The organism is Serratia plymuthica NBRC 102599, from assembly GCF_001590925.1.
GTDB lineage: Bacteria > Pseudomonadota > Gammaproteobacteria > Enterobacterales > Enterobacteriaceae > Serratia > Serratia plymuthica.
Map to the genome: position 1 here is coordinate 114,906 of NZ_BCTU01000005.1, position 114,103 is coordinate 229,008.

110 protein-coding genes, 1 tRNA gene and 3 pseudogenes (1 of these 114 running past the window's edge) are annotated in these 114,103 nt (G+C 56.2%); 46 read left to right on the forward strand and 68 right to left on the reverse strand.

The window, feature by feature from the left end; all coding sequences use genetic code 11:
• The 6 genes from hisC to SPL01S_RS04000 all read right to left on the reverse strand — a co-directional run.
• A protein-coding gene (gene hisC / locus SPL01S_RS03975) for a histidinol-phosphate transaminase (protein ID WP_063197702.1) crosses the window boundary here: on the reverse strand, positions 1-91 show its beginning. It extends 1,052 nt beyond the left edge of the window; only the first 91 of its 1,143 coding nucleotides appear in the window; the start codon lies at positions 89-91; its stop codon lies beyond the left edge, outside the window.
• Positions 92-179: 88 nt separating this feature from the next.
• A complete protein-coding gene (locus SPL01S_RS03980; protein WP_062870587.1) occupies positions 180-962 on the reverse strand; it encodes an ABC transporter ATP-binding protein in 783 nt (260 codons plus the stop codon).
• Positions 959-1,822 carry an ABC transporter permease gene (locus SPL01S_RS03985; RefSeq protein WP_063197704.1) on the reverse strand — a complete coding sequence of 288 codons (864 nt, stop codon included), beginning with the start codon at positions 1,820-1,822 and terminating at the stop codon, positions 959-961. The genes SPL01S_RS03980 and SPL01S_RS03985 overlap by 4 nt, the downstream gene beginning before the upstream one ends.
• Before the next feature lie 11 nt (positions 1,823-1,833).
• Positions 1,834-2,820, reverse strand: coding sequence for an ABC transporter substrate-binding protein (locus tag SPL01S_RS03990; RefSeq protein ID WP_063197706.1), 987 nt, complete (start codon positions 2,818-2,820; stop codon positions 1,834-1,836).
• 230 nt (positions 2,821-3,050) lie between these two features.
• Entirely contained in the window at positions 3,051-3,614 is a 564-nt protein-coding gene (locus SPL01S_RS03995) for a HutD/Ves family protein (protein WP_063197708.1), read from the reverse strand.
• Positions 3,614-4,984: a formimidoylglutamate deiminase gene (locus SPL01S_RS04000; protein ID WP_062870583.1), complete on the reverse strand. Its 1,371-nt coding sequence runs from the start codon at positions 4,982-4,984 to the stop codon at positions 3,614-3,616. Before SPL01S_RS04000 ends, SPL01S_RS03995 begins: the two co-directional genes overlap by 1 nt.
• A 215-nt stretch (positions 4,985-5,199) precedes the next feature.
• Here SPL01S_RS04000 and hutC point away from each other — a divergent pair, with 215 nt between their 5' ends.
• The 4 genes from hutC (at position 5,200) to SPL01S_RS04025 (ending at position 9,958) form a co-directional block, all read left to right on the forward strand.
• Positions 5,200-5,916: a histidine utilization transcriptional repressor HutC gene (gene hutC, locus SPL01S_RS04005; RefSeq protein WP_208295248.1), complete on the forward strand. Its 717-nt coding sequence runs from the start codon at positions 5,200-5,202 to the stop codon at positions 5,914-5,916.
• A gap of 160 nt (positions 5,917-6,076) precedes the next feature.
• On the forward strand, positions 6,077-7,300 hold the full coding sequence (gene hutI, locus SPL01S_RS04010) for an imidazolonepropionase (protein ID WP_063197710.1): 1,224 nt from the start codon (positions 6,077-6,079) through the stop codon (positions 7,298-7,300).
• Positions 7,297-8,097, forward strand: coding sequence for an N-formylglutamate deformylase (gene hutG / locus SPL01S_RS04015; protein ID WP_063197712.1), 801 nt, complete (start codon positions 7,297-7,299; stop codon positions 8,095-8,097). Before hutI ends, hutG begins: the two co-directional genes overlap by 4 nt.
• Before the next feature lie 325 nt (positions 8,098-8,422).
• A complete protein-coding gene (locus tag SPL01S_RS04025; protein WP_063197714.1) occupies positions 8,423-9,958 on the forward strand; it encodes a serine hydrolase domain-containing protein in 1,536 nt (511 codons plus the stop codon).
• 9 nt (positions 9,959-9,967) lie between these two features.
• Here the strand turns inward: SPL01S_RS04025 and SPL01S_RS04030 are convergent, their stop codons facing one another.
• Positions 9,968-10,498 carry a chorismate mutase gene (locus SPL01S_RS04030; protein WP_063197715.1) on the reverse strand — a complete coding sequence of 177 codons (531 nt, stop codon included), beginning with the start codon at positions 10,496-10,498 and terminating at the stop codon, positions 9,968-9,970.
• A 128-nt stretch (positions 10,499-10,626) separates the two neighbouring features.
• On the reverse strand, positions 10,627-11,139 hold the full coding sequence (locus tag SPL01S_RS04035; RefSeq protein ID WP_062870578.1) for an anti-virulence regulator CigR family protein: 513 nt from the start codon (positions 11,137-11,139) through the stop codon (positions 10,627-10,629).
• 469 nt (positions 11,140-11,608) lie between these two features.
• On the opposite strand from SPL01S_RS04035, the gene SPL01S_RS04040 reads away from it, so the two are divergent.
• Complete coding sequence (locus SPL01S_RS04040) at positions 11,609-11,788, forward strand: hypothetical protein (RefSeq protein ID WP_006324851.1); 180 nt, start codon at positions 11,609-11,611, stop codon at positions 11,786-11,788.
• A 53-nt stretch (positions 11,789-11,841) separates the two neighbouring features.
• Here SPL01S_RS04040 and SPL01S_RS04045 read toward each other — a convergent pair whose 3' ends face one another.
• The 6 genes from SPL01S_RS04045 to SPL01S_RS04065 all read right to left on the reverse strand — a co-directional run bounded on the left by SPL01S_RS04045 (position 11,842) and on the right by SPL01S_RS04065 (position 17,534).
• Positions 11,842-12,723 (reverse strand): nucleoside-specific channel-forming protein Tsx, encoded by an 882-nt coding sequence (locus tag SPL01S_RS04045; protein WP_041416058.1) that lies wholly within the window; start codon positions 12,721-12,723, stop codon positions 11,842-11,844.
• A 389-nt stretch (positions 12,724-13,112) separates the two neighbouring features.
• On the reverse strand, positions 13,113-13,385 hold the full coding sequence (locus SPL01S_RS04050) for a hypothetical protein (RefSeq protein ID WP_062870577.1): 273 nt from the start codon (positions 13,383-13,385) through the stop codon (positions 13,113-13,115).
• Between the two features lie 72 nt (positions 13,386-13,457).
• Positions 13,458-14,351, reverse strand: coding sequence for an aromatic amino acid DMT transporter YddG (gene yddG, locus SPL01S_RS04055; protein WP_063197717.1), 894 nt, complete (start codon positions 14,349-14,351; stop codon positions 13,458-13,460).
• Positions 14,352-14,442: 91 nt separating this feature from the next.
• Entirely contained in the window at positions 14,443-15,813 is a 1,371-nt protein-coding gene (locus tag SPL01S_RS04060) for an APC family permease (RefSeq protein ID WP_063197719.1), read from the reverse strand.
• Entirely contained in the window at positions 15,803-15,988 is a 186-nt protein-coding gene (locus SPL01S_RS24360; RefSeq protein WP_071990134.1) for a hypothetical protein, read from the reverse strand. Before SPL01S_RS24360 ends, SPL01S_RS04060 begins: the two co-directional genes overlap by 11 nt.
• A gap of 127 nt (positions 15,989-16,115) precedes the next feature.
• Positions 16,116-17,534 carry a glutamine synthetase family protein gene (locus SPL01S_RS04065; RefSeq protein ID WP_062870575.1) on the reverse strand — a complete coding sequence of 473 codons (1,419 nt, stop codon included), beginning with the start codon at positions 17,532-17,534 and terminating at the stop codon, positions 16,116-16,118.
• Positions 17,535-17,773: 239 nt separating this feature from the next.
• Between SPL01S_RS04065 and puuD the strand changes: the two genes are divergently transcribed.
• The 4 genes from puuD to SPL01S_RS04085 are packed head-to-tail and all read left to right on the forward strand — an operon-like array spanning position 17,774 to position 21,893.
• A complete protein-coding gene (puuD, locus tag SPL01S_RS04070; RefSeq protein WP_063197721.1) occupies positions 17,774-18,535 on the forward strand; it encodes a gamma-glutamyl-gamma-aminobutyrate hydrolase in 762 nt (253 codons plus the stop codon).
• Complete coding sequence (gene puuR, locus SPL01S_RS04075) at positions 18,532-19,089, forward strand: HTH-type transcriptional regulator PuuR (RefSeq protein WP_063197723.1); 558 nt, start codon at positions 18,532-18,534, stop codon at positions 19,087-19,089. The genes puuD and puuR overlap by 4 nt, the downstream gene beginning before the upstream one ends.
• Before the next feature lie 15 nt (positions 19,090-19,104).
• Entirely contained in the window at positions 19,105-20,601 is a 1,497-nt protein-coding gene (puuC, locus tag SPL01S_RS04080; RefSeq protein ID WP_062870573.1) for an aldehyde dehydrogenase PuuC, read from the forward strand.
• A gap of 11 nt (positions 20,602-20,612) precedes the next feature.
• Entirely contained in the window at positions 20,613-21,893 is a 1,281-nt protein-coding gene (locus SPL01S_RS04085; protein ID WP_063197725.1) for an NAD(P)/FAD-dependent oxidoreductase, read from the forward strand.
• A 40-nt stretch (positions 21,894-21,933) separates the two neighbouring features.
• Here the strand turns inward: SPL01S_RS04085 and budC are convergent, their stop codons facing one another.
• The 4 genes from budC to cspE form a co-directional block, all read right to left on the reverse strand.
• Complete coding sequence (gene budC, locus SPL01S_RS04090) at positions 21,934-22,689, reverse strand: meso-2,3-butanediol dehydrogenase (RefSeq protein ID WP_063197727.1); 756 nt, start codon at positions 22,687-22,689, stop codon at positions 21,934-21,936.
• A 330-nt stretch (positions 22,690-23,019) separates the two neighbouring features.
• Positions 23,020-23,448, reverse strand: a complete 429-nt coding sequence (locus SPL01S_RS04095; RefSeq protein ID WP_063197729.1) for a universal stress protein — start codon at positions 23,446-23,448, stop codon at positions 23,020-23,022.
• 360 nt (positions 23,449-23,808) lie between these two features.
• Positions 23,809-23,887: transfer RNA gene (locus tag SPL01S_RS04100), tRNA-OTHER, on the reverse strand.
• A 113-nt stretch (positions 23,888-24,000) separates the two neighbouring features.
• A complete protein-coding gene (gene cspE / locus SPL01S_RS04105) occupies positions 24,001-24,213 on the reverse strand; it encodes a transcription antiterminator/RNA stability regulator CspE (protein ID WP_004943356.1) in 213 nt (70 codons plus the stop codon).
• 399 nt (positions 24,214-24,612) lie between these two features.
• On the opposite strand from cspE, the gene SPL01S_RS04110 reads away from it, so the two are divergent.
• A complete protein-coding gene (locus tag SPL01S_RS04110) occupies positions 24,613-25,233 on the forward strand; it encodes a LysE family translocator (RefSeq protein ID WP_063197889.1) in 621 nt (206 codons plus the stop codon).
• 47 nt (positions 25,234-25,280) lie between these two features.
• Positions 25,281-25,610 carry a DHCW motif cupin fold protein gene (locus SPL01S_RS04115; protein WP_013812555.1) on the forward strand — a complete coding sequence of 110 codons (330 nt, stop codon included), beginning with the start codon at positions 25,281-25,283 and terminating at the stop codon, positions 25,608-25,610.
• Positions 25,611-25,648: 38 nt separating this feature from the next.
• Here the strand turns inward: SPL01S_RS04115 and SPL01S_RS04120 are convergent, their stop codons facing one another.
• From SPL01S_RS04120 to SPL01S_RS04145, 6 genes are all read right to left on the reverse strand, one after another.
• A complete protein-coding gene (locus tag SPL01S_RS04120; protein ID WP_063197731.1) occupies positions 25,649-26,293 on the reverse strand; it encodes a Qnr family pentapeptide repeat protein in 645 nt (214 codons plus the stop codon).
• 128 nt (positions 26,294-26,421) lie between these two features.
• Positions 26,422-27,165, reverse strand: coding sequence for a DUF3658 domain-containing protein (locus SPL01S_RS04125; protein WP_063197733.1), 744 nt, complete (start codon positions 27,163-27,165; stop codon positions 26,422-26,424).
• Positions 27,166-27,313: 148 nt separating this feature from the next.
• Entirely contained in the window at positions 27,314-27,523 is a 210-nt protein-coding gene (locus SPL01S_RS04130; protein WP_004943339.1) for a hypothetical protein, read from the reverse strand.
• 153 nt (positions 27,524-27,676) lie between these two features.
• Entirely contained in the window at positions 27,677-28,849 is a 1,173-nt protein-coding gene (locus SPL01S_RS04135; RefSeq protein WP_063197735.1) for a Gfo/Idh/MocA family protein, read from the reverse strand.
• Positions 28,850-28,863: 14 nt separating this feature from the next.
• Positions 28,864-29,787, reverse strand: a complete 924-nt coding sequence (locus SPL01S_RS04140; protein ID WP_063197736.1) for a TIM barrel protein — start codon at positions 29,785-29,787, stop codon at positions 28,864-28,866.
• Between the two features lie 202 nt (positions 29,788-29,989).
• Entirely contained in the window at positions 29,990-31,027 is a 1,038-nt protein-coding gene (locus SPL01S_RS04145) for a LacI family DNA-binding transcriptional regulator (RefSeq protein WP_063197739.1), read from the reverse strand.
• 725 nt (positions 31,028-31,752) lie between these two features.
• On the opposite strand from SPL01S_RS04145, the gene SPL01S_RS04150 reads away from it, so the two are divergent.
• Entirely contained in the window at positions 31,753-32,865 is a 1,113-nt protein-coding gene (locus SPL01S_RS04150) for an AI-2E family transporter (protein WP_063197741.1), read from the forward strand.
• 225 nt (positions 32,866-33,090) lie between these two features.
• On the opposite strand, the gene tolA is transcribed toward SPL01S_RS04150, so the two are convergent.
• From tolA to SPL01S_RS25145, 3 genes and pseudogenes are all read right to left on the reverse strand, one after another.
• Complete coding sequence (gene tolA / locus SPL01S_RS04155; RefSeq protein WP_081113139.1) at positions 33,091-33,639, reverse strand: cell envelope integrity protein TolA; 549 nt, start codon at positions 33,637-33,639, stop codon at positions 33,091-33,093.
• A 153-nt stretch (positions 33,640-33,792) separates the two neighbouring features.
• Complete coding sequence (locus tag SPL01S_RS04160; protein WP_063197745.1) at positions 33,793-34,284, reverse strand: hypothetical protein; 492 nt, start codon at positions 34,282-34,284, stop codon at positions 33,793-33,795.
• Between the two features lie 279 nt (positions 34,285-34,563).
• Positions 34,564-34,659, reverse strand: a pseudogene (locus SPL01S_RS25145) (hypothetical protein); the annotation flags it as partial.
• 244 nt (positions 34,660-34,903) lie between these two features.
• On the opposite strand from SPL01S_RS25145, the pseudogene SPL01S_RS25645 reads away from it, so the two are divergent.
• Positions 34,904-35,154: pseudogene (locus tag SPL01S_RS25645) on the forward strand (SOS response-associated peptidase family protein); the annotation flags it as partial.
• 100 nt (positions 35,155-35,254) lie between these two features.
• On the opposite strand, the gene SPL01S_RS04175 reads toward SPL01S_RS25645, so the two are convergent.
• Entirely contained in the window at positions 35,255-36,121 is an 867-nt protein-coding gene (locus SPL01S_RS04175) for a hypothetical protein (RefSeq protein ID WP_063197749.1), read from the reverse strand.
• Positions 36,122-36,326: 205 nt separating this feature from the next.
• Here SPL01S_RS04175 and SPL01S_RS04180 point away from each other — a divergent pair, with 205 nt between their 5' ends.
• Positions 36,327-37,031 (forward strand): helix-turn-helix transcriptional regulator, encoded by a 705-nt coding sequence (locus tag SPL01S_RS04180; RefSeq protein ID WP_063197751.1) that lies wholly within the window; start codon positions 36,327-36,329, stop codon positions 37,029-37,031.
• Positions 37,032-37,521: 490 nt separating this feature from the next.
• Here SPL01S_RS04180 and icd read toward each other — a convergent pair whose 3' ends face one another.
• Positions 37,522-38,775 (reverse strand): NADP-dependent isocitrate dehydrogenase, encoded by a 1,254-nt coding sequence (gene icd, locus SPL01S_RS04190; RefSeq protein WP_004943319.1) that lies wholly within the window; start codon positions 38,773-38,775, stop codon positions 37,522-37,524.
• Positions 38,776-38,907: 132 nt separating this feature from the next.
• Between icd and rluE the strand changes: the two genes are divergently transcribed.
• The 5 genes from rluE to purB all read left to right on the forward strand — a co-directional run bounded on the left by rluE (position 38,908) and on the right by purB (position 43,274).
• The gene (gene rluE / locus SPL01S_RS04195; RefSeq protein ID WP_063197755.1) at positions 38,908-39,534 is read left to right on the forward strand and encodes a 23S rRNA pseudouridine(2457) synthase RluE; all 627 of its coding nucleotides are present in this window, start codon (positions 38,908-38,910) and stop codon (positions 39,532-39,534) included.
• A gap of 73 nt (positions 39,535-39,607) precedes the next feature.
• A complete protein-coding gene (locus SPL01S_RS04200; RefSeq protein ID WP_006324831.1) occupies positions 39,608-40,054 on the forward strand; it encodes an NUDIX hydrolase in 447 nt (148 codons plus the stop codon).
• Between the two features lie 94 nt (positions 40,055-40,148).
• The gene (gene mnmA, locus SPL01S_RS04205; protein WP_004943312.1) at positions 40,149-41,252 is read left to right on the forward strand and encodes a tRNA 2-thiouridine(34) synthase MnmA; all 1,104 of its coding nucleotides are present in this window, start codon (positions 40,149-40,151) and stop codon (positions 41,250-41,252) included.
• Positions 41,253-41,254: 2 nt separating this feature from the next.
• Positions 41,255-41,881 carry a high frequency lysogenization protein HflD gene (hflD, locus tag SPL01S_RS04210; protein WP_004943308.1) on the forward strand — a complete coding sequence of 209 codons (627 nt, stop codon included), beginning with the start codon at positions 41,255-41,257 and terminating at the stop codon, positions 41,879-41,881.
• Positions 41,882-41,903: 22 nt separating this feature from the next.
• On the forward strand, positions 41,904-43,274 hold the full coding sequence (gene purB / locus SPL01S_RS04215; protein WP_004943305.1) for an adenylosuccinate lyase: 1,371 nt from the start codon (positions 41,904-41,906) through the stop codon (positions 43,272-43,274).
• 58 nt (positions 43,275-43,332) lie between these two features.
• On the opposite strand, the gene SPL01S_RS04220 is transcribed toward purB, so the two are convergent.
• The 3 genes from SPL01S_RS04220 to pdxR form a co-directional block, all read right to left on the reverse strand.
• Positions 43,333-44,034 (reverse strand): GNAT family N-acetyltransferase, encoded by a 702-nt coding sequence (locus tag SPL01S_RS04220; protein WP_063197757.1) that lies wholly within the window; start codon positions 44,032-44,034, stop codon positions 43,333-43,335.
• Between the two features lie 20 nt (positions 44,035-44,054).
• Positions 44,055-44,507: a GNAT family N-acetyltransferase gene (locus SPL01S_RS04225; protein ID WP_063197759.1), complete on the reverse strand. Its 453-nt coding sequence runs from the start codon at positions 44,505-44,507 to the stop codon at positions 44,055-44,057.
• A 135-nt stretch (positions 44,508-44,642) separates the two neighbouring features.
• Positions 44,643-46,160 carry a MocR-like pyridoxine biosynthesis transcription factor PdxR gene (pdxR, locus tag SPL01S_RS04230; protein WP_063197761.1) on the reverse strand — a complete coding sequence of 506 codons (1,518 nt, stop codon included), beginning with the start codon at positions 46,158-46,160 and terminating at the stop codon, positions 44,643-44,645.
• 307 nt (positions 46,161-46,467) lie between these two features.
• Between pdxR and SPL01S_RS04235 the strand changes: the two genes are divergently transcribed.
• From SPL01S_RS04235 to SPL01S_RS04260, 6 genes are all read left to right on the forward strand, one after another.
• The gene (locus tag SPL01S_RS04235; RefSeq protein WP_063197763.1) at positions 46,468-47,184 is read left to right on the forward strand and encodes a gluconate 2-dehydrogenase subunit 3 family protein; all 717 of its coding nucleotides are present in this window, start codon (positions 46,468-46,470) and stop codon (positions 47,182-47,184) included.
• Positions 47,185-48,963: a GMC family oxidoreductase gene (locus SPL01S_RS04240; protein ID WP_063197766.1), complete on the forward strand. Its 1,779-nt coding sequence runs from the start codon at positions 47,185-47,187 to the stop codon at positions 48,961-48,963.
• 20 nt (positions 48,964-48,983) lie between these two features.
• A complete protein-coding gene (locus SPL01S_RS04245) occupies positions 48,984-50,255 on the forward strand; it encodes a c-type cytochrome (RefSeq protein ID WP_063197768.1) in 1,272 nt (423 codons plus the stop codon).
• A gap of 349 nt (positions 50,256-50,604) precedes the next feature.
• Entirely contained in the window at positions 50,605-51,276 is a 672-nt protein-coding gene (gene phoP, locus SPL01S_RS04250; protein ID WP_004943295.1) for a two-component system response regulator PhoP, read from the forward strand.
• 5 nt (positions 51,277-51,281) lie between these two features.
• Entirely contained in the window at positions 51,282-52,739 is a 1,458-nt protein-coding gene (gene phoQ, locus SPL01S_RS04255) for a two-component system sensor histidine kinase PhoQ (RefSeq protein WP_063197892.1), read from the forward strand.
• Positions 52,740-52,823: 84 nt separating this feature from the next.
• Positions 52,824-53,945, forward strand: a complete 1,122-nt coding sequence (locus tag SPL01S_RS04260; protein ID WP_063197769.1) for a ribosomal protein uL16 3-hydroxylase — start codon at positions 52,824-52,826, stop codon at positions 53,943-53,945.
• Between the two features lie 177 nt (positions 53,946-54,122).
• On the opposite strand, the gene SPL01S_RS04265 is transcribed toward SPL01S_RS04260, so the two are convergent.
• Complete coding sequence (locus tag SPL01S_RS04265) at positions 54,123-55,025, reverse strand: LysR substrate-binding domain-containing protein (RefSeq protein ID WP_063197772.1); 903 nt, start codon at positions 55,023-55,025, stop codon at positions 54,123-54,125.
• Positions 55,026-55,166: 141 nt separating this feature from the next.
• Between SPL01S_RS04265 and SPL01S_RS04270 the strand changes: the two genes are divergently transcribed.
• The gene (locus SPL01S_RS04270; protein ID WP_063197774.1) at positions 55,167-55,712 is read left to right on the forward strand and encodes a hypothetical protein; all 546 of its coding nucleotides are present in this window, start codon (positions 55,167-55,169) and stop codon (positions 55,710-55,712) included.
• Positions 55,705-56,544, forward strand: a complete 840-nt coding sequence (locus tag SPL01S_RS04275; protein WP_063197776.1) for an MBL fold metallo-hydrolase — start codon at positions 55,705-55,707, stop codon at positions 56,542-56,544. Before SPL01S_RS04270 ends, SPL01S_RS04275 begins: the two co-directional genes overlap by 8 nt.
• 46 nt (positions 56,545-56,590) lie before the next feature.
• Here SPL01S_RS04275 and SPL01S_RS04280 read toward each other — a convergent pair whose 3' ends face one another.
• Together SPL01S_RS04280 and pepT are read right to left on the reverse strand one after the other, a co-directional pair.
• Positions 56,591-57,679 carry a malate/lactate/ureidoglycolate dehydrogenase gene (locus SPL01S_RS04280; RefSeq protein ID WP_063197778.1) on the reverse strand — a complete coding sequence of 363 codons (1,089 nt, stop codon included), beginning with the start codon at positions 57,677-57,679 and terminating at the stop codon, positions 56,591-56,593.
• An 82-nt stretch (positions 57,680-57,761) separates the two neighbouring features.
• A pseudogene (gene pepT / locus SPL01S_RS04285) lies at positions 57,762-58,997 on the reverse strand (peptidase T).
• A 361-nt stretch (positions 58,998-59,358) separates the two neighbouring features.
• Between pepT and SPL01S_RS04290 the strand changes: the two are divergent.
• Both SPL01S_RS04290 and SPL01S_RS04295 read left to right on the forward strand, forming a co-directional pair.
• Entirely contained in the window at positions 59,359-60,918 is a 1,560-nt protein-coding gene (locus SPL01S_RS04290) for a PTS transporter subunit EIIC (RefSeq protein WP_063197781.1), read from the forward strand.
• Positions 60,919-60,942: 24 nt separating this feature from the next.
• Positions 60,943-62,328 (forward strand): family 4 glycosyl hydrolase, encoded by a 1,386-nt coding sequence (locus SPL01S_RS04295; RefSeq protein ID WP_063197782.1) that lies wholly within the window; start codon positions 60,943-60,945, stop codon positions 62,326-62,328.
• 18 nt (positions 62,329-62,346) lie between these two features.
• On the opposite strand, the gene SPL01S_RS04300 is transcribed toward SPL01S_RS04295, so the two are convergent.
• From SPL01S_RS04300 to SPL01S_RS04330, 7 genes are all read right to left on the reverse strand, one after another.
• Positions 62,347-63,060, reverse strand: a complete 714-nt coding sequence (locus tag SPL01S_RS04300; protein ID WP_004943264.1) for a MurR/RpiR family transcriptional regulator — start codon at positions 63,058-63,060, stop codon at positions 62,347-62,349.
• Positions 63,061-63,142: 82 nt separating this feature from the next.
• Positions 63,143-63,979 carry a Sir2 family NAD+-dependent deacetylase gene (gene cobB, locus SPL01S_RS04305; protein WP_063197784.1) on the reverse strand — a complete coding sequence of 279 codons (837 nt, stop codon included), beginning with the start codon at positions 63,977-63,979 and terminating at the stop codon, positions 63,143-63,145.
• An 11-nt stretch (positions 63,980-63,990) separates the two neighbouring features.
• The gene (nagK, locus tag SPL01S_RS04310; protein WP_063197786.1) at positions 63,991-64,908 is read right to left on the reverse strand and encodes an N-acetylglucosamine kinase; all 918 of its coding nucleotides are present in this window, start codon (positions 64,906-64,908) and stop codon (positions 63,991-63,993) included.
• Between the two features lie 55 nt (positions 64,909-64,963).
• Complete coding sequence (lolE, locus tag SPL01S_RS04315) at positions 64,964-66,211, reverse strand: lipoprotein-releasing ABC transporter permease subunit LolE (protein WP_063197788.1); 1,248 nt, start codon at positions 66,209-66,211, stop codon at positions 64,964-64,966.
• On the reverse strand, positions 66,211-66,915 hold the full coding sequence (lolD, locus tag SPL01S_RS04320; protein ID WP_006324815.1) for a lipoprotein-releasing ABC transporter ATP-binding protein LolD: 705 nt from the start codon (positions 66,913-66,915) through the stop codon (positions 66,211-66,213). The genes lolE and lolD overlap by 1 nt, the downstream gene beginning before the upstream one ends.
• On the reverse strand, positions 66,908-68,110 hold the full coding sequence (gene lolC, locus SPL01S_RS04325) for a lipoprotein-releasing ABC transporter permease subunit LolC (RefSeq protein WP_004943249.1): 1,203 nt from the start codon (positions 68,108-68,110) through the stop codon (positions 66,908-66,910). The genes lolD and lolC overlap by 8 nt, the downstream gene beginning before the upstream one ends.
• Positions 68,111-68,356: 246 nt before the next feature.
• The gene (locus tag SPL01S_RS04330; protein WP_063197789.1) at positions 68,357-68,998 is read right to left on the reverse strand and encodes a helix-turn-helix transcriptional regulator; all 642 of its coding nucleotides are present in this window, start codon (positions 68,996-68,998) and stop codon (positions 68,357-68,359) included.
• 86 nt (positions 68,999-69,084) lie between these two features.
• Here SPL01S_RS04330 and SPL01S_RS04335 point away from each other — a divergent pair, with 86 nt between their 5' ends.
• The 4 genes from SPL01S_RS04335 to dauA all read left to right on the forward strand — a co-directional run bounded on the left by SPL01S_RS04335 (position 69,085) and on the right by dauA (position 76,311).
• A complete protein-coding gene (locus SPL01S_RS04335; protein ID WP_063197791.1) occupies positions 69,085-70,068 on the forward strand; it encodes a threo-3-hydroxy-L-aspartate ammonia-lyase in 984 nt (327 codons plus the stop codon).
• 238 nt (positions 70,069-70,306) lie between these two features.
• Positions 70,307-73,786, forward strand: a complete 3,480-nt coding sequence (gene mfd / locus SPL01S_RS04340; RefSeq protein WP_063197793.1) for a transcription-repair coupling factor — start codon at positions 70,307-70,309, stop codon at positions 73,784-73,786.
• Between the two features lie 119 nt (positions 73,787-73,905).
• Positions 73,906-74,391, forward strand: coding sequence for a heme-degrading domain-containing protein (locus SPL01S_RS04345; protein WP_004943239.1), 486 nt, complete (start codon positions 73,906-73,908; stop codon positions 74,389-74,391).
• Between the two features lie 231 nt (positions 74,392-74,622).
• Positions 74,623-76,311, forward strand: a complete 1,689-nt coding sequence (gene dauA / locus SPL01S_RS04350) for a C4-dicarboxylic acid transporter DauA (RefSeq protein ID WP_063197795.1) — start codon at positions 74,623-74,625, stop codon at positions 76,309-76,311.
• Positions 76,312-76,359: 48 nt separating this feature from the next.
• Here dauA and kdsA read toward each other — a convergent pair whose 3' ends face one another.
• The 7 genes from kdsA to SPL01S_RS04385 form a co-directional block, all read right to left on the reverse strand.
• Entirely contained in the window at positions 76,360-77,214 is an 855-nt protein-coding gene (gene kdsA / locus SPL01S_RS04355) for a 3-deoxy-8-phosphooctulonate synthase (RefSeq protein WP_004943235.1), read from the reverse strand.
• 75 nt (positions 77,215-77,289) lie between these two features.
• Entirely contained in the window at positions 77,290-78,099 is an 810-nt protein-coding gene (gene sirB1, locus SPL01S_RS04360; RefSeq protein ID WP_004943232.1) for an invasion regulator SirB1, read from the reverse strand.
• Positions 78,096-78,494 carry a SirB2 family protein gene (locus SPL01S_RS04365; RefSeq protein ID WP_063197797.1) on the reverse strand — a complete coding sequence of 133 codons (399 nt, stop codon included), beginning with the start codon at positions 78,492-78,494 and terminating at the stop codon, positions 78,096-78,098. Before SPL01S_RS04365 ends, sirB1 begins: the two co-directional genes overlap by 4 nt.
• Positions 78,495-78,542: 48 nt before the next feature.
• Positions 78,543-79,376, reverse strand: coding sequence for a peptide chain release factor N(5)-glutamine methyltransferase (prmC, locus tag SPL01S_RS04370; RefSeq protein WP_063197799.1), 834 nt, complete (start codon positions 79,374-79,376; stop codon positions 78,543-78,545).
• Positions 79,376-80,461, reverse strand: coding sequence for a peptide chain release factor 1 (gene prfA / locus SPL01S_RS04375; RefSeq protein ID WP_004943225.1), 1,086 nt, complete (start codon positions 80,459-80,461; stop codon positions 79,376-79,378). Before prfA ends, prmC begins: the two co-directional genes overlap by 1 nt.
• A gap of 31 nt (positions 80,462-80,492) precedes the next feature.
• Entirely contained in the window at positions 80,493-81,755 is a 1,263-nt protein-coding gene (gene hemA / locus SPL01S_RS04380) for a glutamyl-tRNA reductase (protein ID WP_006324808.1), read from the reverse strand.
• Positions 81,756-82,084: 329 nt separating this feature from the next.
• Entirely contained in the window at positions 82,085-82,837 is a 753-nt protein-coding gene (locus SPL01S_RS04385) for a lytic polysaccharide monooxygenase (RefSeq protein ID WP_063197801.1), read from the reverse strand.
• A 486-nt stretch (positions 82,838-83,323) separates the two neighbouring features.
• On the opposite strand from SPL01S_RS04385, the gene lolB reads away from it, so the two are divergent.
• From lolB to prs, 3 genes are all read left to right on the forward strand, one after another.
• Positions 83,324-83,947: a lipoprotein insertase outer membrane protein LolB gene (lolB, locus tag SPL01S_RS04390; RefSeq protein ID WP_062870538.1), complete on the forward strand. Its 624-nt coding sequence runs from the start codon at positions 83,324-83,326 to the stop codon at positions 83,945-83,947.
• On the forward strand, positions 83,944-84,810 hold the full coding sequence (ispE, locus tag SPL01S_RS04395; RefSeq protein WP_062870537.1) for a 4-(cytidine 5'-diphospho)-2-C-methyl-D-erythritol kinase: 867 nt from the start codon (positions 83,944-83,946) through the stop codon (positions 84,808-84,810). Before lolB ends, ispE begins: the two co-directional genes overlap by 4 nt.
• Before the next feature lie 173 nt (positions 84,811-84,983).
• On the forward strand, positions 84,984-85,931 hold the full coding sequence (gene prs, locus SPL01S_RS04400; protein WP_004943207.1) for a ribose-phosphate diphosphokinase: 948 nt from the start codon (positions 84,984-84,986) through the stop codon (positions 85,929-85,931).
• Positions 85,932-86,114: 183 nt separating this feature from the next.
• On the opposite strand, the gene ychH is transcribed toward prs, so the two are convergent.
• On the reverse strand, positions 86,115-86,393 hold the full coding sequence (ychH, locus tag SPL01S_RS04405) for a stress-induced protein YchH (RefSeq protein ID WP_004943205.1): 279 nt from the start codon (positions 86,391-86,393) through the stop codon (positions 86,115-86,117).
• A 313-nt stretch (positions 86,394-86,706) separates the two neighbouring features.
• On the opposite strand from ychH, the gene pth reads away from it, so the two are divergent.
• A complete protein-coding gene (pth, locus tag SPL01S_RS04410) occupies positions 86,707-87,297 on the forward strand; it encodes an aminoacyl-tRNA hydrolase (protein ID WP_004943204.1) in 591 nt (196 codons plus the stop codon).
• A gap of 39 nt (positions 87,298-87,336) precedes the next feature.
• On the opposite strand, the gene SPL01S_RS04415 is transcribed toward pth, so the two are convergent.
• On the reverse strand, positions 87,337-88,866 hold the full coding sequence (locus SPL01S_RS04415; protein ID WP_063197803.1) for a SulP family inorganic anion transporter: 1,530 nt from the start codon (positions 88,864-88,866) through the stop codon (positions 87,337-87,339).
• Positions 88,867-89,198: 332 nt separating this feature from the next.
• On the opposite strand from SPL01S_RS04415, the gene ychF reads away from it, so the two are divergent.
• The 4 genes from ychF to SPL01S_RS04435 all read left to right on the forward strand — a co-directional run bounded on the left by ychF (position 89,199) and on the right by SPL01S_RS04435 (position 94,542).
• On the forward strand, positions 89,199-90,290 hold the full coding sequence (gene ychF / locus SPL01S_RS04420; protein ID WP_006324802.1) for a redox-regulated ATPase YchF: 1,092 nt from the start codon (positions 89,199-89,201) through the stop codon (positions 90,288-90,290).
• 187 nt (positions 90,291-90,477) lie between these two features.
• Complete coding sequence (locus SPL01S_RS04425) at positions 90,478-91,635, forward strand: hypothetical protein (RefSeq protein WP_006324777.1); 1,158 nt, start codon at positions 90,478-90,480, stop codon at positions 91,633-91,635.
• 63 nt (positions 91,636-91,698) lie between these two features.
• A complete protein-coding gene (locus tag SPL01S_RS04430) occupies positions 91,699-93,105 on the forward strand; it encodes a coiled-coil domain-containing protein (protein WP_063197805.1) in 1,407 nt (468 codons plus the stop codon).
• A gap of 45 nt (positions 93,106-93,150) precedes the next feature.
• Complete coding sequence (locus SPL01S_RS04435) at positions 93,151-94,542, forward strand: DUF6384 family protein (protein ID WP_063197807.1); 1,392 nt, start codon at positions 93,151-93,153, stop codon at positions 94,540-94,542.
• Between the two features lie 54 nt (positions 94,543-94,596).
• On the opposite strand, the gene SPL01S_RS04440 is transcribed toward SPL01S_RS04435, so the two are convergent.
• The 9 genes from SPL01S_RS04440 to SPL01S_RS04480 form a co-directional block, all read right to left on the reverse strand.
• Positions 94,597-95,190, reverse strand: a complete 594-nt coding sequence (locus tag SPL01S_RS04440; RefSeq protein WP_063197809.1) for an ATP-dependent Clp protease proteolytic subunit — start codon at positions 95,188-95,190, stop codon at positions 94,597-94,599.
• Between the two features lie 42 nt (positions 95,191-95,232).
• Positions 95,233-95,577, reverse strand: a complete 345-nt coding sequence (locus tag SPL01S_RS04445) for an SRPBCC family protein (protein WP_063197811.1) — start codon at positions 95,575-95,577, stop codon at positions 95,233-95,235.
• The gene (locus tag SPL01S_RS04450) at positions 95,574-95,888 is read right to left on the reverse strand and encodes an ArsR/SmtB family transcription factor (protein WP_063197813.1); all 315 of its coding nucleotides are present in this window, start codon (positions 95,886-95,888) and stop codon (positions 95,574-95,576) included. The genes SPL01S_RS04445 and SPL01S_RS04450 overlap by 4 nt, the downstream gene beginning before the upstream one ends.
• Positions 95,889-95,941: 53 nt before the next feature.
• Positions 95,942-96,415 (reverse strand): DUF1097 domain-containing protein, encoded by a 474-nt coding sequence (locus SPL01S_RS04455; protein WP_063197815.1) that lies wholly within the window; start codon positions 96,413-96,415, stop codon positions 95,942-95,944.
• Positions 96,412-97,683, reverse strand: a complete 1,272-nt coding sequence (locus SPL01S_RS04460; protein WP_063197817.1) for a NupC/NupG family nucleoside CNT transporter — start codon at positions 97,681-97,683, stop codon at positions 96,412-96,414. The genes SPL01S_RS04455 and SPL01S_RS04460 overlap by 4 nt, the downstream gene beginning before the upstream one ends.
• Positions 97,684-97,866: 183 nt before the next feature.
• Positions 97,867-98,805, reverse strand: a complete 939-nt coding sequence (locus SPL01S_RS04465) for a pseudouridine-5'-phosphate glycosidase (RefSeq protein WP_062870527.1) — start codon at positions 98,803-98,805, stop codon at positions 97,867-97,869.
• Positions 98,802-99,920: a PfkB family carbohydrate kinase gene (locus SPL01S_RS04470; RefSeq protein WP_063197819.1), complete on the reverse strand. Its 1,119-nt coding sequence runs from the start codon at positions 99,918-99,920 to the stop codon at positions 98,802-98,804. Before SPL01S_RS04470 ends, SPL01S_RS04465 begins: the two co-directional genes overlap by 4 nt.
• Before the next feature lie 396 nt (positions 99,921-100,316).
• On the reverse strand, positions 100,317-100,742 hold the full coding sequence (locus tag SPL01S_RS04475) for a universal stress protein (RefSeq protein ID WP_013812494.1): 426 nt from the start codon (positions 100,740-100,742) through the stop codon (positions 100,317-100,319).
• 145 nt (positions 100,743-100,887) lie between these two features.
• Positions 100,888-101,418, reverse strand: coding sequence for a hypothetical protein (locus SPL01S_RS04480; RefSeq protein ID WP_063197821.1), 531 nt, complete (start codon positions 101,416-101,418; stop codon positions 100,888-100,890).
• 275 nt (positions 101,419-101,693) lie between these two features.
• On the opposite strand from SPL01S_RS04480, the gene SPL01S_RS04485 reads away from it, so the two are divergent.
• Positions 101,694-102,509: a MetQ/NlpA family lipoprotein gene (locus SPL01S_RS04485; protein ID WP_063197826.1), complete on the forward strand. Its 816-nt coding sequence runs from the start codon at positions 101,694-101,696 to the stop codon at positions 102,507-102,509.
• Between the two features lie 68 nt (positions 102,510-102,577).
• On the opposite strand, the gene SPL01S_RS04490 is transcribed toward SPL01S_RS04485, so the two are convergent.
• The 4 genes from SPL01S_RS04490 to SPL01S_RS04505 form a co-directional block, all read right to left on the reverse strand.
• Entirely contained in the window at positions 102,578-103,498 is a 921-nt protein-coding gene (locus tag SPL01S_RS04490; RefSeq protein ID WP_063197828.1) for a sugar ABC transporter substrate-binding protein, read from the reverse strand.
• Positions 103,499-103,561: 63 nt separating this feature from the next.
• Entirely contained in the window at positions 103,562-104,590 is a 1,029-nt protein-coding gene (locus SPL01S_RS04495; RefSeq protein WP_004943164.1) for an ABC transporter permease, read from the reverse strand.
• A 17-nt stretch (positions 104,591-104,607) separates the two neighbouring features.
• The gene (locus SPL01S_RS04500) at positions 104,608-106,092 is read right to left on the reverse strand and encodes a sugar ABC transporter ATP-binding protein (RefSeq protein WP_006316728.1); all 1,485 of its coding nucleotides are present in this window, start codon (positions 106,090-106,092) and stop codon (positions 104,608-104,610) included.
• A gap of 222 nt (positions 106,093-106,314) precedes the next feature.
• Entirely contained in the window at positions 106,315-107,244 is a 930-nt protein-coding gene (locus SPL01S_RS04505; RefSeq protein ID WP_063197830.1) for a sugar ABC transporter substrate-binding protein, read from the reverse strand.
• Between the two features lie 534 nt (positions 107,245-107,778).
• On the opposite strand from SPL01S_RS04505, the gene SPL01S_RS04510 reads away from it, so the two are divergent.
• The 3 genes from SPL01S_RS04510 to dcuR all read left to right on the forward strand — a co-directional run bounded on the left by SPL01S_RS04510 (position 107,779) and on the right by dcuR (position 111,070).
• A complete protein-coding gene (locus SPL01S_RS04510; protein WP_004943153.1) occupies positions 107,779-108,621 on the forward strand; it encodes a class I fructose-bisphosphate aldolase in 843 nt (280 codons plus the stop codon).
• 123 nt (positions 108,622-108,744) lie between these two features.
• Positions 108,745-110,346 carry a sensor histidine kinase gene (locus SPL01S_RS04515; RefSeq protein ID WP_063197832.1) on the forward strand — a complete coding sequence of 534 codons (1,602 nt, stop codon included), beginning with the start codon at positions 108,745-108,747 and terminating at the stop codon, positions 110,344-110,346.
• 4 nt (positions 110,347-110,350) lie between these two features.
• Positions 110,351-111,070, forward strand: a complete 720-nt coding sequence (gene dcuR, locus SPL01S_RS04520; protein ID WP_004943147.1) for a two-component system response regulator DcuR — start codon at positions 110,351-110,353, stop codon at positions 111,068-111,070.
• Here dcuR and pcaD read toward each other — a convergent pair.
• Entirely contained in the window at positions 111,067-111,858 is a 792-nt protein-coding gene (gene pcaD / locus SPL01S_RS04525) for a 3-oxoadipate enol-lactonase (RefSeq protein WP_063197834.1), read from the reverse strand. The genes dcuR and pcaD overlap by 4 nt on opposite strands.
• A gap of 131 nt (positions 111,859-111,989) precedes the next feature.
• Here pcaD and SPL01S_RS04530 point away from each other — a divergent pair, with 131 nt between their 5' ends.
• Positions 111,990-112,910 carry a LysR family transcriptional regulator gene (locus tag SPL01S_RS04530; RefSeq protein ID WP_063197837.1) on the forward strand — a complete coding sequence of 307 codons (921 nt, stop codon included), beginning with the start codon at positions 111,990-111,992 and terminating at the stop codon, positions 112,908-112,910.
• On the opposite strand, the gene SPL01S_RS04535 is transcribed toward SPL01S_RS04530, so the two are convergent.
• Genes SPL01S_RS04535 through SPL01S_RS04545 form a run of 3 tightly spaced genes read right to left on the reverse strand, consistent with a single transcriptional unit; the run spans position 112,894 to position 114,061 of the window.
• Positions 112,894-113,244, reverse strand: a complete 351-nt coding sequence (locus tag SPL01S_RS04535) for a hypothetical protein (RefSeq protein WP_063197839.1) — start codon at positions 113,242-113,244, stop codon at positions 112,894-112,896. The genes SPL01S_RS04530 and SPL01S_RS04535 overlap by 17 nt on opposite strands.
• Before the next feature lie 59 nt (positions 113,245-113,303).
• Positions 113,304-113,717, reverse strand: coding sequence for a hypothetical protein (locus SPL01S_RS25150; RefSeq protein WP_232246015.1), 414 nt, complete (start codon positions 113,715-113,717; stop codon positions 113,304-113,306).
• A gap of 23 nt (positions 113,718-113,740) precedes the next feature.
• Positions 113,741-114,061, reverse strand: coding sequence for a hypothetical protein (locus SPL01S_RS04545; protein ID WP_063197841.1), 321 nt, complete (start codon positions 114,059-114,061; stop codon positions 113,741-113,743).
• Positions 114,062-114,103: the final 42 nt, after the last annotated feature.

Below are 114,103 nucleotides of genomic sequence, written 5' to 3' on the forward strand. Positions count from 1 at the left end.
TGGATAATCCGGCGTTATAGGCGCCCAGCGAACTCGCCTGTTGGCGCGCCAGGCGGCGCACCGCCTGTGCTGCGGAAGAAATGGCTTGCATCCTCACCTCGCGGGTTGAGTATCGGTAAAGTCAAAAAGCGCATGCCCCCCTTCCAGATCGGCAGGAAGGACTATGGCCTGGCGGAAGCTCAGTGCAGGCTTTGCAGCGTTTCGCTGCGGATCTCTTCGGTGACCTGCGCCTTGATGGCCATAAACTCCGGCGACGTTTTCAGGGTGTAATCGCGCGGATGCGGGAAGTTGACCGGCACTTCGGTTTTGATCCGCCCCGGCCGCGCGCTGAAAATCGCCACCTTGTTGGCCATGAAAATCGCCTCATCGATGTCGTGCGTGACAAACAGCACCGTCTTGCGCGAGGCCTCCCAGATATTCAGCAACAGCTCTTGCATCATCACCCGCGTCTGGTTATCCAGCGCGCCGAAAGGTTCGTCCATCAGCAGGATTTTCGGATCGTTGGCCAGCGCGCGAGCGATGGCGGTACGCTGCTGCATGCCGCCGGAAAGCTGGCGCGGGAAATGCCGTTCAAAACCGCGCAACCCGACCTTGTTGATGAAATAGTCGCTGCGCTCTTTCTGCTGTGCCGCGCCTATACCGCGTTCCTGCAGGCCAAAACGGATGTTCTGCTCCACCGTGAGCCACGGGAACAGCGTATAGCTCTGGAATACCATGCCGCGATCGGCGCCCGGCCCCTCTACCCGCTGACCATCCAACCACACTTCCCCCTGCGTCGGGCTGTCCAGCCCGGCAATGATGCGTAGCAGCGTCGATTTGCCGCAGCCGGAAGGCCCGAGAATGGTGATGAAATCATTCTCCTGCACCTGGTAATCGACCGGCAGCAGCGCCTGCGTCTGCTCGCCATGCGGCCCGGTAAAGATCCGCGATACCTTTCTGACGTTGAGTTTGTCGGCTTTCATCGCAGAGAACTCCAGATAAACAGGCGCTTGTTAGCCGCCTTGAACAGCAAATCGGACAGCAGACCAATACAGCCGATGACGATAATGCCGAAGATAATCTGCCCGGTGTTCAACAGCGCCTGGCTGTCGACAATCATGTGGCCGATGCCGCTGGAAGAGCCGATCAGTTCGGCGACAATCACGTAGGTCCAGGCCCAGCCGAGCACCAGACGCAGCAGTTCGGCAATCTCCGGGGCCGCACCGGGGATCAGCACCCTTCGCACCACGCTGCGGTTGGAAGCCCCCAGGGTATAGGCCGCCTCCACCAGATCGCGCCGAGCGGCGCCGACGGTCACCGCCACCATCAGCACAATCTGGAAGAACGATCCGATAAAGATCACCAGAATTTTTTGCATTTCGCCGATACCGGCCCACAGGATCAACAGCGGCACAAACGCCGATGCCGGCAAATAGCGGCAAAACGAGACGAAGGGTTCGAGAAACGCCTCCACCAGCTTGTACGAACCCATCATGATGCCGAGCGGCACCGCAATGGCCGCCGCCAGCAAGAAACCACTCAGCACCCGGAATACCGTCATGCCGATATCCAGCGAGAAATCGTACTCGGTGAACAACAGTACGCCTTCGCGCAGCATGGTGAGCGGATCGGCCAGAAACGTCGGCGACACCAGGCCGGTGAAGGTCACCAGCCCCCACAGCGCCACAAACAGCACGAAGAAAGCCAGGCCGAGAAAACCGCGTAGCCTGCCGGTGACCGGCCGCAACGGCACCATCATCGGGTTATGCCAGTGCGGTTTGGCGGGCGGCAGCGCCGCAGGCTCTCGTTCCAGTTCCACCACCGAACTGAGGGGTGAATTCATTTCGGACTCCTTCATGGCTGGTTTACATAGCTGGCGTCATACAGCGTGCCGATGTCCGGCAGTTTGCGGATCACCCGCATTTCCAGCAGCAACGCTGCGGCCTCTTTGCTGAAATCGGCGATTTCGCCATTGAAGAACTTGCGGTTCTGCTCGCGATCCTGCCAACGCAGGTAGCCGGCGGACTGGGCAAACTGCTTGCCGCTGGACTTCACCGCCGCGCCCATGATTTCGTAAGATTTATCCGGTTGCGCCTTGATCATCTCCAGCGCGTCGAAATAGCTCTCCACCAGCGCTTTCGCCGCCTGCGGGTTTTTCTTCAACCAGTCCGGCGTGCAGCCCAGCGTATCCATCACCATCGGGTAATCCAGCGTGGTGGCCAGGATTTTGCCCTGCTTGGGGTTGTCGCGGACCGTCGACAGGTAAGGCTCGTAAGTCATCGCCGCGTCGTTCTGCCCGGCATTGAAAGCCTGCGCCGCCGCCTGCGGTGACAAGGTGGCCAGCTTGACGTCTTTCAGCGTCATGTGGTTTTTGTCGAGGATCCACGCCAGCGCAAAATAGGAGGCGGTGCCGGGCGCATCGACGCCCACCGTCTTACCCTTCAACTGCGCCACGCTGCTGATACCGTTGCGCACCGCCAGCCCATCGGCCCCGTAGGATTTGTCCAACTGCACGATTTGCGTGATCGGCACGCCGTTGGCGTTCCAGGCAACATAGGTTTCCACCGTGGTGGCGGCGCACTGCACCGCACCGGAAGCGATCGCCAAATGGCGGTCTTTTTGCGGGATCATTTTCAGATCGACATCCAGGCCATGTTTTTTGAAAATCCCGGCCTTGTCCGCCAGCGTTAACGGGGCGAAGCCGGTCCAGCCGGAGATGCCAATCGCCACCGGCGTATCGGCCGCCTGCGCCGCCGTTGCCGTCAAACCGCAAAATCCTGTCGCTGCTGCCAGGATCGAAAGTGTTCCCATTGCCGTTTTCACGGAAAAACCCTTGCTCATGCTGTGCTCCTGTCTTGCCGATAAAACGCCCCACCGCGGGCGCCAGAAAGGCTCTGTATAGTCTTGTCTATACAAGCGAAGTGACAGGAGCAAAGACTGTGCCAAACGCGCAAGCAGCGTGGGAGGCGGAGAAACGGGTTTCAGGAAGGCGATACCGGGTGCGGGTGAATCATGATGGCGCAGGCGGCGCACCTAATTGGAGCAAGGGCGCCGCCTGCCGGGTGAGCGGATTAAACCGGGTGAATATCGGCCCACAGGGCCAGGCTCTCTTTCGCCAGCGGCGTCAACTGCCCGCCGTGCTGTTCGGCCGGCCACCAGCCGCCCTGGCGTGCAGCCAGCGTGACGCCACCCGCCAGTGACCAGCTTCCCCGCAGCACATACAGCACACCGGCGTGGGCTGCCGGCAATGCCACGCCGGCGGTAATGCGCTGCACGTTGGCCGCCCAGCGCCCGCGCCGGGTCATGATGTTGAAATCCTGGCTGGCGCCGCCCAGCAGCGTGGCATTCAACGCCACGTCGCCGGAAAAGGCGAACGGCTCGCCAATCTGCGACAGTCGGTGATCGATGTGCCCGGCGCTAAACAAATGCACGCCGTCGCCCTCCAGCAGGGTAATCGAGCGGTCGATGCCGTCAAATGCCGAAAATGGGCCGTCCTGCGCGATGGTGGCGATGCTGGCGCGCCAGTCAAAGTCTTGCGCCCCCGCCGGCCAGCAAGCGATCTCACGGGTTTCGCCGCCGCCGTTGCGCCAGGGCGTCACCGGCAGGGAATCGAAATCAAAACGGGTCAGGCTCATCACGCCTCCTGCTGGAAAGTTTTCAGTACTTGCAGGAATTCCGCGCTGCTTTGCTGTTGCAACGCGTGGCGCCCCTGCTCGATCACCTGACGGCCACCGACGAAAACATCGCGGATTTGCTCTTTGCCGCCGGCGAACAGCCAGCGGTTGAGGATCGAGGCATCGGGCGCTGCGGCCAAATAAGGATCGTCGCCATCCAGTACCAGCCAGTCGGCGCGGTAGCCGCTCTGCAAACGGCCGATTGGCACGCCGCAGGCCTGCGCACCGCCCTGCAATGCCTGCTGGTACAGCACGTCCGCCACCGCCGGTTGTTGTGGCGTGGTCAGGCGGTTACGGCGCTGATCGCGCAGCCGTTGGCCGTATTCGAACCAGCGCAGTTCTTCCACTACGTTGAGCGACACGTGGCTGTCGGAACCTATGCCCCAACGCCCCTGATGGTCCAGATAGGCGTCACCGGGGAAAATGCCATCGCCCAGGTTGGCCTCGGTGGTCAGGCACAGGCCGGCCACCGCCTGGCTACGCGCCAGTTGCTCCAGCTCTGCGCGATCGAGATGGGTGGCGTGCACCAGGCACCAACGCGAGTCCACCGGCATATGCTCATACAGCCAGGCCACAGGGCGTTGACCGCTCCAGGCCAGGCAATCGTTGACCTCTTTTTGCTGCTCGGCGATATGAATATGCACCGGCAAGGCGCTGTCCGACGCCGCCAGGATTTGCTGCATCTGGCTCAGTTCCACCGCACGCAGGGAATGGAAGCACAGGCCTTGATTTTGCAGCGGTTGGTCCGCCACTTGGCGGGCAATCACCTGTTGCTGTTGCAGGTAGCTGTCCGCATCCTGAATAAAACGTTTCTGCCCCGGCTGGGCGGGCTGGGCGCCAAAACCGGCGTAGCTGTACAGCACCGGCAGCAAGGTCATGCCGATCCCGGCCTGTTGCGCCGCCTGGCTGAGCCGGCCGGTCATTTCGCCGCGATCGGCGTAAGGATTGCCGTCGGCGCCATGATGCAGATAGTGGAACTCGGCAACCTGGGTATATCCCCCCTTGAGCATTTCGATATACAGTTGTCGGGCGATAACTTCCACCTGCTCCGGAGTCAGCCGCTGTACCAGGCGATACATCAGATCGCGCCAGGTCCAGAAACTGTCCTGCGGGTTGCCCGCGACCTCTGCCAGCCCGGCCATCGCACGCTGGAAGGCGTGGGAATGCAGGTTCGGCATGCCCGGCACCACATCGCCGTGCAGGCGAATGCAGCCTTCGGGATCTGAATCGGCAATCACCTGAGCCAGGTGACCGTGCGCATCGACGTCCAGACGGACGTTATGCGCCCACCCCTCAGGGAGCAGAGCGCGTGAGGCAAAATAAGCAGGCATGGCAGTATTCCACTGTTAATGTAACGGCTAATAACGCGCGAGAATCACGCATCCGAAAATGCACAGGCCCATCGCATTGCTGTGGCGAACCGGCCCCTAGTTGTATATACATATACATACGCCGACATCAACAGTAAACTGGTGTTATTATTTTTTTATTTGACGGGGTTAACGTCGTGGTGGATCAACAGACCCTGTTACAACTGGCTGCTGCAATGAGCGATACCCCCGCCCCGATCTACCAACGGGTCAAGCAGGCGATCGTAAACCAAATCCGTGCGGGCCACTGGCTGCCGCACCAGCGCGTGCCCTCTGAAAGTGAACTGGTGGCGGAACTGGGCGTCAGCCGCATGACCATCAACCGCGCGCTGCGCGAGCTGACCAGCGAAGGCTTCCTGATCCGCATGCAAGGCGTCGGCACCTTCGTCGCCGAGGCCAAAGCGCATACCGCGCTGCTGGAAGTGCATAACATCGCCGACGAAATCGCCGCCCGCGGCCATCGCCACAGCAGCAAGATCCTGCAGTTGAAGGCGCGCCCGGCCAGTGAAGAAGAAGCGCTCGCGCTGGGTATTCAACCCGGCCAGCAGCTGTTCTATTCGCAGATCGTGCATTACGAAAACGACCTGCCGGTGCAGGTAGAAGACCGCTGCGTCAATCCAGTAGTGGCGCCCGATTACATGAAGCAGGATTTCGACCGCGTGACGCCGTATATCTACCTGACGCAGGCTGCCCCGCTGACCGCCGGCGAGCACATCGTGGAAGCGGTAGTACCGACCCGCCAGGAGCGCGACCTGCTGCAACTGGAAGATCACGAACCGGGTCTGTTGATTCACCGCCGCACCTGGTCCGGCAAAAACGTGGTCACCTCGGCGCGCCTGCTGTATCCCGGCAGCCGCTATCAGCTGTTCGGCCGTTTCACCAGCGACGTTTAATTCCCCCGCGGGTGCAGCCTTTGCACCCGTCCTCCCTCCGCGATCACATCCCGATAACAAATTTTCACCCCGCCTCTTGTGACAAACCGGTGAATGCGCTAGGTTGTTTTTAATTGTATATACAACCATGTGGGAGCCAAGGCTCCGGCGGAGGAAAGCAATGACGTCTGAGATTCACTGCGACAGCCTGTGGCACGGGGCCGACATCGTCACCATGCGCGGCGGCAAGTATCACACCCTCAGCGATGGCGCGATCGCCGTGCGCGCAGGCAAAATCGTCTGGATGGGCGAATATGCCGCGCTGCCTGCGGGGCTGATCGCTGATGAAAGGGTGAAATTCGACGGCGGCATCATCACGCCGGGCTTTGTCGACTGCCATACCCATCTGGTGTTCGGCGGCAACCGCAGCGGCGAATTCGAACAGCGCCTGAACGGCGTGAGTTATGCCGAGATCGCCGCCCAAGGCGGCGGCATCATTTCCACGGTCAAAGCCACCCGCGACGCCGACGAAGAAGCGCTGCTCGAGCAAGCGCTGTTCCGTTTGCGGCCGCTATTGGCGGAAGGCGTGACCTGCGTAGAGATCAAGTCCGGTTACGGGCTGACGCCGGAAAGCGAACTGAAAATGCTGCGCGTGGCGCGCCGGCTTGGCGACATGCTGCCGGTAGAGGTGAAAACCACCTGTCTGGCGGCCCACGCGCTACCGCCGGAATACGCCAATCGCGCCGACGATTATATCGATCTGGTGTGCAACACCATTATTCCTCAGGCCGCCGCCGCCGGGCTGGCGGATGCGGTCGACGCCTTCTGCGAGCATCTGGCGTTCTCACCGGCGCAGGTTGAGCGGGTGTTCGCCGCCGCCGAGGCCGCAGGCCTGCCGGTGAAGCTGCACGCCGAACAGCTTTCCGCCCTCGGCGGCAGCGAGTTGGCGGCGCATCACCATGCGCTCTCCGCCGATCACCTGGAATATGCCACCGAGCAAGATGCCCGGGCGATGGGCGATGCCGGCACCGTTGCGGTGTTGCTGCCAGGCGCTTATTACCTGCTGCGCGAAACCCAGTGCCCGCCGGTGGATCTGTTCCGCAAGCACCGGGTGGCAATGGCGATCGCCAGCGACGCCAACCCGGGCACTTCCCCGGCGCTGTCGCTGCGCCTGATGATCAACATGGCCTGCACGCTGTTCCGCCTTACGCCGGAAGAAGCGCTGGCGGGCGTCACGGTTCACGCGGCCAAAGCGCTGGGCCTGCAGGACAGCCACGGCACGCTGGAAACCGGCAAGGTGGCGGATTTTGTACACTGGCCGCTTTCCCGGCCGGCTGAACTGGCTTACTGGTTGGGCGGACAACTGCCCTGTACGGTGATTTTCCGAGGAGAAGTACGTCAATGACCATTCGCGATCCCTATGATTTCCAGGCCGGCAGCCTGCCGCTGCTGATCAGCATTCCCCATGCCGGCACCCGATTGACGCCGGCGGTCGAAGCCGGTTTGACCGAAGAGGCGCGGCCACTGCCCGATACCGACTGGCATATCCCGCAGCTGTATGAGTTTGCCCGCACTATGGGTGCCAGCGTGCTGGTCGGCAACTACTCGCGTTTTGTCATCGATCTGAACCGCCCTTCGGACGATAAGCCGCTGTACACCACCGCCACCACCGGCCTGTACCCTGACGTGCTGTTTGACGGCCGTCCGAGCTTTTTGCCGGGTAAAGCGCCGTCGGACGAAGAGCGTGCCGGCTATTTACAGCAAATCTGGCAGCCCTACCACCAGCAATTGCAAGATGAACTGACGCGACTGAAAGCCAAGCACGGCTACGCGCTGCTGTTCGATGCGCACTCCATCGCCTCGGTGATCCCACGATTGTTCGACGGCAAGCTGCCGGATCTCAATCTGGGCACCAACGGCGGCGAAAGCTGCGCCCCGGCGCTGAGCGATCGCCTGGTGGCCTGCTGCGAACAGCAACAGCAGTTCACACATGTGCTTAACGGCCGCTTTAAAGGCGGGTACATCACCCGTGCTTATGGTCAGCCGCAGCAACAGCAACATGCGATTCAACTGGAGCTGGCGCAGGTGAACTACATGTCCGAACAGTATCCCTTTGCCTTCGAGCCGCAGCGTGCGGCCGCTTTGCAACGCCTGCTGAAGCAAATGATCGACAGCCTGCTGGCTTGCGGGCAACCGCGTTAACCCACAGCCTATGCCAAGCCGGGGCCTGCCTATCTTGCCCCGGCGTCACCTTGCCTCCTGATTTTTCGGCATAAATCATGCCTCCTTTCCCTCCCCGGCTTCAATTTGCGCACTGCATCGCAGTTTTAGTGAAAACCTTTGTATCTGGTCGGACAACGCACAAAACAGCGGCATAGGGATCGCGCGGTACGCCACAATCTGCCGAAAAGCCCGGCGATTGCCTGGGTATAAACTCCCGTAAACCTCTCCCCCGGCGCCCCAGGCGGCTACGGGATCGGGGTGCGCGGCGCAAGGCCCAAATTGATGACCTACTCTGGAGGCTACCATGTCTGAAACCCCGTTAAACTGGCGTGCCGCACAGGCCGTTGCCGATCGGCTGTTGGCGAAGTGGCGCACCGATGGCGAACCCGGCGGGGCAATGACCCTGTTCGACGCCGGGCAGATACGGGCGACCGCCAGCGCCGGCCTGGCCGATCTGGCGCAAAATACCCCTTTTACCGCCGACAGCGTGGTGCGCTATGCCTCAGTCACCAAGCATATTTTCGCCGCGCTGGCGCTGAACGCCACCGGCAACGCCCTCAATCTACGCGATCGCCTCGGCGATTTGCTGCCTGAGCTGCATGTTCCGCTGGCGGACGTGACCGTCGGCCAGGCGCTGGACATGACCAGCGGACTGCCCGACGTACGTGAAACCCTGGGGCTGCTCGGCATCTCGGTGCATACCCGCAGCGATGCGCAACCGGTGATGCAGTTCCTGCAGGGGTTGCGTGAACTCAATTATCCGGCCGGCAGCGAAGTCGCCTACACCAATACCGGATACCGGCTGGTTGAGGCGGCGCTGAAAGCCAAAGGCTACGATTTCGATCAACTGGTGCAACAGCATATTGCCCAACCGCTGCAGGTTCAGCTGCGGGCGCCGGAAAGCTGGTTTGACGTGGTGCCTGGGCTGGCGCCCGGCTACTGGCGTTCCGCGCAAGGTTGGCAACTGGCCAGCGCCGGCCTGCATCTGTCCGCCTCCGGCAGCCTGACCGGCAGCGCCAATGCCCTCACTTGCTGGCTGCAAACGCTGCTGGCGGATGAAGGCCCGGGCCACGGCGTGTTGGCGCAGCTCAGCGCCCCACGGCGGCTCAATCAGGGCCAGCTCAGCGCTTACGGTCTGGGGCTGGCGCAAACCCCGCTTGGCACCTATAGGTTGCTGGGCCACGGCGGCTCACACGCCGGTTACAAAAGCTATTTCCTGCTGGCACCAGATCGGCAGACTGGGGTAGCGCTGGTGGCCAACCGCGAGGATTGCGACAGCTTTGGCATGGTGCTACAGGTGATGGCCGCCCTGCTCGATGAGGCGCTGCCGCAGCGCAGCACCGCCATTCCCGACGGCATTTACGCTACGGTGGCCGAGCCTTACTGGCTGGAGGTGGAAGACGGCAATGTGACCTATTTGGGGACCGGCGAGCCGCTTTATCAGGCCGACGACGGCTACGCGGTGTCGCTTTCCGCCCATATGCCAATGCGGCTGAAATGGACCGGTGAAGCGGTTGAAGGCGAAGTGGGCCACGTGGCGCGCAGCTTTCTGCCGGTCATCCCCAACGGCGACTGCCTGAAACACGTTCAGGGTTTCTGGTATCACCCGCAGTACCGCACCGCCTTCGAGATTTGCGGCAATCAAGTACACATCGGCGTGGGTCCGGCGGCGCAAACCGGTACTGTCAGCTCACTCGGCAACGGCCGTATGCTGGTGGAAAGCCACGACGGCCCGTGGTTAAAACGCTTTTGTTTATACTTTCGCGGCTACAGCGTGGATTTGATCGCCAACCGCAGCCGGGTGCTGACCTTTCAGCGCAGCAACGCCGGCCGAGATTAGCTACGCCGCTCACCCCGCCTTGTCGGCCCTGACTGCCAGCAAGGCGGTGAACAACCGCTGCTTGTCGGCATCGCTGAGATTAGGCTGACGAATGGCGCTGACAAAAGCGCCGCGAGCCTGTTCCGTCAACGGTCCGGCCTTTAATTGCTGCGCCAGCCGTTGCAGAATGAGGTTGCTCAGCTCGGCGATCTGCGGCCGCACGCTGTCCAGCGGGCGCGGTTGCCAACCGCTTTCCGGCGTCGCCAGCCAGTCTGCGCGATAGCGGTACTGAATCGCCTTGGCGGCGTCCATCTGCGCCACAATAAACGGCCGCACCGAGCGCGGCGCCAACCCTAATCTGCCCGCTTCCGCCTCTGTGCTCGCCAGCACCTTGGCTTCCTGCGCCAGATCCTCGATCGGCAAATGCTGCTGCGCTTTGTAACCGGCGACGTCTTTCATATAGGCCAGACGCTGGTTGACCAATTCGCCAAGCTGCGCCCCGTCGCCTGCCAGCGCCGAAAAACTGGCCAGACAGCAGGCGAACAATAACGCTCTGAACATAACCCTTTCCTTTTTGTTTGCCCAAATAAAGAAAACAGAGTTCATCACAATCGCCGCCGCTCAGGCAACTCTCCCTCGGAAAGAAAAAAGCCCCGCCGAAGCGAGGCTTTGAGCCGAAGAGGCCGGCGTTAGTCAAACACGCCGTTAATCACCGAGGCCACAATGGCGGTGCTCAACGCCACCAGCACCAGATCGTTACCGGCAATGCGCCATTCGTAACCCGGATAGGACGGCAGATCGCGCAGCATTGAAGACGGCACCATTTTCTTGGCAATGCCTGGAGGCAAAGGTTTGCCGCGTGCCAGGTTCTTGGCGATGCCCGGCGGCAGAGAACGATATCCGGTCAGGCCGTAATTCAGCGCCAGCGAGCGCACCCGGTCGTGAGAGATATTCACCGACACCAGATCGCGTTCGTCACCTTTGGCTTTATGGCCCTTGTCTTTATTGCCTTTGCCGTGGTCGCTGCTATTGCCTTTGCCGCTGTTGCCGTGACCATTACCGCCACCGTTGCCTTGACTATTACCGTGCCCGCCGCCGTTTCCATTGCCATTACCGCCCTTATCGGCGAACACTGGCGCAGAAGACAGACCCAGCGAGACAATCAGTGCCAGCGCCGTGAGCGTAGTACGACTTTTGTTCATGTTATGACTTCCTGCTTGAGGTATTACATTAACTATAGCGGTAATTCCCCCCATAAAGGATGAGGAAAAATCCGAGATAAGGAACCCTGGCAAGGCAGGTGGGCTGGCAAGCGTAAGGAAAGTGATGAAAGATTATTCCTGCGCAAAACTATTCGAAAAAACCGAATTTGGTGACAAGATTTTTCTTGCGGCAAAATAAGTCTTCCAGTACTTTGGAAAGGTAACAAAAAGAGTTAGTCTGCTCTTTTTCGTCGCACCTCAAATCTTATTTTATCGTCCAGAATGATAAACTGAATGCTTCCCGCCTCTCCGTGCGGGATTCTTTTTTCTGCTAAATTTGACGCCTGTCGCACCAACCCGGTGCTTTATGTTGAGATTTGGTAGCCAATACTTTAAATTCAGCGTCTGAGAAACCTTAACCTCCCGCGGTGGCCAGTTGGCAACGGGTGGGCGTTCAGGAGCAAAAGACATGCAAATGACACTCATGGAATACATCACTCAGCACTTTAATGGCGATCTTCACCGCTACGCGCAATCCGAAGGCGTGAGCCGTGAACAAATCATCCATTGGATTGATAATGAATGCCATGTAATCAAAGGACGATTATTTATGCCGGTGAGACATTTACCCGGTGAACAAGCTCAGTGATGACAAAAAAAACCCCGCAACGCGGGGTTTTCTGTTTCTGATACCACGGAAAATCAGAAGTTATAACCGGCCACGAGGTAGTAACCCCAGCCTGTAGATTTAATTGGGCCCTGCGGCGTACCGATCTCCGCGCCGTCCTGCCACTGGCCGCCGTTATGGAAGTAACGGGCCACGAACGAGTAGTGCCAGTGATCGTAGTTCAGCGCCAGAATGTGGCTGGAAGCGATCGAGTTGCTGGTGCGAACCTGCTTGCCTGTACCGTCGGTCCAGTTGCTGTCTTTGCCCAGATCGGAACCGAAGTCAAAGTTGGTGAAACCGATGTAGCTCAGGTTACCGCCCCACAGCTGGGTCAACGGCACAAAATATTTCACCTTGAAACGGTAACCGTCCCAGCTGTTCTCATTGGCAGCCTGGTAGTTTTCCCATTGGTATTTGGCATAGATGTTCATCGACAGGCTCATCGGCAGGCCGGTATCGATGTCCGTACCCAGGCCCATGTACCAGGTATTCTGACGGCCATCGGCGTTGTGGCCCAAATCATAGATGTAGTTGTTGGCGAAGTACCATTCTTTGAACGGGCCAAAGCCCAGATTGGTACCGGTCAACTTGTCGATGGAGAAGCGCGGCTCGATCTCCATAAACATCGGTGAGCCCTTGTCCCAAATCCCGCGATCCGGCGTGTTGCCGACACCGAAGAATTTAGGCACGTCGACGTAGCCATAGAAATCGAACCAATCTTTTTTGGCGAAGGCTTCATACTCAAGATACACATCGTTGTTCAACTGAGGTCCGAAACGGGTATGGTAGCTCCCCACCACGTTAACGCTCTGGTGCCACCAATCCGAGACGAATTCGCTGTCTTTGCTATCAGCCATTGATGATGCACTGTAAGACGCGGCGAGCAATACACCTGCTGCTAGAGCTATTTTTTTCATTTTTATTACCACATGCTTAAAGGGCCATTTCCTGCCCGTTAGAAAAGATGACAATGAGTCTGACGACACCTGGCGTTGCCCCGCTGACAAACTTCTCGGGCGACGCGCGCATTATAGAAATCACTGAGTGTAATAATCTGTGATCCAGTTATGCATTTCGCGAATAGGTAATCGATTGCGTTCACATTTGTCAAATTATGTTTCATGCAAATTCACGATCGATGTGATTTTTGTCATGCTCGGTGATTTATAAAGCAGTTTTTGTGCCAATTATGCGCGACATCAAAAATGAGTGCGGATGGCATTTTCAGGCAAAAAAAAGCCGGCTCAAAAACGGCCGGCTGAAGAAAAGAGATGAGTGGAAAATGGGTCTGATGGCCGTGGAAAACTCAACGCACGCCCGGCACCGCTTTGGCAATATTTTCCTGGCGGAAAACCACTTCCTGCCCCGGAGCCACCTCCCACTCTTTAGGGGGAATGTCCACCTTCGGCGCAGCGGCAACCACGGAGCCGAAAATCAACTTGCCTTCCCGGCGCAGAATGCTGACATCAAGCTGGTATTCATGACGCAAATTAGCGGTGGTCAGACGTACAGTATCACCGCGCATATAGTTTTCATCGTCAATCACTGGCTGCTGAATGAATTGGATATCGTCTCTCATTTTTATGTTCCTTCAGGCACAATCGATAGTTAAATTCTAGCCCACTATCCCAGGGTCGACTGAAAATTTCCGTTACTTTCCTCGGGTTGCCTGCCAGCAGATCAGCGAGCCGAGCGTGACCATCACTACGCCCTGCCAGAAACTGACCGTCAGCGAAGTATCGAGCACCAGCGCGGCAAATACTGCCGACAGCACCGGCGTAAAATAGGATACCGTCGCCAGCAATGTCATGTTGCCGTGCAAAATGCCGACGTTCCACGCCGCGTAACCGGCACCCATCGCCGCGCCGGCACACAGCAACGTCAGGGTCACCGGCCAGGTGAACTGCATGCCGCTTTCGGTGCTGAAGGCATATTTCAGCCACAGCGCCACGGCAGTCAGCGTAATAAACAGCACCACGCCGTTGCTGCCCTGCGCAATTTTTTTGGTCAGGTTGCAATACAGCGCCCAAATCACTGCGCCGCTGAAAGCCAGCGAATAACTCAGCGGGTTACTGCGCACATTCTCCAGCATCTGCGCCGGCGACCATCCGCCCTCGCCGCTCATGATCCAGCCAATGCCGAACAGCGACAACAGCAAGCCGGGCAACAGCCACCATTTGGCTTTTTGCCCGTTAAACACCAGCGCCATCAGCACGGTAAAACAGGGCCAGAGATAGTTGATCATCCCCACTTCTATCGCCTGCAACCGGGTATTGGCATACCCCAGCGACAGCGACAGGCAGATCTCATAGCTGACAAACAGCAGGCTGCCGAGGATCAGATAAAGACGGGGAAAATGGCGCAAATTCGGCAAACGCAGCACCAGCAGCAAAAACGCTGCGCTGACGCTGTAGATCATCGCCGCACCGCCAATCGGCCCCAGCCCTTCGCTGACGCTGCGGATCAGACCAACGACGCTGCTCCACAGCAGGATCGCCAATAAACCGAACAACGTGGCTTTATGCTGGGCGGATAAAGAAAACATGAAGACGATCCAATAGGTTATTTTTTATCGGGATTTTCACTCTACTGCCGGGCGGCAGAAAAAGAAAGGCGGGAAAACCCGCCTGATTTCGTTATTGCTGCGGCTGCCGCTCAAACTGCGGCGGTGGTTGGCGAAAACGCCGGGTGAGGTACACCAGATACGCAAAGCCCAGCGCCGCCCAGATCAGCCCCATGGTCAGCGAACTTTTTTCCAGGTTCAACCACAGCACCGCCACCGTCAGCGCGCCAATCAGCGGCAGGATCAGGTAGTTGAAACGGTCCTTCCAGCTTTTGTTGCGCCCCTCGCGAATAAAGAAATGGCTGATAACCGACAGATTAACGAAGGTGAAGGCCACCAACGCGCCGAAATTGATCAGCGCCGTGGCGGTGACCAGATCAAAAGACAGCGCGGACAGCGCCACCAGCCCGACCATCAGCACGTTCAATGCCGGCGTGCGCCATTTCGGGTGGATATAGCCGAAGAATTTTTCCGGGAACACGTTATCGCGCCCCATCACATAAAGCAGCCGCGAAACGCTGGCGTGCGAGGCCAGGCCGGAGGCCAGCGTGTTGATGAAGGTGGTGCACAGGAAGATGGCCTGAAACAGCTTGCCGCCCACGTACAGCGCGATTTCCGGCAGCGCCGCATCCGGCTGGTGAAAACGCTGAATGGAAGGGAAAAACAGCTGGATAAAGAACGATACGCTGATAAAGATCACTCCACCGTACAGCGCGGTCAGGAGAATGGCGCGCGGGATCACCTTGGCGGCATTGGGCGTTTCTTCACACAGGGTGGTGACCGCATCAAACCCGAGGAATGAGAAGCACAGAATGGTGGCGCCGGTGATAATCGGCAACAAATGCGCATTCTCGCTGATGAACGGCTGCAAACTCCATACCTTTCCTACCCCTTCGCCGTTGCGCAGGCCGTGCACCACCAGGTAGATAAACACCAGAATAATCGCCACCTGGGCCAGTACGAACAACGTATTGAAGTTGGCCACCAGATTGACGCTCTTCAGGTTAATCGCCGTCATGATAATCACAAATCCCACCACCCAAATCCAGGGAGGGACTTCGGGGAACAGCGCGGTCAGGTAAATCTTCGCCAACAGCGTGTTGATCATCGGCAGGAACAGGTAATCCAACAGCGAGGACCAGCCGACCAGAAAACCGACGTGCGGGTTGATCGCTTTCTGCGCGTAGGTGTAAGCAGAGCCGGCGGTCGGAAACTGGCGAACCAGCTTACCGTAGCTGATGGCGGTAAACAGCACCCCGGCCAGCGCAAACAGGTAGGCGGAAGGCACATGGCCGTCGGTGACGCCGGACACGATGCCGAAGGTATCGAACACCGTCATCGGCGTCAGATACGCCAGGCCCATCATCACCACTTGCCACAGTTTAAGGGTCTTGCGCAGCTGCGGCTTGGCCGCCGGGTTACAGTCAGTGGCATTAATCGTCATAGCGCTTCCCCTCGTTGTCCTCTGCCGGTAACCGTTTAACGTCATTCAGAGAGGCCGCGGGGAAACTGCTGCTCGGGCGGTGGGAAAAGCGATAGCTAAGGCCTGCGGATGGCCCGTATTCACTGCGGCACGGACAGGCGTCCGCGCTGACTGACGGAAGGGTAATGGCTGTCATGATTATTTCCTCGCCGGCGTCCTGTACGCCCAGATGGAAGAAATGCTGTACCGCGGCGCGCAGCTTCGCAGGCCACAGGATAGCCGGCGGAATGCGCCAGACGCGCGCGGTAAGTTCGGGAGCGGGGTCAGGCGTTTTTCAGCATCCACTCGATTTCGGTTTCGGTGATCAGGCGCTCGAACTGCACCATCTCATCCGTTTTACAGGCCAGATAAACATGGCTGAACCTTTCGCCGAGCAGCGCATTCAGCACCGGCTGATGCTCGAATTCGTACAGCGCATCGCTCTGGCGGATGGGGAACGCCAGTCCTTCCTGCTCCAATCCGTTGCCGGTCACCGGCTCTTGCAGCGGCAACGGCGTTTCCAGCCCGTAAACAATCCCCGCCAGAATGGTCGCCATCACCAGATAAGGGTTGGCATCGGCGCCGGCCACGCGGTACTCCACGCGGTGATTGTCGCGATCGCCACAGGGGATGCGCAGCGCCACGGTGCGGTTGTTATGGCCCCAGGAAGCCTGGGTCGGTACGTACATGCCCGGCTGGAAGCGGCGATAGGCGTTAACGTTGGGTGCCAGCAGCGCAATAGAAGAAGGCATCAGGGTGATCATCCCCGCCAGCGCCTGCTTCAGCAGCGCGGAATCTTCGCCGTCGTCATCGGCTAATACGTTGTTGCCCTGCTTGTCGAGCATGCTGATATGCACATGCATGCCGCTGCCGGCGTGTTCTTCATACGGCTTGGCCATAAAGGTGGCGTGCATGTTGTGGTTTTCCGCCACCATGCGGATCAGGCGCTTTAAAGCCAGCGCATGGTCGCAGGCCTGCAGAACGTTGTCGGTATGATGCAGATTTACCTCAAACTGGCCGGGTGAGGCTTCCGCCACCGCGCCGTCCGCCGGGATGCCTTGCAAACGCGCCAGTTCGTCGATGTCGCTCAGCACGTCGGCGAAGTGATTAAGGTTGTCGACGGAATACACCTGGCTCTGGGTATTGCGCTCTTGAGTGCCCGGCGCACAGGGCGGCTGAAGATAGCCTTCTGAGTCGCGCTGGCGATCGATGAGATAGAACTCCAACTCTACCGCTACTACGGGGGAAAGCCCGCGCTGACGCAAACGCTGCCACACTCGGTTCAGCACATTACGCGGTTCAACGTCAAAGGGAGTACCATCTTCATCCAGCATGGTGAGCAGTACCTGGCCGATATATTGCGGATCCGCCGCCGACGGCATCAGCGTGCCCGGCACCGGGACACAGATATGATCCGGCTCACCCAGTTCCTGCCCCAGCCCGGCTTCTTCTACTACGTTACCGAGAATATCCATCGCGAACACCGACGCCGGGAAGTAACAGCCCTTCTCCAGCTTGCTCAGGCCACCGACAGGTATGCGTTTGCCGCGGAAGCTGCCGTTGAGATCGGTCAGCAGAACGTCAACGTGCTGAGTCAATGGATAACGTTCCAGGTACTTCTTCACTTCACGCTGGAACGCGCTACTTCGCCTTTCTTCGTTGTGCTGAACAAAGTTTTCCACTTCTACTATGTTGGTCTGCATGATTCACCCGCCATTTATGTTTTTGTCAGTGGTTCTCACACTTATTGCCGTCGATGTTTTTTGACCATCGCGTTCAATATAATGCCCACCAATGAAACATAGTTGCAACAAAATTGTTTTGCAAGTGTTAATTTGAGTTTGAATATTGCCCATTTGACTGCTAGATTTATAAAATATTGAACGAAAACGGCACTAATGAAGTTTATCGTTCATAATTTCGAACAACCCAAGGGGATAGCATGGGCAATATATTTAACAGACCAATGGTCGGCGTAGTGATGTGCAGGTATAGGTTAAACGAGCATCTCACTCAGACCTTGCAAGAAAAGTACCTGAATGCAGTCATCACCGCCGGAGGATTGCCGATCGCCCTGCCGCACGCGCTGGCGGAGCCCACACTGCTGGAGGAATTGCTGCCGCACCTCGATGGCATTTTGCTGCCCGGCAGCCCCAGTAACGTGCAGCCGCACCTTTATGGTGAAAACGGCGATGAGCCTGACGCCGATCCCGGGCGAGATGAATTGAGCCTGGCGCTGATCCGCCATGCGCTCGACAGGCACATTCCCCTTTTCGCCATTTGCCGCGGCATGCAGGAAATGGTGGTTGCCACCCAAGGCACCTTGCATCGTCGTTTGTTTGAGCTGCCCGAACTGCTCGAACACCGTGAAGATCACGAACTGCCGCTGGATCAACAATACGCCCCCGCCCACGAAGTCATCGTTCAGGATGGCGGGCTGCTTTCGCAACTGATACCGGATTGCAACAGATTCTGGGTCAACTCACTGCATGGACAAGGCTCAAAAACCCTCGGCCCCAACGTCCGCATCGAGGCCCACGCCGCCGATGGGCTGGTGGAGGCGATCAGCCTGCGTGACCAGCCCTTCGCGCTGGGCGTGCAATGGCACCCGGAATGGAACAGTGAGGAGTACGCCCTGTCGCGCCTGTTGTTTGAAGGCTTCATTACCGCGTGCCGGCACTACCAAAAGGAAAAATGCCTATGAGCGATGTCAGCTTGGCACCGGGGAAACGTCTGTCGCAGATCCGCCAACAATTAGGGTTGTCACAGCGCCGCGCCGCCGAACTGTCTGGATTAACCCACAGCGCCATCAGCACTATCGAACAGGACAAAGTCAGCCCGGCCATCAGCACGCTGCAAAAACTGCTGACGGTGTATGGATTGTCGCTATCGGCGTTTTTCGCCGAGCCGGAAAAACCGGATGAGCCGCGGATTGTCATCGATCATGAAGACCTGATCGAGATTGGCAGCCAGGGGGTGTCGATGAAGCTGATCCACAACGGCGACCCCAACCGCACGCTGGCGATGATGATCGAAACCTACGAGCCGGGCACCACTACCGGCGAACGCATCAAACATCAGGGGGAAGAGATAGGCACCCTGCTGGAAGGCGAAGTGCTGTTGCAGGTTAACGGGCAGAACTATCACCTGTTGGCCGGCCAGAGCTACGCCATCAACACCGGCATTCCCCACAGTTTCAGCAACACGTCGGCGCGGATTTGCCGGATTATCAGCGCCCATACCCCGACGACATTCTGATCAACGGAGCAAGGCATGGACTTCCATCACCTGCAGTATTGGCAACACCGGGCGCAAGCCCTGAACATTGAGAACCGACTGTTTATTAATGGCCGTTATCAACAGGCCGCTGAAGGCGAAACCTTTACCCTGGAGGATCCTGCCGCGCAGCGCGAATTGACGCAGGTGGCGCGGGGGAGCAGCGCCGATATCGATCTGGCGGTCAGTGCGGCGCGCGAGGTGTTTGAGCGCGGCGACTGGTCACGGGCCGCACCGGCGCAACGCAAGGCGACCCTGCTGCAACTGGCGGCATTGATGGAGCAGCACCACGAGGAGCTGGCGCTGCTGGAAACGCTGGATACCGGCAAGCCGATCCTCCACAGCCTGCGCGACGACGTGCCCGGCGCTATCCGCTGTCTGCGCTGGTACGCCGAAGCTGTCGATAAGGTCTACGGCGAAATCGCCCCTACCGGCGGCGACGCACTGGCGTTGATCGAACGCGAGCCGATCGGCGTGGTTGGCGCTATCGTACCCTGGAACTTCCCGCTGCTGCTGGCCTGTTGGAAACTCGGCCCGGCGCTGGCCACCGGCAACAGCGTGATCCTCAAACCTTCGGAGAAATCCCCGCTGAGCGCGATCTATCTGGGCAAACTGGCGAAACAGGCCGGGTTGCCGGACGGCGTGCTGAACATCATCCCCGGTTACGGCCAGGATGCGGGCAAGGCGCTGGCGCTGCATAACGACGTCGACGCGCTCACCTTCACCGGTTCAACCCAGGTCGCCAAACAGCTGATGATCTACGCCGGGCAATCCAATATGAAACGGGTGTGGCTGGAAGCCGGCGGCAAAAGCGCCAATATCATTTTTGCCGACTGTCCGGATCTGGATAAAGCGGCACAGGGCGCGGCGGCGGGTATCTTCTACAATCAGGGGCAAGTGTGTATCGCCGGTACCCGGCTGCTGGTGGAAGAGAGCATTCAGCAGGAATTCTTGCAAGCCTTGCGCAAGCATGCGGCAGCCTTTGTGCCGGGCGATCCGCTCGATCCGACCACGGTGATGGGCACGCTGATCGATCAGGCCCACTGTGAAAAAGTGGCGGGTTATATCGAACAAGGGTTGAGCCAGGGCGCAGCGCTGTTCCTTGACGGTCGCGAGCACCCGCGCAGCGGCCATGCCGGTTATCTCGGCCCAACCATTCTCACCCAGGTGGATAACGCCATGAGCGTGGCGCGCGATGAGATTTTCGGCCCGGTACTGGCGGTGACGTCCTTTAACGGCGAACAGCAGGCATTGCAATTAGCCAACGACAGCGAATACGGCCTGGGTGCCGCCGTCTGGACACGCGACCTATCCCGTGCCCACCGCATGGCTCGCCAGTTAAAAGCCGGTTCGGTTTTCGTCAATAACTACAACGACGGAGACATGACCGTGCCGTTCGGCGGCTACAAGCAAAGCGGCAATGGCCGCGACAAATCGCTGCACGCGCTGGATAAATTCACCGAACTGAAAACCACCTGGATTTCGCTGGAATAAGGGCCCCCATCATGACTGAACACGTAAAAAGCTATTATGCGGCTTCGGCCAACAGCCATCAGCCCTACCCGCAACTGAATGAATCTATTGAATGCGACGTTTGTATCGTCGGCGGTGGCTACACAGGTCTGTCTTCTGCGCTGTTCCTGGTAGAGGCGGGCTACAACGTGGTGGTACTGGAATCCGCCCGCATCGGCTTCGGTGCCAGCGGCCGTAACGGCGGCCAGTTGGTGAATTCCTACAGCCGCGACATTGACGTCATCGAAGAACGCTATGGCGCAGAAAGCGCCCGGATGCTCGGCAGCATGATGTTCGAAGGCGCAGAGATCATTCGCAGCCGTATCAAGCGATACGCCATCGAATGCGACTATCGCCCCGGCGGCATCTTCGCCGCGCTGAACAACCGGCAATATCATGCGCTGATCGAGCAGAAACAAAATTGGGAGCGCTACGGCAATACCCAACTGGAGTTGCTGGACGCAGAGCGGATCCGTGAAGAAGTGAACAGCGAACGCTACGTCGGCGCGCTGCTGGATCACAGCGGCGGCCATATTCATCCGCTGAATCTGGCGCTCGGCGAAGCCGAGGCGATTCGCCTGCAGGGCGGGCGCATCTTCGAGCAGTCGGCGGTGACCCATATTCGCCACGGCGAACCGGCGCTGGTCAGCACTGCCGGCGGCCAGGTGAAGGCTCGCTATGTGATTGTGGCCGGTAATGCTTATCTGGGCGACAAGCTGGAACCCCGGTTGGCGAAACGCAGCATGCCGTGCGGCACGCAGGTAGTAGCCACCGAACCGCTGGCGCCGGAAGTGGCGCAGTCGCTCATCCCGCAAAATTACTGCGTGGAAGATTGCAACTACCTGCTGGATTATTACCGCATTACCGGCGATAACCGCCTGCTGTACGGCGGCGGCGTGGTGTATGGCGCACGCGATCCGGACGATATCGATAATCTGATCCGGCCAAAACTGTTGAAAACCTTCCCGCAGTTGAAAGGCGTTCGCATCGACTACCGCTGGACCGGCAACTTCCTGCTCACGCTGTCGCGCATGCCGCAATTCGGCCGGCTGGAGAATAATGTGTATTACATGCAGGGCTACAGCGGTCACGGCGTGACCTGTACCCATCTGGCGGGCAAGCTGATTGCCGAGCTGATGCGCGGCGATGCGGAGCGTTTCGATGCCTTTGCCAAGCTGCCGCACCTGCCGTTCTTCGGTGGCCGCAACCTGCAAATTCCGTTCACCGCGATTGGCGCAGCCTACTATACGCTGCGGGATCGGATTGGGGTGTGATGCTGAGGGGCCCAGCATGCTGGGCCCTTTATGCCAAGGATCAAACGATCTTCGGTTGACCGTCTGATGCGGTCGCGCCGCCGTCAACCGGGATGTTGGCGCCGTTGATAGAGCTGGCGTCGTCGCTGGCCAGAAACGCCATTACCGCCGCCACTTCTTCCGGCTCTGCCGCACGCCCCAACGCAATGCGCTCGTTGAACTTGTCGCGGATCTCCTGCGGCCAGCCATTGGTCATATTGGTTTTCACCAGGCTCGGGCACACCGAGTTCACGCGCACACCGTCACCGCCGTGATCCAGCGCCATGGCACGCGTCAGGTTGACCACCGCCCCTTTCGCCGCGCAGTAATATGCCGCGCCCCAGTCGCCACCCAGGCCGGAGACCGAGGCGGTGTTAACGATACAGCCCTTGGTTTTCAGCAGATAAGGCATGGCGAATTTGGAACAGAACACTACGCCGTCGATATCCACCCCAGCGATGCGTCGCCAGTCGGCCACGCTGGTTTCCAGCACTGTACCCGCCACGTGCACGCCGGCATTGTTCAGCAACACGTCGATGCGGCCCAGTTTTGCCGCCACCTCGTTCATCATTTTTTCAACCGCAACCGGGTCGGAAACGTCGATGTGTACCGCCAGCGCCCTGCCTTTCGGCAGCGAGGCGGCAACGGTATCTACCGCGTCCTTCGCCCAGTCCGCCAGCACCACCACAGCGCCCTCGGCAGAAAATCGGCGTGCCGCCGCTTCCCCCATCCCATTGCCTGCGCCGGTGATCACTACCACTTTATTGTCGAAACGCATGAAACCTCCTCCATGTGAATGTATTTCTATAAATCATACAAATCCTGCTGAGATCCGAGGATAAAACTCATGGAGGGCAAGGGCCAGTCAAAACGTGCGGTTTATTAACCAAAAAGAGGTATGTTTCGGTAATTCAATACGCAAGGCGAGGCATTATCAGAATTAAGCCAATGCTTTGATCACATTAATAAAATAAAGAGGCGGGACTATTTCAATGAGGGATTATCAGTAATCTATAAGTTCAATAACGTCCCTACACCGCCGTTCATTGGATAAGCGGCAGTAATAGGAAATCGTCGCCGCTTCATTTAGCGGCGACGATGAACAAGCTTATTTCTTGTCGATGGGGATCACCAACAGATCAACCTGCAGGTGGTTGATGGCCTGTCGCGCCGATGACATCAGCCGGCTCCAGATATCCTGATGATGACCAAAAATCACCAAATCAATGCCCTTCTCCTTCACCACCCTGTTCAGCTCTTCCGTCAACTCGCCGCGCCCGATAATCACCTCTTCCACCGGATAAGATGACCGGGCCTGGATCGCACTCAGTATGTTTTTTGCACGCTCGGTAAATGTGCTGTCGGTGTAGTCGTATTCACCCACGCCCAATTCGGCGTAATAGCCGGTACGGTGGATATCGATATAGATCAGGGATAGCCTGGCATTGAGCGCGTCGGCCAACCTGGCGCCTTTACCGAGCAGAAGCTCCGCATCTTCGCTGAGATCGGTTGCGACAACGATATGTTGATAAACCATGATGACTGCCCTCCGCATTGCGCTTATGAACAGAAATGCGCCCAAAAAGGGGCTTTTTGCCTATTTCTTATGCACTTTAAGTTTAGTTCAGCGTTGAAATTATCGCCTGCCTTGACCCGTTCGTTCTTGTCATGGAAGGATGTATCCTGACCGACAAACATAAAAAAACCCCGGCGTTTAGCCAGGGTCATCAAGGTTTGCCGGTTACTTTCCCGACCGTCATGTTATGGCGTAAGCGTCCATCGAACACTCCAACGTTACGCAGCCTAAGCACAACCTTTTCACAACAGAAAAAAAGACTGAGACGCTGCTTTATTATTTATGCGCCAATCTGTTTTGCTGTTGCCAATAATAAATTATTGGAACGTCATCGAGGAATCGAACCCCAGTCCGCCAGTAAATAAATTCACCGCCGCTCTTCCTGCTGAGCTAATGACGTATTCATTAATACTCCGGGCGAACCCGGAGTTTATTCGGGCAACGCTTTTATTTCTCATCCGCTCCGGCTTAAGCCATCATCGCTATCGCAAGAAATAAAACATTACCTAAAAATTATAAAACCACTACGTTGCCTGCTGAAGGGCCTTTTGCACCACTTTCGATGGTGAACTCAACGCGCTGGCCTTCATCAAGAGTTTTGAAATCATTGCTCTGAATGGCAGAGAAGTGTACGAACACGTCTTTGCTGCCGTCTGCCGGAGAGATGAAACCAAAACCTTTACCTGCATCAAACCATTTTACCAAACCAGTCATTTTAGTAGACATAGATATTTCCTTTATATTTTGAGACGCCATACGGCGATAGAGGTCTGTTTTTGTTGGAAACTTATTGGGCACTAGAGAAGGTAATTCGCGGGAGAAGAGGTATCTATGGGATATCACTAATACTGAGAACTGCTTTACTAAAACTGCTTTCATAAGGTCTGTACTACAAACCGATGACGCTATTTACACACAGTCAGATTATTTAAGCAAGGAATATTTATAATTATATTTATACAGCCTATGAATTTATTACGTTCAACACGATGAAAACTCACCGCTGAGAAAGGCAGCATAAAGACGGAGGAAAAATTTTCCGCTCCGCACAGATATCGGGATGGATTATGGCCGCGATTCATTATAAAACAGCTGACATGTTCCTTTCTGATCGGCTACAGCATGATGATCGATATGTCCGCGGTAATCGCCGTTTTCACCCTGTATGTGGTCGGCGTAGTGGTGCCTGGCCCCAACTTTGTCGCCGTAGCGCATAAAGCCGTATCTGCGCGCCGGGCGGAAGCCTTTGCTCTGGTAGCCGGTATCGTGCTGGTCAATCTGTTCTGGGCCAGCGGCGCGATTCTCGGCATCGGCCTGGTTTTTGCCCTGTTCCCCTGGCTGGCGATGGCGGTCAAAATCGCCGGTGCCGGCTATCTTATTTGGTTTGGCTGTCGCCTGTTCGCCAAGGCAAAACCTGTCTCGGGTTTGATAAGCGCCAGCACCCGTGAAAAAAGCGGATCACGTGTCGCTTTTGTGCAGGGTATCGCAACCAATATTGCCAATCCTAAATCTGTCGCCTTCTACGCGGCGGTATTCTCTTCAGCGGCACCGGCGCATGTCTCAGTGGCGACCTTCGTCGCCATGCTGGCGGAAGTGGCGGTGATTGCCGGTAGTTGGTACGGGCTGGTCGTCCTGGTGCTGTCGCACGCTCCGATTGCCAGCGCCTATCGCCGCAGCAAAGCCCATATCGATCGGGTTTGCGGCGCGTTGATCGTCGGGCTGGGAATACGGCAGTTATTGCGTTGACGATGGACGATATACCCAATTTATCAGACTGTTTACCAGGAAAAACCATGAAAATAACCGACCTTCCCTTCGGTATCACGGACTGGCAAGACATCGCCGCAACGGAGCACCCAGGCATTACCGGCATGGCCTATTGGCGAACTCGCCGGTTCGGCGACCTGCGCGTCAGAATGGTTGAGTACACGGCCGACTACCTCGCGGACCACTGGTGTACCAAAGGCCATATTCTTCTGTGCCTGAGCGGTGAATTGCATACCGAGTTGGCCGATGGCCGACGCTTTGTTCTGCTGCCGGGCATGAGCTATCAGGTGGCGGACGACGCCGAACCGCACCGCTCGTCAACGCAAGGCGGTGCGCGGCTGTTTATCGTCGATTAATGCCTGCGCTGGATTGCCGGCGTTGCCAGCCTTAGGCCCTAACCGATAATCGCGATGCCCAATCGTTCCATGATCTGGAACGCCTGATAACTGTCCAGTTTTACCCCCTGCAAATCGACGCCGCGCACGTCCAACTCACCCAATTCAGAATTGGTCAGGTCGCAATGGGTAAAGTTGGCGGCACGCCAGTCGAATGAAGAAAATTCGCCGCCTGAGAGATCGGAGCCGCTAAAGGTCGCGCCGAGGATCTGCGCCCCATTCCAGCGGTTTTCCCACAGCTCGCACTTCTCCAATACCACTTTCGAAAAATTGGCGTAGCTGAGGTTGGTTTTGGTGATGTAAGCGCTGCAGAACCCGATACGCGTGGTGATCATGTTCATAAAACTGGCACCGCGAAAATCGGCGCCCTGTGCACGGCACTCGAGAATTTCAATGCCCAGCGCATTGGCATTTCTGAAATCCGCCATCGATAAATCGCAGTTTTTGAAGCTGGCTTCTTTCAACAGCGCGCGGCTGAAATTGCCGCCTTGCTGGCTCTCGCGATCATAAAACTGACAGCCGATGAACTCGGTGCCGGTCAGATCCGCACCCGAGAAATCACAGTTGCGGAAGGTGCCGTTTTCAATCTTCTCGCCGGTAAACCGGTTACGGCCAATTTTTTCACCATCCAAAGCCAACGTCATTGCAACCACCCTGTTTATTTATACAGTCAATGACACATTATAAGCCGATCCGTACGGCCGGGAAAACCGCTTTGGCCTATTTTCTCCGTCGTAAGGCACAAAAAAAACCGCATGCGGCATGAGGGAATTTATGCCTGTTTGACCTTGATGCGGTTCATGTTCATGCCGGCGGTCTGAGCTTGTAATGCACCCTGTGCAATCAAGGCGTACAGACGGAAATTCAAAAAGGTATCCCCCACCGGATAAGGTGAGTTCACCATCGCCTCGCCCACAACCCGCGAACCCTGGGTGTAATCGTCAGGGCAGGCGTCAAGCAGTTGACGGTCATGAAAATCCTGCGCCTGGCCGCGAACCGCGTTTTCCGCAAAGATTCGTACCGGGGCATTCTCCGCCAGCAGGCGTTGCCAATCGGCGATAAGCGCCGTTTTGTCTGCCGTCGTCAGCTCACGCCGCCTGATCCACAGCGGTTCCAGCATCTCCGTCGCACACCAGCCGGTGCTCGGTCGCCCAGTGTGTTCGGTTACGCTAACGACAAAGATCGGGCGTTCGCCAAGCAGCGGCAGCAGTGCACGCAGCATCAGTTGTTCATCGGCATTATCGCCGACCCACAGGGTCACTTGCCCGGTCACGGCGGCAAGTTGCGCTTTTAACGTCGCCATCCCCGCCTGACTCTCTTCGGAGGTGTCCCACTCAGGTGCGTGAACGGATTGGTACAGATCGCGAAACCAGCGGGTTCTGGCCTGCATCGCGACTTCGTCGTCGAGCGCATACAGCGGCCCGAATGACAGCCGGTCGGGAAAATCCAGTACGTCTTCTCCCGGGTAAGCCAGCCGCACACAACTGCCCGACAATGCGATATGCACATCCTTCATCAACGCTCTCCTCACGCTCTTTCTTAAGATAATCCTGAGGTCGATTTTACAACTTTTCCCGTTTCGCTCTATGACAAACAATCCGAATCTGCCGGACAAAAAGCAAAAAACCGCCCAGAGGGGGCGGTTGATGATCGGCGGCAGGCGCTTACTTCAAGGCTTCCTGTATGGCATCCGCCATGGGGCCAATGTGCTTTTCGGCAGCTTTCAGTTGAAAATCCACGCCGTTGCCGTCGTTGGTATCGGACAAGGTGGCCTTGATCAGCTCCAGCGCCGCCTGCACGGCCACTAGCCTTTTATGCTGCTCGTCCGTGACGGGTTTGGAGCTCATCGTCGCCGGGTAGTATTGCTCTAACATCATTCTCTCCTTGTGATTGGGCCAACCCCTACCCTATCAGTCTTTCCCCCCTTTCTCTAATGAGGCAGATCACTGTATCGTCCCTCTGGCGTCTGGGTGGTGAAAAAGCGAACTAAAATGATGTCGCCGAGGCTCCACCTCGCTTGCGGGGCTTTAGCGAAACTCAACCCAACTGGCGCCGGCATCGGCGGAACGCACGCAGTTTTCGACCCAACGCACGCCCATCGCCCCGGCATGCACGTCGGGGTACCAGAAATCTGCCAGGAAAGCCTCGTCCCGCCGGTCGGTGGCGTCCATCGCCAGCGCAAAACGTCGGTACAGATTTGACCAAGCTTCAAACAGCCCCTCGGGATGACCGCCGCCAATCCTGTCGTCCGCCAACGCGGCGTGATCCAGGTAAGGCATGCCGCGCTCCAGAATGCGCACCGGCTCGCCCTGCACTTCAAAACGCAATTGGTTAGGCTGTTCGTCCCACCATTCCAGGCTGGCCTTCTCGCCGACGATGCGCACCTTCTGGCCGTGCATCGAGCCGCTGTTGACCGCCGAACACCACATTGAACCGACCGCGCCGTTGTCGTATTCCATCAACACGTAGGCATTGTCTTCCAGCGGCGCACGGGTTTTGACAAAGCTCTGGCGGCTGCACATCAGGCGTTTGATCTTCAATTGCGGCACCATGGTTTCCGCCAGGAACAGCGGATGGGTAGCCAAATCGCCCAAGACATAGCTGGGGCCGACAAAACGCGGATCCACCCGCCAGCGCGTGCTGGGGTTCTCTTGCTCTACTGGCGCGGCGTGGAACCCGTGAGAGAACTGCATGTTGATAATGCGAATGTCGCCCAGCAGGCCGTCGGCGATCATCTGGCGGGCCTGCAAAATCAACTGGTGGCCGGAATAGCCGTAGGTGACACCGATAATTTTATGCCGCCTTTGACTCAATTCGACCAGCCTTTGCGCCTCTTCGGCGGTAAAGCACAGCGGTTTTTCGCACACCACGTGCAGACCCGCTTCCAGCGCCGCTTGGCAAATAGCAAAGTGGGTGTTGTTTGGCGTGGCAATGGAAACCGCCTCGATACCCTCCGCCCTGGCGGCTTCTTCCCGAAACAGCGTGGCGTAATCCGGGTAACAGCGGTCCGCTGCCACTCCCAGGCTTTGCCCAAAACTGCGCCCGCGCGATACGTCGATATCGAACGCGCCGGCCAACAGAGTGAAAGTGCCGTCGCGCAGCGCCGCAGAACGGTGGATATAACCGATTTGGCTGGTGCCGCCGCCGCCGACCATGCCCCAACGCAGGGATCGTTCCAGAGGTTTAATGCCGTTGATCATCACGTTTCTCCCGATTAAAAACCGACGGTTCGTAAATAATTGAGGCTTTCCGTTACGTCGCGCAGGCTGCCCTGCACCTGACGCGGATCCCGTTCCTGCTCAATGGTGATCCAGCCCTGATAGCCGCGTGCTGCCAATAATTCGCGCACGGCTGGATAATCAATTGCACCCTGCCCCAGTGGGCACATCACCCCTTGTGCGCAAGCGGTAAAGAAATCCAGCCCGCGTTTCAGCACGTCATTGAACACCTGCGGGTTAACATCCTTGAAGTGCAGGTAATCAATCCGGGAGAAATAGCGTTCGAGCCAGATGACCGGGTCCATACCGGAGTAATACAGGTGCCCGGTGTCCAGGCATAATCCGGCGGTTTGGTGCGGAATTTGGTTGACCAACAGCTCGATTTCATCGGCGAACTCGATACAGCCGCCGGCATGCGGATGGATCACCGGCCTGACGCCATATTCCTGCCAGGCAATCTCGCTGACCGTTTTGATGTGGCCGATCATCCGGTTCCAGTCGTCTGGCGCCAGCCGCGGTGCCTGCGATGATTGCCCGGCGAACCTGGCCCGCTGTGGATTGCCGAAGTCGATTATCACCAGATACGGCGGCGAGAAATGGCCTTCGCAAATGGGATGAGCCTTGGGCGCCTGCGACAAATTGCGACAAATGCTATGGGTCAGCGTCAGGATGTGCGCGAAGTTCTGCTCGCTGGCCAGATCGTCAAAAATGGTGCCGGCCACCAGCGACAATTGGTGGTGGTGCAACGCTGCGGTCAGGGCCGCGGCCTCGATTGGCAGGTAGCCCCACGGCCCCAGTTCAATGCTGTGATAGCCTGCTGCGTTCGCCTCCTGTAGCACTTGGGCGTAAGGGGGAAGATAAGGATTTTGGGGATCATCCACACCCCAACTGCAGGGGGCATTGGCGATAGGCAAGGTCATTTTTCATTCCGTTTCGAGGTGGGTGTGACGCCAGTATCAAACAAATATTTCGAAACCATCAATGATGAAACTTTCATTTTTTGATGAAGATCGCGTTAAATTTGATAGTTAAAATGATAGTTTTTTATCAAACGCAGGCAAGCCGTAACCTGTGAGGTATCGGCGGTAATTCAGGGGAAACGGCCCGCAAGGGGGCCGGCGATCAGATATTTTCTTTGGTGATCAGATCAAAGCGGTTAATGATCTGCATAAAACCGGGGTGTTCTCCGCCGACGGCGGCGACAAAGGTGTTGATGACCGACGCGGCGAATTCATGAATACGGTGCGTCAACATCAGATCCAGCGTGCCGTCGATCAACGCCATCTCCGCGTTTTCCACAGGGCCATGACAAACCAGCATCACGTCGTGCTGCCTGCCGCTCTCCCGCAACGCGGCGATAATCCCTTCCACGCCGCCGCAGGGCGCATACAACGCCACCAATTCGGGGTGCTGCGCCAACATGCTCAAGGTGACCTGTCTGGCGCTCTCGGCCCGTTCATAGCTGCGTAGCGGCTCCAGCACCCGGTGGCCACTCAGGTGTTCGCGCAGGTAAGAGCGAAAGCTGATTTCGCAGGTTTCCTGGCACAGGAAGCGATTATCGCCGATGATAACCCCGATCTCCCCCTGTTTTCGACACATACGCTCTACCGCCCAGGCAGCGGTGCGACCGGCCTGCTGATTATCCAGGCCAACATAACCGGCCCTGCTGTGCACCGACAGATCCGACAGCAGCGTAAACACCTTAACGCCCTGGCGGCTGGCTTCTTCGACCGCATAACGGATCATCGGGTTATCCAGCGCCACCACCCCCATCACATCCACGCTCTGGCTCAGTTGCGTAATGGCCGCGGCGGTATCGCCTACCGCGCTGATGTCATGAGAAATGAACTGCGGCGGATGGGCCAGATCGTAGTACGGTGCGGCCTGTTCCAGCAGGCTTTCCGCTAACTGCGCATAGAAAGAATGTTCGCGTCTCAGCAGGACAAACCCCATTTTGAGCCGCACCGGCGACTGCCCGGCCACCTCAAACAACCGGTGAGACTTTTCGAGGGCAAAGCCCAGTTTTTTCGCCGCCGCGATAACTTTGCGTTCCGTTTCCGGCCGTACCGCCGCTCGCCGGTTCATCACCCGGTCAACCGTAGCAATGCCGACCCGCGCCTCCCGGGCGATGGCGCTCATGGTGGTTTTCTTGCCTGCCATACTCTTCCTCATCATGAATTTGATAAAAACTATCATGGTATCGATGACGGAAGAAACCCAGCCAGGGGTTTTGTGTGATCGGGCGCGTTAATAGCGATTTGAGTCGTTGCGGGGATCTAATATAGGGTGAAGCGCCTGAAGGGCCAGGCGTGATGAAAGACATCCGATCTTAGCGGGAGATTCAGCGGCCGGCGTTTAAGCTTATGGATCTCCGCCGTACTTTCCTCGCCCGAACGCAACGTCTGAATAGCGTAATTTTATTTTTTATCCGCCGTGTTCGGCATACCCTGGCAAATCACTACAGTTATCTTGATGGATATGGCCAATGGTGCTCCAACCCTGACAAGGACAAAGCGCCCGTGACCATCAGGTAAATCACCAAACCGCCAAAAGCGATCGCAACCATTATCTCAATGAATCTAAGTCGTTTATGCTCAGTCATTTGCCTACCTCTGCGTTTCAGGTGAAAATACGTTCACCTAAAACGTAGATAACCCGCTCCTTCACATCAAGGAAAACTCACAAAATGAAACACAACCAATAAGATTTATTGATAATTTACACAAAAACCCGTGAGCAATCCGGCTTACAGGCTAGAGAAGCTCCGCTCACCAACAATCCACTAACTGTTAAGTCATTGTGATGCTATGGTTTGTTTTTCACTGCTCGCCAATGTCGGTGAGCGCCAAGATTCACCGGTAAAATCTATCATCAGAGGGACTGCTATGATGTCTAAAGGTATTTCAAAGGGATTCTTTATTCTGATCCTTTTCATCGTAACTGCCGCTTTTCTGGACGTATTGGGTCCCTACTATTCGTCGGTGCTATGGGCCATCATATTGGCCGTGATTTTCCACCCGTTGAAAAACAAGCTTAAACAATATCTTGGCGACCGCAACGGCCTGGTCTCATTGTTAACGTTGCTGGTGATCTGCCTGATTGTGTTCACCCCGTTGGCGATCATCGCTTCGTCGCTGGCGCTCGAATTCAACGTTCTCTACGAAAAACTGCAGAACAACAATACCCAACTGCCTGCGATGCTGGCCGAAGTGATGCAGCATTTACCCGGCTGGGCACGGCATTTTCTGGCGGAGCATAACCTCGACAGCGCCGCGGAAATACAAAAGCAGCTTTCCGAAGTGGCGCTCAAGGGCGGGCAATTCCTGGCGGGCAGCGTATTCCTGATCGGCAAAGGCACGTTCAACTTTGCCGTCGGCTTTGGCATCATGCTCTATCTGCTGTTTTTCCTGCTGAAAGACGGCCCCTATCTGGTGACCCTGGCGCTTGAAGCGTTGCCGCTGTCCGAGCACGTTAAACACCACCTGTTCGTGAAGTTCGCCGCCGTGTCCCGCGCTACGGTGAAAGGCACCGTGGTGGTGGCGATTGTGCAAGGCGCCCTCGGCGGCCTGGCATTTTACATCACCGGCATCGATGGCAGTTTGCTGTGGGGCGCGCTGATGGCCTTCCTCTCCATCATCCCCGCCGTCGGTTCCGCCATTATCTGGGTGCCGGCAGCCATCTATTTCTTCGCCACCGGCATGCTGTGGCAAGGGGCATTCCTGGCCGGGTTCTTCGTGGTGATTATCGGGCTGGTTGACAACATTCTGCGCCCGCTGCTGGTCGGCAAAGACACCAAGATGCCGGATTACCTCATCCTGATTTCCACCTTGGGCGGCATGGAGATTTACGGCATCAATGGCTTCGTTATCGGCCCGTTGATCGCCGCGTTGTTCATCGCTTGCTGGAATATCCTTTCCGGCCGCGACAGCGAGGAGACCACCGACGAGATTGATGAAGCCTTTATCGAAGAAGGCAAGAATCACCCTGATGCCGGTTAAGCGGCGTTGAGGCACTGGTTTTGTTAATTCCGGGGGCCTGCACAGGCCCCCGACGTTTACCATCGCGTTACGCCGCCCCCCTTATGCTATCTTTGAGCCTGCTTTGTAACACTCACAGGGAAGACCGTGTTGAGCCATGCTTATCTTATATGCCACATTAGCCATAATCTTTACTCTGACCCGGCCTAACTAGCGTTGACACGTTTTCCCCTCTCATTCAGGTGCTCAGGGGCGGAATTCCAATATAGGATTTTTCACGGCATCATAAACGGCTGGTGAAGGCGGTTTGGGAAAACGGGCATTTGTGGCCGCCTTTATCGCGGCACGACAAAGATCAGGGTCACCTTCTTCGGCTCGCGCATTTATAAGCATGCCATCCGGTGCCAGCATAAGTCTTAAAGCGCATCGTTTACCGGCATATAAGCCGGCGTCTTGAAAATGGCTTTGAATAGCGGATCGTATCTGCATAGCATACTGGCTGGCCTCCGCCCCAGGTTGAGGCGCTGTTTTACCTTCGAAGGCGGCAAACATCTCATCGACCCCCTCATCAGACGGCACAGGTTTAATCGCAAAACTCGTCTTCGCACACCCCGTCACCAACAACGCGGCGATAACAAGCGATAATGCCGGCGCGCAAATCCCAACCCCCAAATGAACTCTCTTCATGATTCCCTTCTTTAATAGAATATCCACAGGAAAGAATAATAAACCAACACAGGCAAATTTAAGCAGCCTTAGATCACTGTATTGCAAACCTACATTAGGAAAGCGCATACCATCAGGCGTTCGAGGCAGAAGAAAAGCCCCGACGGATACCAGGGCTTGAATGACTGCCGGTGACTGTCACTTCAAACCGGGGCGCATTCAGTTTACTCAGGGTAGAATCAAAACTATTGAGTCGCCCTGATGTTTGAGTTTGGCTGTAAATTAACTTCCCCACCGTTTATTCGTTGGGTCATTCTCCTTATTCTCTTCCAGAGAAAAAGTGCCATTCTGCTGAGCAATTGCCTCGCCGGTATCAACAATCGCATTCTGGATAAACACACCATCACTGCCTTTATCATTCTTAATAAAAGTCAACTGATGAAATGCTGTTTTACTCCCCCAGTCGGCGGACGGCAAGGAAACAAATCTTATGGTATAAGTCTGTTCTTGAAATCCACCCTGCAGCACATAGAGTCCATAATGGTCTTCCCCCTGCGAAATGATTTTATAGACGCCGTTATCGTAGTAATAAATCTCAGCATCAGGGAAAGGTTTTTTCTCATACATCTTGCGATAATGTAGCACCTGCTTGTACGTTGGGTTGCCAAAGCGTGTTTCAAGCTTCCCATTCACCGTCTTGGTGGTCGCAGCATCCGTATTCGCTGCACTTACCGAAATTAACGCAACCAGCGTCGCTGTCAACATTGTTTTCATATCATTCGTCCAAATTCAATTATCCCATCGGGATTCAAAGATAGCCAAAATTAATTACAAGCACAATGAAACAACGGGAAAAAATAATATTAAACTCAATATCACACAATGCGTTACCTTTAATTTCATCTTGTTACCGTCAAAGCTGAATAGCTCCCATAGCATAAACTCACAGGAAGATAGATAAATACCAATCAAGACAAAAAATAAGCACGCTAATATTTAATAAAACAAGGATAATAAACGCAATAACAATCATTCGTGGCAACATCGATAAAAACGTTCGAAGTCATAGGTCACGGTCTTGGCGGCGATCGCGCCTTCCATGCCCTTAACAATCAGGTCGGCCGCTTCGAACCAACCCATGTGGCGAAACAGTAGATTACTATTAATAACAAATTTAATTATTTCTATTTAAACAGTAAGTTCGCATCATTTGACACTGTTTATAACCCCCTTGATTTCAAGAAATGTTTATCGGGTTTTGATAATGCTTTTTTTGCTTCTATACACAGTTATGGGGTGTAGGGATGGGGGGTGAATCCTCTCATGCTGTTCAGAAACCCTTCGAGAAACATCCCCTATACTTACCCTAAATCTGCATCGAAAAGGGTTGGTTATGTGTGGACGATTTGCCCAGGTACAGACCCGTGCCGACTATCTTGACGTTTTCGCCTCCGACCTTGAATTTTCCAGCGCGCTGGACAATGTTCCGATCGGTCGCTACAACGTGGCGCCAGGTACCCGAGTTCTGATGCTTAACGAACGAGACGATAAGTTCCTCTTGAGTGGGGTTACGACCCTGAATGGTGGAAAGAAATGAAACGCCAGCCGGTTATCAATGCACGTATTGAAACCGCAGCCACTACAATGCGCCGTAAATCCACGCTGGGATAACGGGAACTTACGGCGAGATATTCCAACGGGCGGTATTGTTATTTACAGCACATAATCAGGGAGAGTCCATCGTTTATTTCTCAACCACCTGATCTTTTGGTTCATAGCTAAATACCGCATCTGTCGATTGTTGCACGCTGACGCCTTTAGGGAGCTCAATTTTAACGATAGGTAAAAATTTACCTGTTGTATTTTTGTAGCTACGCTGATCCTGCTGCGCATACACTAGTCCCCCTCCATTCAGGTAAAACAGTGCTTCAATGGGTATGCCCTTCGGATTATTTTCATCCCAGGGTTTAACCATAATTTCGTTATAATTTAATCCATTTCCAAGATACGGCATCGCGAGCAATGTCTGATAAAACGCATCAGCCGGTTTTTTTGCCGTAGGTCTGACATCAAATGCACATACCCCCCAGGCTGACCTTCTGGCAATCGCTTTATTTAACTGATGAGCGGTAAATACGCCAAAATCCTGACATGACTGCCCTTTCTCAGGAGAAGGAGGTGAACCACAGTAGTTTCCCTGCCTCCCCCACGTATTTGCATCGAGGGCATAAGAGCATAATACCGAAACCTGTTCGTTCTCTGCCGGCGTCATTTTACCCGGAAAAAGAATAAACCCATTGGCACTGGCAATTGTAGTGTTGAATTTAGCATCCTTACGCAAGTAAGAGAATGACACGCCATTGTTTTTTATTGATGATGGATTGAGCCTCCAGAAATCAACTCCGGGTCTCGTCCCTCTCATTAACACGCCGGAGCAAAGAAATGCTGGGGATTGCTCATCTCCACAGTCTTTGGCTATGTTATTGTATTGTGCAGTCAGTATATCAGCGATATCATCTTTTACCTCCGAACTGATTTCTGATTCTGCAGCAAATACATTTACCGAAAAAAACACCATTCCAATAAGTGAAATAACGGCAGTTCGTTTCATAAGTCCTCTCTTAAAATTAAATTCGCATTGAATTTCACCATCATATGTAATTACGATGAGTGTGATTTCGTCTGAACTTCAATATGAATTTTTTCACCGAAATTATCATGTCGCAACTGTCAAAAGAGATAGTTGTCAGTCTCTGGCTGTACACTAGTCTTGTAAACAATAAAATCCCACCGATTAAATAAATGGAATGGTAACCATGGCTTCAGTTGACTTATATGATTTTTACTCAGACTTTACCGTGGATAGTTTTGATGATATCCACAGACTTCTTCACTCGATGAAATCAGCTATAGAGGTTGAATGGTATTATCTTATTTATTCAGATACTAAAAATGAAATAAAAAACCCGATTATTATTACAAATTATGATGAGTCTTTTTTAAAAGAACAAAGTGAAAAACAGTGCATAAGTCAGAATCCCATCGTGGAATATTGCTTGCACAACATTATCCCCCTAGTGTGGAGTGGGAACACGATGGAGACAAAATCAAATTTTTTTCATGATCTTAAAAGATATGGAATTCACCATGGTGTATCTTTCCCCCTGCATGGTATCAACAATGAATTTGGGAGCCTGATGCTGTCATTTCATTGCCATGAGAGTGACTACATTAATAAAATAAATAAATATATCGATAGATCGGTTGCGTTACGGGATGCAATCGTACATTACTTTCACATACTAAAATGCAAACGTAATACCATTACGTTAAGCAACAGAGAAAAAGAAATTTGCTCCTGGTATCTGATGGGTAAAACAACTTGGGAAATCTCAAAAATAATCAACTGTTCAGAATCAAATGTTAATTTCCACTTTAAAAAAGTGCGTCAAAAATTCAACACAAACTCAAGAAGCGCCGCAATTATTAAAGCCATACAGACTGGTCAACTCACATTATAAATGCTGTACTTCTGATAGTTCCGGTGTAAGCATCCCTGCAAAATGAACCGTTCACTTTTAGAGATATTCCGACATACTGAATATGTCTTTTGAAGGGATCACCATGCGAAAAGCCCGATTCACTGAGCACCAGATCATTGCCGTTCTGAAGACCGTGAAGTAACTGTCTGATATGGTGACCGGTGACGTTTTCCCCCATATGAACGTATCGAGGACAGCAGCTTTGAATTCATTGATTGACGATATATCCCCCAAGGACATTATTCCAGAATTCACGTGATAGGATTAATTCACTTGCGAGACGGCCACCCGACAAATGGTCAACCGTAGGACAGGCAGTGATTAAATGGGATTTGTCTGTTCAGGGCGCAAATTTACTGGATAGGTGTAGTTAAGTACCAAAATTGCCGAGTTTTGATAACCGTTGCAGTTTGAATAATAAGAACGGGAGCCCCAAGGCTCCCGTTCTTATTCAAACGCTAAATCACACTTACATATGTTTAACGATAGCGTCGCCAAACTCTGAACATTTCAGCAGTTTAGCGCCTTCCATCAGGCGTTCGAAGTCATAGGTCACGGTCTTGGCAGCGATTGCGCCTTCCATGCCTTTAACGATCAGGTCAGCCGCTTCGAACCAGCCCATGTGACGCAGCATCATTTCTGCGGACAGGATGATGGAACCTGGGTTCACTTTGTCCTGGCCGGCATACTTAGGTGCGGTGCCGTGGGTCGCTTCGAACAGCGCGCAATCGGAACCGATGTTGGCGCCCGGTGCGATACCGATACCGCCAACCTGTGCGGCCAGGGCGTCGGAGATGTAGTCACCGTTCAGGTTCATACAGGCGATCACGTCGTATTCCGCCGGGCGCAGCAGGATTTGCTGCAGGAAGGCGTCGGCGATCACGTCTTTAACCACGATCTCTTTACCGGTGTTCGGGTTCTTGATTTTCAGCCACGGGCCGCCGTCGATCAGTTCGCCACCGAACTCTTCGCGCGCCAGTTCGTAGCCCCAATCCTTGAAGGCACCTTCGGTGAACTTCATGATGTTGCCTTTGTGAACCAGGGTCACAGAGTCACGGTCGTTGGTGATGGCGTATTCGATCGCCGCACGCACCAGACGTTTGGTCCCTTCTTCGGAACATGGCTTGACGCCGATACCGCATTGTTCCGGGAAGCGGATTTTCTTCACGCCCATTTCGTCGCGCAGGAACTTGATCACTTTGTCCGCTTCGGCAGAACCGGCTTTCCATTCGATACCTGCATAGATGTCTTCGGCGTTTTCGCGGAAGATCACCATGTCGGTCAGCTCTGGCTGTTTAACCGGGCTAGGGGTGCCCTGGTAGTAACGCACCGGACGCAGACACACGTACAAGTCCAGTTGCTGGCGCAGAGCCACGTTCAGGGAGCGAATACCGCCACCGACCGGGGTAGTCAGCGGGCCTTTGATGGCAACGCGGTAGTCACGGATCAGATCCAGGGTTTCTTCCGGCAACCACACGTCTTTCCCGTAAACGTGAGTGGATTTTTCACCGGTGTAGATTTCCATCCAGGAGATTTTACGTTCACCGTGGTAGGCCTTTTTCACAGCCGCATCAACCACGTGAATCATAGCAGGGGTAACGTCAACGCCAATGCCGTCGCCTTCGATGAACGGGATGATCGGGTTATTCGGAACAACCAGTTTACCCTGGGCATCGACCGTAATCTGTTTACCTTCTGCCGGAACAACTACTTTGCTTTCCATCAACCTCTCCTTCAAGCGCAATTTTTGTTAATGCTTTGTAAGATGCGTGTAGATACTACTCGAATATTCAGTCCGCGCCAATCCGAAACGGATTCGGTTATAATGCGCCTATCATCCGTAATCTCAACTGTTATGAAAAAATTCCCTGTTAAAAATCACAACGTTAAACGATTCAGCAAGCCGAACGCCGCCAAACCCGCTGTAGCACAGGGTCCGCGCCGCGTGGTGTTATTCAATAAACCCTTCGATGTGCTCCCCCAATTTACCGATGAAGCCGGCCGCGCCACGCTGAAAGAATACATTCCTTTTCCCGATGTATACGCCGCCGGGCGACTGGATCGTGACAGCGAAGGGTTATTGGTGTTGACCAATGACGGCAAGCTGCAAGCGCAGCTTACCCAGCCGGGCAAACGCACCGGCAAAGTGTATTACGCCCAGGTGGAAGGCTCGCCGCAGGAAGCCGATCTGGCGCCGCTGCGCAGCGGCGTTACGCTCAAAGACGGCCCCACTCTGCCGGCCGGCGTGGAGTTGGTGAGCGAGCCGGAATGGCTGTGGCCGCGCAACCCGCCGATCCGCGAACGCAAGGCGATCCCCACCGCCTGGCTGAAAATCACCCTGTTCGAGGGCCGAAATCGCCAGGTGCGTCGCATGACGGCACATATCGGGTTCCCTACCCTGCGCCTGATTCGCTACAGTATGGGCGAGCTTTCCCTGGGTGCATTACAACCTGGCGAATGGAAAACCCTTGATTCGCTGTAGCCGGCCAACAAAGCGGCCGAGTGAAAAACCAAGGGTATGCCAGCACTTCAACCAGCCGCTGTAAGGGGCCGTTATGTTTAAACCGCACGTCACCGTTGCCTGCGTGGTTCACGCCGCCGGGAAATTTCTGATCGTCGAAGAAACCATCAACAACAAAGCGTTATGGAATCAGCCGGCCGGCCACCTGGAAGCCGATGAAACCCTGGTGCAAGCCGCCGAACGCGAACTGTGGGAAGAAACCGGCATCCGCGCCACGCCGCAGTCGTTCCTCAAACTGCACCAGTGGATCGCCCCGGACAACACGCCGTTTTTGCGCTTTTGTTTTGTCATTGAGCTGGAGCACCCCCTGCCCACCGAGCCGCAAGACAGCGATATCGACCGCTGCCTGTGGCTGAGCGCCGAAGAGATTTTGCAGGCGCCCAACCTGCGTTCCGGGCTGGTCGCGGAAAGCCTCCGTTGTTACCAGCAGCCGGAGCGCTACCCGCTATCCTTGGTCGGCAGCTATGATTGGCCGTTCTGAGATGAATAAGTGCCGTGCGCCGGCGCGGCCAACGTGGTAAAATCCTGCGCTTGTTTTTTATCGCACGGTTCGTGTTCAAGTTCGTGAGACTCCCATGTCAGACAACAGCCAGAAAAAAGTAATCGTCGGTATGTCCGGCGGCGTCGACTCTTCCGTTACTGCCTATCTGTTACAGCAACAGGGCTATCAGGTCGCTGGGCTGTTTATGAAGAACTGGGAAGAGGACGATGACGAAGAATATTGTTCCGCAGCGACCGATTTGGCCGATGCGCAAGCGGTATGCGACAAACTCGGTATCGAGCTGCATACGGTGAACTTCGCGGCAGAGTACTGGGACAACGTTTTTGAGCTGTTCCTCGAAGAGTACAAGGCCGGTCGCACGCCGAACCCGGACATCCTGTGCAATAAAGAAATCAAATTCAAAGCCTTCCTGGAATTCGCCGCAGAAGATCTGGGGGCGGACTTTATCGCCACCGGGCACTACGTGCGCCGCCAGGACGTGGACGGCAAAAGCCGCCTGCTGCGCGGCGTCGACGGCAACAAAGACCAGAGCTACTTCCTGTATACCCTGAGCCACGAGCAGGTCGCGCAAAGCCTGTTCCCGGTCGGTGAACTGGAAAAGCCGGAGGTGCGCCGCATCGCCGAGCAGCTGGAGCTGGTTACCGCCAAGAAAAAAGACTCTACCGGCATCTGCTTTATCGGCGAGCGCAAATTCCGTGATTTCCTCGGTCGCTACCTGCCGGCGCAGCCAGGCCCTATCGTCAACGTCGATGGCCAGACCGTCGGCGAGCACCAGGGGCTGATGTATCACACCCTCGGCCAGCGCAAAGGGCTGGGCATCGGCGGCATGAAGGACAGCAGCGAAGATCCGTGGTACGTGGTAGACAAAGACGTCGCCAACAACGTGCTGGTGGTCGCTCAGGGGCATGATCATCCGCGCCTGATGTCTACCGGCCTGATCGCGCAACAATTGCATTGGGTCGATCGCCTGCCGCTGAGCGGGCCATTGCGCTGTACGGTGAAAACCCGTTATCGCCAGCAGGATATCCCGTGCACCGTTACGCCACTGGATGACCAGCGTATCGAAGTGCGTTTCGACGAGCCGGTCGCCGCCGTCACCCCGGGCCAGTCAGCCGTGTTTTATCAGGACGAAATCTGCCTCGGCGGCGGCATTATCGAACAGCGTTTACAGGAGTAACCGTGGCGAAGAATTATTATGACATTACGCTGGCGATGGCTGGAATCAGCCAGTCAGCGCGTCTGGTCCAGCAACTGGCCCACGAGGGGATATGCGATAAAGAAGCCTTGCATGTCTCGTTGAGCAGCCTGCTGCAAATGGACCCGCCTTCCACGCTGGCGGTGTTCGGCGGCGAAGAGCGCAACCTGAAAATGGGCCTCGAGACGCTGATGGGCGTGCTCAATGCCAATAACAAGGGGCCGGGCGCCGAACTGACCCGCTACACCATCAGCCTGATGGTGCTGGAGCGCAAGCTCAACGCCAATAAGCAGGCGATGAACCAGCTTGGCGAACGCCTCGGCCAGTTGGAGCGCCAGTTGGCGCATTATGATTTGGAATCAGACACCATTATCAGTGCGCTGGCCGGCATTTATGTCGACGTGGTCAGCCCGCTCGGGCCGCGCATCCAGGTGATAGGTTCGCCGGCAATCCTGCAGAACACGCAGGTGCAGGCCAAGGTTCGCGCCACACTGCTGGCCGGCATCCGTGCCGCCGTGCTGTGGCAACAGGTTGGCGGCAGCCGCCTGCAATTAATGTTTTCTCGTAATCGTCTGTTTAAACAGGCGCAAAATATCGTTGCTCATTGTTAATCGATCCCAGGAGTTGCTACCGATGGAATTATCCTCACTGACCGCCGTTTCACCCGTTGATGGACGCTACGGTGATAAAGTCAGCGCACTGCGCACCATTTTCAGCGAATACGGTCTGCTGAAATTCCGCGTGCAGGTTGAAGTACGTTGGCTGCAAAAACTGGCCGCCTGCGCAGAAATCAAGGAAGTTCCCGCTTTTGACGCCGACGCAAACGCTTTCCTCGACAAGATCGTCGCAGAATTCAGCGAAGAAGACGCGCAGCGCATCAAGACTATCGAACGCACCACCAACCACGACGTGAAAGCGGTTGAGTATTTCCTGAAGGAAAAAGTGGAAGCCGTCCCTGCCCTGCAGGCGGTCTCCGAGTTTATCCACTTTGCCTGCACCTCAGAAGATATCAACAACCTGTCCCACGCGCTGATGCTGCAAACCGCACGTCAGGACGTGGTGCTGCCGTACTGGCGCAAAATCATCGATTCGATCAAGGGCCTGGCGCTGGAATATCGCGATATTCCTTTGCTGTCCCGCACCCACGGCCAGCCGGCGACCCCGTCGACCGTAGGTAAAGAATTCGCCAACGTGGCCTACCGGATGGAACGCCAGTTCCGTCAGCTGGAACGCGTTGAGATCATGGGTAAAATCAACGGTGCGGTCGGTAACTACAACGCCCACATCGTCGCTTACCCGGAAGTGGACTGGCACCAGTTCAGCGAAACCTTCGTCACCTCGCTAGGCATCACCTGGAACCCGTACACCACTCAGATCGAGCCGCACGACTACATTGCCGAGCTGTTCGACTGCGTGGCGCGCTTCAACACCATCCTGATCGACTTCGACCGCGATATCTGGGGTTACATCGCCCTGAATCACTTCAAGCAGAAGACCATCGCCGGTGAAATCGGTTCTTCCACCATGCCGCACAAGGTCAACCCGATCGACTTCGAAAACTCCGAAGGCAACCTGGGCTTGTCCAACGCGGTGCTGAGCCACCTGGCCAGCAAACTGCCGGTTTCCCGCTGGCAGCGCGACCTGACCGACTCCACCGTGCTGCGTAATCTGGGCGTGGGCCTGGGCTATGCGCTGATCGCCTATCAGGCGACCATGAAAGGCATCAGCAAGCTGGAAGTCAACCAGGCGCACCTGCTGGACGAGCTGGATCATAACTGGGAAGTGCTGGCCGAGCCGATCCAGACCGTAATGCGCCGTTACGGCATCGAAAAGCCGTACGAGAAGCTGAAAGAGCTGACCCGTGGCAAGCGCGTGGATGCCGCCGGCATGCAGGCGTTCATCGACGGTCTGGCGCTGCCGGAAGAAGAGAAAACCCGCCTGAAAGCCATGACCCCGGCTAACTACATTGGCCGCGCCGCCACTATGGTTGACGAGCTGAAATAATCGGTCTGGTCAGAAAGCAAAAAGGCGGCCAAATGGCCGCCTTTCGTATTTTAGAGCCTCAGCGCATAAATGCCTGCAGGCGCTGTTTCTGCTGCCCCTGCGCGTTGAAGTTGCCTGGGCTTAACCACTGCTCGAAGGCGACTTTAATGGCCGGCCAGCGATCCGCGGTGATGGCGAACCAGTCGGTATCGCGGCTGCGGCCCTTGGTGATCACCGCATACCTGAACCGGCCCTCGTAATTGAAACCGAACCTTGCCGCCGCCTGTCTGGATGGCGCGTTGTGGCTGTCGCACTTCCATTCACAGCGGCGATAACCCAAGTCATCGAACAGGTGCCGCAGCATAAGATAGACGGCCTCCGTTGCGCTGGAGCGTTGCTTCATCGCCGGCGACCAACTGACGTGGCCAATCTCCAGCACGCCGTTGCCTTCATCGATGCGCATATAAGCTACGGTGCCGACCGGTGCGTGGCTTGCGCTATCGAACACCGTCAGGTTCACCAACGCGGGGTTGGCCTGAAGCTGGGTCAGGTGCTGCAACATCGCCGCCGGGCTGTCCGGCCGTTCGATGGATAAATAGGTCCAGTCCCGGCCATCCGGGGCCAGTTGGAATGCGCTGAACAGGGCTGCGTGATCCCGCTGCGGATCAAGCGACTTCATGAAGCAAAAGCGCCCGTCGAGCGGCTCTCCGGCAGGCCGTTGCGGTGCCCGCCAATCGGTTAATGGCTCGCCTACCGGCTGCCCGAATTGATTGAACGCCATAAGCCCCTCGCAGCCTGTAATTAACGGGTATAGATGATAAACGAGCTTCTTCTGCCTATTTTGTCGTACAGCGAACGCGCCGGGGCGTTGTATTCCTGCGTCATCCAGTAAACCCGATCGCTGCCCCTTTCATTGGCAAGCTGATAAACCTGCTCAAATAACTTCTCGGACACCTTCTTGCCGCGCGCCACCGGGGAAACATAGAGATCTTCAATATAGCAATAACCGGCGGAGCTCCAGGTTGAAGGGTGGAAAATCAGGTTCATCAACCCCAGAAGATTGCCGTTTGCGTCTTCCGCCACCAGCCCATAAACCTGCTGATCCGAGCATAAGCGTTCAAACGTGTGTTCGGTAACCTGTGCGGCTATTTCCGCACGATAAAAATGAAGATATCCCTGCCACAGATCCAACCACTGCGATTTATCGCCGTTTTGTATTTTGCGTACCACAACGCCATTGTTTACTGGGTGCATAATGCCTCTCTGGTTTTAAGATATTATTTCCACAGGAGAAATAACCTAATGCCAACAGGGTACACCGGCGTTCACGGGCTGAATACAGACCAATTCACAACAGTGAGCAGACCAATTTTGACGACATAAACAGCCTCAAACGGCCTGCGGCAGCGCGCTGAAAATAGAGGATAATTTTTTGATGAATTTTACGATTTCATCCGGCGTGTAGGCCGAGAAGCCAAACACCAGCGCCCCTTCCCGAGGTTGGCCGGTGTAAAAATCCGCCAGCCCATAGACTTTCATTCCCTGCGCGGCGGCGGCCTGAATCAAACGCCGCTCGGTAGCCGCATCCGCCAGCGGGCATACCAATTGCAACCCGCCCTGCGGCAGCGGTGGCCGGGTCCAGGCGGCAAGATACTGATGGACCGCTGCATGCAGAATATCGAGCCTGGCCTTATACAGCTTGCGCATACTCCTTAAGTGTTCGACATAAAAATCGCCGTTTAAAAAGCGGAACAGGGTCATTTGCGGCAACGCGGAGGTATAACCATCCTGGAATTGTTTGGCAGCCACCATAGGCTTGATTAACTGTGGCGGAACTATGATAAAACCGATGCGCAGCCCCGGGAACAGGGTTTTGCTGAAGGTGCCGATATACAGCGTGCGTTGGTATTTATCCAGCCCCTGCAGCGAAGCCCTGGTCAGCCCGTCATAATTGAATTCGGAATCGTAATCATCTTCAATAATCCAGGCCTTGTGCTGCTGCGCCCATTCCAGCAGTTTCAATCTTCTGTCGATGCTGAGCGAATGCCCCAGCGGATAATGATGAGATGGCGTGACATACACGCCACGCCCACGATGGCGCGCATCAATTAATGCGTCAATATCCATTCCGTCATGATCGACCGCGACAGGCTGGGCGATGATCCCCGCAGACTGCACCAGCTTTTTCGCCCCCTGATAACCCGGCTCTTCGACAAAGACCCTGTCGCCAGGATTGAACAACACCTGGGTACACAGCGACAGCGCCTGTTGGGAGCTGGTCACCACGATCACCTGCTCCACACTGGCCTTAACGCCCCTTTCGCGCCGCAGATACTCAATGATTTCACCCCTCAGTTCCACCACTCCCTGGGGATCGGCATAGCCCAACAGACGTTCGCCGTACTGCCGAACCGCCAGCCTTTCCAGTTGCAACCAGCTATCTATCGGGAACAGCCGCAGGTCAGGCAGTGACGGCGTGAGCGAACTGGCACGGCTGGTATGCGGCGCATGGGCGGCCACCAGCAACGAGCGGCCATGCGCGCTCAGTTCCCGTTCCGTCAGCAGCGCGCTTTCGGCATCATCCGCCGCCAACAGCTCGCGGCCAATCAGGGTGCTTCGCTGATAACTGACAAAGCTGCCGCGCCCCACCGCGCGGGCAATGTAGCCTTCGGCTTCCAGTTGGGCATAGGTCACCTCGACGGTATCGCGAGAAACGCCCAGCCCGGCAGCCAGTACCCGGCTGGGAGGAAGTTTCGCCAGATATTGCAGATCCCCCGCCGTCACCTGCTGTTTGATGGCCAGATGCAACGCCGCTTTGCGCGTCATGCCCTGTTGCACATGCCGGGCAAAGCTTGCCTTTAGGGCGGCCAGGGAAGTAGGTGGGCTGCTGTCACTGCGGTGTTTCATGGTGCTCCGGGTCAAGAGGGGGCGGCTTTACTGCCTCATTTTACCTTATTTCTGCTCCTTGGCGGCATGTTAGGCGATCGCTCTAAACCCAGTCTGTTGTAAATAAAATGTTTTGCAACAGATCATTTATTGTTCCATTTGCCGCGCAAGGCCTACACTTAACCCACCACATAATTAGTAGGATAATTATGTGGTGGGTTAATATTCCCAAAACACCCCCCTGCCCGTTTACTGCCGCTGGATAGCGGCGCCGCAGGCGCGTATTACCTGCACGGGCATTACTGTGAAACATGTTCAAGGTGGAATTATGTCGCAACAGCACAACCCCACGCCGCCTCGGCGTAACTTTCTAAAAAAGACCCTGGCGTTAATCCCGCTGGCCGCCGCAAGCAGCGGCATGATGGCACTGGAAGCCAAAGCCGCGCCTGCCGCCGGTGTCTCTGCCCACTATGTGCCGGTTTATTTCAACAACGACGAATGGCGTTTTCTGCTGGCAGCCTGCGATCGGCTCATCCCGAGCGATGCTAACGGCCCCGGCGCGGTGGATCAGGACGTGCCGGTGTTTATCGACAGGCAAATGGAAACCCCGTACGGCCACGGCGGGCTGTGGTATATGCACCCGCCGTTCGTGCCCTCCGCGCCGGAGTTAGGCTACCAGTCCAAGTTGACGCCACGTGAAACCTATCGAACCGGCATTCGCGAGGTTAATGCCCACTGCCGGCGGCAGTTCCAAAAAGCCTTTGCCGATCTCGGCCACGCCGAGCAGGAACAGTTGCTGACCGCGCTGGAACACGGCCAGCTGGATTCCGATGCCCTGCCCGGCGCGCTGTTTTTCAATCAACTGCTGGCCAATACCAAAGAGGGCTATCTGGCCGATCCGGTTCACGGCGGCAACCAGACATTGGCCTCATGGAAATTGATTGGTTTTCCCGGCGCACGGGCAGATTACACCGACTGGGTCAACCGGCCCAATCAGCCTTATCCTCTCGGCCCAGTCAGTATCTCAAGCAAAAGGAATGCATAAATGAGCGTAATTAAAAAACCACCGGTAGACGTGGTGATCGTCGGGTTTGGCTGGACCGGCGCCATAATGGGAATGGAGTTGACCGAAAGCGGCCTGAACGTGCTGGCACTTGAACGCGGCGAACGGCGTGATACCTATCCGGACTTCGCCTACCCGCGCATTACAGACGAACTGACCTACGGCATCCGCCTGAAACTGGCGCAGGAAATGGCAAATGAAACCGTGACCGTGCGCCACACTCCTGCCGACTTCGCGGTGCCTTATCGCCAGCTCGGTTCATTTCTGCCGGGCAACGGCGTTGGCGGCGCCGGCGTTCACTGGAACGGCATGCACTGGCGTGCACTGCCTTCCGATCTGAAGCTGCACACCACCCTTACGGAAAAATACGGCGCTAAATGGATCCCGGAAGGCATGACGCTGCAGGATTATCCGCTCAGCTACCAAGAGTTGGAGCCTTACTTCGATAAATTCGAAAAAGTCTGCGGCACCGCCGGCAAGGCCGGTAACCTGCAGGGCAATATCATCAAGGGCGGCAATCCGTTCGAAGGACCGCGCAGCAGCGAATACCCGACACCGGCGCTAAAACAGCTCTACTCCGGTTCGCTGTTTGGCCAGGCCGCCGAGTCTTTGGGTTACCACCCGTTCCCCGTTCCTGCCGCCAACTGCTCCGAACCCTACGCCAATACTTACGGCGTCCAACTCGGACCCTGCAATTTTTGCGGCTATTGCGAGCGCTTCGGTTGCTTTATGTACTCCAAGGCGTCGCCGCAGACCACCATTCTGCCGGTGCTGACCAAACGTAAAAACTTTGAACTGCGCACCCAGGCGCAGGTGATCAAAGTGAATCTGGACAGCAGCGGCAAGAAAGCCACTGGCGTCACTTACATCAACGCGCAGGGACAAGAGATCGAACAGCCGGCCGATCTGGTGATCCTTAGCGCTTTCCAGTTGCATAACGTTCGCCTGCTACTGCTCTCCGGCATCGGTAAACCTTACGATCCGGTGACCGGCGAAGGCGTGGTCGGCAAGAATTACGCCTACCAGATGAACAGCGGTATTTCGCTGTTTTACGGCCAGGATACCCACTTCAATCCGTTTATCGGCGCAGGCGCGGCCGGTATGGTGATCGACGATCTGAACGGCGAAAACTTCGATCATGCCGATTTGGGCTTTATCGGCGGTGCCTATATCTCCGCTACCCGTACCGGCGGGCGGCCGATTCAGCAAATGATGCTGCCGCCAGGCACTCCCGGTTGGGGCAGCGGCTGGAAACAGGGCATCAAGGATAACTACCCGCACTCGATGAGCATCGGCTCCGAAGGCTCGGTGATGCCGTACCGCGATTGCTATCTGGATCTGGACCCGACCTATAAGGACGCTTACGGCCTGCCGCTGCTGCGCATGACCTTCGACTGGAAACAAAACGAGATCAAAATGACGCAGCACATCACCGGCAAAATGGTGGATATCGCCAACGCCATGAAACCCAAGCAGATGGCGGTGTCGGTGAAGAAAACCGGTGATCATTACGATGTGCGGCCCTACCAGTCAACGCACACGACCGGCGGCGCCATTATCGGCGACAGCCCAGCCACCAGTGTGGTGAATAAGTATCTGCAGTGTTGGGATGTGCCAAACGTATTTGTCACCGGCGCCTGTGCCTTCCCGCAGAACCTGGCCTACAACCCTACCGGCATCGTCGGCGCGTTGGCCTACCATTCGGCCGAGGCGATCCGTAATCAGTATCTGAAAAACCCCGGCCCGCTGGTTCAGGCCTGACAGCATCATAAGGAGCTTATATGAAAGGATTTACCCCCTCGCTGTTAGCGCTGCTGATGCTGAGCGCCGGTGTGGCACAGGCAGTCGACGATGCACAAAGGATCCAGCACGGAGAATATCTGGCGCGTGCGGGCGACTGCGCCGCCTGCCATACCGCCCCCGGCGGCGTTCCCTTTGCCGGCGGCCTGAAAATGACCACCCCGATCGGCGCCATTTACTCCACCAATATCACGCCGGACAAACAGACCGGCATCGGCGAATACAGCCTGCAAGAGTTCAGCGACGCATTGCGCAAAGGCGTGGCACGCGACGGTACCCGGTTGTACCCGGCCATGCCCTACCCGTCATTTGCCAAAATCAGCGACGAGGATGTGCGCGATCTGTATCTGTACTTCACCCATCAGGTTAAGCCGGTAGCACAGCAAAATAAGGACAGTGATATTCCCTGGCCGCTGAATATGCGCTGGCCGCTGGCGCTATGGAATCTGGCGTTTCGCGAGGACGGCAGCTACCGGCCGGATGCCAAGCAGAGCGCTGAATGGAACCGCGGCGCCTATCTGGTTCAGGGCTTGGGGCACTGCGGCACCTGCCACACGCCGCGTGGCATCGGCTTCCAGGAGAAGGCGCTCACCCAGAGTGACAGCACCTATCTGAGCGGGGGCACGCTGGAGGGCTGGCACGCCGCCAATCTACGCGCAGACCCGGTCGACGGGCTGGGCAATTGGCGAACGGAAGATATCACCCGTTTCCTGAAAACCGGCCACAACCCACAGTTTGCCGCTTTTGGCTCAATGGTAGACGTCGTGCAGGACAGCACCCAGCACCTGAGCGACGCCGATTTGCAGGCGATCGCCGGCTACCTGCAATCACTGCCGGGCGACAGCCGGCAAAAGCTGCCGCAGGCCGACGCCAAAACGGCGAAAGCGTTGTTTAGCGGCGAGCTCAGCCGGCCCGGCGCACAAACTTATCTGGATAACTGCGCCGCCTGCCACCGCAGCGATGGCCTGGGTTATCGCAATACCTTCCCGCAGTTGGCGCACAACCCGGCGCTGTTAGACGAGGATCCTTCTTCGCTGATCAGCATTATTATCAACGGCTCCCACACGCCGATGACCGTCAGCGCCCCCACAGGGCTGACCATGCCAGACTTCGGCTGGCGGCTGAGCGACGAACAAGTCGCCCAGGTTGCCAGTTTTGTGCGTAGCAGTTGGGGCAACCAAGCCCCGGCGGTGACCGCAGAACAGGTTCGGGAGATCCGTAAAAACAGCGCAGTTAAACCCACTCAGCAGTAATTCCCCCGGGCGCAGCCTATGCGCCCGTCACTTTTCATCCCGCAGTAACCTGCGCCTTAGCCCAATCCGTCAACACCCGACGGTTTAAGTTTGGTTTAACTTTGCTCCGCCATTGTTTATCCGGCGTTTATTAGCCGTTGCCGATAATGACGGCGAACATAAAATTGATAGCGCTTATTTCCCGCCAACGCTCTGCGTCTCTTGCGGTAACAGCGGGTTCTACCTACCATAGCGTCAAGATTAACGATCAGATGGGTAAGTAGCCGCGCTATCCCTCACGCGCTGAAGAGCGTGTTACTTTTATAGCGGGGTGACAGGATGTTCACCCGCATAGTCACAGGAGTCCGCCATGCGAGTTTTGGTTGTTGAAGATAACGGTTTGCTGCGCCACCACCTTTCCGTGCAGATGCGTGAAATGGGTCATCAGGTCGATGCTGCAGAAGATGCCAAGGAAGCCGACTATTTCCTGCAAGAACATGCGCCGGACATCGCAATTGTCGATCTGGGTCTGCCGGGCGAAGATGGCCTGAGTCTGATCCGCCGCTGGCGCGCTCACCAGATGAAGCTGCCCATTTTGGTGCTGACCGCGCGCGAAAGCTGGCAAGACAAAGTGGCGGTGCTGGAAGCCGGCGCCGACGACTATGTCACCAAGCCGTTTCACCTGGAAGAAGTGATTGCCCGCATGCAGGCGTTGATGCGCCGCAACAGCGGCCTGGCTTCCCAGGTGATCGTCTTGCCGCCGTTCCAGATCGATCTGTCGCGCCGCGAGCTGAGCGTCGGGGAACAGCAAATCAAACTGACCGCGTTTGAATACACCATCATCGAAACCTTGATCCGCAACGCCGGCAAAGTAGTCAGTAAAGATTCGCTGATGCTGCAACTCTATCCGGATGCGGAACTGCGCGAGAGCCACACCATCGACGTGCTGATGGGCCGCCTGCGCAAAAAACTGCAGGCTGAATATCCACAGGAAGTGATCACCACGGTTCGTGGCCAGGGCTATCGTTTTGATGCGAAGTGAACATGATGTTCAACAAAAATAAAAAACCTTTTTCACTCCGTGCACGCTTTTTGATGGCGACCGCCGGGGTGATCCTGGCGCTGTCGTTGTCTTACGGACTGGTGGCGGTAGTCGGCTATATCGTCAGCTTCGACAAGACCGCCTTCCGCCTGCTGCGGGGTGAAAGCAACCTGTTCTTCAGCCTGGCTCAATGGAAAGACAACAAGCTCACTATCGCCATTCCACCCGACCTCGATCTCAACTTTCCTACCCTGGTGTTTATTTACGACGACAAGGGCAATCTGCTGTGGAGCCAGCGCCAGTTGCCGGAGCTGGAAAAGCGCATCAACAAAGAGTGGCTGGAAAAATCCGACTTCTACGAAATCGATACCGATACCCGCATCAGTAGCGAAGTGCTGGGCAACAACCCCAAAGCCCAGGATCAGCTGAAAAACTATGACGACAACGACCAAAACGCACTGACCCACTCAGTGGCGGTCAACACCTACGCGGCAACCTCGCGGCTGCCCGCGCTGACCATAGTGGTGGTCGACACCATTCCGCAGGAGCTGCAGCGTTCGGACGTGGTCTGGGAATGGTTCAGCTATGTGCTGCTGGCCAACCTGCTGCTGGTGGTGCCGCTGTTGTGGCTGGCGGCTTACTGGAGCCTGCGCCCGATCAAGGCGCTGGTGAATCAGGTGGGCGAGCTGGAGAACGGTGAACGCGAGCAGCTCGACGAAAATCCCCCCAGCGAACTGCGCGGGCTGGTGCGCAATCTGAATATTTTGCTGCGCAATGAGCGCCAGCGTTACACCAAATACCGCACCACGCTGTCCGACCTGACCCACAGCCTGAAAACGCCGCTGGCGGTGCTGCAAACCACGTTGCGTTCGCTGCGCACCGGCAAGCAGACCACCATCGAAGAGGTCGAACCGATCATGCTGGACCAAATCAGCCGCATCTCGCAGCAAATTGGTTACTACCTGCATCGCGCCAGCATCAGTTCGGGGCAAACGGTACTGACCCGTGAGATCCACTCAGTGCCCGCACTGTTGGACAGCCTCACCGTGGCGCTCAACAAGGTGTATCAGCGTAAAGGCGTGGTGATCACGCTGGATATTTCGCCGGAAGTGACCTTTATGGGCGAAAAGAACGACTTTATGGAAGTGATGGGCAACGTGTTGGAAAACGCCTGCAAATACTGCCTTGAGTTCGTTGAAATCACCTCACTCCACTCCGATAAAAACCTCACCATCGTGATCGACGACGACGGGCCGGGCATTCCGGAAAGCAAACGCGAGTTGATCTTCCAACGTGGTCAACGCGTAGACACCCTGCGCCCCGGCCAGGGGTTGGGGTTATCCGTTGCGGCGGAGATTATCGAGCAGTATGACGGCACCATCACCATCAGCGACAGCCCGCTTGGTGGTGCGCGCATGCAGGTCACCTTCGCCCGTCAACACGATTCCCATCATCACGAATAAATTCTGTCGTTCCGGCCCCGATCCACGGGGCCAAACTTCCGTTATAATCGCACTCAGGCTCACTCCTTTCTGCTGGAATAGAACATGAATTATCAATTAGATCTCGACTGGAACGACTTTTTGCAACGTTACTGGCAAAAGCGTCCGGTAATTCTGAAGCGCGGCTTCAAAAACTTTATCGATCCAATCTCCCCGGATGAGCTGGCCGGGCTGGCGATGGAAAACGAAGTGGACAGCCGCCTGGTCAGCCACCAGGACGGCCGCTGGCAGGTTGCGCACGGTCCCTTCGAGAGCTTTGACCACCTGAGCGAGAACAACTGGTCGCTGCTGGTACAGGCGGTGGACCACTGGCATGAGCCTTCCAGCGCGCTGATGCGCCCGTTCCGCCAACTGCCGGACTGGCGGATGGACGACCTGATGATTTCGTTCTCGGTCCCGGGCGGCGGCGTTGGCCCGCACCTCGATCAGTACGACGTCTTTATTATTCAGGGCACCGGCCGTCGCCGCTGGCGCGTAGGCGAGAAGGTGCCGATGAAGCAGCACTGCCCGCATCCGGATCTGCTGCAGGTTGAGCCTTTCGACGCCATTATCGACGAAGAAATGGAACCAGGCGACATTCTGTATATCCCGCCGGGCTTCCCGCATGAAGGCTACGCGCTGGAAAATGCGCTGAATTACTCGGTGGGCTTCCGCGCACCGAACGGCCGCGAGTTGATCAGCGGCTTTGCCGATTACGTGCTGGCACGCGAACTGGGCAGCCAACGTTACAGCGATCCGGACATTCAGTTGCGCGACCAACCGGCGCAGATCTTGCCGCAGGAAGTCGACGCCCTGCGCCAGATGATGTTGGATCTGGTTCAACAACCGGAACACTTCCAGCACTGGTTCGGTGAGTTTATTTCTCAGACTCGCCACGAGCTGGACGCAGCGCCGCCGGAGCCGCCGTATCAGGCCGGAGAAATCTACGAGCTGCTGCAACAGGGTGAACCCTTGCAACGCCTGGGCGGCCTGCGCGTGCTGCGCGTTGGCGACCGGTGCTTTGTGAATGGCGAGCTGATTGATACCGAACATCTGCAAGCCGCCGACGCGCTGTGCCAGCATTTCAGCGTTAACGCCGCCATGCTGGGCGAAGCCATCGACGATCCGTCGTTCCTGGCCACACTCACCGCGCTGATCAACAGCGGTTACTGGTACTTCAACGACTAAGCCCGATAACTGTCGGATAGAGCCACCCGCTTCGGCAGGTGGCTTTTTTTCATCATGCCCCCGGTACCGAACTGCGCCAAGGGAAAATATTCAATAATTATCAAAACATTAATAGAGTAAAACCTATGCCGGCGCTTTCCTGAACTCGAGCTAATAAAAAGAGAGGAAAGACATTTCCTACGACTCAACCCTCGTGCCTTTCTTGGCTTCGTCCAGTATCCATTGAGCAAACGCTTGTATCGGCTCACTGCTTAATCCGATCGGCTCTGGGAGAATGAGACTGAAGGTTTTGGCGATCGTTTTCCCCTCAGGCCACGGCGCGACCAGCCTTCCGCATGCAAGTTCGGTATCAACGTAAAGGCGCGGCACCAACGCAACACCGAGACCGGCCAATGCCGCTTCGATCAACATGGCATGAAGATCGTAGCGTGCCCCCATCGCAGGATGAGTCAGAGGGATCCCCGTCTCCTGAGAGTAGCGTTGCCAGGCCTCAGGGTTCTGCCGGCGGTGCAGGCGCGGCAGGTTATCCAGTACGCTTGTCCCTTCGCTTCCCGTCAGAATGTCAGGATGGCAAACCGGCACCAGCACCTCGTCCAACAGGGGGTAAGTCCGCATTCCCGTCCAGGCCGGGTGCTCGAAATGGATGGCAGCATCGAACCCGCTCCCGGTCAGGACAAAGGGTTCCATGCGTTCGGAGAGATGCACAGTGATGTTCGGATACTGCTGCCGAAAGTGTGACAGGCGAGGAATGAGCCATCGCATCGCGAAAGTCGGGATGACAGCAATGTCCAGGCTTGCGCCATCGCTCGGCTGCCCTGTCAGGTACTGGCTGTCCCGATCCAGGCGGTCAAGCAGCTCACGGATTTGGGTCGCATAGCGTGCCCCGTTCGGCAGGAGCCGGACGCGATTGCCGATTCGCTCGAATAGCGTGACGCCAAGGAAGGTTTCCAGGCGACCAATCTGACGGCTGATAGCGCCTTCGGTTAGAGACAGTTCGTTCGCCGCGCGCGCGAAGCTGCCATGACGAGCAGCAGCCTCGAATGCCATCAATGAAGTGTTGCTAGGGATCTTCCGGCGCATAAGCGTTCCTGATTGGGGCCCCGGCGGCTGGCCCACCTTGATTTTTTATCACTGAAGCATACCGAAAAATCGATTTTTTCGCTGCCTTTAGCGCTCTACCATGATTTAACGTCAACAAGGCATCCCGTCGAGAGTGATCTAATGATTTATACAGTCGAATGCAACTTTGCCGATCTCGCCAGTGAAGCAGAGTGGAATGATTTTTACAGTCAGGAAAAACTGCCCGCACTCATTTCGGTGAGCGGTTTCCATACCTCGCAGCGTTTCAAGGCGTTGAACGCCGGTTGCCCTGTCTACCTTGCCCTTCATTCGATCGACAGTCTCGATGTGCTCCAGGGAGATGAGTATCGTCAGAAAGGCGGTGGCAATTTCGCGCGCTGGCAGCAGCACATCACCGACTGGCACCGCAATCTTTATGCTGGCCTTGATCGTGCCCCGGCCATCGGTGAACACGAACATCTGGTGACGAGTGCAGTCGGCCCGGAACCGCTCATCGAAATGGGCCTCACGCCTTATCGGATGCAGGCTGTCGCCCTGGAGAAATCCCCTGAAGTTCGGTGGTTGGCAAAGCTGGGGCGCACCATTGACCTGAGTCTGGAACCGCTTCCGAAGGGCACGCACCTCTATGTGCCAATGGCAGGTCAACTGACAAAAAACAGTATCAGTGAGGAATACGGTGATGAATGACATGACATTTCCAAGCCGGCAGATTGGGGCATTTTCGATCACGGCCATCAGTGACGGATACCTTTCCACGGGTCTCGATTCGCTCTCCAATATCGATCCCATGGATGCGTCAACGTTGCAGCAAAACGCGGGGGTGAAGGATCCCTCTTCTATTCATGTCAATTGTTACTTGGTTCGGGGCCGTGACCGCACGATCTTGATTGACGCGGGTGCCGGGGGATTTAAGCAATGGGGCGGCAAACTGAAAGCGAATCTTGCACTGGCCGGCGTACGCCCCTGCGACATTGATACGATCCTTCTGACTCATGCGCATCCCGATCATGTCGGGGGGCTGGTGGATCCGTCAGGGGAAGCCGCCTTTCCCGATGCAGAGCTAGTGGTCCACCAGCATGAGGTTTCTTTCTGGGAGGACGACGGCAATCTCAGCCGGGCGAGTGAGCGCGCTCGCGGAAATTTTCTGTTTGCGCGCAAGGTGTTCGATAAGTATCGGCAGAGGATCCGCACGTTTACGGATAATGAAGTTCTCCCAGGCATCAGTGCGCTCCCCCTTCCGGGGCATACCGCCGGGCATTCCGGTTATCGCCTCGAATCCGATAGTGGCAGTCTGTTGATTTGGGGGGATATCGTTCATTTCCCCCATATCCAGATTGCTCGCCCCGACGTATCCATTGCGTTTGACCAAGATCCGCTTGTTTCCGCCGAGACACGATCAAAACTGTTGGATATCGTCAGCTCGGACAAAACGCTTATCGCCGGCATGCACCTGGGGGAACTCGGTTTTGCACGTATCGAGCGGGCAGGCAAGAGCTACAAAATAGCTTACGAATCTTGAGCCTCATCCATTCCTCTGCCCGCATGCGAACGGGCGCGGGCCATTTTTATACCGACAACGCCCGCGCCCGGTAGCCGTCCAGCTCGTTTTCCGGCATGCCGACCTGTTTCGCTGCCGCGCAAATCTGCCGCCAGGTGTTGTCGTCTATCGGGATCCCCCGCTGCAACCTCGTCTCACGGTTAGCGTCTTCCCATTCGCCCGGTACCTCAATCGGCTTGCCGTCGCTTGGCGGCGAAGCCTTGACCCAGTCGATAAAGGCCTCGGCCTCGGTCTGCATCTCGGGCGCTTCAAAGGCTTCCGGGTTGAGGATGATGGTGGTCATGCAGTTGAAAATGGCGCTGCTGTCGGTTTTCAACGTGGCGTTATGGGTAGTGCGGCCACCAGAGAGAGCGCCACCGAGAATTTCGCACAGGGTAGCCAACGCATAGCCCTTGTGAGCACCGAAGGGTAACAGCGAACCAAACGGCTGTTCGTGCATCACGCTGGGTTCCGTGGTCGGCCGGCCTTGTTGATCAATCAGGTAGCCCGGCGCCACGCTCAGGCCTTTGTTGTAGGCTACGCGCGTTTTGCCGTAGGCGATGCCGCTGGTGGCGAAGTCCAGCAGTAGCGGTTTTTTACCCTCACGCGGGAAAATCACGCAAAACGGGTTGGTGCCAAAGCGGCGATCGCTGCCGCCGAACGGTGCCACCATAGGATCACCCACCACATTGACGAAATGAATGGAGATAAAGCCGGCGCGCGCGCACTGCTCGGCCCAGTGGCCGATGCGGCCGATATGGTGAGAGTTATGCAAAGCCACCGCCGCCAACCCCAACTGACGGGCGCGTTCGATCCCCTTGTCCATCGCTTCACTGGCCACCACCTGGCCGAATCCCTGGCCGCCGTCAATCGTCAGCACCGCGCCGGCATCACGCACCACCTGGGCATGAACGTTAAGCTGCAACTGCCCTTCCGCCAACGACGCCATATAGCTTGGGATCATGCCGACGCCATGCGAATCATGCCCGGCCAGATTGGCCTGCACCAAATGCTCCGCCACCAGCGCGGCCTCCCGATCCGTGCTGCCGGCGTGGCGCCAAATGGCCTGTACAAATTGTTCAAGGCTTTGGCTGTCGATACGGTGTTCGATGCTCATAATGCAGGTCCTTGCGCTGAAAAGATGTTCACAAACACTAGGAGCAAATCGTTGTTGCGGCAAGCCATTATGACAACGGCAATCAACGCTCTCTGGCGCGCTCGGCCGTCAGCGCCGCGATACGCATGATGACCGCTACCGCCTGCTCCATGCCCTCCAGCGAGATGAACTCGTGCTTGCCGTGAAAGTTATAGCCGCCGGTAAACAGATTCGGGCATGGCAGGCCGCGAAACGACAGTTGCGCCCCGTCGGTGCCGCCACGAATCGGCTTCATTAGCGGTTCGATATCGCAATCACGCATCGCCTGCTGCGCCAGCGCGATCACATGCGGATGCTCAGCCACGTGCTCGCGCATGTTGTAATAACTGTCTTCGATTGTCACTTCGATGTAGCAATCGCGCGGCAGGCCTTTGCCCACCTGGCGCGCCACTTCAATCATCCGGCGTTTGCGCGCTTCAAAACCTTCGCGCTCGAAATCACGCAGGATATAGTGCATTTCGGCACGTTCAACGCTCCCCTTGATGCTGCTGAGGTGGTAGAACCCCTGATAGCCGGCGGTGGTTTCCGGTGTTTCATCCGCCGGTAACGCCTGCTGAATGCGGGTCGCCAGCGACAATGCGTTAACCATCACGCCTTTGGCGCTGCCGGGATGAACGTTGTTGCCGACAATTTTAATGGTCACCGAGGCCGCATTGAAATTTTAGCATTCCAGCTCACCGACGCCGCCACCGTCGACGGTATAAGCCCACTCGGCGTTGAACTCTTCTACGTCGAACAGCTGCGCCCCTTTGCCCACTTCTTCGTCCGGGGTAAAGGCCACGCGAATATCGCCGTGCGGTATGTTGCCCTGTTGCAAACGCACCATGGCGGTCAGGATTTCGGCAATACCCGCTTTGTCATCGGCGCCGAGCAGCGTTTTGCCCTCCGCGGTGATCAGCGTCTGCCCCAGCATTTGGTGCAGGATCGGGAACATCACCGGCGACAGCACTTCATCGCCGATGCCCAGGGCGATATCGCCGCCGCGGTAATTTTCGACAATCTGCGGATTAACGTGCTTGCCGGTAAAGTCCGGTGAAGTATCCAGATGAGAAATAAATCCAATGGCCGGCACCGGCCAGCCAACGTTGCCTGGCAAGGTCCCCATCACGCAGCCGTGCTCGCTGAGCGACACCCGTTCAAACCCCAGTTCAATCATTTCCTGTTGCAACGCACGCGCCAGCTTCAGTTGCCCGTCGGTACTCGGCACATGTTTGACGTTCGCTTTAGATTGCGTGTCGAAAGAGACGTAGTTAAAAAAGCGATCAAGTAGTTTATTCATGGTATCCGTCCTCAGAATATCGCATTTCATTATGCGGAACCGATCCGGATCAAATATTGAGACAGGTCATTTTTAACCAGAATTAACGGAAATCATTAATTCCTGAGATGCGTGCAATCTCACCGGCGCTCTCCAGCCTGGAGGCCGCGGGCGCACTGATGTGATCCCCTTCACGCCTGGTACCTGTTGTCAGCCGCTGACCACAGGTACCTTTTTCGGGCAACCGATTGCAACGCCAAATCATTCCACCTATAACTAATTCAAGGCAAAGATTACCGCGTTCTTATGCTTTTATTTTCGCCACACCGGGGAGCTTTATCAGCAACGTCGTTATCCACTAAAAAATAAAAAAGGAACTGCCATGAAAGGTATTATTGATAATATCTTAAGCAAGCTGCAGACTTTCTCAAAAGCCATGATGGGGCCGATATTTTTTCTGCCGGTGATTGGCTTGATTCTGGCATTAAGTTCTATTCTTACCAACGCCACGCTGGTGAATGAAAACTCCGGCGTATTTCATATCGGCAAAATGATCGGGGATACCTTTTGGCCGTTGTTTGGCAACCTCGGGCTCATTTTTTGTATTGGCATCACCTACGGGCTGGCAAAGGATAAAAAAAGCGAAGCGGCGCTGGTTGCCGTGATGTGCTTTATTATGTTCCTCGGTGCCAACTCCTCTTATTTGCAGTTGAGCGGCCACGTCGCGCAGAAAATTAACGGGGAATATTACGGCACAGGGCAAACCGAGCTGCTGGGCTTTACCGTGGTGGACATGGGCATTTTCCTCGGTTTGATCCTCGGCATCACCATCGCCTGGGTGCACAACAAACTCTGCAACGTGGAGTTGAACGGCGTGTTCTCGGTCTACGGTGGTTCCAAACTGGTGCTGATCGCCATGACGCCGGTGATTATGCTCTACGCCGTCGGCTTCAGCTACCTGTGGCCGGCCATTTCGCACGGCCTGATCGCCCTGACCGGCTTTATGAAAAGCTCCGGTTCGCTCGGCGTGTTCGTCTACGGTTTCTTCGAGAAATTCCTGATCCCCACCGGGCTGCATCACTTTATCTGGTCGCCGTTTCAGCTCACCAGCATCGGGGGGTCGATAGTTCAGGACGGCCACACGGTGTCCGGTTCGCAGGCGATTTTCCTCGCCTATATGCGCGACCCCGGCATCTCTCCGCTGATGAACGAAGCGCTGCGTTTTTCGCAACAGGGCATGGTGACCATCTTCGGCCTGTCCGGCGCGGCGCTGGCCTTCTACCGCACCGCCCGGCCCGAGAAGAAAATGCTGGCCAAAGCCATACTGATCCCGGCCATCACCACCTCTATTCTGGTGGGCATTACCGAACCGATAGAGTTCACCTTCCTGTTCATTTCACCGCTGCTGTGGGTGATCCACGCAATGCTGACCGCGCTGTCGCAGGTGGCGTGCAATCTGTTCGAAGTACGCCCCTGGGGCGCCAGCGGCCTGATCGAGTTTTTGGTGTATAACCTGCCGCTGCCGGTCGCTCTCACGCGCTGGCCACTGTATGTGGTGATTGGTCTGGTGCAGTTCGCCGTGTATTACCTGGTGTTCAAAACCCTGGTGTTGAAACTTAACTTAAAAACCCCGGGGCGTGAGGATGACGATGAGGTCAAACTCTATTCAAAACAGGACTACCAAAATAGCAAAAACCAGCCGAACGAATTAAGCGGCATTATTATTCGCGCCCTCGGCGGCAAGAGCAATATTATTTCCGTCGATAACTGTTTTACCCGGTTACGGGTAGAGTTAAAGGATATGCAGCTTATTGACGAACCCACATTAAAAAGTACCGGCGCCAAAGGCGTGGTGAAAAATCGCAATGAAGTCCAGGTGATCTATGGCGTCACCGTCGGCAAGGTAAAGAATCAGGTCGAAAAATATTTAGCGGCATTATAACGTTTATTCCTAGGGAGACTTGTCATGAAATTAACCGTTCTGGGCGGCGGCGGCGTACGTTCGCCGTTCCTGGCCAAATCCATCGCCTATAACGCGCACCGCATCGGCGTGACCGAAGTGGTATTTATGGATACCGACCGGCAAAAACTCGCCGTTTACGGCGCTATCGCACAGGGGGTGTTCGAACGCATCCGCAACGACATCGCCTTCAGCCTGAGCAGCGATGCCCGCCAGGCACTGAGCGACGCCGATTACATCATCACCACGTTGCGCATCGGCGGCGAAGAAGGCCGCATTCATGACGAGCGCATCGCGCTCAACCATCAGGTGTTGGGGCAGGAAACCACCGGCGCGGGCGGTTTCGCCATGGCGATGCGTTCCATTCCGGCCATCATCGATTACTGCCGCCTGATCGAACAGGTGGCATCGCCGAACGCGGTGCTGTTCAACTTCACCAACCCTTCCGGCATGGTGACCGAAGCGATCATCAAATCCGGCTTCAAACGCAAGGTGTACGGCATTTGCGATGCGCCCAGCGAATTTATCCGTGAACTGGCAGAGCTACTGGGTTGCCGCGAGGCCGAGTTGAGCGTCGACTGTTTTGGGCTGAACCACCTGTCGTGGTTTCGCAACGTACGGGTCAACGGCCAGGACGTCACCGGGCAACTGCTGGCCGATCCGCGTCTTTACCGCGATACCTGCATGAAATACTTCTCGCCGGAGCTGGTGGCGCTGTCGGACAACCTGATGCTCAACGAGTACCTGTATTACTACTACTACCGCGAACAGGCGATCGCCGCCATCGTCGGTGCCGGGGAAACCCGTGGCGAGCAGATTGCGCAGATTAACCGGCAAATGCTGGCGGACCTTGCCGAACTGGACATCCCCCACCAATTGGATCAGGCCTTCAGCCTGTATTTCAGCCACTATCTGACGCGTGAAAACTCTTATATGCAGCGCGAATCGAGCAAGGGCAAAGTGAAAGAGCGGGAGATGCTGACGCTGCAACAGTTTATCGAACAGCCAGACAGCGGCGGTTACGCCGGGGTGGCGATAGACATTCTGGAAGCGGTGAATAACGGCCAGCAAAAACGCGTGGTGGTGTCGATGCAAAACAATGACACGCTCGATTTTCTGCACCCGGAGGACGTGATCGAAATCAGCTGCGAACTGAGCAACGCGGGCATTCATCCGGTGAAAATGCGCGATATCCCCGATACCCAGAAGAACCTGATCGCGCAGGTCAAAGAGTATGAACGCCTGGCGGTCGCGGCCATCCTGGAGGGCAATCGCCAGAAGGCCATCAAGGCGCTGATGGTGCACCCGCTGGTAAATTCTTATTCGCTGGCGAAAACCCTGGTCGAGGAATATCTTCAGGCCCATCACCAATATGCCGAGCACTGGAGTTAAGCGACGCGGCGCATGCCTTCAGGGGATGCGCCGTTCAAACCAGGCCTTGACCAGGTTCTCAAACCCCAGCAGACAATGGCCGAAAAACGGATTGGGGTAGTAAATATCGTGGTCGTATTTCTGCCGGTCTTCATAAAGAAAGGTCATGTCTGCCTGCCGCGCCAGCGGGCTGTCGCCGTCGCCGCAAAACGCCGCCAGCCGGATGTTGTTGCGTTTTACCGCCTCACTCCAGCTCAGCGCCGAATTGCTGTTGCCTGACTTTGAAATCACAATCACCATGTCAAAACGGAAACGCATCTTCTGATCGAGGATCTCGAAATCCGGCCACAGCGACAGATAGCTGTCGATGCCCAACGTCATAAATTTGTTGTACATATACTGCGCCACCAGTTGCGAGAAGCCGCTGCCGTGGATCAGGATCTTGCCGCTGTCGAGCATATCGAGAAACTGCGCCTGCTGCTTTTCATCGGCCGGGGCGACCTGTTGCGGTTCCCCTTGCAACGCCGGCGCCATCACCAGGTTGAACTTGATGAAATACACCAGTTCCAGATAACCGCGAAAACCGAGTTTCTTTGCCAGCCGCACCAGCGTTGAAGGCGAGCTGTGGCAGCGGACGGAAACCGCCCGGATGCCGTCATCGATGCAAGCATCCGGGTTGTCGAAAATAGCGTTGAGGATGGTGAGATCCGTTTTGCTCAGATCCGCCTGGCTGAATACCTGTTTGAAATTCACCGCGCCCCCTGCCCATTAAGTAAAAATCGCGGCCGCTCGGCAGGCAAGACCAGAGCGCAGCGGGTGCGCTCTGAACTGCAGATTAGGGCCGATCGGCCCGTTCGACTTTCCCTACCAGGAATTTGTGCACAAAGCGCGGCACCACTTCACTGGCCTGGCCATAGTGTTTTTCATCGAACTGACTTTCCACCTGGCTGGGTTCCAGATTCAGTTCCATGGTATGTGCCCCGCCCAACCGGGCCTCGTGGACAAAACCGGCCGCCGGATAAACATGGCCCGAAGTGCCGATAGCGACAAAAAAGTCGGCCTTGGCCAGCGCCTGATAGATTTCGTCCATGCCCAGCGGCATTTCGCCGAACCACACCACGTGCGGGCGCAGCGGTGCCGGGAACTGGCAGCAATGGCAGCGTTCGTCCACGCTGAGATCTTCCGGCCAATCAAATACTTGCCCGGAGCTGGTGCAACGCACTTTCAGCAATTCGCCGTGCATATGCAGCACCCGTTTGCTGCCGGCGCGTTCATGCAGGTTATCGATATTCTGCGTCACCAGCAGGAAGTTATCCCCCAGCCAGGCTTCCAAATCCGCCAGCGCGCGATGCGCGGCGTTAGGCGCGATTTCCGGCATTTGCAGTTGCTGGCGGCGCGCATTGTAAAACGCCTGCACCAGTTGCGGATCGCGCTGATAGCCTTCCGGCGTAGCGACATCCTCCACCTGGTGTTCTTCCCACAGCCCATCCGCAGCGCGGAAGGTGCGGATACCCGATTCCGCCGAAATACCGGCCCCGGTCAACACCACCACAAACGGCTTTTTCAGCTCGGCCGCCGCCATGGTGTCGCGATGGAAAATACGAGAACGAAAGCGCTGATGCAGCACATGCTTGCTCTTACGAAACTGACACAACCGATGGCGAGTGTGCATTAACTCTCTCCTTACCTTTCCCTGTTTTCCAAATTGAGGAACGCCGCCCCGCGCACGCCGCCGGCATCGCCGTAGCGTGCTTTCTCGATCCGCGGCAGCTTGGCCACGCGCAGCAAGTGCGCCGGCAATCGTTGTGGCAACGCCTGGTAGATCGCTTCAAAATTCGATAACCCGCCGCCGATCACCACCAGATGCGGATCGATAATGGTCAGCAAATTCCCCAGGCATATTGCCAGGACGTCCATAAAACGCTCAACGTGAGCCACCGCCTGCGGCTCGCCTGCCTGATAATGCGCAATGATCTGCTGCGCAGGCAAGTGCTGCTGATAAAAGTGAGCGTACATCCACTCAAAACCGCGGCCCGATATGTAATTTTCGATGCAACCCTGATGACCGCAACCGCAGGCAACGCGAGGTATATCACGCCCCAGTACCTCGAGCGCGTCGACCGGCAGGCGGAAGTGGCCAAATTCACCGGCGATGTAATTGCGCCCGGACACCACTTTGCCCTCCACGATCAGCCCGCCACCCACCCCGGTGCCCAGAATAATGCCCAGCACAGTCGGATAATTGCGGAACTCTTCGTCCCAGGCTTCCGACAACGCAAAACAGTTGGCGTCGTTGTCGACGCGCACGTCGCGACCAATCAGCGCCGCCAAATCGCGCGGCAGCGGCTGCCCCATCGCCGCCGGGACGTTGGAGGTGAACAACGTCCCGTCATCATTGGGCAACCCCGGAATGCCGATACCCACTTTGCCCCGCTGGCCGCAGAACTCATCCGCCTCAAGGGTCAGGTCACGCAGCGTGGTCAGCAATTGCCGGTAATCGTCACGCGGCGTCGGCACCCGTTTTTGCCAGATGCGATTCAGATCCGCATCAAACACGCCCAGCTCAATTTTGGTGCCGCCCATATCGAAACCGTAGTACATAACCCACCCTCAGGCTAAAAAAAGGGGGTGGCGTTTCCGCTACCCCTGATTTTCGTTATTGTCCGCTCAACACGCGCGCCGGATCGATACGGCTGGCGCGCCTGGCCGGATACCAACTGGCCAACAGGCTGAGCACCAATGCGGTCGCCAATACAATCACTACGTCCAGCCAGTGCAGCTCGGAAGGCAGGAAGTCGATGAAGTAGATATCTCCCGACAGGAACGAGTGCCCCATCAGTTTTTCCAATCCTTTGATGATGTTGGTCAACTGCAGCGAAGCTATCACCCCGACCACCACGCCGCTGACGCTGCCCACCAGCCCGGCCAGCAGGCCGTACCAGATAAATATCGCACGGATAAAACCGTCTTTGGCGCCCAAAGTGCGCAGCACGGCGATATCGCCGCTCTTGTCCTTCACCGCCATCACCAGCGTGGAGACAATGTTGAAACAGGCAACGCCAATCACCAGCACCATCGCCAGATACATAATGGCGCGGATCATCTGGATATCGCGGTACATGTAGCCGTAGGTGCCGATCCAGCTCTTGATGTAGACGTAGGAATTGGTGACTTCGCCCGCGTCGCGCACCAGTTTGTTGGCGGCAAACACGTCATTAACTTTAATCGCGATACCGGTCACGCTGTCGCCCATATCCAGATACTGCTGGGCATCGGCCAGCGGCACCATCGCCAGGCTGTGGTCCAGTTGGCCGCTCAGTTGCAGAATGCCGGTCACATGCAGACGGATGCGTTTGGGCTGCAACAGCTTCATTTGCGGATCGCTGTTGGGGATCATTACCGTGACGTAGGAGCCTTGCTTCACGCCCAACGCATCGGCCACGCCCTTGCCGAGGATCACCTGCTGCTCACCGCTTTTGAAGTTGGCCCAGGCATCGCCCTGCACGTATTTAGGCAGTGCACTGAGCTGGCTTTCCTGCTGCGGATCGACCCCTTTAACGCCCACCGCCCGCAGTTGCGCACCGTTTTCCATCAGGCCGGTAAAGTTGATATAGGGGGCGGCAGCCAGGATACCCGGCACCTTTTCTACCCGCTGCAAGATTGACGACCAGTCTTTGAACGGCTGTTTCACCGGTTCAATCTCGCCGTGAGGCACTACCGCCAAAATACGGTTTTTCAGCTCGCGTTCGAAGCCGTTCATCGCACTCAGCCCGACGATCAACACCGCCACGCCCAGCGCAATGCCAATGGTGGAGATCACCGAAATCAGCGACACCATGCCGCCGCGCTTGCGGCCCCGGCTAAAGCGCAGCGCCGTCAAAAGGGAAAGTGACGCACCCGCCATTACTCGGCTCCCATCAGGGTCAGTTGAGCCTGCAGGTGGCCGTCGGCCATTTCCAGCTGGCGGCTGAGGCGCTTGGCCAGTTGCAAGTCATGGGTCACCACCAGGAAGGCGGTGCCCTGACGCACGTTCAGCTCACCGAGCAGATCAAAGATGCTGTCGGCGGTGCGCTTGTCGAGATTACCGGTCGGTTCGTCCGCCAGTACCAGCGACGGGTTGTTCACCAACGCACGGGCGATCGCCACGCGTTGACGCTCGCCGCCGGACAGCTCCGAAGGCCGGTGTTTGCTGCGTTTTTCCAGCCCGACCGCCGTCAGCATTTCCAGCGCCTTGTCCTGCGCCTGAGCCGGTTTCATGCCGCCGATCAACAGCGGCATGGCGGCGTTTTCCAACGCGGTGAAGTCCGGCAACAGGTGATGGAACTGATAGATAAAGCCCAACTGACGGTTGCGCAGTTCAGCCTTGGCCGCCGACGACAGGGTATTCAGCGACTGGCCTTTGTAGATCACTTCGCCGGAGGTTGGCGAATCCAGACCGCCCAGCAGGTGCAACAGGGTGCTTTTACCGGAACCCGAGCTGCCGACAATCGCCATCATCTCACCCGGCTGCATGGCAAAGCTGACATTACGCAGTACGTCGGTATGCAGATTGCCTTCCTGATAGGTCTTGCACAGGTTTTCGCACTGCAGCAAAAGATGGTTACTCATAACGTAAAGCCTCAGCGGGTTGTACGGCGGCAGCGCGCCATGAAGGGTAAAGCGTGGACAACAGGGATACCGCCATCGCCGCCACGGCGATAATCGTCACCTGCAGCGGATCGACCGCCACCGGCAGCGACGCGCCGTCAATCAATGCGCCGAGGATCGGCATCAGGTTATTCAGGTTGGTGGCCAGCAGCACGCCCAGCAGCGTGCCGAGCAGCGAACCGATAATGCCGGCGCTGGCGCCCTGCACCATAAACACCGACATGATCTGCCGGCGGGTCAGGCCCTGGGTTTGCAGAATGGCGACTTCGCCCTGCTTCTCCATCACCAGCAGGCCAAGCGAAGTAATAATGTTAAACGCCGCCACCGCCACGATCAGGCTGAGCAGCAGCCCCATCATGTTTTTCTCCATGCGTACCGCCTGGAACAGCTCGCCCTTGCGTTCACGCCAGTCTTTCCATTGCGCCCCTTGCGGCAGTTTCTGCTGGCTGAGGGTATCGACCGTCAGCGGCTGTTGCAGGAACAGACGCCAGCCGGTGATATTGCCGGCCGGGTAGCGCATCAGGCGGGAAGCGTCTTGCTGATTGACCAGCATCTGGGTGCCGTCCACTTCACTGTTGGCGTGGAAGGTGCCGATAATAGTAAACAGGCGCTGGCTGGGAATGCGGCCCATCGGCGTGAACTGGCTGGCGCTCGGCACCATCACCCGCAGCTGGTCGCCGCGTTTGACGCCCAATTGCCCGGCAAGCTGTTCGCCGATGATGATATTGTACTGGCCCGGCTGCAACTGTTGCTGTTTGACGTTAACCAGATACTGCGTCAGCGGATCGGCTTCGTCCGGGTTCACCCCGAGCATCACGCCGACCGCCACGCTGCGGGCGCTTTGCAGCACCACGTCGCCGGTAGTCAGCGGCGCAACGCGGCTGACGCCCTGCAATCCCTGCGCCATCGAGGCCGGGATCTGCTGGGGATTGATCGACCCCTGCGGGCTGGTGATCAACGCCTGAGGCATCAGGCCAAGGATGTTGTTTTCCAGATCTTTTTCAAAACCGTTCATCACCGACAAAACGGTGACCAACGCCATGACCCCCAGCGTAATGCCGATGGTGGACAGCCAGGAGACAAACCGCCCGAAGCGGTCTGAGGCTCGCCCGCGCATGTAGCGCAGGCCAATGAATAACGCGACAGGTTGATACATGAAATCCGTTTTGTTGCCGTAGCTTAAGCAAAGTGATCAAGGATAATAAAGGCTATACCTCGTTTAGGGAACCACCCAGACGCCTTTTATTCCGCCTATTGCGCATTGCGCCGCAGCATCTGCCCCAGAGCTTTGCGTAAGGATGCTGCAGGCTGCACCCGTTTCAACCGGGGCGAATGTATTCGCTCCCCCACGGGTTCTGTCAGGAACAGCGTTGAACGCTGCAGCCTGAAAGACGGCAAGTCGTTAACCGGCATCCCGCTTTAACAGGTTATAAACCGACACCCGTGAAATGCCCAACGCCTCCGCCGCCATGGTGGCGGCCCCGCGCAGTTGCAGATAGCCCTGCTGCTTCAATAACTGGATCACTTGATAACGTTGCTCTGAAGAGAGCGCGCGCGGCTGGGTAGCGTGCGACGCCGCAAAGTTGTTGATCACGGCGGCGATATCCGACAGAGAACGGGCCCCCTCCGCCGCCGGCTGCGGCGCACTCTGCACTACCGCGGTCAGTTGTTGCAGAATGGCGTTGACACTGTTGAAGATTGAGACGTCCAGATTGAGGCAGATGGCCGCCACATAGGTGCCTTCACTGTTGCGCAGACCGATCGACGTGCTCTTGGCCGGGCGCCCGTCCGGGAAGGCATTGGCGTAATTTTGTACCACGTCCGGAAAGTCCGGCGAGGCAATGCGCTCCAGCCCCATTTCACTGGCGGCGTCACCAATGCTGCGGTTCGACAGATTATTGGCGATGGCGACGATAGCATGCTCCGGCTGTGTCAGATCGTGCAATACCACTTCGCAACTGGGGGCAAACATCATGCCCAGCGCCTGGACAATTTTTTCCGCTTCGCGCAGCAATAGCGCATTTTCCTGCCTGAGATCGCTCATTGGCTTAACCGTTTGACAAAAACTTTACAAAGAGTAAATTAAAAATCCCGGACAATCAATCCCCCCTTCATCCATGCGAGGTCGCCATGAGTTCAACGCCCCACTGTATCACCGCCGCCGATATCTCTGCCGCCGCAGAAATTCTGGCCGGACATGCCCTCCGCACGCCGGTCATGACGTCGCATCAGGCCGACAACCTCACAGGCGCACAACTGTTCTTCAAATGCGAGAACTTCCAGCGCGTCGGGGCTTTTAAGTTCCGCGGGGCGTACAACGCGATCGCGCAACTGAGCGAGGCGCAGCGCAAGGCCGGAGTAATTGCCTTTTCCTCCGGTAACCACGCGCAGGCAATGGCGCTGGCGGCGCGGGAGCTGGGCGTCAACGTCACCATAGTCATGCCGAACGACGCGCCGGAAACCAAGCTGGCGGCGACACGCGGCTACGGGGCCAACGTGGTGATTTACCAACGCCACAGCGAGAACCGCGAAGAGATTACCCAGCGCCTGGCCGCAGAGCATGGCCTGGCGATCGTCCCTCCCTATGATTACCCGCAGGTGATGGCCGGCCAAGGCACCGCCACCAAAGAGCTGATAGAAGAGGTCGGCCCGCTGGACGTGTTGCTGGTGTCTACCGGCGGCGGCGGCCTGCTTTCCGGCAGTGCGATAGCGGCCCGCCACTGGTCGCCGGGCTGCCGGGTGTACGGCGTGGAGCCGCAGGCAGGCAACGACGTGCAGCAGGCTTTTCGCAACGGGCAACCGGTGCGCATTCCGGTGCCGAAAACCATCGCCGATGGCGCGCAAACTCAGCAGGTGGGCACACTCACCTTCCCGATCATCCAGCAGTACGTAGAGGATATTCTGACGGTCACCGACGCGCAGCTGTGCCGGCAAATGCGCTTTTTTATGGAACGGATGAAAATGGTGGTCGAACCCACAGGGTGCCTGGCCGCAGCGGCGGCAATGAATTCGCTGCTGGATTTGCGCGGTAAAAAAGTCGGGGTGATTGTCAGCGGTGGCAATGTCGATGTGGATAAAATCGCGCAATACTTCGCGATGGGCGCGCAAGAATAATACCTTCGGTGGGTTAACGTTCCCCCAGCCGCCCCGTTCGCCCAAACCCGAGAGGGCGCACGCCATGCTGCGCCCGCATTGGCCATAAATGCCACCAGCGGCGCTGCAACTTGAAAGACGACGGATATGGCGCTTTTACCTATGTCAGTTTGCTGGCCAGTGGGCTAGTATTACCGGGTAAAGGCGCTTTGTTATTTGTGCCAGGGCGAAATTTAACACATTGATTAAAGATACCTTAATGAGCACCTCCGATAACCGTAACCGTTCTGCATCGTCATCCTCCCGTTATTCCCTGCCCGATCGCGCAGGCGATTTGCGCCAGTTGGGGCAACTAACCGGCGCGGCCTGCGCCGTGGAGTGCGCCGAGATCGTCGAACGTCATAACGGGCCGGTGATGCTGATCGCCCCGGACATGCAGAACGCCCTGCGACTGCGCGACGAAATCCAGCAGTTTACCGATCAAATGGTGACCACGCTGCCCGACTGGGAAACCCTGCCCTACGACAGCTTCTCGCCTCACCAGGAGATTATCTCCGCCCGTCTGTCGAGCCTGTACCACCTGCCGACCATGGTGCGCGGCGTCATCATTCTGCCGGTCAATACCCTGATGCAGCGCGTCTGTCCGCACGAATTCCTGCACGGCCACGCGCTGGTGATGAAAAAGGGCCAGCGCCTGTCGCGCGAAAAACTGCGCGCCCAGTTGGAACAAGCCGGCTACCGCAGCGTCGATCAGGTGATGGAGCACGGCGAGTTCGCCACCCGCGGCGCGCTGCTCGATCTGTACCCGATGGGCAGCGAAGAGCCTTACCGCATCGATTTCTTCGACGATGAAATCGACAGCCTGCGCATCTTCGACGTCGACACCCAGCGCACGCTGAGCGAAGTCGAAGCCATCAACCTGCTGCCGGCCCATGAATTCCCGACCGACAAAACCGCCATCGAGCTGTTCCGCAGCCAGTGGCGCGAGCAGTTTGAGGTGCGCCGCGACGCCGAACATATTTACCAGCAGGTGAGCAAAGGCACCTGGCCGGCCGGCATCGAATACTGGCAACCGCTGTTTTTCAGCCAGCCGCTGCCGTCGCTGTTCAGCTACCTGCCGGCCAACACGCTGATCGTCAATACCGGCAACCTGGAGAGCGCCGCCGAGCGCTTCTGGCTGGACGTTAACCAGCGTTACGAAAGCCGCCGCGTCGATCCGATGCGCCCGCTGCTGGCACCGGACAGCCTGTGGCTGCGGGTTGACGCGCTGTTTGGCGAATTGAAAGCCTGGCCGCGCATGGCACTCAAAACCGAAGCGCTGCCGGCCAAAGCCGGCAACACCAATCTGGACTATCGCGCGCTGCCGGACCTGGCGGTGCAAGCCCAGAATAAAGCGCCGCTGGACCAGTTGCGCCGCTTTATAGAAAGCTTTGACGGCAGCGTGATTTTCTCGGTCGAGAGCGAGGGCCGCCGCGAAACGCTGCAAGACCTGCTCGGCCGCATCAAACTCGGCACGTCATTGATTCAACATCTCGATCAGGCCGAACCGGCCGGTCGCTATATGATGGTCGGCGCCTCGGAACGCGGTTTCCTCGACGGCATGCGCAACCGGGCGCTGATCTGCGAAAGCGACCTGCTCGGCGAACGCGTCAGCCGCCGCCGGCAGGACAATCGCCGCACCATCAATACCGATACCCTGATCCGCAACCTGGCGGAGCTGCACCCCGGCCAGCCGGTGGTGCATCTGGAGCACGGCGTCGGGCGTTACGTTGGCCTGACGACGCTGGAAGCCGGCGGCATCAAGGCCGAATACCTGATCCTGTCCTACTCCGGTGAAGACAAACTCTATGTGCCTGTTTCTTCGCTGCACCTGATCAGCCGCTATGCCGGTGGCGCAGATGAAAACGCGCCGCTGCACAAGCTGGGCGGTGACGCCTGGACACGCGCGCGGCAGAAAGCTGCGGAACGGGTGCGGGACGTGGCGGCCGAGCTGCTGGATATTTACGCCCAGCGCGCCGCCAAATCCGGCTTCGCCTTCAAACACAACCGCGAACAGTATCAGCTGTTCTGTCAAAGCTTCCCGTTTGAAACCACCCCAGACCAGGAACAGGCAATCAACGCCGTGCTGAGCGACATGTGCCAGCCGCTGGCGATGGACAGGCTGGTGTGCGGCGACGTCGGCTTCGGCAAAACCGAAGTGGCGATGCGCGCGGCCTTCCTGGCGGTGGAAAACGGCAAGCAGGTGGCGGTGCTGGTGCCCACTACGCTGTTGGCGCAGCAGCACTTCGACAACTTCCGCGATCGCTTCGCCACCTGGCCGATTCGCATCGAGATGATGTCGCGTTTCCGCAGCGCCAAAGAGCAGCAACAGATCATGGACGACGCCGTCGACGGCAAAGTGGACATTATTATCGGCACCCACAAACTGTTGCAGAGCGATCTGCGCTGGAAAGATCTGGGGCTGCTGATCGTCGATGAAGAACACCGTTTCGGCGTGCGCCACAAAGAACGCATCAAGGCGATGCGCGCCGATGTGGATATCCTGACGCTAACCGCCACGCCGATCCCGCGTACGCTGAATATGGCGATGAGCGGCATGCGCGACCTGTCGATTATCGCGACCCCGCCGGCCCGCCGCCTGGCGGTGAAAACCTTCGTGCGCGAGTACGACAGCCTGGTGGTTCGCGAGGCGATCCTGCGTGAAGTGCTGCGCGGCGGCCAGGTTTACTATCTGTACAACGACGTGGAGAACATCGAGAAGGCCGCGGAGAAACTGGCTGAGCTGGTGCCGGAAGCGCGTATCGCCATTGGCCACGGCCAGATGCGCGAGCGCGATCTGGAACGGGTGATGAACGATTTCCACCACCAGCGTTTTAACGTGCTGGTCTGTACCACCATTATCGAAACCGGCATCGATATTCCTAGCGCCAATACCATTATCATCGAGCGCGCCGATCGCTTCGGGCTGGCGCAGTTGCATCAGTTGCGTGGCCGCGTAGGCCGTTCGCACCATCAGGCCTACGCCTATCTGCTGACACCGAATCCAAAGGCCATGAGCACCGACGCGCACAAACGGCTGGAAGCCATCGCTTCGCTCGAAGATCTCGGCGCAGGCTTTGCATTGGCCACCCACGATCTGGAGATCCGCGGCGCGGGCGAGCTGCTGGGTGAAGATCAAAGCGGGCAGATGACCACCGTCGGCTTCTCGCTGTACATGGAGCTGCTGGAAAGCGCGGTCGACGCATTGAAAAACGGGCGCGAGCCGTCGCTGGAAGATCTCACCAGCAACCAAACCGAAGTGGAGCTGCGCATGCCGGCCCTGCTGCCGGACGATTTTATCCCGGACGTGAACACCCGTCTGTCGTTCTATAAACGCATCGCCAGCGCGAAAAACGACGGCGAACTGGAAGAACTGAAGGTAGAGCTGATTGACCGCTTCGGCCTGCTGCCGGATCCGGCGCGCAACCTGTTGCAAAGCGCGGCGCTGCGCCAACATGCGCAGAAACTGGGGATTAAGCGCATAGAGGGGAACGAGCGCGGCGGGTTTATCGAGTTTGGCGAGAAGAATCGGGTCGATCCGGGTTACCTGATTGGCCTGCTACAGAGCAATCCGCAAATTTATCGCCTGGATGGGCCGACCAAGCTGAAGTTCATGCTGGACCTGACCGATCGTCAAAAGCGCCTGAAGTTCACCGAGGAGCTCTTGGCCGCATTCCGCGAGCATACGTTGGCGGCCTGACTGTCGGCACCGGCGGCAGCTATATTGCCCGGCTGCGGTTCTAAGTTATCGCCAAGCTGTCTATCCCGTTTTTTCAGTTCGGGATACTCTGTCCGCAGCCAAGATTAACGGGGGTAGCCATGAATACTGATGATGAGTTGCGTGCGCTCAGCGAACAGGAAGCCACGCTGACCTTTAGCCATTTTGACCATGCAACCGCCTGGGAACTGGGCACGGCGCTGAAGACCGCCGCAGAGCAGCGGCGTTTGAGTATCGCCATCGAAATCCAGTTGGCCGGGCAAACGCTGTTCTATTACGCGATGCCTGGCACCACGCCGGACATCGCCGACTGGGTGCGGCGCAAACGCAACGTGGTGAATCACTTTCACAAAAGCTCTTACGCTATCGGCCTGCGCTTGCAACAGCGGCAGGCGACGCTGGAGGAGCGCTATGGCCTGAGCGTGCGTGACTACTCGGTGCACGGCGGCGCTTTTCCCATCAATCTGGCGGGCATAGGCTGCATCGGCACCCTGAGCATCTCCGGCTCACCGCAGTTGGAGGACCATAACCTGCTGGTCGGCACGCTGGCACATTTTCTCGGTTTATCCCTGCCCTCGGTGCATTAAGTGGTAAAAGTCTCTTTATATTTACCAGACCGGCCGCCTTACCCGCGGCCGGTCTGGTTTTCCCGCTTACCCCACCCAACCAAAATAGCGTAACTCCGATTTTCTGCGTCCGTTTGATGTATATCTAGGAATCGCCGCTGCAACTGGCGTAGTCTGTCTATCAGCTATTCGAGACGGACCTTACCTGGCCCGCCATTCCGTTCTCTTTTATAGACTTGGTCCGCACCTTAGATGAAAACGCATGAAATTAACGGCATCCGGCCGTTCAGCGCGCTGATTGACGCCTGCTGGCGAGAACCCTATTCCCTGCAACGCCTGCTTAAAGACGCCATCGCCGGCGTCACCGTCGGCATTATCGCCATCCCGCTGGCGATGGCGTTGGCGATCGCCAGCGGCGTGCCCCCCCAGTACGGACTTTACACTTCGGCAGTCGCCGGCATCGTCATCGCCATCGGCGGCGGTTCGCGCTACAGCGTCTCCGGCCCCACCGCTGCCTTTGTGGTGATCCTCTACCCGGTATCGCAGCAGTTCGGCCTTTCCGGCCTGCTGATCGCTACCCTGCTTTCCGGCGTGTTTCTGGTGATTATGGGGTTGGCTCGCTTCGGCCGGCTGATTGAATATATTCCCCTGTCCGTCACGCTAGGCTTTACTTCCGGGATCGCCATCACCATCGCCACCCTGCAAGTGAAGGATTTCTTCGGTCTGCAACTGGCAGTGATGCCGGAAAATTATGTCGGCAAGGTTTACGCCCTGTTGCAGGCGCTGCCGACGCTGGATATCGGCGATACCTTGATCGGCGCGGTCACGCTGCTGATACTGGTGCTCTGGCCGAAGCTCGGCGTGCGGGTGCCCGGCCACCTGCCCGCGCTGCTGGCGGGGATGGCGGTCATGGGCATTTTGGCGCTGTTTGACCATCAGGTGGCGACCATCGGTTCCCGTTTCAGTTACCTGCTGGCCGATGGCAGCCGCGGGCACGGCATCCCGCCGATCTTGCCGCAACTGATGCTGCCGTGGGATCTGCCTGCCGCTGACGGCAAGCCGATGCCGCTGAGCTGGCAGACCCTCTCCGCCCTGCTGCCGGCGGCGTTTTCCATGGCGATGCTGGGCGCGATTGAATCGCTGCTGTGCGCGGTGGTGCTGGACGGCATGACCGGCAAAAAACACAACTCCAACACCGAACTTATCGGCCAGGGCGCGGGCAATCTCATCGCGCCGTTTTTTGGCGGCATTACCGCCACCGCCGCCATCGCCCGTTCGGCGGCCAACGTGCGCGCCGGCGCTACCTCGCCGGTGGCCGCCATCATCCATGCGCTGCTGGTGCTGCTGGCGTTGCTGGTGCTGGCGCCGTGGCTATCCTGGTTGCCGTTGTCGGCGATGGCGGCGCTGTTGCTGATGGTGGCCTGGAACATGAGTGAAGCGCACAAGGTGGTTTATCTGCTGCGCCGAGCGCCGAAGGACGACATTCTGGTGATGTTGCTGTGCATGTCGCTGACGGTGCTGTTCGATATGGTGATCGCCATTACCGTGGGCATAGTGCTGGCCTCGCTGCTGTTTATGCGCCGCATTGCGCGCATGACCCGGTTGAGCGAACTGAGTGCCGAAAACGGCCGCCTGGTGCTGAGAGTGAACGGCCCGCTGTTCTTCGCCGCCGCCGAGCGCATTTTTAATGAATTGCTGGCGCGCAGTGAAAATTATGACGTGATTGTGCTGCAATGGGACGCGGTGCCGGTGCTGGACGCCGGGGGCTTAACCGCCCTGCAACGTTTTATTGAGGCCTTGCCCGCAGGCAAGCAGTTGGCGATCACCGATATTCCGTTCCAGCCGTTGAAAACGCTGGCGCGGGCGCGGGTGCAACCGATCGAGGGAAAATTGCATTTCTATTCAACGCTGCCGGAAGCGCTGGCGGCGCTGGACGCTTAAAAAAGCAAAAGCCCGACGAGTCGGGCTTTTTTAGACGCGGAAACCGGCTTAGTTGCTGGTATCCAGTTCTGGGAAGCTCTTCACCAGATCGTCGATGGCTTTCATCTGCACCAGGAACGGCTCCAGCTTGTCCAGCGGCAACGCGGATGGGCCGTCGCACTTGGCACTGTTCGGCTCCGGGTGCGCTTCGATGAACAGACCGGCCAGACCTACCGCCATACCGGCGCGCGCCAGTTCGGCAACCTGCGCACGACGACCGCCGGAAGCGGCGCCAAACGGGTCACGGGTCTGCAGGGCGTGGGTAACGTCGAAGATCACCGGGTGGCCACCGGTCACGTTCTTCATCACGTTGATGCCGAGCATGTCGACCACCAGGTTATCGTAGCCAAAGTTGCTGCCGCGATCGCACAGGATCACCTGATCGTTACCGCCTTCCTTGAACTTGTCGACGATGTTGCCCATTTGGCCTGGGCTGACGAACTGTGGCTTCTTGACGTTGATCACCGCGCCGGTTTTCGCCATAGCTTCAACCAGATCGGTCTGGCGCGCCAGGAAGGCCGGCAGTTGGATAACATCAACCACTTCGGATACCGGCTGCGCCTGTGACGCTTCGTGCACGTCGGTGATGATTTTCACGCCGAAGGTTTTTTTGATTTCTTCGAAGATTCTCATCCCCTCTTCCAGACCCGGACCACGGTACGAGTGAATGGAAGAACGGTTGGCTTTATCAAAAGAGGCTTTGAAAACGTAAGGAATGCCCAGTTTTTGCGTCACGGTGACGTAGTGCTCGCAGATGCTCATCGCCAAATCGCGCGATTCCAGCACGTTCATCCCGCCAAACAGCACAAACGGCAGATCGTTCGCTACGTTGATGTCGCCAATGCTAACTACTTTCTGTTTCATGCTTTCGCCTTTGTTGATGTTATACCCGTCGCCTTCCAGGCCGCGGCTTGAAATTCACCGGGTATTTTAAATGAATTAATGCAGCGTAACCTGTTTAGGTTCAATCGAGTGGATCTGCACTTTGATCACTTCGCTGACCGGATCTTCAGGACACTGTTCGACAAAATAGTTGAGATCGGAAATCGCGATATGGTTGCATTCCAACTGGGCGTAGATCAGCCCACGGTCGCGGATCTCGTAAGGATCGTCCGGATCGAAGCACAGCACCGTTTCGCTGGCGCGCAGGGCCAATTCCATCTGTTTTTCTTCCATCAGGGAGGCTTTCAGCGTATCCAGCATTTTACGCACCACCATGACGTTTTCTGATTCATCGAGATCGTCGTCTTCCAGCTCAGCGCCCAGACCCAGATTGCCCTTGATCCACACTTCCAACTGATGCTCGTTCAGCGTTTCGCCGTTCAGCGGGTTGATCAACCACATTTCTTCATCCAGCCAGTCTGCACGCAGGATCAGTTGGGTGGGGAAAATAACCGGCAACAGCGGCAAATCGAGATGATGGGCGATATGCAGGAAAATGGTGCCGAGCGAGACCGGCGTACCCTGACGCCCCTCCAGCACCTTGTCGAGCCAGATAGCGTCGGACAGGCGATACACGCCGCCTGCACCGCCAAAACCCCAGGTTTTGAAGAACAGCTCAATGAGTGCGTCAAGTTGCTGTTCCTGGTTGAGATCCTGCGGCATGGCCGCGCGCGCGTCGTCGACCAGCTGTTGCAGCTTGCGTTCGACTTCGGCGACGGGGAAATCACGCCGCACCGACTGCGATACCAGGATTACGCCCTCGCTCAGCAGCGAGGTGTTAAATTCAAAATCAGCAATGCTACTCATAAGTATCCCATCAGAAAGGGTAATTTCGTCGTGGCAAGTTTAATTATCAGGTACAGACAGCCCAACGCCAGCACAAACGCCAAAGTGCGCAGGTTCTGGCTTTTGGTCTTCTTGCCCAATGCGACGTAGCCAAGCAGGATATAGATAATAACGCCAAACAGCTTCTCGGTCAGCCATGAGTCCATGCCCAGCAGCGGATAAAGCTTGAACATCACCACCAGCGCAATGCCGCTGGCGAACAACACCGTATCATTAACGTGCGGCGTTATCTTCACCCAGCGCTTGTTCAGCATGGCCGAATTGCGCCACTTCCAGAAAAAACGCGAGACAAACAAGGCAATACTGAGGGCGACCGTCAACAGATGCAGATTTTTTAACGCCGTGTAGACTGCCATATCGCTTCCTTTTTATTCGCTGTGTGCTTCGTTATTGTTGGTTTTCAGTTACTGCGGCCATTGGCCAAACGTCACGCGATCGTTATCGCCGTAGTCACGGCGGGTAGCGACCGAAATAAAACCGGCAGCCTGCAGCAGCGCGCGTACGCTTTCCCCCTGCTGCCAGCCATGTTCAAGCAACAGCCAACCCTGTGACTGCAGATAATGCGGTGCCTGCTGCACAATGGCGGCCAAATCCGCCAGCCCGTGCCGTTGCGCCACCAGCGCGCTGCTTGGCTCGAAACGCACATCCCCTTGCGCCAGATGCGGATCAGCGGCGTCGATATAAGGCGGATTACTGGCGATCAGGGCGAAAGTTTGGCCGGCCAGCGGTTCGAACCAACTGCCTTGCAAGAACTGCGCGTTACCTATTGTCAGCTTCTGCGCGTTATGCTGCGCCAGCGCCACCGCTTCCGGCTGTAAATCAACGCCGGTCACCGCGCAATCCGGGCGTTCGCTGGCCAGCGCCAATGCAATGGCGCCGGTGCCGGTGCCCAGATCGAGGATAGTGCAGGGAGAAGGCGGCAAGCGCTCCAGCGCCAGTTCCACCAGGCATTCGGTGTCCGGACGCGGGATCAGGGTTGCGGGTGATACCGACAGCGGCAGCGACCAAAACTCGCGCTCGCCAATCAAATAAGCCACAGGTTCGCCGCGTTCGCGGCGCGCCAGCAGCCTTTCCAACTGTTCTTGTTCCTGCGGCGTCAACACGGTTTCACCAAACGCCATCAGGAAAGTCCTGGCCCTGCCGGTCACGAAGCCCAGCAGGATCTCGGCATCACGTCGGGCGCTTTCGCTCTGCGTCAGCCGCGCACTTGCCGCCTTCAGCCAGGATTGATAATCCATTACTCAAGCTCTGCGGACAGCGCAGCGAGCTGATCGGCCTGATATTCCTGCACGATCGGCTGAATCAGCATGTCCAGCTTGCCTTCCATCACCTCGTCCAGACGGTAAATCGTCAGGTTGATGCGGTGATCGGTCACCCTTCCCTGCGGGAAGTTGTAGGTACGGTTACGGTCGGAACGATCGCCGCTGCCCAACAGGTTGCGGCGGGTTGACGCCTCTTCCTGCTGGCGCTTGGCCATTTCGGCAGCACGGATGCGTGCGCCCAGCACCGACATCGCCTTGGCTTTGTTCTTGTGCTGCGAACGTTCGTCCTGACACTCCACCACAATGCCGGTCGGCAAGTGGGTGATACGGATCGCCGAATCTGTGGTGTTGACGTGCTGGCCGCCGGCACCGGAGGAGCGGAAGGTATCGATTTTTAAATCGCCCGCATTGATCTCCGGCAATTCGGCTTCCGGCACTTCCGGCATCACCGCCACGGTGCAGGCGGAGGTATGAATACGCCCCTGCGACTCGGTTTCGGGTACGCGCTGCACGCGGTGGCCGCCGGATTCAAATTTCAGTTGGCCGTAGACGCCGTCGCCGGAGACCTTGGCAATCACTTCTTTATAACCGCCATGTTCGCCTTCGTTAGCGCTCATGATCTCGACGCGCCAGCGGCGCGTTTCAGCATAGCGGCTGTACATGCGGAACAGGTCGCCGGCGAAGATCGCCGCTTCGTCACCGCCGGTACCGGCGCGCACTTCCAGGAAGATACCGCGTTCGTCGTCCGGGTCTTTCGGCAGCAGCAACACTTGCAGCTGCTGTTCAAGTTCTTCCGTCGCCGCCTTGGCCTGCTTCATCTCTTCCTGCGCCATCTCGCGCATTTCAGGATCGTCCAGCATCATTTCTGCGGTAGCCAGATCCTCTTGCACCTGACGCCATTCCAGGAAACAACGGCTGACATCGGTCAGTTGCGAGTATTCGCGCGACAGGGCGCGGAACCGATCCTGCTCGGCAATAACGCCGGCATCGCCGAGCAGCGCCTGCACTTCTTCATGGCGCTCTTGTAACGCTTCCAGTTTGGCAACAATAGAAGGCTTCATGCGTGGTATTAAACCCTGTTAAAAGAGAAAACTAATGCTGATCCAGCCCGAGGCTGTCGCGTAATAATTGCAACCGCTCCACGTCGCCATCGCCGGCGGCCTGCTGGAGGGATTTGGTAGGGGCATGAATAAGGCGGTTGGTCAGCCGGTGGGCCAGTTCGTGGATAACCTGTTCTACGTCCGCGCCTTGCGCGATGGCGGCCAGCGCTTTGGCTTCCATTTCGGCGCGGATCTGGTCGGCCTGCGAGCGATAGTCGCGAATGGTTTCCACCGCGCCCTGCGAGCGCAGCCAGGCCATAAAATTGGTGCTTTCCTGCTGAACGATCGTTTCCGCCTGCACCGCCGCGGCTTTGCGCTGCGCCAGGTTGCTTTGAATGATGGCGTGCAGATCGTCCACGCTATACAGATAAGCATTCGCCAGCTTACCCACTTCCGGCTCGATATCGCGCGGCACGGCAATATCCACCAGCAGCATCGGCTGGTTGCGACGCGCTTTCAGGGCACGCTCCACCATCCCTTTACCGATGATCGGCAGCGGGCTGGCGGTAGAACTGATGATGATGTCGGCATCCGCCAGACGTTCGTCGATTTCCGGCAACGTGATCACTTCAGCGCCGACTTCGTCTGCCAGCAACTGGGCGCGTTCGCGGGTACGGTTGGCGATAATCATATGCCGCACTTTATGCTCGCGCAGATGGCGCGCCACCAATTCAATGGTTTCGCCGGCGCCGACCAGCAGCACGTTCAGATCGGCTAGCGACTCGAAGATTTGGCGCGCCAGCGTACAGGCGGCGAAGGCCACGGAAACTGCGCTGGCGCCGATTTCAGTTTCGGTGCGCACGCGTTTGGCGACGGAGAAGGATTTTTGGAACAGACGTTCAAGCTCGCCGGAAAGCGACTGGCCGCGTTGCGACTCGGCGAAGGCTTTTTTCACCTGCCCGAGGATTTGCGGTTCGCCCAATACCAACGAATCCAGCCCGCTGGCTACGCGCATCAGATGGCTCACGGCGTCGTTGCCGTGGTGCCAGTACAGGCTTTTGCTCACTTCTTCCGGGCGCAGGTGATGGTATTCACACAGCCAGGCTACCAGCTGTTCGTGAAGGTGTTCCTGTTGCTCCACACTGAGATAAAGCTCGGTGCGGTTACACGTAGACAACACCACACCGCCCTGCACCAACGGTTGTTGGAGCAAGCTGGTCAGCGCCTGATCGATAGACTCTGGGGAGAAGGTCACCCTTTCACGCAGAGAAACCGGAGCGGTTTTGTGATTTATACCTAACGCCAGCAGGGTCATTGCTTCGAGTAATACTTCTGTTGGTACGGGTTCTCGTTGAACGGCATTCTACTTGATGCGCGGGATCAATAAAAGTAACAACCGCATCTTCCGTTCAATCACTGATATAGCCGAAACCAATCAATGAATAATAATAAATTCAAAAAGTTAAATTATATCCAGATCAATAAGCATCCTAAATTTTAGTTTGAAACGCGACGATCCGCACAGTATTCATCAATAAGTTATCCTGATTGAACGCTTAAGGTCGCCCAAATAGTAAGCAGAGCTCTCTTTATCGCCGGTTAGGGTGCCGGCATGCTGCGCCGGCACCTTAAAGCTGCCGCGGCTTATTTGGCTGCGGAGACTCCGTCGAACCTTACGTCGCTACAGCTGAAAAAGGTTTCTCTCGCTGGGTCCTGCCGTTCCCACTGCACATACAACAGTGTTTGCTTCCCGTCGGCACGATCGGCCGGGATCTTGACGTCAATCTGGTAGACGCCGGCATATTTGACATGGTTGCCTTTAGCCGGCGGCGGAACTATCACTTTAGTCACCTCAAGCGGTGTCAGATCGCTCCATTTCAACTTATCCGTGGCGGCATTGAAACTCGGCTTGGCAAGCGACACCGTCCACTTGCTCGGCTCATGCACCTGGGTGGCGTCGAAGTACAGCGTAGCCTGGCCGTCTTTTACCGAGACGCTGCTCACCTGCCAGTCGGCATGCGGCTGGTCGATGCCTTCAAACTTGGCGATGCCCGCCGAGCAAAGCTGGTCATCGGGGACCTTGTCTGACGGATGCTGGGTACCTTGCAGGTTTTGCGAGTAGGCGGGCCATTCGGTAAACATCTGGCGGCGTTCCCAAATAGGAATAGTCTCCGCTTTGTACAAAAAGGCATTTCTGCAGGCCGCATTAGGCATGTTCGAACCATCATCCGGGTGGTTGTAACCGCCGTCCTGTTCACAAATCACCTGACGCGCCTTGGGAATCAAGGTAGCGCCATGCTTTGGCCCGATCGCTTTCGGTTCGGTATTCTCGGCGGCATGCGCCGGCATCGTTAATGCAAACAGCATTCCTGCCAACAGAGAAAAACGCTTTTTCATACGAAATACCTTATTTCATTATGTGTAGGGGTTGAGATGCCCGCATCGCCTGCGTGACGCAGATGATGCGCAGCAGGATAGCCCTGCTATCCATTTGGCTTTACCAGCATAGACATCCCCTCAGTAAGTTGCATAAATAAAATTAATCAATTTTCGCTAATCATCGAATGAAACACACCTAAATACGCCAATATCATTCATTAAACATTAATTTAATTGCTAATATATGCTGTTTTGGCATAACGCCGCAGTGGGCTGCAACCGAAGATATTCTCGCGGCCAGCACAGCACGACCGGGCGATTGTGTTAATCTTATGGCAACCCAAAGCTCAGCCGCCCGGCCGTCAAAGCGCCTGTTATCGCCGTAAAAAGACGGTGATATTCAGAACGGGGCGTGTTGACGCTATCGCGTTCCCCCGCTAGCGTGAACGCTGAAAAAAGATTTCGCTGCGCATGCCCGCAAGGACAAAAGGACAAGAGAAAGTTATGCCAATCCGCAAAGTTAGTTTGCTACGTCTGATCCCGCTGGCCAGCCTGGTGCTGGCCGCCTGTACCACCACCAAGCCAAGCGGCCCGGCGACCAGCCCAACCTCACCGCAGTGGCGCGCTCACGAGCAAGCGGTGCAACAGCTCGGGCAATATCAGACCCGTGGCTCTTTCGCCTATCTGTCAGACCAGAAAAAAGTCTATGCGCGCTTCTTCTGGCAGCAATATTCACCGGAACGTTACCGCCTGCTGCTGACCAACCCGCTTGGCAGCACCGAACTTGACCTGAACGTACAGCAAAACGTGGTGCAGTTGACGGACAACCAGGGCAAACGCTATGTCAGCGACAACGCCGAAGAAATGATCCGCAAACTGACCGGCATGGCGATCCCGCTGGATAACCTGCGTCAGTGGATGCTCGGCCTGCCGGGCGAGGCCAATGATTTCACGTTGGATGACCAGTACCGCCTGAGCAAACTGACTTATCGGCAAGGCAGCCAGACCTGGACCGTGGATTACCAGGATTACAACAGCGATCTCAAGCCGCAGCTGCCAAGCCGCCTGGAACTGAAACAGGGCGATCAACGCATCAAACTGAAAATGGATAACTGGACCCTCAAATGATCCGCCAGTGGCCATCTCCCGCTAAACTTAATTTGTTTTTGTACATTACCGGCCGGCGCGAAGACGGCTACCACCTGCTGCAGACGCTGTTCCAGTTTCTGGATTACGGCGATACGCTGACCCTCGACGTGCGGCAGGATGACCGCATCCGCCTGCTGACGCCGGTCGATGGCGTGCCGGACGAGCAAAACCTGATTGTCCGCGCCGCCCGCTTGTTGCAACAGCATTGCGATAGCCACGGGCTCAAAACACTCCCGCGCGGCGCCGATATCAGTATCGATAAGCGCCTGCCGATGGGCGGAGGGCTGGGCGGCGGCTCGTCCAACGCCGCCACCGTGCTGGTAGCGCTGAATGAGCTGTGGCACTGCGGGCTGAGCGACGAGCAGTTGGCGGAGCTGGGGTTGACCCTGGGTGCCGACGTTCCGGTCTTTGTGCGCGGCCATGCGGCGTTTGCCGAAGGCATCGGCGAACGGTTGCAGCCGGCAAATCCGGCGGAAAAGTGGTATTTGGTGGCGCATCCGGGCGTCAGCATCCCTACCCCGGTTATTTTTGGCGACGCGGAATTAAAAAGAGACACCCCGGTTCGCCCGTTAAATGTGCTGTTGCAGGCAACTTACGCAAATGATTGCGAACCAATAGCAAGAAAACGTTTTCGCGAGGTTGAACAGCTTCTTTCTTGGCTGTTAGAATACGCGCCGTCACGCCTGACTGGCACAGGTGCATGTGTGTTTGCTGAATTCGACACAGAAATCGCCGCCCGTCAGGTGTTAAATCAAGCTCCGGAGTGGTTGTGTGGTTTTGTAGCGCGTGGCGTTAACGTCTCTCCACTACATCGCATCCGTTCCGGGCAGATTGAACCGTAGTTCTCGTTTCGCTGCGCAGGGTCATGCACACCTGGCCCTGTAATCCCTGCGCCGCTGCGGTTTCAAGTTAGTTTTTTACACACCCGTATGATATTGCGCCGGCATCGTTAACTGCCCCTTATCGAAGGCCGTACGACAATATCTTCTCTGGACGCATGCCTGAGGTTCTTCTCGTGCCTGATATGAAGCTTTTTGCTGGTAACGCCACCCCGGAACTAGCACAACGTATTGCCAACCGTTTGTACACCAGCCTTGGTGACGCCGCTGTAGGTCGTTTTAGCGACGGCGAAGTGAGCGTGCAAATCAACGAAAATGTACGCGGCGGTGATATTTTCATCATCCAGTCCACCTGTGCCCCTACCAACGACAACCTGATGGAACTGGTTGTTATGGTAGATGCCCTGCGTCGCGCCTCCGCAGGTCGTATTACTGCTGTTATCCCTTACTTCGGTTATGCCCGCCAGGATCGCCGCGTGCGTTCTGCGCGTGTGCCAATCACGGCCAAGGTTGTCGCCGATTTCCTCTCCAGCGTAGGGGTTGACCGCGTATTGACGGTGGATCTGCATGCTGAACAGATTCAAGGCTTCTTCGATGTTCCGGTAGATAACGTGTTCGGTAGCCCGATCCTGCTGGAAGACATGCTGCAACAGAATCTGGTGAACCCAATCGTGGTTTCCCCGGACATCGGCGGCGTAGTGCGCGCCCGCGCTATCGCCAAACTGCTCAACGATACCGATATGGCTATCATCGATAAACGCCGCCCGCGTGCGAACGTTTCTCAGGTGATGCACATCATTGGTGACGTGGCAGGCCGTGACTGCGTGCTGGTTGACGACATGATCGACACCGGCGGTACCTTATGTAAAGCGGCTGAAGCGTTGAAAGAACGCGGTGCCAAGCGCGTATTTGCCTACGCGACGCACCCGATCTTCTCCGGTAACGCCGTTGAAAACATCAGGAACTCGGTGATTGATGAAGTGATCGTCTGCGACACCATTCCGTTGTCTGCAGAAATCAAGGCACTGAAAAACGTACGTACTCTGACGCTGTCAGGCATGCTGGCTGAAGCCATCCGCCGTATCAGCAATGAAGAGTCAATCTCTGCGATGTTCGAGCATTAATTCGTTCCCTTTCGGTGCGGTGTCCTGCCGTACCGGAAGAGCCTATTGCCCGGCAGCAGAAAAAGAAAAACCCGTTGGTGCGCAAGCAGCAACGGGTTTTCTACTCGTAGTCAAACATGACCTTAGACCTGAGTGCGCGGCAGATCTCCTTTGCCGTAATGCCGCTCCCTTTCGTTTTTTTAATCAATGCGACGAACGATGCTGATCGTTGCGGCAGCGTTTATCGAAGTGTTTTACCCACCAGTAACGATCGGCAACCTGCTCGCGACCGCCGAGACGGGCACCGACCAGCCACAACAACGCACCCACGAAAATACTCATGATGGCGCCATGGGCGAAAAGTTGCGGTAAATCGAGCTGCGATACTTCAGCAAGAATGTTGTATCCGACGCCGCCGATCATCACGACCAGCCCCAGCCCCATAAAAAAGTTGCCCATTCTGCACGCGTTTCTACGTTTCATTTGTCACCTCCATTGCGCTTTATGCCAACCGGGATAACTCAGCAAAGGGTTAACCCACTTTGATAAATTAAGTATAGCCCCTGGTCCGACAAGGGGTTTGCGGAGACGATCACAAATGGTAAAGAAAACGTGACAAATCTTTACCTTATCCTGCTTGTTAGCCGACAAATTGAATTGTTTTTCTAATGAATTATTCAATTTTCAGTCTATCGCTGAATCAATACTCGGGGCTGGGCATCAGGATTTTGTCATTCGCGGCGGCGGCAGGTAGACTAATGCCCTTTCCATTATCTCGATCATAGCGAATTTCCCAGTGAGCAGTATTAAATTGATAGTCGGCCTGGCGAATCCGGGCGCTGAATATGCCCAGACGCGGCACAACGCCGGCGCCTGGTACGTAGATTTGCTGGCCCAGCGCCATAACCAGCAGTTGAAGGAAGAGAGCAAGTTCTTCGGCTACACCGCACGGCTGAACCTGGCGGGTAACGATGTGCGCCTGCTGGTACCGACCACCTTTATGAACCTGAGCGGCAAAGCGGTGCTGGCGATGGCCAGTTTCTACCGCATTGAGCCGGACGAAATCCTGGTGGCGCATGACGAGCTGGATATCCCGCCGGGCGTCGCCAAAATCAAACTCGGCGGCGGTAATGGCGGCCACAACGGGCTGAAGGATATTCAGAACAAGTTCGGCAATAACCCGAACTTCTACCGTTTGCGCATTGGCATTGGCCATCCGGGCGATAAAAACAAGGTCGTAGGATTTGTGCTCGGCAAGCCACCGGCCAGCGAGCAAAAAATGATTGATGAAGCGATAGATGAAGCCGCCCGCTGCACCGAAGTTCTGATGACTGACGGGCTGGAGAAAACCGTTCGCCGCCTGCACAGCTTCAAGGCGCAGGCCTGATGGTTGCCGCAGCGGGCATACCGCCCGCTGCTAGCGGCGTTACGTCCGTATCTTAAAGGTTTCTTCGCCGACGTTACTGTCATCGGTCTGATACCCTTCTTCTGCCACATAATATTGCGGGTCATCCAGCTCATGGCTGCAAAACGGGCCGGCCCGTTTCAGCAGCCGCACGCAATCGCCGCTCAGATGGCGCAAGCGGATGGATTTGCCCGCCGCCAGATAACGCGCCGTCAGCTTGTCGATCGCCTCCACCCCACTGGAATCCATCACCCGGGTGCCGGCAAAATCCAGCACCACGTTTTCCGGATCGTTTTTCGGTTCAAACAGGTCGGCAAACGCCGCCGTGGAACCAAAGAACAGCGGGCCGTCGAGTTGATACACCGCCACATTGCCCTCCACCTGGCGCTGACGAACGCGGATGCGCGCCTGCTGCCAGGCAAATACCAGCGCCGAGATAATCACTCCGCTGATTACCGCCACCGCCAGATCGGTAAAGATGGTGATCAGGGTAACCAGCAACATCACCAGCGCATCCATCTTCGGCATGCGGCGCAGACGGCGCAGCGAACTCCATTCAAAGGTGTTGTAACAGACCACCAGCATGACCCCGGCCAGCGCCGCCACCGGCAGCAGGCCGATATAGCCCGACAGGCTGACCACAAACAAGATTAATAGCAATGCACCCACTACGCCGGAAATACGCCCGCGGCCGCCGGAGGTGAAGTTGATGATCGACTGCCCAATCATCGCGCAACCGGCAAAACAGCCAAACAGGCCGCAAATCGTGTTGCCTGCCCCCTGAGCGATGCTCTCGCGGTTGCCGTTGCCCTTCTTGCCGCCCATTTCGTCGAGCACCGTCATGGTCAATAGTGATTCAATCAGGCCGACCAGGGCGATCACCAACGCGTACGGCAGCACCACTTTCAGCATTTCCAGGCTGAACGGCGCCATCGGCAAGCTGAAATGCGGCAAGGCACCGGAAATATCCGCCAGATCGCCGACCCGCAGCGTATGCAGATTGAACCCGATCGCCAATGCGGAAACCAGGATCAGCGCCGCCAGCGAAGCCGGGATCACGCGCGTCAGCCGGGGGAAGAACACCACTACCAGGATCGCCAACGCCACCAGCCCGTACATCAGCGGCCCCTGCCCGGCAATCATATGCAGTTGCGCCAGCATGATGACAATCGCCAGGCCGTTAACAAAACCGTGTATGGCGGGCAGCGGCACCAGCCGAATAAATTTGCCCAGCCGAAACACGCCGATCAGGATTTGGATAATGCCGGCGAAAATCGTCGCCCACAGCACGTATCCCATGCCGTGCTGCGCCGCGAGGCTCATCAGCACCACCACGATCGAACCGGCAGCACCCGACACCATACCCGGCTTGCCGCCGAACAGCGCCGTCACCAGGCCGATAATAAAAGCGGTGTGCAGCCCGACGATCGGGGAAAGCCCGGCGACCAGCGAAAAGCCGACCGCTTCCGGGATCATCGATACCGCCACCACAAAGCCCGCCAGGACCTCGTTCTTGACGTCCGACAGCCTGATCTTGCTCAGGTTAAACATGAATTATTCGCTTCTGACAGATAAAAATACATCCCCGCAGAACGGGAACCAGAGCCGCATGGCGCGGCAAAACGCGGCAGAGAGAGGCAACTCAGGGTGGACTGGGCAAGAAGGACATCCGGCGCGTTTCCTGTAGGTTAATCAGAAGCGCAGTATGTGTAAATGTGATCCAAATCTCAATGCAAAGCGGCCCCGCCGCCGCATTTTCCTCCCCTATACAGCCAGATCGAGAAAAACGGCCATTACGTGTATAATGGCCGCATTATTCTGCCATTTATGCAGCGGGTTAACCCTAACCAACTGATAGTCAAGATATTTAAGGTGATAACAACATGGGATTCAAATGCGGTATCGTCGGCCTGCCTAACGTAGGCAAATCCACCCTGTTCAACGCGTTGACCAAAGCGGGTATCGAAGCAGCCAACTTCCCGTTCTGTACCATTGAACCTAATACCGGTGTGGTGCCGATGCCCGATCCGCGTCTGGACAAGCTGGCCGAGATCGTCAAGCCTCAGCGCATCCTGCCAACCACCATGGAATTCGTCGACATCGCCGGTCTGGTGAAGGGCGCATCCAAAGGCGAAGGCCTGGGCAACCAGTTCCTGACCAACATCCGTGAAACCGAAGCTATCGGCCACGTGGTGCGCTGCTTCGAAAACGACAACATTATCCATGTGAACAACAAGGTTGATCCGGCTGACGATATCGAAGTCATCAACACCGAGCTGGCGCTGTCGGATCTCGACACCTGCGAACGCGCCATTCACCGCGTGCAGAAGAAAGCCAAAGGCGGCGATAAAGACGCGAAAGCCGAACTGGCGGCGCTGGAAAAATGCCTGCCGCAGCTGGAAAACGCCGGTATGTTGCGCGCGTTGGACCTGACCGAAGAAGATAAAGCGGCTATCCGCTACCTGAGCTTCCTGACGCTGAAACCGACCATGTACATCGCCAACGTCAACGAAGACGGTTACGAGAACAACCCGTACCTGGACAAAGTGCGTGAAATCGCCGCAGCCGAAGGCTCCGTAGTGGTTGCCGTGTGCGCCGCCGTGGAATCCGACATCGCCGAGCTGGAAGACGAAGACCGCGCCGAATTCATGGCCGAGCTGGGCCTGGAAGAGCCGGGTCTGAACCGCGTGATCCGCGCCGGTTACGAGTTGCTGAACCTGCAAACCTACTTCACCGCCGGCGTAAAAGAAGTACGTGCCTGGACCATCCCGGTGGGCGCTACTGCCCCGCAAGCGGCCGGCAAGATCCACACCGACTTCGAGAAAGGCTTTATCCGCGCGCAAACCATCGCGTTTGAGGACTTCATCACCTACAAGGGTGAGCAAGGCGCCAAAGAAGCCGGCAAGATGCGTTCGGAAGGCAAAGACTACATCGTCAAAGATGGCGACGTGATGAACTTCTTGTTCAACGTCTAAGCTTCAGCTTCGCTGCGAACTCAAAAACCCACGCAATTGCGTGGGTTTTTGTTTTAATGATTGCTCAAAATTCTCGTGGAACATCAGGAAGGCGCCAGACGATCAACACGCCAATTGCAGATGTACCCGCTAGCGTTATAATGCCTTTACATTCAATGGTAGGATATGTCCCGATAAGGAATTAATCATGAATAACGTGCTAGCCTCGTACACAACCAAAGCCATTCAGAGGCTGCAAAAACTGGGAATTATCTTTTCACCTGACAATGACTCCCCGATCCTGACCTTACTGGATGCAGTTGCCGATCTGGATAATAACCGCGTAACCGCCATTGGCCGCACCCTGCAGCAGCAAAGTGCATTTAACGCCGTAGTTCGCGATAACATCAGCAACATGGACGTAGCCAATCGTCAGGCAAAAATTGTTGCCGCGTTTGACTCAATCCGTAAAGATGCCACCCAGATGGTCGGTTGGCTGGAAGACGGCAAACTCGACGTTATTGAACGCATAAAATCAGGTTGGATGACGCTACGCCGTGGATCGATCCCTGACCGTTTCAACGATATCAAGCAATCCTATCTGGAGGTCGCCAGAGCCTCAGAGGAACAAATCAGCCGTGAAAAGGCCATTCTAGAAGCCTATCAAGACTTTCGATTTGGTCTGAAGCAAGCTTATGTGGATGCTCAAACTTTGCTGGTCGTAGCGCAGGATAATTTACGACAAAGTCGCCAGTCGTTGCAGGAAACTCAAACGGCCACGGAACAACAGCCAAGTGGCGACAACGTAGCCCTTGCCCGCCTAGAGCTCGCACGCGATGAAGCGCTAAGGGCCATGCAAAAAGAAGATGAACGTTATCAGATCGTCAAGGACCTGGCGGATAACCTGATTATCGCCTATAACGCAGCCGAAGCCGTCTTTGCTCGTCTCCAGCAGACCAATGCCATTAAAGAGCGGGTATACCGTCAAAGCGTCACCTTCTTCAGTACTAACGAGATTGTCTTTACTGCCCTTTCCGCCTCGATGACTTCGTTACAGGGGTTGACCGAAAGCACCGAAACGCTGGAGGCGATGAAAGCTGGCATCAACGATGGTCTAAGTACTATCGCGACACAGGGTAACAAACAACTTGAGGAAGGGCTGCGAGCTGGCTATGGCACAACCATCAAGGCCGATTCCGTACGCTCTTTGGTTAATGCCATTGTCTCATTCCAAGAATCCAGCTACCGAATGATCGAAGAGTTGCGAACCGAAGCGACACAGAACACCAATGAGCTCGCATCCGTCGTTGAAGATGGGAAACGTCGTTTCGCCGATGTCATTACCAAGGCTGAAACATTCCGCTAAGTTTACAAGGAATCCCCCTATCTCTTCCAACCAGAGTGATAGGGATTAGACACGGAGTTATTCATGCACGCCTACGAACTTGGCCGGAAACTGGAAGCCCTGTCAGAGCAGGCCAGATCGAACCTTTCCGGAGTTGAATCCACTCAGGCAGAGGCTCGCCGTCTGCAATTGGTGTTAAAACAACAAATAGCCATTCTCTATCAACAGATGGCCAGCATGTTATTGAAAGAATCTCCTCACATCAGCGACATGGCAAATGTGCAGACATTCCTGGATAAACTTCAGCAGGAGATTTCTCAATCTCGACAGGCTGTTCAGCATGGTGAAAAAGAAATCGAAAGCCAGCGCTTTGAGTTGCAAGGGCTGCATGAAGAAATAAATCTGTTGGAAAATGAGCGGAATCGACAACTTCAGCAAAGCGCTGATGTTCAGTCAGCCATGCAGATGATGGTTAAAAGCGGTAACGATACCGACCTACAGGAAAACCATCATAACGAATTAATGATCGAAACAGCCTCCAAGCTGACGGAGTACCGTCAGCACCCCCTGTTCACGTTCTTGCTGACGAAAAATTATGGGCAACCCGACTACGTAACCTTGCCGTTACTGCGCAACCTCGACAGTTGGCTGGCTCGCCATACTAACTACTTGAACAACGCTGCCAATTACCGAATGCTCCTGGCGCTGCAAAAAGAGTCCAGCCGTCGCCTGCTGCAATCAAAAACCCAAGCCGAACAATTAACCAAAGAATATCAGCAGCATGTACAGGTCGTTGAAGATAAGTTAAAACTGCCCCAACTGTATTTGAAGCTCAGCGCAGCAGAAAAAGGGCTTGCTGCCACGCAGCAAAAGATCCGCAACCAGCAAAACAAACTACGGGAATATGCACAGGGTGAAGGTGAAACCTACACCCACATTGCGACACAGCTATCGGCGCAAATGGCCTTATTGCCTCTAGATAAACTGGACTTACTGGTGGCAAAAACTGCGACACCAGATGACGACCACCTTTTGGAAGAACTGAGGAAACTCAAGCGTGAAGAGAACCTGGTTGAAGAAAACCGATACCAGTATGATCTCGAGGCTAAATTAGCCCAGAGGCGCGTTGCCGCAGCCAACGAACTGGAAAATCAATTTTCGGTACAGGGATATGACAACCCGATTTATGAATACCAATGGGGATGGTCAGATAAACCGGAGGAGATTTTTGAAAACTATCTGTCCGGCGCCATCAGCCTAAAAACAGTATTGCACAAGTTGGATATGATCACCCGCCGACTGCCGCCGCCACCGACTCCTGCCAGCGCCTCGTCCGGTTCGTGGGGTAATTCGTACTCGCGTAGCCGATCATCTAACGGTGGATTCGGTTCCTCGTCTTCATCGTCCTCCTCTTCTCCATCCGGCGGTGGTGGATTCAGCACTTCCTCTTCAACCGGCGGCAGCGGGTTCCGCACAACGGATAGTTTCTGATGAATAATGTCATTGCACTGAAAAAAATCTTCGGCAGTGTGTTCTATGAGTGAATTTAAACTGAGCGACCAACTAGGCGCCATGGCTATCATTGATTCACTTTATGCACAGCAGATTGCGCTGGACGAACATTTGGACCTGCCCAAATTACGTCAGCAAATGGCACAACGGATCCGCGATTACTATCAGTCCACCGGAACCACAATCGACGATAAACTGATCGAACAGGGAACCAAAATTTGGTTTGCTCAACGTTTGCGCTACCAAGCAAATAAAATGAGCCTGGCCCAACGCATTGCCGCATTTTTGTACATGACCAGTAAGCAATGGCTGGCGGGTCTTGTCATTATCATTATTGCATTGGTCCTAGTCTGGAATTTAAATGTTTACATGACCCAGCGCCAACTTATCGCTCTGGGAAAAGACATTACGGCCCAAACTACCCAAAGTAAACAAATGGTCAAGCAGGCGCAGGCGTTATCTGATCAACTAAGTCAGATGAAGCTGGAACATTTCACCTATGCACAAGTGCCAGCCAACCAGATAATCACGAACACCGAAAACCTGTTGACCGATTTTCAGACCAGGCATCCTGAGCCTCTCGCATCAGTTGAAAACACGCAACAGCGGCTGAATACTCTCCGCATGGCGAATCAGCAAAGTTTGGCGTTGATCAACCAGGTAAAGACGTTAATGCTCAGTTGGCCGCTGCTGCAAAAATGGGACAACACCCTCAGCGAGATAGCTAAAGATCCGCAATTGCAGTCTTATATCAAATGGGCGCCCGATCTGGCGGAGAAAATCGATGAAGCCACTTTAGCTCTGTCAAACAACGCCATCGACACACAGACCAAGGTCGAGGTGGCATTCAAGACTTATGACCGTGAGCGTCTGCGTGACGGTTTATATTACACACTGGACCGAAGGACGCAGAAGTTTCGCAATCTCAAGCTCTCTCATCAAGACCGGGAAAAGGTCAATAATGATATTAGCTATGCGCGTGATTTCATCACCCGTGCAGACCTCAATGATCGGGTTATCCCTCCCCTTTGGCTGCAGGCTTTGGCGAGGCTGGACGATACCTACGACCTGATCATGCAGCCACTGGTTCTGACCATTGTCGATCGAGTGGGCGAGAAATCGGGGGTAGAACGCACCTATGATAATTCTGGCGGTAAAAGCTGGTATTTAATTGTAGAACCACAAACGCCAGGACATTCGCTTTTCCCTATGTGGGTGAAAGACAGTGAAACCAGTCAGCTAAAACGAGTGAGTCAATTCGGTATCCGAGTTTCGCAAAAAGAGTATGAGAAATTAAAGAAAGACAAGCTGGATGACGGTCACATAGATAATGCTCTCGTCGGCAAGAAACCTGCTGGTCAACTGAGTTTTACCTATTCCCGCCCAGTTCAGGGCAACGTGATTACAGAGTGGTAAACATTTAACTCGGATCCCTCCCCCCAAAGCCGCGTAGCCACGCGGCTTTATCCCCTACCGCCGTACCAGCACCCGATCCACCAAACCCCACTCAACAGCCTCGTCGGCCGTCATAAAGCGGTCGCGATCCAGCACCTGTTCAACCTCTTCAGCGCTGTGGCCGCAATGTTCGGCATACAGCCGGATCACCAGGTCCTTGGTGCGCCGCATCTCTTCTGCATGAATAAAAATATCCGATGCCTGGCCCTGAAAACCGCCCAACGGCTGATGAACATGCAGGCTGGCATTGGGTAATGCCGCACGGTGGCCCGGCTCCCCCGCCATCAGCAGAAACGACCCCATCGAGCGGGCGGTTCCCATGCACAGCGTATGCACCTGCGCATTGATGAATCGCATGGTGTCATAAATGGCGAAGCCGCTGGTAATGGCGCCGCCAGGTGAGTTGATGTAGAGGTGAATGGGTTTTTCCGGGTTCTCCGCCTCGAGAAACAGCAACTGCGCACAGACCAGTTCGGCGATGTCGTCGTTGACTTCGCCATTCAGAAAGATGATGCGATCGCGCAACAACCGCGAGTAAATATCAAAGGATCTTTCCCCCTGGCTGGATTGTTCTACCACCGTCGGGACGAGCAGCATCGCTTCACGCATAGGTGAACTCCGTTTTGCAGATACAGTTGATGAATGAAGGGGTCAGGCGGCGCACATAAGGGGTTGGCCGCTGTCGTTGGCCGCCGTCAGGCGTGCGTCGTCCAGTACATGGATAATGCGCAACAGGCAGCCGCCATCGGCGTCGGACCGAATTTGCAACGTCACCGTGCTTTCGAGGAATGGCGGTTCGTCATCACGCATCCGGTAGCGGATTTCCTCACCCGGCATCGAAACCACCGGCTCGGCATCGGCCAATATGTGTTGTGGCAACCATTGTTCACGCAACTCAGGGATGCCAATCGCCCGCCAGACTTTCTCCGGCGGCGCGTCGAGCCGGTATTCGAGAACCAAAGGCTCGCCCCGTTTTTCGCTGCCGATGTCGTTCATTGGTCCATGTCCTTGAGCAAAATGTTCAGCTTGTCTATCTGCGCCGGCCAGAAGGCACGGTACTTATCCAGCCAACGGGCGATCAGCGCCAGACCCTGGGGATCGACTTCGTAATTGACGAAACGCCCCTGCCGCTCTTCGCACACCAGCCCGGCATGGCGCAGCACCGCCAGGTGTTGGGACATGGCCGATTGGCTGATTTGCATGCCTTCGCGCAGCGCACTGGCATTCATGCTGCCAATCGCCAGCTTTTCGAAGATGGCGCGACGGGTGGGATCCGCCAGCGCTTTGAAGATCTCATTTTCATTCATGACAACACATTAGTACTTACTTATCTAATGCGCAAGTTTACAGCACGAAATTCTTATCGACGCGTCTTCGAAGGCCGTCGAAAGTTTGCCAGCCACAGGCCGCCCGCTTGCATCAAATACCCCATCACGCCCCCCAGGCATAACGCTTCAATCACCGCCAGCCCGTCGGTCGACGCCCCAAACATGGCACAAGCGCCAATAAAACTGCCAGGCACAAAACCCAGCAGCGGCAAGCGGGATTGCGCGCACAGGGCAAACGAAATCAGGCCGGTCAGAATGCCGCCGTACGCTGCGCCCGCCGACGCCGTTAACAGGATGGTGCCGGCAGCCCATAGCACGCCGCTGATGTTGGCCGCCATGCCACGCAGCAAACCGGCCGGGCCTTTATGCGGGATGGCGAAATAGGTAGTGCAGCCTAAAAAGCCTATCCAGCCCGCAAGCTGAAGTTGCCCGGCCAGCCAGGCCCAGCAACCTGATAAAACCCCGGTGCTTAGCGCCAGGCAGAGCAAGAGTCTGGTATTGGTCATGACGCTATCGTCAACGCGCCCAGGCCGATGAACAACCCGGCGATGGTGGCGCTCATCAGGTTGGACAGCGTCGCCGCCAGCAAGGCGCGCATCCCTAAACGGGCGATATCCGAAGCGCGCTCCGGCGCAACTGCGCTGAATGCCCCCACCACTACGGCGATCGAACCAAAGTTGGCGAACCCGCATAGGGCAAAGGAAATCACGGCGATGGTTTTGGGATCCAGCGCTGCCGCCGTCCCCTTGAGGTGCACCGAGAAGTTCAGGTAAGCGACGAACTCGTTGATCGCCAATTTTTGGCCAATCAACCCGCCGACCAATCCCGAATCATCCCAGTTCACACCCATAATGTAAGCCAGCGGCGAGAACAGATAGCCGAACAGGCTTTCCAGGCTCAGGCTCTGCCAACCCAACAAACCACCCACGCCGCCGATAAGGCCATTGATCAGGGCGATCAACGCCACAAACGCCATCACCACGGTGGCAACGCCGATCGCAATTTTCAGCCCCAGCATGGCACCGCTCGCCGCCGCTTCAATAATGCTCGCCGGGCGTTTGTCACTGAACGACATCTGGCTAAACGCCACCTGCGAAGCTTCGGTGGCCGGGCTCAACATGCGCGCAAACAATATCCCACCGGGGATCGCCATCAGCGAAGCCGCCAGCAAATATTCAATGGGCACGCCCAGCCCGGCATAGCCGACCAACATAGAACCGGCTATCGATGCCATTCCGCTGCAAATTACCGTGAATAGCTCGTTGCGGTTCATCTTGTTGATGAAAGGCTTTAACACCGCCGGCAGTTCGTTTTGTCCCAGAAAGATGGTGGTTACGGCGGCAAAAGCCTCCACCTTGCTGACCCGCAGCATTTTCTGAAAAACATAGCCCAATAGGTTGATCACCCACCCCATCACGCCGAGGTAATAGAGAATCGAGATCAGAGAGGTAATGAATATGATGGCAGGAAGCACATGGAAGGCGAAAACAAACCCGGCGCCATCAAATAAAACGTTCATTTTTGGCCCCACCAATCCGCCAAAAATAAAAGTACTGCCTGCATCGCTGTAAGAAATCACTTTATTAACGCCGCCGGCTATCGCATTAACCAGCCATTTCCCCGCCGGGATATAAAGCATAATGGCACCAAGCACTATCTGCAAAAATAACGCCGCACCCACCGTTCTTAAACTTATTTTCTTTCGGTTGTTGGAAAAAACAAAAGCGATAAGGAGAAGAATACAGATACCCAATAAGCTGCGTAATAAGTCCATAAATCCATCCTTAATTTATCCCCATCATTCAAGCTGCAGCGTTATTAGCGGCACCTTGAACGTCAACGGATATAGATAGGTCGATACCTGAAAGGAGTGCGAGACAAAGCGTGCCCCGCCACCTTTCAGGCTGGCTTTTTTATTGATTTTTTTACCGGATAAAACTTAAGAAACGGCGAACTCTTATGCCGCAGCCTGCTGGAAGCAGCAGGCGATCTGCGCCGCCAGTTTGGCGTTATTGAACACCAATTGAATATTGGCGTTCAGGCTATCGCCGCCGGTCAACTCGGCTACGCGCGCCAGTAAAAATGGCGTGCTGTCTTTGCCATGTACGCCCTGTTCAACGGATTCTTGCACCGCCTGCTCAATGGCGGCATTAATTTTGTCTTCCGGCACCGCATACTGCGCCGGAATAGGGTTGGCGATAACCATGCCGCCGCCCAGGCCTGTCTGCCATTTGGTCGTCATTGCTCGTGCGATTTCCGCAGGTTCATCCAACCGGATGCTCACCGAGAAAGGGCTGGTGCGGCAAAAGAATGCCGGCAGCGTTTGCGTCCGGTAGCCAATCAGCGGCACGCCGTGCGTCTCGAGATATTCGGTAGTCAGCCCTAAATCCAAAATAGACTTGGCGCCGGCGCAGATCACCGCGACATTGGTTCGCGCCAGTTCCTGCAGATCCGCGGAGATATCAAAGGTCTGTTCGGCGCCGCGGTGAACCCCGCCGATACCGCCGGTGGCAAATACGTGGATCCCCGCCATCTCGGCGATAATCATGGTAGAGGCCACGGTCGTGGCGCCGTGCTTGCCGGCGGCGACGATAAACGGCAGATCGCGACGGCTCACCTTCGCCACGTTATGGCCTTCTTTGCCCAGCAGCTCAATTTCAGCACGCGTTAATCCCGCTTTCATGCGGCCATTTATAATGGCGATAGTGGCGGGTACTGCGCCGTTATCGCGGATTTTTTGCTCAACCTCCAACGCGGTTTGCGCGTTCTGCGGATACGGCATGCCATGGGAGATAATGGTGGATTCCAGAGCGACAACCGGGCGCTTATTGGCCAGGGCTTCGGCCACTTCCGCTGAAATATCCAGGTAGTCATGGGTGATAAGGGTCGTTTTCATGATTGAAGCTCCAACAGTTTTTGGACACTGCCATTCGACAGATTAGGGTTATTGGTAAATTCAGATAAAAGCGTTAACGCAGAGCAGCCTTGGGCGAAGCGGATGCTGTCCGCCAGCGTCATGTCCTCCAGCCAACAGTGGGCCAGCCCCGCCATCATGGCATCGCCGGCACCGGTCACATTAACCACGTCGACCATCAGCGGCCGTGACCAGCCGTTTTGCCCGTCAATCTCGCTGTAATAAACACCTTCAGCCCCCATGCTGAGCGCCAGCCGCTGTACGCCCTGCTGATGGAACCAGTGAGCAACCGGTTGCGCATCCTGCGGCCCGCTAATCGTCATGCCGCTGAGGATTTCGGCCTCGAGGCGATTCGGTTTTAAAGTATGAATATGCGAGAGCCAACTGCGGATTTTTGGCGCTTTAAACGCCGAGACGGTATCGACAAAGATCGGTACGTTGCCGCAATGGCCGAATAACCAGGCCAGAGCCTCCTCGGTGAGGTTGCAGTCAACCACCAACACGCCCGCATGCTGAATAAGGTCTTTGGACGTCGCTAATAATGCCGGCGTTAGCTTCTCCAGGATCCTCATATCATTAATGGCCACCAACATTTCACCGCCGGCATCGAGCAACGAGATATAGGTCGACGTATTTTCACCATGCAGCTTGTGGAAGCTGCCGATATGCACCCCCGCCAGCTTTGCCTGTTCCAAGAGCGTTTCACCATAAAAATCGTCGCCGACGACGGAAATAAGGTGGCATTCACGGCCTAGCAAAGCGACATTCTGCGCAATATTTCTGCCGACGCCGCCGGGGGTACATTTTATTTTTCCGGGGTTAGAGTCTTCATACACTAATGTTGACGAGGAATAACCGCAGACATCCATATTGGTTGAACCTACGGTAACCACGTAGCTGTGTTCCGATAATATGTAGCCCTTTCCTTTTATATATCCTTTATTCATTAAATTCATAATATGTCCTGCAACACCAGAGCGGCTAATCCCTAAAACATCGGCAATTTCCTGCTGTGGGATCAAAGGATCGCGTCTCAGAAGCTGCAATATCTGTTTTTCTCTGCTGGTCATATTGGACACTTGTTTGTTTTTAAACATGCGTTTGTTTTATAACGGGCCTAGCACTCAGTAAAGCGGCTTTTATATATTCCCATCGAATTTGGGAAGGCGATCGTAATACCGATGTATAAGGTTTCAGCGTGTTTTTTGTGATATGCGTCGCATCATAAAATCTGCGATTACCGTTTAACGCAGTCAAAAATAACCATTAGGCATGATGAAGCATTTTATTCTTACAATAATCTCGTAAAAACAAACGGGTAACCGCATTCCTCTCAAAAGCTAACTTTTGTTGGGTTACCTGATTTTTGTCGTTTTTGAGATGAACGCCCTCTGTTCCGCTTGCCGGCAGAAAGAGAACTTTAGCGCATTTATCTTGAGGGGTTGGGTAGCCTGAAGGCGACAAACCGCGCAGCGGCGCGGTTTGTTTATGCGTTACTGTTTAATCGGGATCACCAGCACGTCGACGTTCAGCTGATTGATGGCATGGCGGGTCGATGAAAACAGGTTGTTCCACAGATCGTGATGATGGCCGAAGATCGCCAGATCGATCCCTTTATCCACTACCGCGTTCTGCAATTGTTCAATAAAATCCCCGCGCCCGATAATCACCTCGTGGATCGGGTAATTCACATTTTGGGTCATCGGTTCCATCTCTTTCTTGATCTTGTCGGCGAAAGACACGCCGTCGTAGCTTCTCTCCGAGAAACCAATCGCTGCATGATAGGTATCGTAATGAACGTCCACGTAGATCAGGGAGAGTTTGGCCTTCAGCGCAGCGGCCAGCAACGCGCCTTTTTCAACCAGCCGTTTGCCGTCATCGCTCAGATCGGTGGTAATTAAAATATGTTGATAACACATAGCGCCTCCTGTCATTGACTCGGTAGAGAGCCGAGGCTCCGATATCCCATCAGGGTTATATCGTTATGGTTAATTTTAGTTCAGAAACGCAGCGTTCGGACGGGGATATTGGCGGGAATGGCCCCGCTGCCGGGGCCTGAGGGGATCAGCGCACGCGCTGCACTTCAAACCACACATTGCAAACCGACAAAATCAGCGTATTGGCGTCTTTCACCAGCACGTTGTCGCCGGGTACGCCTTCGGTGCCTTGATCGGTAATGCCTTTAATCTCGGTGTCGGCGTGCTGGATTGTCACCCGCTCAACCGAAGGCGTGCTGATGCCCAGCATCGGGAAGTCAATGTAGGAACTGCTGCCGGAATTGTCCTCGACAAACTCCTGCGCCTCAACCGTGCTGAGGGTAGCCCCCTGATTTTTCAATGCAGTGCCGTTCCAGTTGAAGCCATCGGCCTTATAACTGATTTTGCCGCCGACCAGGCTTTTTGCCTGCTGTTCGTCCCAGCAGCCCACTGTTTGCGTCGGCAAAATTTTGCTGACATGCCAGTTACCCAACAATGTTTTGGGGATGGGCTCAACTGCTGCCTGCTGGCTCTGATCCGCCGCCTGCACCTGCACCGTCGATACGCAGGCCAACACCACCAACGGCAGCAGCGCCTTGCTCCAGATGTTAAATCGCATTGTATTTTCCTTTCGTGAATTCTGCCCCTGCCGGGCCTGCGAACATCATAATAACCCGGTGGATCCGCAGTCAAAACAAACCGGAGAACAGGGGCACAAACAGAGCAATCCGATTCCCATTATTTCACGATCGGCGACGCCTGAGCTTGCTCATAGCAAATCGCTATTAATCATAGTGAATCCGTCTTTTGTTTTATCCGGACGTTTACTTAGAGTCATCGTCACTGCTTATCCTGCAATAACCAGCAGGCTATTTTGAAAAGGACTCTGGGAAAATGACATTTACGCTAAAAAAACTCGCCGCAACCTTGGCGGTAGCTGGTACCCTGCTGCTCACCGCCTGTGAGCCAGCGGATCAAGACAGCCATCATATTAAGGTCGGCATCAGCTCCGGCATCGATCAATCGATGTGGGCAGTGGTACAGAAGGTCGCCAAACAGAAGTACAACCTGGATGTGGAAGTGGTGACGTTCAATGACTACGTACTGCCCAACGAGGCATTGAACAACGGCGATCTGGATATTAATGCCTTCCAGCACCGGCCTTACCTGGACAAGCAAATTCAGGAACGCGGCTACAAGCTGGTCGCGGTGGGCAACACCTTCGTTTACCCGATAGCCGGTTATTCGAAAAAAATCACCTCGCTCAGCCAACTGCCGGACGGCGCGCAGATCGCCGTGCCGAACGATCCCACCAACCTCGGCCGCTCGCTGCTGCTGTTGCAAAAACAGGGGCTGATCGTTCTGAAAGACGGCGTCGGCTTGCTGCCTACCGCGTTGGATATCGTCGGTAACCCGAAGAAATTGAAAATCGTCGAGATCGAAGCGCCACAGTTGCCGCGCGCGCTGGACGATAAACAGGTCGCGCTGGCGATTATCAATACCAACTACGCCAGCCAGATCGGCCTGTCACCGGCCAGGGACGGTCTGTTTGTCGAAGATAAAAACTCGCCTTACGTCAATATCTTCGCCACCCGCATCGATAACAAAGACAACGAAAACGTAAAGGATTTGGTCAAGGCCTACCAGACCGATGAAGTGGCTGCCAGCGCAGCCGACATCTACAAGGGCGACGCGGTGAAGGGCTGGTAACGCCTTTTATAACGCCAGTGTCAACCAGGGCGCTGCATCAGCAGCGCCCTAACCTCAACCAGCCGGAGTCACTGCTTCGTCACGAACTTTTGCATAGTGGCCGGCGTCACCAGTTCAAACGGGATCCAATAATACGGCTCCAGCTTTTCGCCTTTGATCATCCGTTGCGCTACGTCGACCGAGGCTTTGCCCTGGCCAACGGCGTCCTGGAATACCGTCACCTGCATCTTGCCGGAAGACAGCGCTTTCAGGCCGTCCGGGGTGGCGTCGATGCCGCCGATCAGCACTTTGCTGTCACGCTTGCCGGCCTGCTGCAATGCCATGATCGCGCCAATCGCCATCTCGTCGTTGTTGGCGGCGACAATATCGATAAGTTCGCCGTTAGTGACCCAGTTCATCATCAAATCCATGCCTTCGCTGCGCGAGTAGTTGGCACTTTGCTTTTGCACGACCTTCATGTTCGGGTACTTCGCTACCACCTGCTCCACGTCTTTGGTGCGTTGCAGCGCACCGGCATCGGTCAGATTACCGATCATGATCGCGACATTACCCTTGTAGTTCGCCAGGCGCGCCAACTCTTCCATTTGCAGGGTGCCGGACTCTTTCTCGTCGGAACCGACAAACACCACGCCGGAAGGCAACTTGCTGTCACCCGGCGTGCGGTTCACGTACACCAACGGAATGCCCGCCTTGGTCACCAGTTTAGTGATGGCCGGCGTACCCGCCGAATTAACCGGATCGACAATAATCGCGTCCACGCCGGCACTGATAAAGCTCTGCACCTGATCGGTCTGGCGGCCTACGTCGCCACGTGCGTCCTCGAACTGCACGGTGATACCGCGCGCCTTGGCCTCTTTGTCTATCGAGTGGCGGATAATGGTCAGGAAGTTCTGGTCAAAATAGGCCATCGACACGCCGATGGTTTCCGCCAGCGCCGAGGTGGAACAGCTGAGCGCCGCCACCAGCACGATTTTTTTTAAGTATTTCATGGTGATTCCCCAGAGATAAAAAAATACCGCCGGCCAGGTTGCTCCGGCGGAAATTCACGGCAATCAGTGTTTTTTGCGGTTACGGTGCATGTCGATCGACACGGCGGCGACGATAATCACGCCTTTGATAATGTCCTGAATGTAGGAGTCCACGCCGATAAAGGTGAAGCCGCTTTTAATCAGCCCGAGGATCACCGCGCCGATCAACGTGCCGGTAATGCGCCCGACGCCGCCCATCAGGCTGCTGCCGCCAATCACCGCCGCGGCGATGGCGTCCAGTTCGTAAGACATCCCCATGCTCGACTGGCCGCTGCTGACGCGTGCCGCCAGCACCACGCCCGCCAACCCCGCCAGACCGCCGGCGATGGTATACACCGTTACCAGGTATTTATTGACGTTGATGCCGGATACCCGGGCCGAGGTCATGTTGCCGCCGATGGCATAAATGTATTTACCATACCGGGTGTGTTTCAGCGCGATATGGAAAATCACCGCAATGACCAGGAAGATGATCACCGGCATCGCGCCCTGGCCGATCGAGGTAAACCCGTCGGACAGGAAGCTGACCGGGTTACCCTGGGTGTAATACTGCGCCAGGCCGCGCGCCGACACCATCATGCCCAGAGTGGCGATAAAAGGCGGAATGCCGGTGCGGGTAATCAGGAAACCGTTGATGAAGCCGCAAACGATGCCCACCCCAATCCCCGCGCCGATCGGGATCGCCGCCGGTAAATCGAGCAGTGCCGGGTACATCGGTGAAATGCTGTCGGAGGTTTGCGCCAGGCTGGCCGCCACCACCGCCGTCAGCGCAATCAGCGAGCCGGATGAAAGATCGATGCCGGTGGTGATAATGACCTGGGTAACGCCAACGGCGATAATGCCGATAATCGCCACCTGCAGCACGATCAGCAACAGCCGGTTGGGGTTCATCAGGAATGACTGATCGCGAATATACCAGCCGAGAATTTCGAATATCAGCGCGATGCCGATCATCACGATAAAGATGCCGGTGTCTTTCGGCATTTTGCCGCTCAGGCCAGAGAACAGTGGCGCTTTACCCGCAAGCGGCTTCTCGATTTTTACATTACTCATGGTGGTTCACCTTTGCGTTATTCAGAGGCCAGCGCCAGGATTTTTTCCTGATCCGCTTCTTCTTTATCCAAAATGCCGGTAATACGGCCGCCGTGCATGACCATCACCCGATCGCTCATGCCGAGGATTTCCGGCAATTCCGAGGACACCAAAATAATGGCGACGCCACGGTTCGCCAGCTCGCTGATCAGGCGATAAATTTCCGCTTTCGCCCCCACGTCGATACCGCGCGTGGGCTCGTCGAGAATCAATATTTTCGGCTGTGCCAGCAGCCAGCGGGCGATAAGCACCTTCTGCTGATTACCGCCGCTCAGGTTATTGATGATTTGATCCATGGTCGGGGTTTTGATGTTGAGCTTTTTGATCTGCTCCATGCAGTCTTTGGCCATTTGCACATGGCTGACAAACCCGTTCTTGCCGATGTATTCCGACAGGTTGACGATACTCATGTTCTCGACCACCGACAGCACCAGAAACAACCCGGACTTTTTGCGATCTTCGGTCAGAAAGGCCAGCCCCAGCTCGATGGCCTTTGAGGGAGAATCAACCTTTGCCGCCTTACCCTCGATAAAGATGCTGCCACCGTCCGCCGGGTGCATGCCGAACAAACTTTCCATCACCTCGCTGCGGCCTGCGCCCACCAACCCGGCGACGCCGAGGATCTCGCCGCGTTTAACGCTGAACGAAACATCGTGGAACCAGTCCGAACGCCGCAACCCTTCGACCCGCAGCACTTCCTCGCCGATATTGTTGTTGAACTTGGGGAACATTTGGGTCAGTTCGCGCCCCACCATCATGGTGATCAGCGACTGCTTGGTCAGGTTTTCCGTTTTATCGCAGGCGATAAAGGTGCCGTCGCGGAAAATACTCACTTCATCGGTGATGGCAAAAATCTCGTCCATCTTGTGGCTGATATAAATAATGCCTTTACCCTGTTCGCGCAGCTCGCGAATGATGGCGAACAGATGCCCGACCTCGCTCTCGGTCAGCGCCGAGGTGGGTTCGTCCATAATCAGGACGTCTGCGTTATAGGAAACCGCCTTGGCGATCTCCACCATTTGCTGGCTGGCGATGCTAAGTTCGCCGACCAGGGTCTCCGGTTTTAACTTGATGTTCAGCCGTGCCAGCAGATCGCGGGTTTTCCTGTTCAGCTCGTCATGATTGACGAAGCCAAGCCGCACCGGTTCACGCCCCAGCCAGATGTTTTCCGCCACCGTCATGTAAGGCACCAGGTTAAGCTCCTGGTGAATCATGGAAATACCCGAATGCAGCGCCTGCAGCGTATCGCTGAAGATCACCGGCTCGCCTTTTATTTTAATGGTGCCTTCATCGGGGTGATAAATGCCGATTAAACATTTCATCAGCGTCGATTTACCCGCGCCGTTCTCCCCCATTAACGCGTGTACGCTGCCTGGTTTGATTTTAATTGAGACCTTGTCCAACGCCTTCACGCCGGGAAACTGCTTACTGATGCCTTCAGCCTCAAGAACATAAGGATACATACTGATAACCTCCGCCGTTCGTCAATGCATCCCTGCCGTATTTACCGCCGTGTGCCGGGTAAATACGGCAAGGGATATATACCCGTCGCCTTTCAAACTGCAGCGTTGTTACCTGCTCTTGCTTACCCCAGTGACTTACTAAAGTAAGCGCCTGGGGATTAGCAAGCTGGGCGCCTAGCTGCAGCATGAAATTCATAGGGTATAGCCGCGCTGCTTTAACGCTTATTTTCTGTTCTTGTCGGCGAATTCCTGATAATTGGCCTTGGTGATCAGCTGATACGGGATCAGGACGTTGCTTTCCACCTTCTCGCCTTTCACCAATTGAATGGCGGTTTGCACCGCGCCCTCACCCTGGCCTTTGGCGTCCTGGAATACGCTCAGCGCCAGATCGCCCTTCTTGATGAACTCTAGCGCGTCCGGAGTGCCGTCAACGCCGGCCACCAGCACGCCGGTTTTCTTCGCCTGCTTCAGCGCCAGGATCGCGCCGATGGCCATTTCGTCGTTATTGGAGGCAATGGCATCAATTTGCTGACCGGTCAGCACCCAGTCGGTGGTAATGTCGACGGCTTCTTTACGGCCCCACTTGGCGGTTTGTTTATCGAGGATTTTGATGCCGGGGTATTTGGCCGCCACCTCTTCCACACCGCGAGTACGGTCGCGGGTCGCTTCATTGGACAGTTCCCCCATCAGAATCATCACGTTGCCCTTGCCGTTCATCAGCTTGGCCAACTCTTCCATCTGTAGTTTGCCGGCCAGTTTGGAGTCTGAGCCCACGTAGGCCATGCCCGCCGGCAGCGTGACTTCCGGGCGACGGTTAACGAACACCAATGGGATCTTGGCGCTTTCCGCCAGTTTGATCATCGGTTTCACGCCCTGGGTATCGACCGGGTTGAGGATGATGGCGTCGACGCCCTGACTGACAAAGTTCTCGACCTGTTGAATTTGCTGGGCAATATCCCCTTTGGCATCTTCAAACTGACCGCTGACGTTGCCGTCCGCCTTCATTTTGTTCTGCATTGACTGGCGCAGGATGGTGAGGAAGTTGTCATCGAAATAAGCCATTGAAACGCCGATCTTGATGTCTTTCGCCAACACGCTGGCCGGCAACATGCACATCAGTACCGAGGTGACGATCAGTTTCTTCAGCTTCATGTTCTGTACCCTTTAATCGTTAGAATGAAGATGCCTGTTGATTTGACAGCTAATGAAAAATATTTTTTACATTCAAACAACAATCCGGTCGGTGTTATCCCTTTGATACGGCAGATTTACCGCTTTTTCTGCGTATTCGGGCGGTGTGTAAAATTTTGATCGATATCTCAAAATAGAATAAAAACAACAGATTGAAATATACACCTTGGCGGTAAATTCAGGTCTTCACGCCATTATCAAATGTTTATTTCATAATTGAGATTATTGAAACTTTTTAACTCAAACAAGCGAAACATGCGTTTTGGAATGACCAAGTAACAAAAACATGACACGGATCTAACAAATGGCGTAAAAGCCATCAGCCCTGTGCCGGCTTTACTGCGCTCAGCCGCAGTTAACGCCCGCAGCAATAGAAAATGGCGCGCAGGTTTCTCAGTAAATGTGCGAGCGAGCGCGCAGTTTGCGGTTTCCCCATTTCGTGCCCATGCTTACTCAGCGATACTGGATATATCCCTATTTTCAGGAGGATCTGACATGCAGCTCAGCAGTAAGGTACGGATGAACCGGCTGTTTAATAACGGCAAATGCCTCGATGTGGCGATCGACCACGGCATCGCCAATGAACCGGATTTTTTGATCGGCCTGGAGGATATCGAACGGGTCATGGGCAGCTTGATCGCCGCCCGGCCGGATGCCATTCAGGTTAATTACGGCCAGGCGGATTTGCTGCAACGCTCGCCGCAGCGCGACAAACCGGCGCTGGTGATGCGCACCGACGTCGGCAATGCCTATAACGCCGCCCGCCACCGCGAAATGTGGGCGGTGCTGCATAACCCGGACGCACCGATCCTCGCCGCGCTGCAAATGGATGCCGCAGCGGTGGTGGTGAATCTGTACCTGATCCCCGATGAGCCGGGCATTTTCCGCCAGTGCGTGGAAAACATCGGCCGACTGCGGCATGCCTGCGATCGCTACGCCATGCCGCTGATGATCGAACCGCTGGTGATGGCCCCGCCCGGCCAGGGCGCCGCTTACGGCTCGCTGGGCGATGTGGAAAAAATGGTGCCTCTGGTACGGCTGGCGCGTGAACTGGGCGCCGACATTATCAAGGCCGATCCGACCGAGCGGGTGGACGATTTTCACCGCATAGTGGAAGCGGCACGCTGCCCGACGCTGGTGCGCGGCGGCGGCAAAGGCGAACTGGGCGCGGTGCTGGAGAAGTCCGCCGCACTGATGGCGCAAGGCGCATCCGGCATGGTGTATGGCCGTAACGTTTATCAGCACAGCAACCCGTCAAAAGTGGTCAGTGCGCTAATGGCGATCATCCACCAGGGCGCCAGCGGCCAGCAGGCGCTGGAAATCTACCATCAGCCCTGAAGGCGGCTTTTGTAACTAAAATAATCCCTCACCCGGCGGCGGCATGTTATAACCTGCTGCCGGTCACTGCCCTGTAGCCTATTCCCCGCAAGAATCGTTGATATCGCCATTCGGAGAACCGCCATGCCCAAACAACGGATCCCACTGAAGCTTAGCACCACGCTCACGCTGATGGTGTCCGCCATTATTGCTTCGGTGCTGCTGGTGGTGTTCGCGCTGTTTTTTGTGCAGATGAACCAAGAGGGGCAAGATCAGTTACAGCAAAAAGCCATGGCGATTGCCAATACGCTGGCGCTCTCTTCCACCGTGGTCGAGGGCCTTGAGCGTCAGGATCGCAGCGGCGAAATCCAGCGCTTTGCCGAGCAGGTGCGTAAGCAGAACGAGCTGTTGTTCGTGGTGGTGGTCGATATGAAAGGCATCCGTTTCTCGCACCCCAAACCCTGGCGCATCGGCCAGCATTTTATCGGCGAGGATCTGGAGCCGGCGCTGCACGGCAAAACCAACAGCGCCATCACTCGCGGCTCACTGGGGCCATCATTGCGGGTTTTTGTCCCGGTCTATGACGCGCAGCGGCAGCAGATCGGCGTGGTGTCGCTCGGCATCGCACTGGATACCGTACGCCGGGTGGTGGGCGAAAGTCGCTGGATTATTTACTGGACCATAGCCTTCGCCGCGCTGGTCGGCACGCTCGGCACCTTCTTCCTGGTGAGAGCGCTGAAGCGCATCATGCTCGGCTTTGAACCCTACGAAATTTCCAACCTGTTCGAACAACGCAACGCCATGCTGCAGTCCATTAAAGAAGGCGTGATTGCGGTCGATAATCAATCGCGCATCACCATCGTCAACGACGAAGCCAAACGGCTGCTGCGTCAATGCGGGCCGCTTGAGAATTTGCTGCTGGAATCTGCCAGCAAGCATTGGCCGGCCCTGTTGCATCTGGCGGAGGTGCTGGCCAGTGGCAAGCCGCTGCGCGACCGGCAGATTAATTTTAACGGCAGCGAGCTGTTAACCAATACCGTGCCGGTGATCGTCAAAGGCCAGGTTATCGGCGCCATCGCCACCTTCCGCGATAAAACCGAGGTCAGCCAGTTGGTGCAGCGCCTGAGCGGTATGGCGCACTACGCCGACGCTCTGCGCGTACAGTCGCATGAGTTTATGAACAAGCTGCATGTGATCCTCGGTATGTTGCACATGAAGGCTTACCAGCAGTTGGAAAACTACATCATCAACACTGCCAGCAACTATCAGGAAGAAATCGGCGCACTGCTGCGCAAGATCCAGTCGCCGGAGGTCGCGGGCTTCTTTATCGGCAAGATCAGCCGCGCCCATGAGGCCGGCATTGAGCTGACCATTGATGAGGCCAGCCTGCTGCCGGAAACCGACGATGCGGAAACCACCCATGTGCTGATCAGCGTGCTGGGCAATCTGATTGAAAACGCCATCGACGCCATCGACGGCGTTGAAGGGCATGAGATCAACCTGAGCTTCCATCACAATGAGGATCGCTTACACTGTGTTGTCAGTGATGACGGCCCCGGTATCGATCCGGCTATCGGCGCGCGTATTTTTGAGCAAGGGTTTTCCACTAAAGGGCCGGGGCGCGGTATTGGGCTGGCGCTGATCCGCAGCAGCCTGGAAAAGCTGGGCGGCAGCATTGATTTCGACTCTGAACCGGGTGAGCTAACCCAATTTTTTGTGCATATTCCCTATCGGGCCAAGGACTGAACCCATGATTAACGTATTGATTATCGATGACGATCCTATGGTAGCGGAGCTCAATAAATACTATTTGAGCCAGGTCAGCGGTTTTCACTGCCAGGCAACGGTCGCCACGCTGGCGCAGGCGCGCGCATTGCTGGCCGACGCCAACGTCCCGGTCGATCTGGTGCTGCTGGACATTTATATGCAGCAGGAAAACGGGCTGGATCTGCTGCCCGGCCTGCGCGAACTGGGCGAAAAAACCGACGTCATCATCATTTCTTCCGCCAGCGACGTGGACACGGTGCAGCGCGCGCTGCACTACGGCGTGGTGGATTATCTGATCAAGCCTTTCCAGTTCACCCGTTTCAAAGAGGCGTTGAACAACTACCAACAGCAGTCGCAGATCCTGGCGCAACGCGAGTTTTCGCAGAGCGACGTCGACAGCCTGCTGCGCCGCCAGCCCAGCAGCAGCGAAGGCAAGAAGCTGCCGAAGGGGCTGACCACCATCACGCTGAGTACGGTGTGCGAATGGATTGAGCAGCAGCATGACGGCGAGTTCTCCACCGACAATCTGGCCAACGCCATCGGCATCTCGCGCGTTTCCTGCCGCAAATATCTGATCTATCTGGCAGAAAGCGGCATCCTTGGCACCCGTATTCTGTACGGTACCACCGGCAGGCCGGTCTATCTTTACCAACTGAAGCCGGACGCCCTTGCCATGCTGAAAGAGTATTGCCGGCCGGCCTAACCGGTCAGAAAATCCAACAGCGCCGCCAAAAAATCATCGGGCAACTCGACGTTGGACAGGTGCACCACCGGCAACACCAGTAACTCTGCGCCCGGCACCGTACGGGCCAGCAATTCACCCTGCGGCAGCGTGGTGACGGTGTCATCCCTGCCAGCGATCACCAGCGTCGGTGCCAGGATCAATGCCGCCGTACGGCGCATATCCAGCTCGCGAACGGCGGCAAAACACCCAGCCAATCCCTGCATGGGGGTGGCCAGCAGCATAGTGCGAAATCGGGCCACCGTCGCCGCATGTTGCTGCCGGTATGCTGTCGAAAACCAGTTGGCCAGAAACCCTTCTGCGACGTCGTGCATGTCAGCCTGCCGCAGCTCGGCAATCCGCGCATCCCATTGCCCAGCCGGCCCCAAATAAGACGAGGTGTTGGCCAGAACCAGCTTTTCGATCCTTTCCGGCGCATGTACGCCAAGCCACTGCCCGACCATGCCCCCCAGCGACAGGCCGCAGAAGAACACCTTATCGAGCTGCAACGCATCCAGCAGTTCAATCACGTCGCGCCCCAGCCTGGCGACCGAATAGGCTCCCACCGGGGCGTCTGACGCGCCATGCCCTCTGCCGTCGTAACACAGCAGGCTAAAGTGCGCGGATAACGCCGCAATGTGAGCGTCCCACATCGCCATTGTGGTGCCAATCGAGTTGGATAACACCAGAACCGGTTTATCGGCCGCGCCGTCAAACCTGTAGGCAATCTTGCAGCCGTCACCGGCGGTAATAAAAGACAAGCTGTTCATGGTCACCCCAATAGCCCTTGAGCGCAGGAGGATCCCGACGCCCGATATCCACTATGCTATAGGATTAAAGAAGGCTGACGAGCGCCTTAAATGACCGGCTGTGTAGCCTGACAGGAACCCCCATTTTGACCATGAACGATCGTCTCACCGGCATTACAACCTTCGTACGGGTGGTCGAGGCCGGCAATTTTTCCCTGGCCGCCGAACGCCTGCACCTGACCCGCTCTGCCGTGGGTAAAAGTATCGCCCGTCTTGAGCTGCGCCTCGGAGTTTTGCTGTTCCACCGCAACGCCCGCGGTCTGAGCCTGACCCACGAGGGCCAGGCCTATTACGATCGCTGCCTGCGCGCATTAAGCGAACTGGATGCCGCCGACGCCGAACTGGACAGCGGGCGGCGAGAACCGCAAGGCACTTTGCGGGTCAGCGCGCCGAAACTGCTGGGCCGCCACTGCATCACCCCGGTGCTGATGGCGTTGGTTGGTCGCTACCCTAATCTGCAGGTCGATATCGCCTTCAATGATCGGGTGGCGGATTTGGCAGAGGAAGGTTTTGATCTGGCAATACGTATCGGCCCGCTGAATGACAGCACGAACATCATCGCCCGTCGACTGGGCGGCCAACACCTTGCACTGTGTGCAGCGCCTGCTTATTTGGCTGCGCATGGTAACCCGCAAAGCGTTGCCGCGCTCGATGGCCACAGCGGCATCGCCTATCATCGGTTTGGTGAGGACGTCGGTTGGCGCCAACTCCAGGCCGATGCCGCTGCGAGTAAACTGAACATCGATATCCGCCTACGCCTCGACGATCTGCATTCGCTGGCCGATGCCGCCGTTGCCGGCGCCGGGCTGGTATGGCTGCCAAACTGGCTGCTGGCGCGCTATCTCCGCTGCGGCGAACTGGTGCCAGTGCTCGGCGATATTCACCTGCTGCCCAGCGATATTCATGCCGTGTGGCCACAGACTCGTTATCTTCCGGCCAAAACCCGCGCAGCTATCGACACTTTATTGGACCGGATGCCGGCGATGTTGCTGGGGATCAATGACGGCGCTTGAGATTCGAGAAAGCCCTATCGCGGCCCGGTAGCCGGCACGTTCCGTCCTGCTGGGATTTATTGCCGCAACGACGTTCACCGAACATCGTGCTGTTGCGCCGCCGGTTCGCCTCTTCGGTCGATCCCCGTTGCCGTTCCCGTTCAAGCGCCTTTTCATTGGCCAACGCCACCCCTTCGGCGCTCCATATCTTATGCTGTAGCCCGCTGCGCTTTTGCCGGTAATCCTCAGAAATTTTGTTATCCAGAGGTTGTGCGGCATGGTATTGCAAATCAACCAGCGCTTGTGAAGAGAAAGAACAACACTGCGCCACGCAGGCCAAAAAAATCCGTTTCATCGATGCACTCCCAACATTAAATTTATCCTATTCCACCACCCACGGCTCAGTGCCTGCCTTTAGTTGAACCTTGCGCGACAAAAAGTACCGACATACAAGCGATGCGCCCCCATCACTGGAATTGGCAACCGCCTGACCAGCAGGCAAGGATTCGCCACAGAGGCCGAGCCGCACAGGAGTTCTTTGCGCCGGCGGTGCTCCGCCGTGGGTAACTCGGATTCCAATCGATGGATGGTGGCCTCCAGCGCTTTTCGCTGTGCCCGCAAATCGGCAAGCAGCGCCTGTTCCGAACGGATTTGCTCTACGTACCAGAGATGTTGCAACAGCCCGTTAAACCGCTGCCGATAGTCAACGGCATCGTCTTTCGCCTCAGAGGCTGCGTGCTGAGCGTGCCGGTCGACAAATGAATAGCAACAGCAAGACGCCAGCAAGGTGAACGCCGCCGCAATCACAGAGGTCAATTTCAAAAGCATAAACTCCATTAATGCCGTTGGGGCTAGCAGCCGTCGATAAGCAACGGCTGTTCTTCGCGTGGCAAGGCCGACGGATACGATTCACCCGTGGCAGAAGCAGTTTTTCCCTGGGTCTTGCAGCCTTTACGCAGGGCCAGCATATTGTCTTCGCTTGGCGTCGCCACCAGCGACCGCTGTTTTTCATTACCCATTTCGTCCCACAGGCCGTGGGCCACTTCTTTCAGTTTCTTGCGAAACAACACAGGCGAGACCCCTTCATGCTCCCGATCATAACGGGCGGCAGTGGCCGGGTAGCTCCAGGGAAACAATAAGAATATAAAAATAACGGGAATGCCTTTTTCCACAATAAACTCCTGTAATAAGCCCCATGCAGGCACTCATTTCCA

Bases quoted from the DNA above. Each gene is read 5' to 3' on its own strand.
- prmC (WP_063197799.1), bottom strand. From the start codon at position 79,376: ATGGATTATCAATCCTGGCTGAAGGCGGCAAGTGCGCGGCTGACGCAG.
- SPL01S_RS24360 (WP_071990134.1), bottom strand. From the start codon at position 15,988: ATGACAGCCATTACCCTTCCGTCAGTCAGCGCGGACGCCTGTCCGTGC.
- SPL01S_RS04145 (WP_063197739.1), bottom strand. From the start codon at position 31,027: ATGGCAGGCAAGAAAACCACCATGAGCGCCATCGCCCGGGAGGCGCGG.
- SPL01S_RS04240 (WP_063197766.1), top strand. From the start codon at position 47,185: ATGAGCGTAATTAAAAAACCACCGGTAGACGTGGTGATCGTCGGGTTT.
- SPL01S_RS04095 (WP_063197729.1), bottom strand. From the start codon at position 23,448: ATGGTTTATCAACATATCGTTGTCGCAACCGATCTCAGCGAAGATGCG.
- dauA (WP_063197795.1), top strand. From the start codon at position 74,623: ATGAAAACGCATGAAATTAACGGCATCCGGCCGTTCAGCGCGCTGATT.
- SPL01S_RS03985 (WP_063197704.1), bottom strand. From the start codon at position 1,822: ATGAATTCACCCCTCAGTTCGGTGGTGGAACTGGAACGAGAGCCTGCG.
- SPL01S_RS03995 (WP_063197708.1), bottom strand. From the start codon at position 3,614: ATGAGCCTGACCCGTTTTGATTTCGATTCCCTGCCGGTGACGCCCTGG.
- SPL01S_RS04295 (WP_063197782.1), top strand. From the start codon at position 60,943: ATGAAATTAACCGTTCTGGGCGGCGGCGGCGTACGTTCGCCGTTCCTG.
- budC (WP_063197727.1), bottom strand. From the start codon at position 22,689: ATGCGTTTCGACAATAAAGTGGTAGTGATCACCGGCGCAGGCAATGGG.
- SPL01S_RS04330 (WP_063197789.1), bottom strand. From the start codon at position 68,998: ATGAGCGATCTCAGGCAGGAAAATGCGCTATTGCTGCGCGAAGCGGAA.
- SPL01S_RS04035 (WP_062870578.1), bottom strand. From the start codon at position 11,139: ATGAACAAAAGTCGTACTACGCTCACGGCGCTGGCACTGATTGTCTCG.
- nagK (WP_063197786.1), bottom strand. From the start codon at position 64,908: ATGTACTACGGTTTCGATATGGGCGGCACCAAAATTGAGCTGGGCGTG.
- SPL01S_RS04220 (WP_063197757.1), bottom strand. From the start codon at position 44,034: ATGGCGTTCAATCAATTCGGGCAGCCGGTAGGCGAGCCATTAACCGAT.
- SPL01S_RS04445 (WP_063197811.1), bottom strand. From the start codon at position 95,577: ATGAACGACATCGGCAGCGAAAAACGGGGCGAGCCTTTGGTTCTCGAA.
- SPL01S_RS04535 (WP_063197839.1), bottom strand. From the start codon at position 113,244: ATGAAACGGATTTTTTTGGCCTGCGTGGCGCAGTGTTGTTCTTTCTCT.
- dcuR (WP_004943147.1), top strand. From the start codon at position 110,351: ATGATTAACGTATTGATTATCGATGACGATCCTATGGTAGCGGAGCTC.
- lolD (WP_006324815.1), bottom strand. From the start codon at position 66,915: ATGAGTAACCATCTTTTGCTGCAGTGCGAAAACCTGTGCAAGACCTAT.
- SPL01S_RS03990 (WP_063197706.1), bottom strand. From the start codon at position 2,820: ATGAGCAAGGGTTTTTCCGTGAAAACGGCAATGGGAACACTTTCGATC.
- SPL01S_RS04235 (WP_063197763.1), top strand. From the start codon at position 46,468: ATGTCGCAACAGCACAACCCCACGCCGCCTCGGCGTAACTTTCTAAAA.
- SPL01S_RS04125 (WP_063197733.1), bottom strand. From the start codon at position 27,165: ATGAAGGATGTGCATATCGCATTGTCGGGCAGTTGTGTGCGGCTGGCT.
- SPL01S_RS25150 (WP_232246015.1), bottom strand. From the start codon at position 113,717: ATGCTTTTGAAATTGACCTCTGTGATTGCGGCGGCGTTCACCTTGCTG.
- SPL01S_RS04060 (WP_063197719.1), bottom strand. From the start codon at position 15,813: ATGACGATTAATGCCACTGACTGTAACCCGGCGGCCAAGCCGCAGCTG.
- SPL01S_RS04475 (WP_013812494.1), bottom strand. From the start codon at position 100,742: ATGTGTTATCAACATATTTTAATTACCACCGATCTGAGCGATGACGGC.
- SPL01S_RS04085 (WP_063197725.1), top strand. From the start codon at position 20,613: ATGACTGAACACGTAAAAAGCTATTATGCGGCTTCGGCCAACAGCCAT.
- mnmA (WP_004943312.1), top strand. From the start codon at position 40,149: ATGTCAGACAACAGCCAGAAAAAAGTAATCGTCGGTATGTCCGGCGGC.
- SPL01S_RS04345 (WP_004943239.1), top strand. From the start codon at position 73,906: ATGAATACTGATGATGAGTTGCGTGCGCTCAGCGAACAGGAAGCCACG.
- SPL01S_RS04245 (WP_063197768.1), top strand. From the start codon at position 48,984: ATGAAAGGATTTACCCCCTCGCTGTTAGCGCTGCTGATGCTGAGCGCC.
- SPL01S_RS04425 (WP_006324777.1), top strand. From the start codon at position 90,478: ATGAATAACGTGCTAGCCTCGTACACAACCAAAGCCATTCAGAGGCTG.
- SPL01S_RS04495 (WP_004943164.1), bottom strand. From the start codon at position 104,590: ATGAGTAATGTAAAAATCGAGAAGCCGCTTGCGGGTAAAGCGCCACTG.
- mfd (WP_063197793.1), top strand. From the start codon at position 70,307: ATGAGCACCTCCGATAACCGTAACCGTTCTGCATCGTCATCCTCCCGT.
- SPL01S_RS04140 (WP_063197736.1), bottom strand. From the start codon at position 29,787: ATGACCTTGCCTATCGCCAATGCCCCCTGCAGTTGGGGTGTGGATGAT.
- SPL01S_RS04180 (WP_063197751.1), top strand. From the start codon at position 36,327: ATGGCTTCAGTTGACTTATATGATTTTTACTCAGACTTTACCGTGGAT.
- SPL01S_RS04065 (WP_062870575.1), bottom strand. From the start codon at position 17,534: ATGCAGACCAACATAGTAGAAGTGGAAAACTTTGTTCAGCACAACGAA.
- SPL01S_RS04275 (WP_063197776.1), top strand. From the start codon at position 55,705: ATGAATGACATGACATTTCCAAGCCGGCAGATTGGGGCATTTTCGATC.
- SPL01S_RS04335 (WP_063197791.1), top strand. From the start codon at position 69,085: ATGAGTTCAACGCCCCACTGTATCACCGCCGCCGATATCTCTGCCGCC.
- ychF (WP_006324802.1), top strand. From the start codon at position 89,199: ATGGGATTCAAATGCGGTATCGTCGGCCTGCCTAACGTAGGCAAATCC.
- SPL01S_RS04530 (WP_063197837.1), top strand. From the start codon at position 111,990: ATGAACGATCGTCTCACCGGCATTACAACCTTCGTACGGGTGGTCGAG.
- cobB (WP_063197784.1), bottom strand. From the start codon at position 63,979: ATGCACACTCGCCATCGGTTGTGTCAGTTTCGTAAGAGCAAGCATGTG.
- SPL01S_RS04435 (WP_063197807.1), top strand. From the start codon at position 93,151: ATGAGTGAATTTAAACTGAGCGACCAACTAGGCGCCATGGCTATCATT.
- prfA (WP_004943225.1), bottom strand. From the start codon at position 80,461: ATGAAGCCTTCTATTGTTGCCAAACTGGAAGCGTTACAAGAGCGCCAT.
- lolB (WP_062870538.1), top strand. From the start codon at position 83,324: ATGCCAATCCGCAAAGTTAGTTTGCTACGTCTGATCCCGCTGGCCAGC.
- SPL01S_RS04270 (WP_063197774.1), top strand. From the start codon at position 55,167: ATGATTTATACAGTCGAATGCAACTTTGCCGATCTCGCCAGTGAAGCA.
- SPL01S_RS04460 (WP_063197817.1), bottom strand. From the start codon at position 97,683: ATGGACTTATTACGCAGCTTATTGGGTATCTGTATTCTTCTCCTTATC.
- SPL01S_RS04265 (WP_063197772.1), bottom strand. From the start codon at position 55,025: ATGCGCCGGAAGATCCCTAGCAACACTTCATTGATGGCATTCGAGGCT.
- phoQ (WP_063197892.1), top strand. From the start codon at position 51,282: ATGTTCAACAAAAATAAAAAACCTTTTTCACTCCGTGCACGCTTTTTG.
- SPL01S_RS04290 (WP_063197781.1), top strand. From the start codon at position 59,359: ATGAAAGGTATTATTGATAATATCTTAAGCAAGCTGCAGACTTTCTCA.
- SPL01S_RS04500 (WP_006316728.1), bottom strand. From the start codon at position 106,092: ATGTATCCTTATGTTCTTGAGGCTGAAGGCATCAGTAAGCAGTTTCCC.
- kdsA (WP_004943235.1), bottom strand. From the start codon at position 77,214: ATGAAACAGAAAGTAGTTAGCATTGGCGACATCAACGTAGCGAACGAT.
- ispE (WP_062870537.1), top strand. From the start codon at position 83,944: ATGATCCGCCAGTGGCCATCTCCCGCTAAACTTAATTTGTTTTTGTAC.
- lolE (WP_063197788.1), bottom strand. From the start codon at position 66,211: ATGGCGGGTGCGTCACTTTCCCTTTTGACGGCGCTGCGCTTTAGCCGG.
- hutI (WP_063197710.1), top strand. From the start codon at position 6,077: ATGACGTCTGAGATTCACTGCGACAGCCTGTGGCACGGGGCCGACATC.
- SPL01S_RS04485 (WP_063197826.1), top strand. From the start codon at position 101,694: ATGACATTTACGCTAAAAAAACTCGCCGCAACCTTGGCGGTAGCTGGT.
- SPL01S_RS04135 (WP_063197735.1), bottom strand. From the start codon at position 28,849: ATGATCAACGGCATTAAACCTCTGGAACGATCCCTGCGTTGGGGCATG.
- SPL01S_RS04465 (WP_062870527.1), bottom strand. From the start codon at position 98,805: ATGAAAACGACCCTTATCACCCATGACTACCTGGATATTTCAGCGGAA.
- SPL01S_RS04365 (WP_063197797.1), bottom strand. From the start codon at position 78,494: ATGGCAGTCTACACGGCGTTAAAAAATCTGCATCTGTTGACGGTCGCC.
- SPL01S_RS04025 (WP_063197714.1), top strand. From the start codon at position 8,423: ATGTCTGAAACCCCGTTAAACTGGCGTGCCGCACAGGCCGTTGCCGAT.
- SPL01S_RS04280 (WP_063197778.1), bottom strand. From the start codon at position 57,679: ATGAGCATCGAACACCGTATCGACAGCCAAAGCCTTGAACAATTTGTA.
- SPL01S_RS04000 (WP_062870583.1), bottom strand. From the start codon at position 4,984: ATGCCTGCTTATTTTGCCTCACGCGCTCTGCTCCCTGAGGGGTGGGCG.
- tolA (WP_081113139.1), bottom strand. From the start codon at position 33,639: ATGCGCTTTCCTAATGTAGGTTTGCAATACAGTGATCTAAGGCTGCTT.
- SPL01S_RS04050 (WP_062870577.1), bottom strand. From the start codon at position 13,385: ATGAGAGACGATATCCAATTCATTCAGCAGCCAGTGATTGACGATGAA.
- SPL01S_RS03980 (WP_062870587.1), bottom strand. From the start codon at position 962: ATGAAAGCCGACAAACTCAACGTCAGAAAGGTATCGCGGATCTTTACC.
- SPL01S_RS04225 (WP_063197759.1), bottom strand. From the start codon at position 44,507: ATGCACCCAGTAAACAATGGCGTTGTGGTACGCAAAATACAAAACGGC.
- pdxR (WP_063197761.1), bottom strand. From the start codon at position 46,160: ATGAAACACCGCAGTGACAGCAGCCCACCTACTTCCCTGGCCGCCCTA.
- SPL01S_RS04030 (WP_063197715.1), bottom strand. From the start codon at position 10,498: ATGTTCAGAGCGTTATTGTTCGCCTGCTGTCTGGCCAGTTTTTCGGCG.
- SPL01S_RS04450 (WP_063197813.1), bottom strand. From the start codon at position 95,888: ATGAATGAAAATGAGATCTTCAAAGCGCTGGCGGATCCCACCCGTCGC.
- SPL01S_RS04440 (WP_063197809.1), bottom strand. From the start codon at position 95,190: ATGCGTGAAGCGATGCTGCTCGTCCCGACGGTGGTAGAACAATCCAGC.
- puuC (WP_062870573.1), top strand. From the start codon at position 19,105: ATGGACTTCCATCACCTGCAGTATTGGCAACACCGGGCGCAAGCCCTG.
- hutG (WP_063197712.1), top strand. From the start codon at position 7,297: ATGACCATTCGCGATCCCTATGATTTCCAGGCCGGCAGCCTGCCGCTG.
- SPL01S_RS04515 (WP_063197832.1), top strand. From the start codon at position 108,745: ATGCCCAAACAACGGATCCCACTGAAGCTTAGCACCACGCTCACGCTG.
- pcaD (WP_063197834.1), bottom strand. From the start codon at position 111,858: ATGAACAGCTTGTCTTTTATTACCGCCGGTGACGGCTGCAAGATTGCC.
- SPL01S_RS04130 (WP_004943339.1), bottom strand. From the start codon at position 27,523: ATGTTAGAGCAATACTACCCGGCGACGATGAGCTCCAAACCCGTCACG.
- lolC (WP_004943249.1), bottom strand. From the start codon at position 68,110: ATGTATCAACCTGTCGCGTTATTCATTGGCCTGCGCTACATGCGCGGG.
- hutC (WP_208295248.1), top strand. From the start codon at position 5,200: ATGAGCGATACCCCCGCCCCGATCTACCAACGGGTCAAGCAGGCGATC.
- SPL01S_RS04175 (WP_063197749.1), bottom strand. From the start codon at position 36,121: ATGAAACGAACTGCCGTTATTTCACTTATTGGAATGGTGTTTTTTTCG.
- SPL01S_RS04490 (WP_063197828.1), bottom strand. From the start codon at position 103,498: ATGAAATACTTAAAAAAAATCGTGCTGGTGGCGGCGCTCAGCTGTTCC.
- SPL01S_RS04480 (WP_063197821.1), bottom strand. From the start codon at position 101,418: ATGCGATTTAACATCTGGAGCAAGGCGCTGCTGCCGTTGGTGGTGTTG.
- SPL01S_RS04200 (WP_006324831.1), top strand. From the start codon at position 39,608: ATGTTTAAACCGCACGTCACCGTTGCCTGCGTGGTTCACGCCGCCGGG.
- ychH (WP_004943205.1), bottom strand. From the start codon at position 86,393: ATGAAACGTAGAAACGCGTGCAGAATGGGCAACTTTTTTATGGGGCTG.
- hemA (WP_006324808.1), bottom strand. From the start codon at position 81,755: ATGACCCTGCTGGCGTTAGGTATAAATCACAAAACCGCTCCGGTTTCT.
- SPL01S_RS04415 (WP_063197803.1), bottom strand. From the start codon at position 88,866: ATGTTTAACCTGAGCAAGATCAGGCTGTCGGACGTCAAGAACGAGGTC.
- icd (WP_004943319.1), bottom strand. From the start codon at position 38,775: ATGGAAAGCAAAGTAGTTGTTCCGGCAGAAGGTAAACAGATTACGGTC.
- yddG (WP_063197717.1), bottom strand. From the start codon at position 14,351: ATGTTTTCTTTATCCGCCCAGCATAAAGCCACGTTGTTCGGTTTATTG.
- SPL01S_RS04045 (WP_041416058.1), bottom strand. From the start codon at position 12,723: ATGAAAAAAATAGCTCTAGCAGCAGGTGTATTGCTCGCCGCGTCTTAC.
- sirB1 (WP_004943232.1), bottom strand. From the start codon at position 78,099: ATGAGTAGCATTGCTGATTTTGAATTTAACACCTCGCTGCTGAGCGAG.
- puuD (WP_063197721.1), top strand. From the start codon at position 17,774: ATGGGCAATATATTTAACAGACCAATGGTCGGCGTAGTGATGTGCAGG.
- SPL01S_RS04110 (WP_063197889.1), top strand. From the start codon at position 24,613: ATGATCGATATGTCCGCGGTAATCGCCGTTTTCACCCTGTATGTGGTC.
- SPL01S_RS04385 (WP_063197801.1), bottom strand. From the start codon at position 82,837: ATGAAAAAGCGTTTTTCTCTGTTGGCAGGAATGCTGTTTGCATTAACG.
- SPL01S_RS04510 (WP_004943153.1), top strand. From the start codon at position 107,779: ATGCAGCTCAGCAGTAAGGTACGGATGAACCGGCTGTTTAATAACGGC.
- purB (WP_004943305.1), top strand. From the start codon at position 41,904: ATGGAATTATCCTCACTGACCGCCGTTTCACCCGTTGATGGACGCTAC.
- rluE (WP_063197755.1), top strand. From the start codon at position 38,908: ATGAAAAAATTCCCTGTTAAAAATCACAACGTTAAACGATTCAGCAAG.
- SPL01S_RS04120 (WP_063197731.1), bottom strand. From the start codon at position 26,293: ATGACGTTGGCTTTGGATGGTGAAAAAATTGGCCGTAACCGGTTTACC.
- SPL01S_RS04260 (WP_063197769.1), top strand. From the start codon at position 52,824: ATGAATTATCAATTAGATCTCGACTGGAACGACTTTTTGCAACGTTAC.
- SPL01S_RS04505 (WP_063197830.1), bottom strand. From the start codon at position 107,244: ATGAAGCTGAAGAAACTGATCGTCACCTCGGTACTGATGTGCATGTTG.
- SPL01S_RS04150 (WP_063197741.1), top strand. From the start codon at position 31,753: ATGATGTCTAAAGGTATTTCAAAGGGATTCTTTATTCTGATCCTTTTC.
- phoP (WP_004943295.1), top strand. From the start codon at position 50,605: ATGCGAGTTTTGGTTGTTGAAGATAACGGTTTGCTGCGCCACCACCTT.
- SPL01S_RS04115 (WP_013812555.1), top strand. From the start codon at position 25,281: ATGAAAATAACCGACCTTCCCTTCGGTATCACGGACTGGCAAGACATC.
- SPL01S_RS04040 (WP_006324851.1), top strand. From the start codon at position 11,609: ATGCAAATGACACTCATGGAATACATCACTCAGCACTTTAATGGCGAT.
- puuR (WP_063197723.1), top strand. From the start codon at position 18,532: ATGAGCGATGTCAGCTTGGCACCGGGGAAACGTCTGTCGCAGATCCGC.
- SPL01S_RS04430 (WP_063197805.1), top strand. From the start codon at position 91,699: ATGCACGCCTACGAACTTGGCCGGAAACTGGAAGCCCTGTCAGAGCAG.
- cspE (WP_004943356.1), bottom strand. From the start codon at position 24,213: ATGTCTACTAAAATGACTGGTTTGGTAAAATGGTTTGATGCAGGTAAA.
- SPL01S_RS04455 (WP_063197815.1), bottom strand. From the start codon at position 96,415: ATGACCAATACCAGACTCTTGCTCTGCCTGGCGCTAAGCACCGGGGTT.
- SPL01S_RS04160 (WP_063197745.1), bottom strand. From the start codon at position 34,284: ATGAAAACAATGTTGACAGCGACGCTGGTTGCGTTAATTTCGGTAAGT.
- SPL01S_RS04470 (WP_063197819.1), bottom strand. From the start codon at position 99,920: ATGTTTAAAAACAAACAAGTGTCCAATATGACCAGCAGAGAAAAACAG.